The sequence below is a fragment of the Vibrio minamisatsumaniensis genome, assembly GCF_050337445.1.
Classification (GTDB): Bacteria; Pseudomonadota; Gammaproteobacteria; order Enterobacterales; family Vibrionaceae; genus Vibrio; species Vibrio artabrorum.
In genome coordinates this window covers 1-91374 of sequence record NZ_JAKJSY010000015.1, presented here as the reverse complement: position 1 = coordinate 91374, position 91374 = coordinate 1, and the positions used below count along the sequence as shown (strand labels likewise).

The window sequence follows — 91374 nt, the reverse complement described above, 5'->3', positions numbered from 1 at the left end:
ATTTATTCATATCTCTTGTCTGGAATTAATATTACGCCTGTTGGTCAGGTATTCTTAGAGATCTATCACAAATAGTTTTTTATCCCGCRGCCCTTTAAGAATAAGGGTTTTAACAAACTTTATTCACTTTGGTTTATTGTGTGCTGGCTCTAAATAGTTAAATGAGGGGGAATATTATGCATGTATTGTTCGCTAAACTCGCTAGAATGTAATTTGTTAGGGATTATATGCAAGATGACCTTATTGATAAGGTCTGGATTAGAGTGGAAGTATGCAGTGTTAGTATTTATATATTTAATTTTCAAATCCGAATTAATTATTCGTTAACAATTTAAATGTTAATTAAGTTATTGTGATCACACTTTATAAATGAGTGTTTTAAGCTGTTTAACTATAAAAGTGCCTGTCTATTACCTATGTTTTTTTGTGCTAAATATAATTAGATATAATAAGTGAATAAATATAATGGCAAAGAATAGTCGGTATTTTGGGGACATCAATTTTGATGATTAAGTGCTGATTTATTCTCTGCTGCAGGTGTTAGAACCGTTTCAATGTATGCAACTGAGGTGGAGAGTAGAGAGGCTTTAAATGAAGTGTGTGACGCTTGTGAGACTGTTTCGGTGATTGGTGTTGGATTTGATAGCAATAAAAAAGCCGCTGAGACAGCGGCTTTGAGTAAGAAGGTAAATTAGATAGGGCTGGCTTAGATTAGCGCACCAATACTGAGAGCAATAATACAGAACACCATTAAAATACCGATTAATGGCATCACCCATTTAACCCATCGTACATAAGGCACGCGAGCAATCGCCAAGCCACCCATGACGACCGCAGAGGTTGGAGTAATCAAATTCACCAAGCCAGATGCCGATTGGTAAGCAGTGATAACAAGTTCACGACCTACACCCGCAAAGTCGGCCAGTGGTGCCATGATTGGCATGGTGAGCACGGCTAAACCAGACGTTGACGGCACTAAGAATGAAAGTAAAATCTCTAATAAGAACATCACGTTAATAAAGATAACGGAAGAAAGTCCGGTGACCATTTGTTCTGCAGAGAAGAGAATGGTGTCAGTGATCATACCGCGGTCCATTACGACCACAATACCACGTGCGATACCAATGATAAGTGCAACACCCAGTAGGTCTCGCGCACCATCAATAAAGCTAGAAGTAAACTCTTCCTCGCTCATTCGAGACACAATACCGACAATAATGGTTGCAGCTAAGAACATCGCTGAGATCTCAGCCATCCACCATCCAGCAACCGATACACCGTAAATCATCACGGCGAAAGAGCCACCGAAGATAGTGAGAATCAACTTACGCGTTGTGGTGAATTCCAGTTTTTCTCCGCCGGTGTTGCCAAGAAAGTGGGCTTTATTCTCTTCGTATTTGTCATACACAATGGATTTTGAAGGGTCTGCTTGGACCATTCTTGCATAACGCATAACATAGGCGACACAGATGCCCCAACCAATAATGAGCATGACAATACGTAAAACAATACCGTCAGTAAATGGAATACCAGAGGCGTTGGCGGCAATAACGGTTGCAAATGGGTTAATGGTTGAGCCTAGCACCCCAATCCCTGCACCAAGTAACACGGTCGCAGCCGCTACTAGAGGGTCAAAACGTGCTGCCATCATTACAGGCACTAGCAATGTATAGAAGGGCAGTGATTCTTCCGCCATGCCGTAGACGGTACCGCCAGCAGCAAACAGTGCCATCAGAATCGGTATCATCAACTCTTCTCGCCCTTCGAGTCGGGCGGTGACGCGTTCAATACCGGCATCAATGGCGCCGGTTTTGGTCACGAGGCCTAAGAAGCCACCAATGATCAAGATGAACAGAGAGACGTCAATAGCTGCGGCTTCATAGCTATTGTGGTCGTAGAAACCGTCAATCGGTGCGAGCAGTACGTCAATCACACCTTGAGGGTTGCCTTCTACCGCTTGATAGGTTCCGGTAACCGGGACTTCTCGGCCTAATTCTTCATTCATGGTTCGGTCGTATTGGCCTGCTGGAACAATCCAGGTAAGTAGGGCTACGAGTGCAATAAGAATGAATAAGATGGTGTAGGCAGAAGGGAATTTAAAGTTGGCAAAGAAGCCGCCCTTTTTTTTCTCGCTTGGTATCGTCTGAGTCGTCATGGCTATCTCCTTACATCATCTAAAATAGGATTGATGTGAATTAGCGAATAATGATTTATAGATCGTAAATATAGTTAAACTTATAAATAACCTAACGTTGTTAGATTTAAATTTAAGCTGTTTTATATTTAGTAACCCGAATGAAGATGTATTAATTTATCTGCAGCTATTTTATTCTTTATGATGTTATTTAAGTTTGGGTCTGTTCACAAAAATAGCGGTCCATAAATGGGTGAGAACATTGAAAAAAAACGGCAAGGTTTTTTGGTTAGTTAGCTTGGATTAATATTCGAGTTGGGATGTTTGAATGCTTGGAGAGATTGGTTTGTTAGGCCTTTTGGAGTGTCTGTTTGAATAATCTTGGAATTTTATTCAAACATTACTTTTGTTAGGTTTTTAAATTTTATAATGTTTATTTGATGCGCATCAAATAAACGCATTGCTCAAAATGAAAAAGGAAGCCGAAGCTTCCTTTTTGAGTTTTAAGTTGTAATGAGTATTAGATAAATAAGCCGCCGAATGCAAAGCCCAATGCAACGGCCGTACTGATTGTCGCCACACCTGGAATGAAGAATGGGTGATTAAATACGTACTTACCAATGCGTGTTGATCCCGTATCATCCATTTCTACTGCAGCAAGCAACGTTGGGTAGGTTGGTAATACGAACAGCGCACTGACCGCAGCAAAAGAAGCGACTGCTGTTAGTGGGGCCACGCCAATCGCTAGCGCTGCTGGCATCAGTGCTACGGTTGTTGCACCTTGAGAGTAAAGCAGCATGGAGGCGAAGAACAGAACGAGAGCGAGCATCCATGGGTAGTCAGCCAACAGAGCACCAGCAACATCTTTGATTTCAGCCACATGCGCGTTGACAAACGTAGATCCTAGCCAAGCCACACCTAATACGCATACACACGCCGTCATACCCGAGCGGAAGGTTGGTGCCGAAGAAATCTTCGCGGCATCAATTTTAGTGAATAGAACGATTGCCGCTGCCGCTGCCAGCATCACCGACATGATCGCTTCGTTGCGACCGAGCGCAGGGTTTTCAATCAAGCCAACAGAATTCGAGATGGCCGCCGCGTAGCAGACAACAAAACCGATCGCTGCTAGGAAGATGTAGGTCGCCTTCTTCGCTGTTGGTAGAATTTCACGTTTCTCTTCAGTTGCAAGCTTGATCAAACCTTTCTCTAGACGTTCTTGGTAAATAGGATCATCTTTGAGTTCACTGCCCATGTAGTTCGCGACAATCGCACCAACCATACAAGCGACGAAAGTCGTCGGGATGCAAATCATTAACAGGGTTAGGTAATCGACACCAAAAGGGGCAAGCATCGTTGCGAAAGCGACAACTGCGGCTGAAATCGGTGAGGCTGTGATAGCGATTTGAGAGGCAACAACTGCGATAGAAAGGGGACGAGAAGGACGAATGCCTTGGCCTTTTGCTACTTCAGCGATGACAGGAAGTGTTGAGAATGCGGTGTGACCCGTGCCTGCCATGAGTGTCATGACAAAGGTCACCATTGGCGCATAAAAGGTGATACGTTCAGGATGTTTTCGTAAAAAATTTTCCGCAATTTGTACTAACCAATCCATACCTCCAGCCACTTGCATGGCCGCAATCGCAGTAATGACCGACATGATGATCAAGATGACATCAACCGGAATGAAAGATTGGCTGGTTGGCACTCCCAAAACAAGAGATAGGGCAATGACGCCAGCACCGCCGGCAAAACCGATACCGATACCGCCAATTCTGGCCCCCAAAAAGATAAAGAGCAGGACGACAAACAGTTCTACTGCAATCATAAGTAATACCTCATTTTAGATTTTATTATGTGAAGATTCGTCGATGGAATATTGACATAATAGTTCGATTGTTCAGATTGAATGGAGCAAAAGGGCGGCTAAGTGAAGCGCATAAGGACAATGGTGTTAATTGTGTCGTTGTCTAAAAAAGGGCTCCGTTTGGAGCCCTGTCGACAGACTTACTCGTAGCGTTTTGCTTTATATTGAGGGTGCATCAAGTTTTCAACAGAGAAAATGTCATCAAGCTCTTCTTCGGTTAATAAACCGCGTTCTAGAACCACATCACGTACACTCTTACCTGTTTCTGCACAGATCTTACCAACAATGTCACCTTCGTGATGACCAATGTATGGATTGAGGTAAGTGACGATTCCGATAGAGTTAAATACGTGTGCTTCACATACTTCTTTGTTCACCGTAATGCCGTCTACACACTTGTCGCGCAAGTTCACACAAGCGTTGGTCAAGATGTCTAGAGACTCAAACATGCTTTGTGCAATAACGGGTTCCATTACGTTCAGTTGCAGTTGACCGCCTTCTGCAGCGAAAGAAACCGTGTTGTCGTTGCCTAGAACTTTGAAGCAAACTTGGTTTACGACTTCTGGCACTACTGGGTTTACTTTAGCAGGCATGATTGAAGAACCCGCTTGCAGTTCCGGTAGGTTTAGCTCGTTCAGGCCTGCACGTGGGCCAGAAGAAAGCAGGCGTAAGTCGTTACAGATTTTAGACAGTTTAACCGCTAGACGTTTAAGTGCACCGTGCGTCATTACGTATGCGCCACAGTCAGAGGTTGCTTCGATTAGATCTTCAGCCGCAACACACTCTAGGCCGGTTACTTCTGCGAGGTGTTTAACGGCTAGGCCTTGGTAACCCGGAGCTGCGTTCAGACCGGTACCGATAGCTGTTGCGCCTAGGTTTACTTCAAGCAGCAGTTTTGACGTATATTCTAGGTTTTTGATTTCTTCATTGATGGTTACCGCCCAAGCGTGGAACTCTTGGCCTACCGTCATTGGAACTGCGTCTTGAAGTTGAGTACGACCCATCTTCAAAATCGTGTTGAATTCTTGGCTCTTAAGTTCGAATGCTCCTTTTAGATATTCGATAGAGTCAATCAGTTTACGAACACTGTTGTAAACCGAGATGCGGAAACCCGTTGGGTAAGCGCAGTTTGTTGATTGGCTACGGTTTACATGGTCATTTGGATTGATGAACTCGTATTGGCCTTTTTCTTTGCCCATAAGTTCAAGTGCCACGTTCGCAACAACTTCGTTCGCGTTCATGTTTACAGAAGTACCTGCGCCACCTTGGAAAACGTCCGATGGGAACTGATCCATGCACTTACCTGTGTCTAGAATGAGGTCACAAGCTTCGATGATGTATTTAGCCACTTCGCTTGGAATGACACCTAACTCTTTGTTTGCTAAAGCCGCCGCTTTCTTAGTCATCACCATGCCGCGAACGAATTCAGGCACGTCTGAAATCGTTACATTTGAGATATTGAAGTTTTCAACTGCGCGTAGAGTGTGGATGCCGTAATAAGCATCAGCGGGAACATGACGTTGACCTAAAAGATCTTCTTCGAGACGAGTGGCTTGTGGAGCATCAATGTGAGCTTCTGATAGAGTAGCCATAACAGGATCCTTAGAGAATTATTCTGAGTATTTAGTAAGTTATTAGCCTATTCTGTGTGCAAATACTCCGTTCGCTAGAATATTGGGCTGATAAATCCGTCCTGACTTATGTGGCACATAATACTGTACTTAGCGTATAAAAAAAGTAACTTGATCACCTTTTTGGTTTTTGTTTCGTCAATATTTAACAAACTTATTCCGGGTCAATAAATACGTCTATTTACAGGATAAATTTGAGATTATGAGGGCTTTAAGCGTACACTGGATGCAACAAAGGAGGGCGTGTGTTTCCTATCTTATTATTACTCTTTATCTTCGTACCCATCATTGAGATTGGGCTATTTATTCAAGTTGGTGGCTTCTTAGGATTGTGGCCAACGATTGCGTTAGTATTGATGACGGCTTTTGTGGGTGCGTCGCTTGTGCGTAGCCAAGGTATTCAGACACTAATGTCTGTGCAAGGTCGACTACAGCAAGGTGAAATGCCAGCGCAGCAGATTATTGAAGGTGTGATGCTTGCGGTTGCTGGTGTATTGCTGCTGACTCCGGGGTTTATGACGGACGCTATGGGGATGTTGGTATTACTACCAGCACCAAGAGCGATGCTCGCGAAGAAAATGATGGAAAAAATGGTGGTTAAAAATATGTCTGGCGGCTTCCATACTGGAGGTCAAGGTGGATTTGGTCAAAGTCCATTTGGACAAGACCCATTTAATCGCGACCCATCTGACCAATCAAACAATGGCAACACCTTTGAGGGTGAGTTTGAGAAGAAAGACGACGACAATGATCGCAACCGCTTAAATTAATTGCATCTCTCTTTAATATAGAGAAAAACAGAAAAGGCGCTTACCTTTATCCTTCGCCAGATTGTGATAAGGGGAAGCGCTTTTTTTGATTGCGTTTGCTGACCATTTATTGCGTTTGCTGGATATGGCCAGCGGGTGCCGATATGGAAGCGAGTGAGCTTTCGGTTATACCGCGCCTTCAAAGCCCATTTGTCGCCACGCTTCGAACGCGATGATGGCAACGGCGTTAGACAGATTTAGGCTACGCGCATCTGGCATCATTGGAATACGAATGCGTTGTTCCATTGGCATACTTTCGATGAACTCTGCAGGCAAGCCGCGTGTTTCAGGGCCAAACATCAGTACATCACCGGGCTGGAATGTCGCATCAACGTGGTGGCCTGTCGTTTTCGTGGTGCAAGCAAAGATGCGGAAGTCACCTTCACGCTCATTCTCTAGGTACTCAAGGAAGGCGTCTAGATTCTTGTGGCGTTGCACTCGCGCAAGGTCATGGTAATCCAAACCAGCACGACGCACTTTCTTCTCTTCAAAATCAAAACCAAGTGGCTCAATTAGGTGTAGGTTTGCGCCACAATTAGCCGATAGGCGGATGATGTTACCCGTATTGGGCGCAATTTCTGGTTCGTATAGAGCGATATCAAACATGTTGTTTCACAAGAATAATCAAAGATAGTCTGAGTATACGGTGGCAAGCTGAGTGAGTACAGTTTACCACCTCGCGGTTCAGTAAGAATGAGGTCTTCATTGACCATTGATGAGTGGCTTTAACTTGGACAATGACCACACTCTCTATTTTGGGAAGTCATATCGGGTTATTACACGGGTAAGATCGGTAGACAGATCTTTAGCTGTAACCCACCGAGCTGGCTATGGCTTGCCGCGATGGTTCCGCTGTGTTGGCGAATCGCACTTTCTGTAATGGTTAGGCCAAGCCCAGTGCCGCCTGAGTTACGATCACGAGCGGTAGATACACGGTAGAAAGGTCTAAAGATAGAGTCCAGTTCATCCTCTGACACACCATCCCCATTATCATTGACACAAATCGTCAACTGGTCTTGTTGAACACTGAATTGCACATCCACGTGGTCTTTACCGTAGTAGATGGCATTGCGAGTAATATTGTCTAGCGCACTCATTAACAACTTTGGGTTGCCTGAAATAGAGCGATCTGGGATGTCTGAGAAGACTAGCTGCTTACCCATTTGTTCTGCTTCAAACTCTGCGTCTTTTAAGATCTCTTCCCATAAGCTCGACAAGGGTTGCACTTCTCGAGTGATATGACTATCGACTTGCATACGAGATAAAGTTAAAAGCTCACTGATCATCTGCTCTAAACGTTGTGCTTCAGTATCGATACGTTCGAGTTCTTGACTGTCGCCTTGCTTACGTATTGCTAGTGCATTGGCCATGCGTAGTCGAGTTAATGGAGAGCGTAATTCATGGGATATATCAGACAGTAAACGTTGCTGTCCTGACATCATCTGATTCACGGCTTCGACCATTTGGTTAAAACTCTCACCGGCTTGTCTGAACTCTGAAGTGCCTTTTTCCAGTAGAGGATCGACCTCAAACTGACCTTTCGCAACGCGTTGTGCTGCGAGTTCTAACCGTCGTGCGGGTTGGCTTAGTGCCCAAGCTAACCAAAGTAATAGTGGGGTGCTCGCCAGCATCACGGCAAGTAATAGTTGTAACGGTTTATCAAACAGCCTCAGTAAAAACGGTGGGGGCTGATTCCACTTTATTCCAGCATACATTAGTAGCTCTTCACCGGCGAGTGTGATTGGAACAGGCCCCGCGATCATGTAGTGTCCGTACAGCTTTTGTTTTGGTTCCTCTGGATTATCTATCAAGGTAACAAAGTTACGAATCGCTTTTTGCTTGTAGTCAGACTGTCTTTTCGAGGTCAGAACATTACCTTCTCGGTCCGTTAAGTAGATACGTGGGCGAGAGTCTTTGTGGTTCTGATGCATTTCGAGCTGGAAGATAATCTTGCCCAGGTTTGGCTCCCTTGCGTAGCGATTTTCTGCACCCTTAGCGATGCGTTCTAATTTATTGAGATGATCGGTAGGGACACTGCGAGCGACTCTTGGGTCTAAATGTGGCAATGACAGTACCGATATAAGCACCAGTAACATAGTGAACCAAAAGATGGCAAAGATACGTCCGTATAAGCTGGTGATTTTGGGGATACGCATTAATCCTCCTCCACCAATAAATAGCCGCGGCCACGTAAGGTTTTGATACGAGATTTACCGTCACTTCGTGCTGGAATTTTTTTTCTCAGATTAGAGATATGCATATCAATCGCGCGGTCAAATGCTGCCAGTCGTTTGCCTAACACATCTAAGCTTAATACCTCTTTCGTGATCACTTGCCCCGGGTTTTGGATTAGGTGGCTCAGCAAGGCAAATTCAGTCGTGGTGAGATCAATGATTTGACCGTTACAGTAAGCCTCTTGTTTCCCCGGAAAGACCTCGATGTCTTGGTATTGGATGGTGTCGTTGTTCGATTTGGGTGTAGCGTTGTTCTGCGTTCTGCGCAAGATAGCTCGAATGCGCGCGAGCAGTTCACGGTCGCTGAACGGTTTTGGTAAGTAATCATCTGCACCCAACTCAAGCCCTATGACACGGTCGATCTCTTCGCCTTTTGCGGTCAGCATCAGCACTGGCGTTTCCCAGTTTTCTCTCAGTTTCTTTAGTGTCTCCATGCCATTGAGGCGCGGCATCATCACATCCAACAGAATCAGATCAATCTTATTATTAATGGCTTCGAGTCCGGCATAGCCGTCATTAGCTTCAAAAACAGTGAAGCCCTCAAAGCTCAGAATATCGTTAAGTAAGCTGGTTAATTCTGTGTCGTCATCAATCAGAAGAATGTTTGCCATAGGGAAGCCTTAATCGGTTATTTACGTGTTAATAATACTGCTAATTATTCGTCAGCTTGCACTCTTTACGATTCTTTACGCTTTCTAAACGTCACTTTACGAGAGAAAGACTAATCTATATCTACGCGCTGAGAAAAACGCAACACATGAATGATTATACTGAATTGAGGCAAAGATTATGAAAATGACGAAGAAACTTGTACTAGTCGCTGCGGCACTTCCACTGATGTTAGGCACAGCAAGTGCGTATGCATACGGCGGTGGCGATAAAGGTGACCATAAAGGTATGCATGGTATGCACAGTAAGTGTGGTGATTTCGATAAGAAAATGATGCGCCAACTAGACTTGACTGATGCTCAAAAAGACCAGTTAAAAGAGATGCGTGAGGCTAATCGTGCCGAGATGAAAGCACAGCGCGGTGAAAACAGAGCTGGAAAAATGGCGCAAATGAAAGCTCATCATGAAAAAGTTCAAGCATTGGTTTTGGCTGACAACTTTGATGAGGCTGCAGCAAACGACCTTGCAAGCCAAATGGTTAAAAAGCAAACTGAGCGTCGCGTCGCCATGCTTAAGAAGCAACATCAAATGATGAGCGTACTAACCGCTGAGCAAAAAACGCAACTGAAAGAAATCCAACAAGAACGCATGACTCAGTGTACTGATAAAATGGAAAAGCGCATGAACAAAAAGAAATAATTCATGCGATACAAAACTGACTGAATGACAGTCTCAAAAATAAGCGGCCGTGTGCTGCTTTTTTTGATCCTGAAAAATGAATGTATTACATCATGGCCGTCATATTCAATTGGGTATTTGCAAGTTATACTTCGTAATATCAGTCACTTTATAGTCAGTTTATGAAACAAGAATACGCACGTTTAGTTACGCTCGCCGCTTGGGCTGCCACCATCATCGCCTCTATATTATTGGTTGTGAAGGTTGCAGCTTGGTGGGTGACCGGTTCCGTCAGCTTACTCGCTTCTGTGGTTGACTCATTGTTGGATATTGCCGCGTCGGTGGTTAATCTTGTGGTCGTTCGTTACTCTCTACAGCCGGCCGATAAAGAACATACCTTTGGCCATGGTAAGGCGGAGTCTCTCGCCGCATTAGCACAAGCCATGTTTATTTCTGGCTCCGCTTGTTTTCTTATTCTTAATGGTATTGAACGCTTCTTTAGACCCCACGAGTTGAACTCTCCTGAAATTGGTATCTACGTCAGCGTCTTCGCAATTGTAATGACTTTTGGTCTGGTTCGGTTTCAAAAGTATGTCGTGAAAAAAACGGGCAGCCAAGCGATCGCAGCCGACTCACTTCATTATCAATCAGACCTTTATATGAATGCGGCGATTATGCTTGCGTTAGCACTGAGCTGGTTTGGCATTGGTCAAGCGGACTCGGTGTTTGCGATTGGTATCGGTATCTACATTCTTTACAGCGCTTACCAAATGGCGATGGAAGCGATCCAATCACTGTTAGATAGAAAACTACCTGATGAAGAGCTTAAACAGATCAAGGCGACGGCGTTGAGGGTGGAAGGCGTGTTGGGTGTCCATCAATTACGGACGCGCCGTTCGGGGCCGATTCGATTCATTCAATTGCATCTAGAGCTTGAGGACCATATCCCTTTGATTGAAGCACACCGTATTTCTGACGAAGTAGAAGCTAAGCTTATCTCGGTTTTTCCGGATGCTGATGTATTAATTCATCAAGATCCGTATTCGGTTGTATTTGGACCAGAGAAACAGCAGAAATTGCATTCATGGTAATGATTTTCAAAAGGTGTTCGTAAATGGCAAGTCGGGTGCTTTTCAACTAGAGTGAGTAACGAAACCCCATTCGTTGGTGAGAAAAACACCATATAACAATTAATGTTGATTCTGATATGAATCAACAAAGTTATTGAGTAAAACTGTAATACTCTTACAGAAGTAGAAATGTTACATAATTTCACGCGATTTGAGTGCTATTCCTGTTGAGGAAATGTAACATAACGCACAAATATAGATTTAAAATCTTGTTGATATACAATCAGCAATAATAAGAATTGAATAATAGATTCCCAAAAATCGAGGGTGAGCATGATTAAGAAGATCGGTGTTTTGACCAGTGGTGGTGACGCTCCAGGCATGAACGCAGCAGTTCGCGGTGTAGTTCGTACAGCACTATCCGTTGGCATTGAAGTTTACGGCATTTACGATGGCTACCAAGGCCTTGTTGAAGATCGTATCGAAAAGCTTGACCGTTCAAGTGTATCTGACGTGATCAACCGTGGCGGTACTTTCTTAGGTTCGGCACGTTTCCCTGAGTTTAAAGATGTTGCCGTTCGTGAGAAAGGCATCGAGAACCTTAAGAAGCACGGTATCGAAGCACTGGTTGTTATCGGTGGTGACGGTTCTTACATGGGGGCTAAGAAGCTGACTGAGATGGGTTACCCATGTATCGGTCTTCCAGGCACAATCGATAACGATATCGCGGGCACTGACTACACAATCGGTTACCTAACAGCGCTTAATACTGTTATTGATTCAATCGACCGTCTACGTGACACGTCTTCTTCTCACCAACGTATTTCGATTGTTGAAATCATGGGCCGTCACTGTGGTGACCTTACGCTTATGTCAGCAATCGCGGGTGGTTGTGAGTACATCATTACTCCAGAGACTGGCCTAGATAAAGAACAGCTTATCAACAATATCCAAGATGGTATTGCGAAAGGTAAGAAGCACGCAATCATCGCTCTAACTGAGCTAATGATGGATGCTAACGAACTGGCTAAAGAGATCGAATCTTCAACGGGTCGTGAAACGCGTGCAACGGTTCTTGGTCACATCCAACGTGGTGGTCGTCCTACTGCATTTGACCGTGTACTGGCTTCTCGCATGGGTAACTACGCTGTTCACCTTCTTCAAGAAGGTCACGGTGGTCGTTGTGTTGGTATCGAGAAAGAAGAACTGGTTCACCACGACATCATCGATTGTATCGAGAACATGCAGAACCCAGACCGTTCTGAGCTGTTCCGCGTTGCAGAAGAGTTGTTCTAAGCCACGCTTAGCATTTGCTTAAAAGTATTTAAAAACCGCTGATTGTTCAGCGGTTTTTTTGTGCCTGTCGTCTGAGGTTTCAGGAATGACAGATAATAAAAAAGGCCAACCTAAGTTGACCTTTCATCTAATCTAAACGGTGACGTTTACATTAAGCTTTTGCTTCAGCCGCTGCTTTAGCGATAGCTGCGAAGCTTTTCGCGTCTAGAGCTGCGCCGCCAACTAGAGCACCGTCGATGTCTGGTTGTGCGAAGTAAGCTGCTGCGTTTTCTGGCTTAACAGAACCGCCGTATTGGATAACAACTTTCTTAGCAACTTCTTCAGATTTCTCTGCGATGTGTGCACGGATTTGAGCGTGGATGCGTTGTGCATCTTCAGCTGTCGCTGCTTTACCAGTACCGATAGCCCAGATTGGTTCATAAGCGATGATAGCGCCTTCAAGAGCTTCAACACCTTGAGTGTTGATAACTGCGTCAAGTTGACGAGCACATACTGCAACCGTTTCGCCTGCTTCGTTTTGAGCTTCAGATTCACCGATACAAAGAACAGGAGTAAGACCGTTTTCTTTTAGGAAAGCGAATTTCTTAGCGACGAACTCGTCTGATTCGTTGTGGTATTCACGACGCTCAGAGTGACCGATGATGATGTGAGAAGCGCCGAACTCTTTAAGCATAGCTGGAGACATGTCGCCAGTGAAAGCACCGCTGTTGTTTAGGTCAGAGTTTTGAGCACCTAGAATGATCGCGCTGCCCGCTTCAGTCAGTGTGCGTTCCGCAAGATCAACAAAAAGTGCTGGTGGAGCAACTGCTACGTCTACGCCTGTTACGCCTTCAAGTTCAGCGTTAAGACCGTTTAGTAGTTCAACAACCATTTCTTTGCTGCCGTTTAGTTTCCAGTTACCCATAACTACAGGATGACGCATAAGGATATCTCCAAAGTATTTAAATAAATCGAATGTAAAAAAGTAAACTTTATTACGAAATAATATAACAGATTAATACCAACAGATCATGACTGTGGTCATGACTTTCTTGGATCTTACTCATTGGTCAGAGTAGATTTTGAGCATATATCAGTGATCCGACAGACAGAATAATAGCGAACTTCTCGGATTTTTCATCGTTAGTTGCTATTAAGGGACAAACGATTGCATTAATAACAGGAAGTAACCATGCCGAATTTAGTTCTGGAGTACTCCAACTCAGTGGATGAGCGAGTGAATATTCAAGGTTTACTGGAAGACCTCCATCAAGTTGCACTCACTTGTGGCTTGTTTGATATCCCATCGATTAAGTCGCGTTCATTGCGTTGTCATAATTGGTTGGTCGGTGAGGAGGAAGATAGTGTAGACTTTATTCATATCAGCTTTGAGCTACTTTCGGGACGAACGGAAGAGCAAAAGCGAGAATTGTCACGTGCATTGATGATAACCTTACAAGAGCAAGCTAGCCATGTGAGAAGTTTAACGGTGAACATTCGTGATATGGACAAAGCGTGCTTTCAAAAAGTAATCAACTAACCATTGCTGCTGACTTTTAGCGGCGTACAAATTTGAGTATTTAAGATGTCGATGAAAGATTTACTGCTCTCTTTCAGAGGGAGAATTGGTCGTAAGACTTATTGGATTTGGAATATTTTCTATTACATAGCGATCACTGGCTTTGCTTCCGGTATTTCTGTTTTGTTCCCAGCTTATTCTTATATCCTACTACCAACCTTCTTAATCTTGCTTGCGGTCCCAGACCTTGCCGTGACCGCTAAGCGTTGGCATGATCGTAATAAGTCAAACTACTGGTTGCTGTTGAATGTGCCTCTAGTACTGGGTCGTTTAGCTTCGCCAATGGCTGCGACCACAACCGACTCGGTATCGCCAATGAATATGGTAGCGACGGTTGCGGCACTCGTGTGTGGCTTATGGATTTTGATTGAGTGTGGCTTGTTGAAAGGCACAGAGGGCCGCAATAATTACGGTGAGGCTCCCGTTTAAAAGCGGAATGGTAGATAAGTGAAAAGGGAGCATTGTCTCCCTTTTCTTTTAAGGCGTTTTTGTTTTTAACTTATTTCGACTTTTAGTACATTTTGGGTTCGGTATTCGGCTTAAAAGGCACCACATTTTTAGGTTCAGGTTCTTCAAAACCGCAATGACCTTTGAGAGCCGCTTGGAATTTACAGACCTGACAGCGCAACTCTTGCATGAGCACGACATTGGTGTGGTGTGGGTTTTTACAACGGCTAACCACTAAATCGATATGACTTTGTTGAGCGCGAAGCCTGTCTTGCATGGTCTCTGATGCTGAGCAAATCATTTGTTCACACATCTTGTGTTTGAATTGATTGAACGCAGTCGGGTTGCTTTTTGCGAGTTGGACGAGTTCATCAAAAGGAGGCAGTTTTTGATCTGGGTGGGGAGGTCGCATCATTCTTCCCTTCGCTTAAATCTGTGTTGTATTGTTTAAGCTTAAGAGAGAAAGTGGTGTGAATGTTGAACGCTTTGCGTTTTCTTAATTTTGAGACACGTTGAATAATGTACGGTTAGAGGACTGGCGTTAAAGTGTAGGTACAGCGTCTCTCTCCAGCAATAATATGTTCAGTGCGACTTACATGACACTCGCCTACGAGCAATTTTTGAAAAACATTGAGTTCTGACTGGCATAAGCTAGGACAACGAGTTGCCGCTTTACAGATAGGGCAGTGGTTTTCAATCAAGATGTAGTGATCGTCATGTGCTTGAAGCTCTGCCATGTAACCTTCTTCTTCGCGAAGCTGAGTGAGTTTTTCAAGCTTACTGTACAGATTATTACAGCCAGATAGGGCGGTTTGATACTGCTTGAACGTATGTTGTTCACGCTCAGCGGTCACTTTAGCCAAGCCTTCTTTACCGAATAGGCTTTCTACAGCATCAATCACTTGAATGGTGAGGACGCCATGTCGGTCTGAAAACAGGCTATTACCTTGCTGAGTCAGTGACCAATGGCGAGTTGGGCGACCTACTTTTACTTTGACGTCATGAAACGCAAGAATACCGTCATCTTCCAAACTTTGTAGGTGCTGCCTAGCTCCCATTGTAGTTATGCCAAATTCTTCTGACAGTTGCTTTGCGGTTACCGCGCCTTTACGTTTAATGGTTTGTAAGATTTTGTCGCTTGTTTTCATATTATCCCTACCTTATGAACCTTACTATTATGGGGTAAGGTGTTTATAAAGCAAACTATTTACTATGTTAACTCCGCTTACGGCATCGACAGTGAATGGTGCGATGCTTTTAGGGTAATAAAACAAAAGGCTGATACCAAGTATCAGCCTTTGCGTATTCTGTTGAATCTAGTATAGGTTTACAGGATATGGCCTACAACTTCAGGATCTTTACGCTCTAGGTAGTGGATAGACTTGATGCGACGAATGGTACGACAGCGACCACGGATAAGTAGCGTTTCAGTCGTTGCAATATTGCCTTGACGAGTAATGCCTTCTAGCAAGTCACCTTTGGTGATGCCTGTTGCCGAGAATACAACGTTATCGCTGCGAGCCATGTCTTCCATCTTCAACACAATACCCGCCGTTACGCCCATTTCAGTACAACGCTCGAGTTCAAGCTCACCGTGTTTACGGTTATCTTCTGTATCGCCTTTTACTTCATGACGAGGAAGAAGGCGGGCGTGCATGTCGCCGTCGAGTGCGCGAATCACAGCCGCAGAAACTACCCCTTCAGGTGCGCCGCCGATGCAGTACATGACATCCACTTCGCTGTCTGGCATGCAGGTTAGGATTGAAGCGGCAACATCACCGTCTGGCACTGCGAATACACGTACGCCCATCGCTTGCATGTCAGCAATCACTTGATCATGACGTGGCTTAGCAAGTGTTGTTACAACCAGAGTATCAAGTGTTTTCCCCAAAGCTTTGGCGATGTTTTCTAGGTTTTTTGTGAGTGGCAGTTCTAGGTCAATCGCCCCTTTTGCGCCAGGGCCAACCACCAGTTTTTCCATGTACATGTCAGGCGCTTTAAGGAAGCTACCTTTTTCACCAGCCGCTAATACAGCCAATGCATTCGATTGGCCCATTGCTGTCATGCGTGTTCCTTCAATTGGGTCAACGGCGATATCGACTGCATCACCACCAATACCGACATTCTCGCCGATGTACAGCATAGGGGCGTCATCTATTTCACCTTCGCCAATAACAATCTCACCGCTGATTTCGGTTTTGTTAAGTAGGCTACGCATGACTTCTACAGCAGCGCCATCGGCAGCGTTTTTATCACCACGGCCAAGCCACTTATAACCAGCTAATGCGGCACCTTCTGTGACACGAGAGAATGACATTGCTAAATCGCGTTTCATGCGGGCTCCAAAATTAAAAAAAAGAGGGGGGGGATAGAAATCTCGCGGCGAATTTTACCATATCCAAAAGTAAACGTTTGCCTTTTTGTTTTTTGAGGATTGCTCTTGATCAATTTGTATTGGAAAACCGTGAATTAGCTTCAAAATACTCAGCCTGTCGTTGTGTCGGTGATAGCCCACGTCAATATTCGGTAAAATACGCTGTTTTTTTCATCGAATAGTGCAAAATATCGAATATATTAAGTGTTTATCCTTGCGCTGCTGAGTAGAATGGGGAATAAGTGGAGTGAACTTCCACCATCAAACGGATAACTTAAAGGTAGGCCAGAATGTCTTTTGAAGTACTAGAGCAGCTAGAAGCAAAAATTCAAACAGCAGTAGATACTATTGCACTTCTTCAAATGGAAGTCGAAGAGCTTAAAGAAGAGAAACAAGCACTAGCAACAGAAGCCGGTGAGCTTAAAGCAAGCCGTTACGAGCTAGAGCAAAAAACTCAGCAAATGCAGGAAGAGCACTCGGCATGGCAAGATCGTATCCGTAACCTTCTTGGTAAAATGGATGACGTAGAGTAATTGGCTCTTCGGATTTAACAAAAACGCCCGCTACTGAGTAGCGGGCGTTTTTGTTTGTGTTCTTGTCCTTGGTGATTGATTGAGTGAGTTACTCGATCTCTTCTTCAACATCCAGATCAAGTTCTACATCTAAAGGCTCGGCCGAAAGAATGATGCCGGTGTTGTCGGCGTAGAGGTAATCTTCAGGTAAGAAGGTTACGCTGCCAAAGTTGACTGGTACGTCAACCTCGCCAATATTTTCTTGTCCAGCACCGACAGGGATAGAAGCCAAGGCTTGGATACCTAGGTTCATGTCTTCAAGATCATCGACTTCACGAACGCAGCCGTAAACCACAATACCTTCCCACTCATTGTCTTCGGCAAGTAGGGCAATCTCAGCATCGATCAGCGCTTTACGTAATGAGCCGCCGCCATCAATTAACAGCACTCGTCCCAAGCCATCTTGTTCTAATACGGAGCGAATCAAAGCGTTATCTTCAAAACACTTTAATGTCGTTATCTGCCCGGCGAAAGATGCTCGTCCACCGAAGTTGCTGAACATTGGCTCCACGACATCGACTTGATCTAAATAGATGTCGCACAGTGCTGAAGTGTTGTATTCCATTAGCGTACCTTTTGAACAATGAGCTTACTTTGAGTATATCGGCGTTGGATCCCTTTGCAATGATTAGTCGCCACTAACTCAATAGAGTTTGAGCTACAACAACCCCTGCAAACAATAGGTTAGTGGCCAGTGAGCATTTGACAATAGCAGGCATCATTGGCGCGATCTGTGCGGGCTCCTCTGTTTTCCAAACAGCCTTACCATGCTTGTAGACAATAACCGCACTGAGTAAAAACGGTAGGCTAATCCAGATCGGTTTTTCTTGAATCAGTAGGTAAAGAGCAAAAGACACAAGGGCAAAACCAAGCAGTGCGAAATGGTAGTGTTTGGCTTTGCGCTGGCCTAATCGAACTGCCATCGTACGCTTACCACACTCGCTGTCGTTTTCGATGTCACGCATGTTGTTGATATTGAGCACTGCAACGGCCATCAATCCACAACCGAGCGCGGGTAAAAACAGACTGGGTTCAACATGGCCGGTATATAAAAAATACGTGCCGGAAACCCCTAATAAGCCAAAGAAAATAAAGACAGAGAGATCGCCAAGTCCAATATACCCATAAGGCCTATTGCCGACGGTGTAAGCGATAGCGGCAACGATCGCTAATACGCCTAATGCGATGAAAGATAAGATACTTTCAATGGAGTTTAACGCATAGAAAATCAGGATTAGGCCTACAATTATGGTCAAGGCGATGTTGATCACGATTGCTTGCTTCATGGTTTTTGCGGTCACCACGCCAGATTGCATCGCACGTGTCGGCCCAAGGCGCTTGTCGTTGTCTGTCCCCTTAACCGCATCACCATAATCATTGGCTAGGTTCGATAATATCTGTAATAGCGTCGCGGTTAACAAGGCCAGTAGTGCTATTGATAAAGAAAACTGATCGCTGGCGAACGCTAAACTACTTCCTGTAAGAATAGAGACAAGTGCGAGAGGCAGTGTTTTCGGTCGTGCGGCATCAAGCCAAATCAGTAGAGATTGTTTCATCTTAGGTCAATTTCTTTGTAAGTATTCATTTCATGCTGTGATTGGAGTATACGCCCATTTTTCGAGTAATAAAAAGCCCACTCGAAAGTGGGCCTTGAATTCACCGATTAGCTGCTCTTTCTTTGAGATAGAGCAATTAAGTTGGTATTTCGTGTGCTACAGAATGAAGCGGCTTAGGTCTTCGTCTTCTACGAATTCGCCAAGTTTCGATGTTACGTAAGCTTCATCAATCACGAGTTTGCTGCCAGCTTTGTCTGTTGCGTTGAATGAAATCTCATCCATCAGACGCTCCATTACTGTGTGTAGACGACGGGCACCAATGTTTTCAGTGGTTTCGTTCACGCGCCATGCTGCGTCAGCAATTTGGTTGATGCCATCTTCAGTGAACTCGATGTTGACATCTTCTGTTTTCATTAGGGCAATGTATTGCTCTGTTAGAGAGGCTTTGGGTTCAGTCAGAATGCGTTTAAAGTCATTCGCTGACAGGGCTTCAAGTTCTACACGAATAGGCAGACGACCTTGTAGTTCAGGGATCAGATCAGAGGGTTTAGCCACTTGAAATGCGCCTGATGTGATGAACAAGATGTGGTCCGTTTTCACCATACCGTGCTTTGTGGATACTGTACTGCCTTCAATAAGAGGCAGTAGGTCACGTTGAACGCCTTCACGAGAGACATCTGGGCCTGAGCTATCGCCACGCTTACAGATTTTGTCGATCTCATCGATGAATACGATGCCGTTATTTTCAGCGTTGAAGATTGCGCTCTCTTTTAACTCTTCTTGATTGACAAGCTTTGAAGCTTCTTCTTCTGTCAGTGCCTTGAATGCGTCTTTGATTTTCATCTTGCGCTTTTTCTTGGTGTCGCCAGCTAGGTTTTGGAACATGCCTTGCAGTTGGTTCGTCATCTCTTCCATGCCAGGAGGTGACATGATTTCAATGCCCATTTGCGGTGCAGCGACATCAACTTCAATCTCTTTATCGTCGAGGTTACCTTCACGCAGTTTCTTACGGAAAATCTGGCGAGTGTTGGAAGAAGTGGTGTCTTCAGTTGATTGCTCGTTCTGACCCCAAGCATCACGTGCTGGCGGTAGAAGGGCATCTAGAATACGTTCTTCAGCTTGTTCTTCCGCGCGGTACTGTACTTTTTCCATCGCTTGTTGGTGCGTCATCTTGATGGCAACGTCCGTTAGATCACGGATGATGGTTTCCACTTCTTTACCAACATAACCCACTTCGGTGAACTTAGTCGCCTCTACCTTGATGAAAGGCGCGTTGGCTAGTTTCGCTAGACGGCGAGCAATTTCAGTTTTACCAACACCCGTTGGACCAATCATTAGGATGTTCTTTGGTGATACTTCAACACGCAAGCTTTCTTCAAGCTGCATACGACGCCAGCGGTTACGCAGAGCGATAGCCACGGAACGCTTAGCGTTGTCTTGGCCGATAATGTGGCGATTGAGTTCGTGAACAATTTCGCGAGGAGTCATTTCAGACATGGTTTTTCCTTAATTCTTTAATCACGGTTGAATACAAGGTTGTTGATGGAAGCGTTCGTTACTCTGGCTTTGGCAGCTCAACGGTGCTTTCTAGTTCTTCAACAGTGTGGTGATGGTTGGTGAATACACAGATATCGCCAGCAATATTCAGCGATTTTTCTGCGATTTCACGCGCATCTAAATCTGTATTTTCTAATAGTGCAGTCGCTGCAGCTTGAGCGAAGTTGCCGCCCGAACCGATCGCAATCAGGTCATTTTCAGGCTGAACAACATCGCCGTTACCTGTAATGATCAGTGACGCAGTTTCATCCGCAACCGCCAGCAAGGCTTCTAATTTACGGAGCGCGCGATCGCTACGCCAATCCTTCGCTAGCTCAACGGCAGCTTTGGTTAGGTGGCCTTGGTGCATTTGCAGTTTGCTTTCAAATTTTTCGAATAGCGTGAAAGCATCAGCCGTACCGCCAGCGAAACCTGCCAGTACTTTGTTGTTGTATAGGCGACGTACTTTACGGGCATTGCCCTTCATTACAGTATTGCCTAGAGATACTTGTCCATCACCCGCGATGACGACTTTATTATTACGACGTACAGATACTATGGTAGTCACGAGTAGGGCCTCTTAATATTCTTATCTTTGGGTATGAAAAGTATATGAGGATGATAGTTGGATAATTCAAGGAACCACGAGTGATGTCGCGCAACTTATCGACGGAAGTCGTCAAGATATTGGGTTTAAAGCGGGGGAACAAAAGAAAACCTCCACAATAGGAGGTTTTTGGTGTTGTATGGCGATGGCAGATGTAACGGCGTTATTGCCGCTGTCGCTAATCGGTATCCTTCCAAATTGCACAAGGTTCGATTTTTGCTCGTTGCAGCTTATGACGAGCTCGCTCTGCGTCGCGCTTAAACTTGTATGGTCCTAGAACCACACGATACCAACTGCTCCCTTCTTTTTTACGGATTTCACTCGAGAGGCCTTGGAAGGCAATATCCAATTTACGAGCTTCGGCTTGTGCTGAGGTTTTGTAAGCCCCACACTGCATGACGTAAGGGAACTTGGAGACCGTTTGTTCTTTGGCTTGTACTTTAATCTCACGGCTTGGCAATGTTTCAACGTAGTCCCACTTCTCTTCAGGAGGTGGGGGGATCACTTTCGTTGGTTTTGGCTTCGGTGTTGGTTTACTTACGACTGGAACCGGTGCTGGCGGCTCAGGATCATTACTCAGTAAGTAAAGCCCATAAACAAAACCACCGACAAGGAGGATCGCTAAAAGGCCACTGCGCCAAGGTTTACGGCGAGGAGCTTGTTTTTTAGTCGTTTTTTTTGTGCCACGACCACGCGTTACATAATCTTTCTTAGCCACAAGACAATTCAATAGTTGATGATTCTGCTCTCATGGTAATCCAGATCGCATGAGGATAATAGTCTAGAAATCGAAGCGACATATTAAAATGTGCTGCAGACTGATATCGGTATTTCGAAAGCTTATAGTCGTGGTGGTGCCGTCGTGCCTCGAACGACCAATTTTGCTTCAAGTAGACGAGAACCAGCTTGTACATCATTGCCTTTCAGTAGATCCAACATCATTAACATCGCTTGGCGTCCAATTTCATAACGAGGTTGAGAAATCGTGGTTAACGGTGGATCGCAGTATTGAGCAAATTGGATGTCATCGAAGCCAACAATGGAGAGGTCTTGAGGAACACGTAAACCTAACCTTTTTGCTTCTTGAATGGCCCCGATCGCCATCGCATCGTTGTGACAGAAAATGGCGGTGGGTTGCTCTGGCAGTGCCAGTAAATGACGAACCGCTTGAGCGCCAGCGTCAAAGGAAAAGTCACCAATGGTGCTGTATGCTGGGTTCATTGATATCCCAGCTCGACGCAGTGCCTGTTGGTAACCTTGTTGACGGAATTTGCATAGCGTTGCCGATACTGGTCCAGAGATTTGAGCAATACGTTTATGACCGAGCTGAGCGAGGTAGTTTACGGCTTCAAATGCAGACGTTAGGTTATCGATGTGCACGGTGGGGAGTTCAAGTTCAGGGGCGAATTCACACGCCATTACCATCGGGGGTAAGTTTTTTTGTTCAGACTTACTGACATCAAATGGGTGATCAGTGCCAAGTAATAACATACCATCGGCTTGCTTGGTAAAGACTAAGTTAACAAATGAGGATTCGCGCTTTTTTTGTTGGCCGCTATCACCAAGCAGAACAAGGTAGTCATTTTCTACTGCGGCATCTTCAATACCACGAATGATCTCGGCGAAATAAGGGTCACAGATATCAGGAACGATAGTGATGATGGTTTTTGATTCGTTGCGACGTAAGTTTCTAGCTAATGTGTTGGGGGAGTATCCAGCTTCAAGCACTGCTGTCTCGACTCGTTTACGAGTAGACACGGAGACCTTCTCAGGATTCATCAATGCACGTGATACCGTGGCTGTTGAGACGCCTGCTAACTGGGCAACATCCTTCATTGTCGCCATAAATTAAACCCTCTTTTAAGTTCCTTTGCTGCCTAATTGTCTAAGGCACGAATAATAAGTGTGATTGAACAAATATCATGAAAGTGTTGCTAACCCTTTTTTCATGACAATATTTTATTTGTTTCATCCGAGTAAAGTTACGGTTAGATTAACAAAAATCACACGACTGGTGTGAGGTGGGTCATGAAAAAGATGAAATATTTTTGAATAAACCCACCATTAATTTTAACCATGATGGGTTTAGCTTAAATCTTGCGGTTCAATATCGAGCGACCAACGCACTTTTTTTGCAGCGGGTAATAGATTAATCGCAGGTTTTGCACTCATTAATAGCTTCTGCATAAGCGAGCGCGTTTGTGTTTGCAATATTAACTGCCAGCGAGATTTACCTGCTCGTTTGGCTAATGGCGCTGGCGTTGGACCGAGCACCATACAATAGTCGTCAAACAAAGGGTGCGATTCCAATGTGTGACGTACCTGACGTAAGAACTCTTCCACCAAGTGCGTGTCATTCGCTTCTGCTCTAAACAGAGTCATAAAAGTATAAGGCGGTAACATCGCCTGTTTGCGTTCCGCCAGTGCTGTTTGAGCAAAGTGGTTATAGTCTTTGTGAAGAAGCGCTTGTAACAAGCCGTGTTCTGGGTGGTGAGTTTGTAAGATTACCTCACCCGGTTTACTAGCACGCCCTGCTCGACCGGCAACTTGAGTGAATAATTGAGCCAATCTTTCTGAAGCGCGGAAATCACTGCTATATAAAGAAGCATCAACATCCAATAATGCCACAAGTGTCACGTCAGGGAAGTGGTGGCCTTTAGCCAGCATCTGTGTACCGATAAGTATTTGGTATTTCCCCTGACGAATAGACTCTAGCGCGCTCTCTAGGCTGCCCTTACGGCGGGTGCTGTCTCGGTCAATACGAACGGTTTTGTATTCAGGAAATAACTGACCTAGTTGAGCTTCCAGTTGCTCGGTACCGACACCGACTGTCACCAAGTTCTGTGAACCACAGCTTTGGCAATGGTGCACGATATGTTGCTGTGAGCCGCAATGGTGGCAGCGCATTTCATTACTGTATTGGTGATAGGTGTAGTAAGCGTCACAGCGTTTACATTCGGCGGTCCAACCGCAATCATGACACATCAATGCCGGAGAAAACCCTCGTCGATTGAGAAACAGCATCACTTGGTTGCCTGCTTTGAGGTGTCTTTGCATTCCTGCAATGAGTGATGCAGATAAACCACTTTCCAGGTATTCCCCCTTCACATCCAACACTTTATTGGTGGTCGGCAAAGCGACCCCTGCGCGTGAGGTGAGGGTTAGGTAACTGTATTTACCGATTTGAGCATTGTGCAGCGTTTCAAAAGCGGGGGTTGCTGAACCAAGAACGACAGGGATTTGCGCCTTATGAGCACGCATGATCGCGACATCACGAGCGTGGTAGCGCAGGCTATCTTGCTGTTTATAAGAAGCGTCATGTTCTTCATCAACAATGATAATGCCTAAATCAGCAAAGGGGGTGAATAGCGCTGAACGGGTACCAATGACGATGCCAGCAATCAGATCTCGTGCTGATAGCCAAGCATTCAATCGCTCGGAGTCGTTTAATCCCGAGTGGATAACCTCTACCGGCACATTAAAGCGTCGCTTAAAGCGGTTAATGGTCTGTGGGGTTAGGCCAATCTCAGGAACCAAAACTAACGCTTGTTTGCCTTGGTCAAGGATCGGTTTGATCATGTTTAAGTAGACCTCAGTCTTACCTGATCCTGTGACACCTTCTAACAAGAAGCAACCAAAGTCGGTTTGGCTATTGACGGTCGCAATCGCGATGGCTTGCTCTGCATTGAGTTTTGGTTTGTCTTGGTCGTTTTCGAGTTCGACAGGCCATGCATGGCGTTTTGGCTTTTTCTCTACCGATTCAATCCAGCCTTTTTCTTCCAGCGTCTTAAGTACCGCGCTGCCTACCTCTTCATCAATGAATTCTTGATGAGAAACCGGGCCGTGCTCAAGCATGTGCATCACTTTGGCTTGCTTGACAGCACGACCAAAGCCTTGCATCAGTTGATCTCGACCTGATGGCGTCAGCTGCCATTCGACAAGCGTCGCAAAGTCGGCCGCTTTGCCTTTTCGTAAGGCGCTTGGCAGAGCATTGGCTAAGGTTTCCCCTAGTGGGTATTGGTAAAACTGACTGCACCATACCAAGAGTGTGTAGACCGATTCAGGCCAAACGGGTTGATTGTCTAACAAAGCTTTAATGGGCTTGAGCTTGTCTAGCTCGAATTCAGATTCGTTAACCAGAGCCGTCACAATCCCAGTTAAGGTTTGCCGTCCAAAAGGCACAGAGACTCGACCACCAATAATCGGAAATAGGTGGTTGGGAATCTTGTAATCAAACTGCTTGTCGAGTGGGACAGGCAGCGCCACACGGGCAATCATTGGACGCATAAAGGGACGGCTTTGCTGAGTTGACGAGAGCGAACAGTCTAAAGGATAAGGCGGCTAAATTCGAGAAACAGTTTGCAAGAGAAGGCTAAGTCGCCCCATGAAGACGACTCGCCTCCTCAAATATTCATCACCATCATCTTTGCGACAAAAGAAATAAAGACACTATTGGTGAAAAATGTATCAAATCAGTTGATCCTACCTCACAGATTCATTACTATACTGCGCCTTATAGGTATGGCTTTATCGCGATTGAGTGATGCAGCGGTATCTTTATTTATTTTTTAACTACGTGTGGTGTGCGGCTTAGAATCGTATAGCGACACGGCCTACTTGAGGTTATCCCATGAAAACTGGTATCCACCCAGAATACAAAGCAGTTTCTGCAACTTGTTCTTGCGGCAACACATTTGAGTTCAACTCAACGCTTGCAAAAGAATCTATCCACCTAGACGTATGTGACAAATGTCACCCATTCTACACTGGTAAGCAACGTATCGTAGATACTGGCGGCCGTGTTGATCGCTTCAACAAGCGTTTCGGTGCTCTTTCTAGCAAGAAGTAATTCTCGCTATTTAGACATAAAAAAGGACACTTCGGTGTCCTTTTTTGTTGTTTAGCCTTTGAGAAAGCCATGAATATTAGGCCGCTCGAATTCTGCGCCAATCCATCATCAATGGCGAAGGCTTATTCTTATATGTGCTTCCCATATTATGCACGATAAGTATCCGTTCAAAAGTTCAACAAGTGCAGTAATTTCAACTGCTCACTGGTCTTATTAGTAGTGAAATCTCGTTTTTTAATGAGACAGAAGCTGTAGCCATCTAGGAACTTTGAAGTACATCCATTAACATGAACAAGATCCCCCAAATAATAATATCCTAGGAACTAACACCCATGTCTGAAGACAGCCGCCAAGCTCAATCCTCTCAAGATTTATCACCTCAAGAACAATTCCGTCAGCAAGCTCTTGATTACCATGAGTTCCCAATGCCAGGTAAAATTGCCGTCGCCCTGACGAAGCCAGCAAACTCTGCAGAAGACCTGGCACTTGCATACAGCCCTGGCGTGGCTGAGCCTGTTCGCGAGATCGCACAGAACGTCGATAACGTTTATAAGTACACAGGTAAAGGCAATATGGTTGCTGTTATCTCTAACGGTACGGCGATTCTTGGTCTCGGTAACCTTGGCCCTATTGCTTCTAAACCTGTTATGGAAGGTAAAGCGCTCCTGTTTAAGCGTTTTGCTGGTTTAGATTCTATCGATATTGAAGTAAAACACCGCACAATCGATGAGTTCGTTGATACGGTTGCGAATATCGCAGATACATTCGGCGGTATTAACCTGGAAGACATCAAAGCCCCAGACTGTTTTGAGATTGAACGTCGCCTGATTGAACGTTGTGATGTACCGGTATTTCATGATGACCAACACGGTACGGCGATTGTAACGGCTGCGGGTATGCTGAATGCGATTGAACTTCAAGGTAAGAAGCTTGAAGAGTGTAAGATCGTCTGTTTAGGTGCTGGCGCAGCGGCTGTAGCATGCATGGAACTACTGATTAAATGTGGCGCTCAGCGTGAAAAAATCTACATGCTTGACCGTAAAGGGGTGATCCATACACGTCGTGATGACCTAAATGAATACAAAGCGCTGTTCGCAAACAACACGGACAAGCGCACGCTTGAAGAGGTTATCGAAGGCGCTGACCTGTTCTTGGGGGTATCGGGGCCTAACCTACTGCCTGCTGAAGCTCTAACGCTGATGGCTGATAATCCCGTTGTGTTTGCATGTTCAAACCCAGACCCAGAGATCAAGCCTGAGCTTGCACACGAAGTCCGTTCTGACCTAATCATGGGGACAGGCCGCAGTGACTACCCTAACCAAGTCAACAACGTACTGTGTTTCCCATTCATTTTCCGTGGTGCATTAGACGTACGTGCGAGCGAAATCAATGACGAAATGAAGCTGGCGGCGGTGAAAGCGATTCGTGAACTGGCAAAAGAAGACGTTCCAGCTGAAGTATTGGCAGCTGCCGGTGAGACTACACTGGAGTTTGGTAAGGGTTACATCATTCCTAAGCCAATGGACCCACGTCTACTTCCTCGCGTAGCTCGAGCTGTAGCGGAAGCGGCGGTTGAATCTGGCGTAGCTCGTATCGAGATGCCAGCTAACTATATGGCATAGAGACATATAGTATAGAAACTGGATGAAATAGTTGTCTGATATCGTCGTTTCGTTATCGAGACGAAAACGAATAATAAAAAACCGACTCATCGGGAGTCGGTTTTTTTATGTCTCTGATTCACAGCACACTGATAAAACTAGTCAGTGATGCAAAAAATAGAGTTCAGCGATAGCGAATCAATAATGAAGGCAGTGACTGAGTTGTTTTTATTCTTCGTCAAACGCTTCGAATTCGATGCCCATTTCTGTCATCAGTTTTTTCACTTCAGCAGGGATATCGTCAGGACGATCTTTACGAAGGTCTTCATCCGTAGGTAGTGGTTGGCCTGTGTACGCATGTAGAAAGGCTTCGCACAGTAGCTCACTGTTTGTGGCATGGCGTAGGTTATTAATCTGGCGGCGAGTTCGCTCGTCAGTCAGAACCTTTAACACTTTTAGAGGGATAGAAACTGTAATCTTCTTTACTTGTTCGCTTTTCTTTCCATGCTCAGCATATGGGCTTATGTATTCACCATTCCAGTCGGCCATTGCGTACCTTCATCACTTTAGTTGTTAGAATAAATTAATAGTGGTGATTTTAGCGGGATTTACTGCCATAAGCAAAGACATATGGACGTCTAGAAGTATTGACGTCTCACATTTATGGAAGTAAAGTGAATAACCTATATCTAGCACAGCCGCAAAATGCCGATCAGCCGCTGTGATTCTCAGACGCAAAACTTGTAAGGAAGCACCTATGAGCAGCCGGAAGCCAGCAACAATAGCAGTACGGACGGGCATCGAGTCAGACACGCAACATCATGCCGTTGTCCCACCTATTTATCTGTCGACTAACTATGGTTTTCCCGCTTTTGGTGAAGTGCCAAAGTACGATTACACTCGCTCTGGTAATCCAAACCGCGGTTTATTAGAAACGGCACTGTTTGAGCTTGAGTCGGGCAAAGGCGCGGTTGTCACTAACTGTGGTACTTCGGCGCTTAACTTATGGGTTTCTGCTTTCCTAGGTGGTGATGATCTTATTATCGCACCACACGATTGCTACGGTGGTACTTACCGTCTGTTTAACACTCGCTCATTAAAAGGTGATTTCAACGTTCTGTTTGTTGATCAATCGGATCAAGTTGCACTGGATGCGGCGATCGCGCTCAAGCCAAAGTTGATCTTAATCGAAACCCCATCGAACCCATTGGTTCGTGTGGTTGATATTGCAGAAACTTGCCGTAAAGCGAAAGAAGTGGGTGCTCTGGTTGCTGTCGACAACACATTTTTGACCCCAGTGTTCCAAAAGCCATTAGATCTGGGGGCTGATTTTGTTATTCACTCGACAACCAAGTACATCAACGGACACTCAGATGTGATTGGTGGCGTTGTGGTCACTAAGACAGAAGAGCATGCTGAAGAGCTAGCATGGTGGGGCAACTGTATTGGTGCGACCGGCACACCATTTGATAGCTACATGACGCTCCGTGGTATTCGCACGTTGGGGGCGCGTATGCGTGTTCACGAAGAAAGTTCTCGTGACATTCTGGCGGCCCTACAACAACAAGAACTGGTGGGGACTATTTACCACCCAAGCCTTGTTGAACATCCGGGGCACGAGATAGCAAAGAAACAACAATCGGGCTTTGGTTGTATGTTGAGTTTTGAATTTGCGGGTTCTTTTGAAGCGCTTAAATACTTTGTTGATAAGTTAGAGCTATTTTCTTTGGCAGAATCGTTGGGCGGTGTTGAAAGTCTGATTTGTCATCCTGCGTCTATGACTCACCGAGCTATGGGGGAAGAAGCATTGGCTGAGGCTGGTGTATCTCAGCAACTGCTGCGTCTTTCGGTTGGCCTTGAAGATGCGGAAGATCTCATTGACGATCTCAAGCAAGCTTTTGAAAAAACACAGCACTTTATCACTGAAGGGGAGGCCTAATAATGACAAACTTTCGCCAGCTACATAAATTTGGTGGTAGCAGTTTAGCCAATCCTGAATGTTACCAACGTGTGGTCAATATTCTCAGAGACTACTCATCCGCAACGGACTTAGTTGTTGTATCAGCCGCAGGTAAAACAACCAACCGTTTGATTGAATTTGTTGAAGCGCTTGATAAAGATGGTCGTATCGCACATGAATGTCTGCAAACACTTCGTCAGTTCCAGCTTGGACTGATTGAAGCACTGCTTGAAGGTGAGGCTGCCATTCAGCTCACGGCAACCATTCAACAGGAATTTACCGCTTTGGGTGAGCTAACCGCCCCTTTGAGCGAAGCGCAAAAAGCCCAGGTGCTTGGACACGGTGAGGTTTGGTCTTCACGTCTACTCGCGGCTTTGTTGTGCCAGCATGACTTACAAGCGGTTGCTCAAGATGCGCGTGCTTTTTTACGTGCTGACGTGGGGGCTCAACCGGAAGTCGACCGTGCCCGTTCTTACCCTCTGATTAAAGAAGTCCTGGCACAGCATGCACATTGCCGTGTGGTGATTACTGGCTTTATGGCTCAGAACAGTGAGAGTGAAACGGTATTACTTGGTCGTAATGGGTCGGATTACTCAGCGACGGTGATTGGTGCTTTAGCTGAGGTGGAGCGCGTGACCATTTGGAGCGATGTGGCTGGCGTGTACAGCGCCGATCCTCGTTTAGTGTCTGATGCGTGTTTATTGCCTCTGCTTCGCCTTGATGAAGCGAGTGAATTAGCTCGCTTAGCGGCTCCAGTGCTGCATAGTCGAACGCTTCAACCTGTGGCTCAAAGTGCTATGGATCTCAGCTTACGTTGCAGCTATCAGCCAGAAGCTGGCTCTACGCAGATAGAGCGAGTACTGGCATCAGGTCGTGGTGCAAAAATCATAACCTCTTTGGATGAAGTCTTCATTGTTCAGCTAACTTTCGGCCATGGACATGATTTCGGTCGTCTAGAAAATGAAGTTCTTGAAGGACTTCAGCGTGCTCAATTAGAGCCTCTAGCTTATGAGCTTGAACCTGATCAAAACTGCTTGCGCTTAGCCTACACCGAAGAGATAGCAGGCAGTGCATTAGAGTACCTACAAGATCATGCTATTGAAGCCGAAATTAAGCTTAAAGAAGGTTTCTCTTTAATTGCTGCTGTGGGGGCGGGAGTCACTAAAAATCCAAATCATTGTTACGGTTTCTACCAACAGCTTAAGGGTTCTCCGGTTGAGTTTATCTCGGAAGCTCATTCAGGCTTGAGCTTGGTGGCTGTGCTTCGTAAAAGTGAAACATCGGGTTTAGTGAAAGGTATACACTCTCAACTATTTCAAGCGCAAAAGCGTATTGCGATAGCTTTGTGTGGCAAGGGTAACATTGGATCAAGTTGGTTAAGTCTGTTCGCTGAGCAAAAGGCTGAACTTGAAAAGCGCCATGGAATGAATTTTAACTTGGTTGCGGTGGTTGATAGCCAAACGTATTGGTTTGATGAGCAAGGTATTGATGCGAATTCCGTCAGTCAACGTTTTGATGATGAAGCCATTGCCAATAATGGTGACGATTGGCTTGACCGTTTGGGTTCTCTTCAGGGCTATGATGAAGTGGTGGTACTTGATGTCACTGCGAGTCCAGCGCTTGCAGCAAAATACCTGCAAATTGCCCAACACGGCTTCCACCTTATTTCAGCCAACAAGGTGGCAGGCTCGGCATCCAGCGAGTATTACCACCAAGTGAAAAGTGCCTTTGCTAAGATCAGCCGTCACTGGTTGTACAATGCAACGGTAGGAGCCGGCTTACCGATTAACCATACCGTACGTGATTTACGTGAAAGTGGCGATGACATCCTGGCACTGTCTGGTATCTTCTCGGGGACTCTATCTTGGTTGTTCCAACAGTTTGATGGCTCAGTGCCGTTTAGCGAATTGGTTGATTTGGCATGGCAGCAAGGGCTGACAGAGCCAGATCCTCGTGCTGACCTAGATGGCTCTGACGTGATGCGTAAATTGGTGATTTTGGCGCGTGAGTCGGGTTTAGAGATTGAACCTGAGAATGTAAAAGTAGAATCATTGGTTCCTGAAGAGTTGAAAGACCTGTCGGTCGATGAGTTTTTTGATAAAGCTTCAGTGCTAAGCGAAGAACTGGCTGAACGCTTGGAAAAAGCGCACGCTCAACAAAAAGTGCTACGTTATGTCGCGCGTTTAGAAAAGAGTGGTAAAGCCACCGTAGGGGTCGAGGCGTTGTCAAAAGATCACGCATTGGCGAATTTACTGCCTTGTGACAATATTTTTGCTATTGAGAGCAAATGGTATAAAGACAATCCATTGGTTATTCGAGGTCCCGGAGCTGGACGTGAAGTCACCGCAGGCGCCATTCAATCTGACTTAAACAGAATGTCGAGCTTGTTTTAATAAGTAATCAGCTTATTTATGGCGTAAACAACCGACTATTCACTAGTATCGATTAGGCTGAAAGCACAATGTGTTTTCAGCTTTTTTTTGCTTGGTGTCCCCACTTAGTATCTTAAGTTTTACTCACGATCTTCTTGAGAAAAATTCATAATCGATCTGTTGACATTAAATCGTATTCAATACATCCTATGGACATATAGACGTCTATACGTCGTTTGGGAATTTGAGATTAGTGGTTGCTTTTGCCACAGGGAGAGTAAGATGGGATACACACACGCCAGTCATATCGACGCTTTGAATCAGAATATCGCTGAACTTTCTGACAACATCAATGTGTCATTTGAGTTTTTTCCACCAAGCAGTGAAAAGATGGAAGAGACTTTGTGGAATTCCGTTCATCGTTTAAAGACTCTTCAACCTAAGTTTGTATCAGTCACTTATGGTGCAAACTCGGGTGAACGTGATCGTACCCACTCAATTATTAAAGAGATCAAGAGCCAAACGGGTCTAGTTGCAGCGCCACACTTAACGTGTATTGATGCAAATCGTGAAGAGTTGATTCAAATAGCCGATGATTATTGGGCAAATGGCATTGAAAGTATTGTGGCGTTGCGTGGTGATATTCCACCTGGCGGTGGTGCTCCCGATATGTACGCCTCTGATCTTGTTGAATTGCTTAAATCTCGTCACGACTTTGATATCTCAGTGGCAGCATTCCCAGAGGTTCACCCTGAAGCCAAAAGTGCTCAATCTGATCTTATTAACCTAAAACGTAAAGTGGATGCCGGTGCTAACCGTGCCATTACGCAGTTTTTTTTCGATGTAGAAAGCTACCTACGCTTTCGTGATCGTTGTGTTGCTGCTGGTATTGAGGTTGAGATTATACCGGGGATCCTACCCGTATCGAATTTTAAGCAGGCGTCCCGTTTTGCCGCCATGAATAACGTAAAAGTTCCAGGTTGGATGGCGAAGCAGTTTGAAGGCTTGGATGATGATCCAACCACTCGTCAGTTAGTTGGTGCGAGCCAAGCGATTGATATGGTTCGTACATTGAGCCGTGAAGGCGTAAAAGATTTCCACTTCTACACGTTAAACCGAGCTGAAATGACGTATGCGCTTTGTCATACGTTAGGTGTTCGCCCACAAGTTGCGACGCTGTAGTTATACCCATCGGAGTAAATAACGGGTCATCCTAGCTTGTTAAAAACCTTGATAACTTCGTTAGAATTTTTGATTGTAGAATAACGACTGATCGAAGCTGCTTGTCGAAAAGAGCAGCCTTGTTCTCCAGCTTTTTTCTTGCGCTATTTCTGAACACTTACTTACTGTGGTTGCTATTAAAACGGTTGGCAAAACGCCATCGGCGATAGGATCACACATTCTACAGAGACAAAAAAGGCTTGGACTTTAACAGTCCAAGCCTTTTATTTTTCTAGCTGCTAGCTTGCTTAAGCAATAGCGCCCAGTTCTAACAATGCTTCTTCAGCCCATATAATCCATGCTTCACGGATGAGTAGGTTACGACGAAGAGTCAGACGCTCAAGGCGTGCTTGCTTGTCTAGCGTTGATGGTGTTGCGTAGTAAGCCGCTTCAATTTCTTTGTAGTGAGAAACCAATTTACGAGATTCTTCTACTAGTTCAGCAAGTTGTATACGGTACGCGCCAGAAGGTTGTACTGCGCAAGCCATTAGTTTTGCTGAAAACTCATCGCGCACTGTTGGGTGTGCGGTTGGTTGCTCAAACCATTCACCTAAAGCGCCACGACCAGCGTCAGTGATAGAGTAAACTTTACGATCAGGTTTGCCTTCTTGAGGCTCAAGCACGCAAGTGACTTGATGGTTCTGAGCCATTTTATTGAGTTCGCGATAAACTTGTTGATGACTCGCTTTCCAGAAGTAACCAATGCTTGCTGAGAATTCTTTTGTGATATCGTAACCAGTAGCATCGCGTGTACTTAAAACGGTTAGAATTACGTGTGGTAATGACATGTCTGAAATCCAAATGGTAAACAGTGAACAAATACTTAAACAACAAGTGTGCTTCTAATGGCACGTTATATTGATTATGTTTAAGTGCTACCAACATCATTGTTGGTTATGTCACCTTATAAAGCCGTTTATCACCTAGGTTGACCAAGTTGTTGGTCAAGATGCTGCAGATTATTTTTATGGTGTGCTTCTGCAGTGGAGCGGTAGTATATCTAAATAATAAGCATAAAGTAGAATACATGGACAAAATAACCCAAAAAAATAATAAAATATTCTTTACTGGCTTTTTTGCCAAACAAAAAGGTCGCCAAGTGCGACCTTTTGTCTTTTTTGTGGTGGTGATTACTGGTTAACCTGTGTTTCGCATGCCTGCTGCAATGCCTGCTATCGTCACCATTAGCGCCTCTTCAAGCTCTGCTGGTGGTGTTTCACTCTTACGAGTTCGGTAAAGCAGTTCAGCTTGAAGCATATTTAGTGGCTCAACGTAGATGTTACGCAGACGAATTGACTCAAGCCCCCAAGGGTCGCTTTGCATCAGGTTCTCATTGTTTTCTACATTCAGTACCGTTTTGATGTCTTTTTGCAGCTGTTCACGCAGTAACTCACCTAGCGGCAATAACTCTTTATCAACCAAACGTTGGTCGTAGTACTTAGCAATTTCCATGTTGCACTTGGTGTACACCATTTCTAGCATACCCAGGCGAGTTGAGAAGAATGGCCATTCGCGACACATCTCTTCCAGTAGGGCTTGGTGGCCTTGGTCTACCGAATATTGAATGGCTTCACCTGCACCTAACCAAGCTGGGAGTACTAAGCGATTTTGGCTCCAAGAGAAGATCCATGGAATCGCACGTAAGCTTTCTACGCCACCATTCGGGTTACGTTTCGCAGGGCGAGAACCCAAAGGCAATTTACCTAGCTCTAGCTCTGGCGTTGCTTGACGGAAGTAAGGGACGAACTTCTCTTCACCACGAACGACATTACGATACGCCTCACAAGATACTTCAGACAGCACTACCATTAGGTCGCGCCACTCTTGTTTAGGCTCTGGTGGCGGCAGAAGGTTCGCTTCTAGAATCGCACTGGCGTACAGGTTAAAGCTGTTTACAGCAACATCTGGTAAACCAAGCTTAAAGCGGATCATTTCGCCTTGCTCAGTTACACGTAGACCGCCTTTCAAGCTCTTAGGTGGCTGTGAAAGAAGTGCTGCATGCGCGGGAGCGCCACCACGACCGACCGTACCACCACGACCGTGGAATAAGGTCAGGTCAATTCCTTCTTCTTCACAAGCCTTAACCAGCTTGTCCATTGCGTCATACTGAGCCCAACCAGCAGACATCACGCCAGCATCTTTTGCGGAGTCTGAATAACCGATCATGACCATTTGGTGATTTTGGATAAAGCCACGGTATAAGTCGATGCTCATGAGCTGTTTCATGACGGCTTCTGAGTTGTTCAAGTCGTCTAAGGTTTCGAACAGTGGGCATACATCCATGCGGTACGGACAACCACACTCTTGCAGGAGTAAATGCACTGCCAGTACATCCGATGCGGTTCGAGCCATGGAAATGACGTAAGCACCAAAGGCTTCGCGTGGTTGAGCTGCAATCACTTTACAGGTGTCTAAAACTTCTTTGACCTGTTCAGAAGGCTCCCAGTCACGAGGCAATAGTGGACGTTTTGAACTTAATTCATTGGTTAAAAATGCAATTTTGTCTTGCTCGCTCCAATGGTCGTAATCGCCAATACCTAAGTAGCGAGTCAGTTCCGACAGAACATCGGAGTGACGTGTACTTTCTTGACGAATGTCGAGACGAACCAAATGCACACCAAATGCTTTTAGGCGTCGTAGGGTATCAAGCAGAGAACCGTCTGCAATGACGCCCATGCCACATTCGTGCAGTGATTGGTAACACGCGTAAAGTGGTGTCCACAATTGGTCGATGTTTTGTAGTGTTTCTTTCTTTGGCACGTCGACGTGTTGAATTTCAGCATCTAATACTTCGAGTGTGTTGCGAAGTAAAGTGCGTAAACTCTTCAGTATTGCGCGATATGCTTCGTGCTCATCACCCGCTAGCTCACGAACGGCATCATTACACTTAGTCATCGACAGTTCGGTAATCAGCTCGTTTACGTCACCTAGGTAAAGATCAGCGGCTTTCCAGCGAGATAGGCGCAGTACTTCTTTGGTGATGGTGTGCGTGACGAATGGATTACCGTCGCGGTCGCCGCCCATCCAAGATGAGAAGTGTACTGGGCGTGCATCAATTGGCAGGCCTTCACCAAGGTAGCCCTTAAGTCGACCGTCCATTTCACGTAGGAAATCTGGCACCGCTTCCCAAAGTGAGTTTTCAACAACCGCAAAGCCCCATTTAGCTTCATCCAGCGGGGTCGGGCGTTGCTGACGAATCACATCTGAGTGCCAACCTTGAGCGATAAGCTGCTCTAGACGACGTTCGGTTTTCACGCGTTCTTTTTGTGATAGGTCGCTGAGTTCTAATTTAGATAAACACTCGTTGATCTTGACCAGTTTGTTTATCATGGTGCGACGAGTGATTTCTGTTGGGTGCGCGGTTAACACAAGCTCTATATTCAGATCGCGAACAGCTTGTGCTGCATCTAGCTGGCTAATGTTGTTCTGGTTTAATTTAGAAAAGAGTGATTGCAACACATCAGGTTCGCAAACATGTTCTTCACAGTGGCGAGAGATGGTGTGGTACTGCTCTGCCATGTTGGTGAGGTTGAGAAATTGGTTAAATGCACGAGCCACTGGTGTGAGTTGTTCGTTCGGCAGGTTTTTGATTTCTTCAACTAGGCTGTCTCGGTCAGCCTTGTTGCCTGCGCGGGCGGATTTGGAAAGTTTACGGATAGTTTCCACTTTCTCTAAAATGACATCACCATGTGCATCTTGAATTGTGTTACCTAGCAAGCGTCCCAGCATGCTTACGTTACTCTTAAGAGCGGCGTATTTCTCGTTCATTGTCATCCTGCCTCGTAAAAAAATTACATCCATTGTTCCTTGTCAGTACACAATCTAGCGAAAAGTGTCGTATCTAGTCAAATAAAGCATTCTAAATTTGCAATTATCTGTTTTCAAAATACAGGATAAGTAAACGTTTCAATGCCTTGGAATAAAGTGAAATTTAATTACAAGATCAGGCTATGTCAGGGATAACAGAATAAAGCCCACTTTTTATGTGGGCTTTCATTAGAATGTTCGGATTTAGCATAATCGCTAGAAACAATATTGACGGATCGACTTTCTCAGAACATCAATTGTTGGGTCAATAAAATCAAAGCTTAAGAATTCATCCGGTTGGTGAGCTTGGTCTATTGACCCCGGGCCTAACACTAAGGTTGGACACAACTCTTGAAGGAAAGGAGCCTCAGTACAGTAGTTTACCGTTTGCGATTCAATCCCACTCACCGATTCCATTCCGCCGATAAATGGATGATCGTGTTGGCACTCATAGCCAGGGATCGGCTCATGCAGGGGAGTTATTTCAATTCTGCCTGGCCATTTTGCTTCTACTTCTTTAAGTGCGTTACGCAGCATATTATCCAAACCATCGAGGCTAATTCCCGGTAGAGGACGAACGTCATAATGCAGTTCACAACAGCCACAAATTCGGTTAGCGCTGTCGCCACCGTGAATATGGCCAAGGTTCAAAGTCGGACTTGGAATCGCGAAACCCGGGTGATGGTACTCTTTGACTAACTTGTCACGCAGTTGCATTAAAGCAAACAACACTTCATGCATAATCTCGATGGCGTTGACACCCAATGCGGGATCAGAAGAGTGACCGGATTTACCCGTGACTCGCACAGCATTCGCTACGTGGCCTTTGTGTCCTCGAACCGGTACAAGGCTGGTTGGCTCACCAATAATGCAGTAGTCCGGTTTAAACGGTGCATTTTCAGTGAAGTGACGAGCCCCCAACATAGTGGTTTCTTCGTCACAGGTCGCGAGCACATAAAGCGGCTTAGTTTGGTTGCGCCAATCGATTTGTTTCGCGGCTTCATAGATAAAAGCGAAAAAGCCCTTCATGTCGGCGGTGCCTAATCCGTAGAAGCGGTTGTTGTGCTCTGTCAGTGCGTGAGGATCGAAGTTCCAACGTCCTTCATCGAATGGCACGGTATCGCTGTGTCCAGCAAGCAATAACCCCCCTTCACCGGTTCCCATCTTCGCGATCATATTATGCTTGCCGGGTTCGACTTCCACGACCTCTACGCTAAAGCCCAAGTCGGTAAACCACTGAGCCATTTTTTCGATCACTTTCTCATTGCCATGATCCCAGCTTGGGTCGGTGGAACTGATAGAGTCGGTGGATATTAGGCCTTTATAGACCTCAAGAAAACTGGGTAATTGCATAATTACTTCACTTCTACTATTGACAGGAAAACTATAAGTCGGTAAAACACATATTAAATCATATTTTATGCATAAGAAATCAGATAAAGCCTAAAATTAAGTATTAATAGTCAAATTTGAAATGTAACTTACCTCAAAAATGGATGTGTTGAGATGTTGAAAACCACGATCATTGGCGCAAGCGGCTACACAGGAGCAGAACTGGCTCTAATGATAAACAGACACCCTGAGCTCACGCTATCAGGTTTATATGTCTCAGCCAATAGTGTCGACGCAGGTAAACCTATTGCGGCACTGCACGGTAAGTTGGCGGGTTTGATTGATATGTCAGTACAGCCATTAACGAATCCAGAAGAAGTGGCTAAGCAGTCTGACGTGATTTTTCTCGCAACGGCACATGAGGTCAGTCATGACTTAGCGCCAATCTTTCTAGAGAACCATTGCCAAGTGTTTGACCTATCGGGTGCATTCAGAGTTAAAGGCGAGAACTTTTACCAAAAGTTCTACGGGTTTGAACATCAACACGAACAATGGCTAGATAAAGCGGCTTACGGTTTAGCTGAGTGGAACGAACAAGAAATCAAAGCGGCTCAACTTGTTGCCGTGGCGGGTTGTTACCCAACCGCATCACAACTGGCGATTAAGCCTTTGGTTGAAGCCAAGTTACTGGATGAGAACCAGTGGCCTGTGATTAACGCAACCAGCGGCGTGACTGGAGCGGGTCGCAAGGCGACTATGGTGAATAGCTTCTGCGAAGTGAGTCTGCAAGCTTATGGCGTATTCAATCACCGTCATCAACCTGAAATCGCTGCACATTTAGGATGTGATGTGATTTTCACTCCGCACCTCGGCAACTTTAAGCGCGGTATCTTAGCAACCATCACCATGAAACTGGCTGAAGGCGTGACAGAACAACAGATACAAGAGGCCTTTGAGCAAGCTTACCAAGCTAAACCTGCGGTGAGATTACTCGAAGAGACATTGCCAAGAATTCAAGATGTAGAACAGACGCCTTTTTGTGACTTAGGTTGGAAGGTACAAGGTCAACACATCATCGTTGTTTCAGCGATTGATAACTTATTAAAGGGTGCATCTAGCCAAGCGATGCAGTGTTTGAATTTACGGTATGGTTTTGCACCATTAACGGCATTAGTGTAAGGAAATCTAGATATGACCCTTAATAATCAACCATTAATCATAAAGTTAGGTGGCGCTGCGCTATCTTGTGGTGAAACATTGAGCAAGTTATTTGGTGCCATCTCTGCTTATCGACAACAGGCACAGCGACCAATCGTGATTGTTCACGGCGGTGGTTACCTTGTTGATGACCTGATGAATAAGTTGAACCTCGAAACCGTTAAGAAAGAAGGGCTTCGTGTTACCCCTTATGACCAGATCCCAGTGATCGCCGGTGCGCTCGCGGGCACGGCCAACAAACTGCTTCAAGGTCAGGCCATTAAAGACGGTATCAACGCCGTTGGTTTGAGCCTAGCCGATGGTGGTTTGTGCAGAGTGAGTGAGCTGAACTCTGAACTGGGTGCGGTAGGTAAGGCAGAGCCGGGTGACTCAACGGTTCTGCAAGCCATTCTCAATGCGGGCGCACTGCCCATCATTAGTTCGATTGGTTTAACGTCACAAGGCCAACTGATGAACGTCAATGCCGATCAAGCTGCGGTTGCGGTTGCAGGCACGCTTGATGCTGAATTAGTGCTGCTTTCTGATGTCAGTGGTGTGTTGGATGGTAAAGGCCACCTGATTCCGAGCCTTAATCAACAACAAGCGGATGACCTTATTACAGGTAAAGTGATTACCGACGGCATGATCGTTAAGGTTCAAGCCGCACTAGAAGCCGCTAACGACCTCGGACGACCAATCGAAGTTGCTACTTGGCGATATCCAGAAAAACTCACACAACTGTTTTCAGGTAAAAGCATAGGGACGCAGTTTTTACCTCAGTAGGCCTCACAACGAGTCACTACTTAAAGAATTTAGACGAATTAAATAAACATATAATTATGAAGTCATTTCCAACGCTGACCGCCATGTGCAGTATGGAAACTAGGAGAAAGAAAATGAGCAAAGTTAACGTAAAGAAAGTTGTAGTAGCCTACTCTGGCGGTCTAGACACATCAGTCATCATTCCATGGTTGAAAGAGAACTATGACTGTGAAGTTATCGCGTTTGTCGCGGATGTAGGTCAAGGTGATGAAGAGCTAGTTGGTATCGAAGAGAAAGCAAAAGCGTCGGGTGCTTCTGAGTGTTACATCGCAGACCTTAAAGAAGAGATGGTGGCTGAATACATCTACCCAACGCTAAAAACGGGCGCTTGCTATGAAGGTAAATACCTACTGGGTACATCGATGGCTCGTCCAATCATTGCGAAAGCACAGGTGGAAGTGGCGCGTAAAGTCGGTGCAGACGCACTGTGTCACGGCTGTACAGGTAAAGGTAATGACCAAGTTCGTTTTGAAGGTGCATTCGCAGCGCTTGCCCCCGACCTCCACGTCATTGCACCATGGCGTGAGTGGGATCTTGTGAGCCGTGAAGAGTGTCTAGACTACCTTGCAGAGCGCAACATTCCTTGTACGGCTTCTCTTACCAAGATTTATTCGCGTGATGCCAACGCATGGCATATCTCTACAGAAGGTGGTGTTTTAGAAAATACATGGAACGCACCTAACGAAGATTGCTGGGCTTGGACTGTAGACCCAGAGCAAGCGCCAAACGAATCCGAAACAGTGACATTGAAAGTTGAAAAAGGCGAAGTGGTTGCGGTTGATGGCGAAACAATGACGCCATACAACACACTGGTTTACCTCAATGAGAAAGGTGCTAAGCACGGTGTTGGTCGTATCGATATCGTAGAAAACCGTCTTGTGGGTATGAAATCTCGTGGTTGTTACGAAACTCCGGGTGGCACTATCATGATGGAAGCACTGCGTGCAGTAGAACAACTGGTTCTTGATAAAACGGCTTTTGAATTCCGTGAAGAGTTGGGTGTTAAGGCTTCTCACCTGGTATACGATGGTCGTTGGTTCACTCCACTATGTAAGTCTATTCTTGCCGCGACAGAAGAGTTAGCACAAGACGTGAATGGTGAAGTGGTTATCAAGCTCTATAAAGGGCAAGCAACGGTGACTCAAAAGCGTTCTGACAACAGCTTGTATTCAGAAGAGTTTGCAACCTTTGGTGAAGATGAAGTTTACGACCAAAGCCACGCTGAAGGTTTCATTCGTCTTTACTCGTTATCAAGCCGTATTCGCGCTCTGAATAACCAAAAATAATTCTAAAATGGTTTACGAAGCGAGCTTTTAGCGCAACATTCTAGGACAGCAAACAAGACATTATGATCAAAGCCCATTCACTACTGGTTAGTGATTGGGCTTTTTTATTTTTTATCGATTGGCCCAATAAATCCGTTTCGGTTTTGAGTATTGAAGCTCTATAATTTTCGCGTTACGGCATGATCCGTTAGTAGGTAGACTGTTGTGAATAAATATGTAGAAATAATGAATTAATACTTTATTTTTATTTTGAATTGCCGTAAGTTTAAACCATCAGAAAAAGACTGAATATTAGTCAGACTTATTATTTGCAAAAACAGTGAGCACTGTGCAATTAGGAGAGACACAATGGCATTATGGGGCGGTAGATTTACCCAAGCAGCAGACACCCGGTTCAAAGATTTTAACGATTCTCTTCGTTTTGATTACCGATTGGCTGAGCAAGACATTGTGGGCTCTATTGCCTGGTCAAAAGCTCTACAGTCGGTCAAGGTTTTAACCGAAGAAGAACAGCAGAGATTAGAGTTAGCACTGAACGAGCTTAAGCTCGAAGTGATGGAAGATCCGGAACAGATTCTACGTTCTGATGCAGAGGATATTCACAGCTGGGTTGAGCAACAACTTATCGGTAAAGTTGGTGATTTGGGTAAAAAGCTTCACACGGGGCGCTCTCGTAATGACCAAGTGGCGACCGATCTTAAACTGTGGTGTCGTCAACAAGGTAACCAACTATTGCTCGCATTGGATCGCCTACAAAGCCAAATGGTCAATGTGGCTTCTCAGCACCAAGAAACCGTGCTGCCTGGTTACACTCACTTACAACGTGCTCAGCCGGTCACTTTTGCTCACTGGTGCTTGGCGTACGTTGAAATGCTCGAGCGTGATTATTCACGTTTAAGTGATGCGATTAAGCGTCTAGATACATGTCCGCTGGGTTCTGGTGCCCTTGCTGGAACAGCCTACCCGATGGACCGTGAACAGTTAGCTCACAACTTAGGTTTCCATCGTGCCACGCGCAACTCGCTAGATTCTGTCTCTGACCGTGACCATGTGATGGAGCTGATGTCGATTGCTTCTATCTCTATGCTTCACCTTTCTCGTCTTGCCGAAGATATGATTTTCTACAACTCAGGTGAATCAAACTTCATCGAGTTAGCCGATACCGTAACGTCAGGTTCTTCTCTGATGCCACAAAAGAAAAACCCTGATGCGTTAGAGCTGATTCGTGGCAAAACTGGCCGTGTATACGGTTCATTAGCGGCAATGATGATGACAGTGAAAGCTCTGCCTTTGGCGTACAATAAGGATATGCAAGAAGATAAAGAGGGTCTGTTCGACGCTTTAGACACTTGGAATGATTGTATGGAAATGGCAGCGCTGTGTTTCGATGGCATTAAAGTGAACGGCGAACGTACACTTGAAGCGGCGAAACAAGGTTATGCAAACTCGACAGAGTTGGCGGATTACTTAGTCGCAAAAGGCATTCCCTTCCGTGAAGCTCACCATATTGTCGGTGTCACGGTCGTCGCGGCGATTGCCAAAGGCTGCGCATTAGAAGAGTTAACCATCGCAGAGATGAAAGAGTTCTCTGAGGTGATCGAAGAGGATGTGTATGACATCCTAACCATTGAATCGTGTCTTGAAAAACGTAGCGCGCTAGGCGGTGTATCACCACAACAAGTGGCTTACGCGGTTGACCAAGCGGAGAAGCGTTTATCACAGCGTGACACCTCCATAGTTAAGGTTCGTCCTGCTCGTCTAACGGATATTGAAGCATTGGAAGGTATGGTCGCTTACTGGGCGAACATGGGGGAAAACCTACCTCGCTCTCGTAATGAACTGGTGCGTGATATTGGCTCGTTTGCGGTCGCAGAGCATCATGGAGAGGTGACTGGTTGTGCATCACTTTATGTGTATGACTCTGGTTTAGCGGAGATTCGCTCGCTCGGTGTTGAGGCAGGTTGGCAAGGCCAAGGTCAGGGTACCGCGATTGTGCAGCACTTGGTTGAGAAAGCGCGACAAATGGCGATCAAGAAGGTGTTTGTACTGACTCGTACGCCTGAATTCTTTATGAAGCATGACTTCTTACCAACGTCAAAATCTCTACTGCCAGAGAAAGTGCTGAAAGACTGCGACCAGTGTCCTCGTCAACATGCATGTGATGAAGTGGCGTTGGAAGTGAACTTGGTCGAGCAGATTATCGCTAAGGTGAATGTCGCATAAGAGGTTGATTTTATAGTCTTCCCAAAAAAGATCAAAAATCTGCTCTTTTTTGGGAACCAACGAAGAAAAGCCCGGTCTATTAAAGTACCACTGCTTTTTCTTAGAATTTTCTAAGAAAGCCCCAGAATCGATTGGTTCTGGGGCTTTTTTCTATTTGCGGTTTGGAAAGTGATGATAGCTCGATAATTATGCTGAATTATCGGACTATTGAATCGCTCGCATTGGGTTATAAAGGCTATCCGTTAACGCTTTTTATTTCTGAAAGGCAACACGAAAAACTTCATTATCCAATGCAATGACAGCAAACCACTGAATGCGCTAGCAGCTATCATCAATGCGATGGCATTGATGGTTTTTGGATCTTCTCTGAAAAATAGCCACCATGCTCCCCAACTCAAAATTGACAACACCATCAGCTGATTCATGCAACGCTGACAACGACCGAGTTTGTTACGGATTTTTTCACTTTTATTGCACTGAAGGCATGTCATATTGGGTTTGGTTCGCGTTATGCTTGTTGCCTTAATAATAACACGTCACAAGATATTAGGTCAGGGTGACACTGAGAGAGAAAGTTGATGATTGAGCGCCAAGAAACCAAACAACGCATGAGCCGTATTGTTAAACACAACGGTACTATCTACCTGTGTGGCCAAGTGTGTGCTGATGCAACCAAAGACATCACAGAACAAACACAAACGATGTTGGATAAAGTGGAAGCCCTACTGGAACAAGCTGGCAGTGATAAAGAGCACATGCTGTCAGCCACGATTTATTTGAAAGACATGAAAGACTTCCAAGAAATGAATGCGGTTTGGGATGCATGGGTTCCAGAAGGTCACGCTCCAGCTCGCGCATGTGTGACGGGCGACATGGCTCGCGAAGCGTTACTGGTTGAGATCTCTGTGATTGCTGCTGAGAAGTGATTCTCTCGTTTTTAGCGATAGGTAACGGTTTTAAGAGATTCCAGATACCTCGCTCCTCGGTTCTGGAATGACGGGTTTGATTTTGACTTACTGACGCGTTTAGCCAAAAAACAAAAAAGGAAAGCCAATGGCTTTCCTTTTTAGTCTCTAATCTATCTGTTCTGTCTCAATCAAGCGAGATTAACAACCCGGGCCACAGTCTAGACAGTGTTTCACCATCTCTGGACCTAAGTGCAGTTTCGCATTGAGGTCACGCAGCGCAGTGCGCACACCCTCTTCAATTACTGGGTGGTAGAATGGCATGTCTAGCATTTCAGAAACCGTCATTTTGTTCTGATGTGCCCATGCTAGCAAGTGAGCCAAGTGTTCTGCGTTGGGTCCCATCATCTCAGCACCAAGGAAGCGACCGGTACCTTGCTCGCCGTATACGTGCAGAATACCTTTGTTGCGCAGCATCACTCGTGAACGACCTTGGTTCTCGAAAGAGACTTCACCCGTTGCGAAACAACCACATGTACCTAAACGGGTGGTGATCTCTTTGTAAGTTTCGCCCACCATCGCGATTTGTGGGTCAGAGAATACCGCTGAGATTTTAGATCGGCGTAGGCCGGCACGAATCTCAGGGAAGCGACCTGCGTTGTCACCCGCAATGCGTGCTTGGTCTGCTGCTTCATGTAGCAGAGGCAGTTGGTTGCTGGCATCACCTGCAATGAAGATTGATGGTCGTGATGTTTGTAGCGTGTAATGGTCTGCAACTGGCACACCACGCTCATCAAGTTCAAGAGAGGTATTCTCTAAGCCAAGCTTGTCAGTGTTAGGGCGACGACCTGTTGCTGCTAGCACGTACTCAACGATGTTCGTTTCTAATTCACCTTGTTTGTTGATGAACTGGATTTCGACACGAGCTTCACCCGATTCAGTGGTAATGCGCTTCATGCTTTCGATTTTTACGTCGGCATCGAGATAGAACTCTTCATTGAAGGCTTTATCTGCGTAAGCCATGATCTCTGGGTCGGTTACTGGGCCCACTTGACCACCCAAACCGAACAGTTTGGTCTTGACACCTAAGCGGTGCAGTGACTGACCAAGTTCAAGGCCAATAACGCCCGGGCCAAATACCGCAACGGATTCTGGTAAATCATCCCAGTTGAACACGTCGTCGTTAATGATTAGACGGTCGCCAAGTTCATTCCAAACGGCTGGGTATGCAGGACGAGAACCGGTGGCGATAACAATACGCTTAGCGGTGACAACCGTGTGATCATCAACCTGTAGCGTCTGGTCGTCTAAGAATTTTGCGTAGCCAGAAATCTTGTCTTGCTCTGGAATTTCATCAACACCTTCTAAAACAAAACCCACAAAACGATCACGCTCAAACTTCACTCGCTCCATCACTTCACGGCCGTTAATCACGATATCACCTTGTGGGTGAACACCAAAAGCCGGTGCTTTCTCGATTTGGTGTACGCTTTCCGCTGCTGCAATAAGCAGTTTCGATGGCATGCAACCAACACGAGCACAGGTTGTACCGTAAGGGCCGCCTTCAATCATCACGACACTGTCAGTGTGTGCTTTTGCAGCGCGGTAAGCCCCTAGACCTGCCGTACCGCCCCCGATAACTGCGACATCTACATTGACTTGTTTCATAATAATTTTCTCGCAATGGCTAAATTTAGTGTGAACGACCCCCTCCAACTCTGGTGATTTTTTGAGAGTCAGGATAGTGGGGCAGTTTTGTGATTCTGTTTTATTCGGTTTAGCTTGTGACTCTGCTTTTATTGCTAACTATAGGTTAGTTAAAGACGGGCGAGTCACACGCTATATTCTTTTTCCAAAACTCAGATAAGAGCGTTTGGAATAGCTAACCCACAAGAGGGTGGGTTAGCGGATTGCAGGACTTAGGTTATTAACCTAGGAAAGCTTCCAGTTCTTCGCTGCCACCGATGTGCTTACCACCGATGAAGACTTGCGGAGCGGTTGTGCGACCAGAGATGGCACGCAGGCTCACTGTTGTTGCGTCTTTACCGAGTACGACTTCTTCGTAGTTCAGACCTTTATCAATGAGGTTCTGCTTTGCTTTCGTGCAGAAAGGGCAGCCTGGTTTGGTGAATACTGTGATTGACTCTTGCTCTTTGTGTTCAGGAGCAATGTAGTTCAGCATAGTATCAGCATCAGAAACGTTGAACGGGTCACCTGGTACGTCTTCTTCGATGAACATTTTCTCAACCACGCCGTTTTTAACCAGCATGCTGTAGCGCCATGAACGCTTGCCGAAGCCGATGTCGTTTTTCTCAACGAGCATGCCCATGCCATCGGTGAAATCACCGTTACCGTCTGGGATGAATGTGATGTTGTCAGCTTCTTGGTCGGCTTTCCAAGCGTTCATTACGAATGTGTCGTTTACTGAAACACACAGAATGTCATCAACACCGTTCTCTTTGAACACAGAGTATAGCTCGTTGTAACGAGGTAGATGGCTTGAAGAACATGTTGGCGTAAACGCACCTGGTAGGCTGAATACGATAACAGTCTTGTCTTTGAATAGCTCTTCAGTCGTTACGTTAACCCACGCATCACCTTGGCGAGTTGGGAATGTTACTTGAGGGATTGATTGACCTTCTTTAGATGCAAACATAATGTTTTCCTTTAATTTTTTTAAATTTTGTTCTAGCAGAGCTTAACGTTTTTCTTTGCTCTTTTTCGTTTCGTTGAGCCCATTATTAGATAAATTCTTTGATAGCTCTAATCGTTTAATGTTATGGTTTTGATAGGCAAATTCTATCAACAGCGTTTTATTGTAAAATGCTTCGATTAAGACTTTAGATAAGAGGTTGATCATGAACATTCGTGATTTTGAATACTTGGTGGCGCTCGCAGAGCATAAGCACTTTAGAAAAGCGGCAGAGGCGTGCTTCGTTAGTCAACCTACTTTGAGTGGGCAGATACGCAAACTTGAAGATGAAATCGGTCTTCAGTTAACCGAGCGTAGCCCAAGGAAGGTCATTTTTACCGATTCGGGTTTACAACTCGTGGATCAAGCCAAACGTATTCTTAATGAAATAAAAACATTTAAAGATATGGCGAGTGGTCACGGTGAAGCAATGACAGGGCCAATGCATATTGGCTTCATTCCAACGGTTGGTCCTTATATCTTGCCTAAGATTATTCCGCACCTTAAAGACAGCTTCCCAGATCTTGAACTTTACCTGCATGAAGCTCAGACTCATCAACTGGTGAGTCAGTTAGAAGATGGTAAGCTCGACTGTTTGGTACTGGCTGCTGTCGATGAGACCGCAGCGTTCAAAGAAATTGATGTGTATGACGAGCCGTTAAGTGTTGCTGTACCGTGTGATCATGAATGGGCGCAACAAGACAGTGTTGATATGTTACAACTCAATGGTAAAACGGTACTAGCGTTAGGGGATGGTCATTGTTTACGAGATCAAGCCTTGGGCTTCTGTTTTGCCGCAGGAGCAAAAGATGATGAGCGTTTTAAGGCGACCAGTTTAGAAACACTGCGTAACATGGTTGCGGCAGGAGCCGGGATCACCTTATTACCTCAGCTCTCAGTGCCAAAAGAAAAGCAGAAAGATGGTGTATGCTATGTGCCCGCAGTGAATCCAACACCTTCACGTCGTATTGTTGTTGCGTACCGCCCTGGTTCTCCATTGAAGGGGCGTTTCGAGCAATTGGCTGACACTATCCGAATGCAACTAGAGAAAGTCGTTTAGCTATCTAGCCTTCGTTAATAGTTAATAGTTAATAGTTAATAGTTAATAGTTAAGCTGACTATTAGAAAAAAGGGTTGATATGAATACATATCAACCCTTTTTGTTCACTCATACCGTCGTTAACTAGAAGAGTTCTTCTACCGTTTCGCCAGATGAGGTGGAATAGATATCATTAGAGAAACTTTCAGTGACGTACTCGGTTGGTTCTGTACCTTTTTCGAAATACTCGAACATTGATGAGCTATCGAACTTATTCGTTAGCAAGCCAGTTTCACGATCGATACGAACTCGGATAATGTTATCTGGAAGTGTTTGATGTTTAGTTGGCACTCCCGTAAGTGCTGTCGCCATAAAATCAATCCATGCGGGCTGTGCTGTTTTTGCACCAGCTTCTGTACCTGTCACTTGGTCCTTATCAAGGTTCGAGTTAGCTTTGGTTTTACCTAGGTTTCGGTTGTGGTTATCAAAACCTACCCATACCGTTGCAACGATGCCAGGGCCATAGCCGTTGTACCAAGTGTCTTTCGAGTCGTTGGTGGTACCGGTTTTGCCACCAATGTCACGACGCTTCAATGATTGAGCACGCCATCCTGTGCCGTTCCAGCCTGTCCCTGCTCTCCAATTACCACCGCCCCAGATATTGCTGTGCATCATTTCACGCACAAGGAAAGCATTCTGTTCCGAGATCACTTGCGGTGCGTATTGCACTTGAGTATCCACATCTTGCTCTGAAAACTCATCCGCCTTTGAGTCTGTGGTAACGGTTTGTTTGCAATCTTTCTTGCACACGACTTTCGGTGTTGCTTTGTATTCCGTTTCTCCAAATGGCGTTTCAACATGACTGATGTAGAAAGGTTCTACATAGTAACCGCCATTGGCGAATACGGAATAACCTTGTGCTACTTTCATCGGTGTTAAGCTACCCGCACCCAGAGCAATCGTTTCAGAGCGAGGTAATTGATCAATATCAAAGCCGAAGCGAGTGAGGTAGTTGCGCGTATCATCCAAGCCTACTTCACGTAACACCCGAACCGCCATTACGTTTTTAGATTGAGCTAAGCCAATGCGTAAACGTGTTGGGCCCGCGTAGGTTGGTGGTGAGTTCTTTGGTCGCCACGCCGTGCCTTGGCTCTTATCCCATTGGTTAATTGGCGCATCGTTGATCAATGATGCTAATGTTAGGCCTTTATCGATCGCGGCTGAGTAAATAAACGGTTTAATACCAGAACCGACCTGGCGAAGAGATTGCGTCGCACGGTTGAATTTGTTGTGAACAAAGTTAAAGCCACCCACCATCGACAATACTGCGCCGTTGTTCGGGTTCATTGCAACAAATGCGGTGTTTGCATTCGGTACTTGGCTGAGTCGCCATACAACTGGTGTTTCTGATTCTGCCGTGGTTGACGCTTCCGTTGGCTCTTCAGAGACCTCATCACCGGTAATGGCTTCATGGCGAACCCAGATTTGTTCACCAACAGCCAGAATCTCTTTCGCTTGAGAAGGCGCTGGACCTTGGCGATCATCTGTTAGGAATTTACGCGCCCAGTTCATGCCTTGCCATTCGATAGTGCCTTCACCTTGGTTCTTAACCCAAATTTGTGCGCTTTTTGCATCAACGGCTGTCACAACGGCAGGGATTAAGTCACCGTAGGTGGGTTGAGATTTAAGGTGTTTAACAATTTTTTCATGATCCCAAGTCGATTGCTCGGTTTGCCACAATACTTTTTCTGCACCGCGGTAGCCATGACGTTCATCGTAGCTAAGTAGGTTCTTAATCGCTGCTTGGTTTGCTGCTTTTTGCAGTTTTGAATTAACGGTCGTGTAGACTTTCATGCCCGATGTATAAGCGGCCTCACCGTAGTGTTCTACCATCCAAGCGCGGGCTACTTCTGCAACATATGGAGCACTGAGTTCAATATCAGCATCGTGGTATTTCGAGACAAGTGTTTCATTACGAGCTTCATCGTATTCTGCTTGAGTAATGTATTGCTCTTCCAACATACGACCTAATACGACGTTACGGCGGTGAGTCGCACGTTCAATTGAGTAAATCGGATTCAGTGTGGAAGGGGCTTTTGGCATGCCGCCTAGTGTCGCAATTTCACTGAGTGTCAGCTCTGAAAGATCTTTGCCAAAATAAACGCGCGCAGCTGCGCCAAAACCATAAGAACGGTGACCAAGGAAAATCTTGTTCACGTACAGTTCCATGATCTCTTCTTTACTTAGCAACTGCTCAATGTGGATGGCAATAAATATCTCTTTGACTTTTCGCATGATCTTTTTCTCATTAGATAAGAAGAAGTTACGCGCAAGCTGTTGAGTAATGGTACTCGCCCCTTGTTTCGCTGAGCCGGATATTGCCACCACAAATGCTGCACGAGCGATGCCGATAGGATCGATACCATGGTGCTCATAAAAACGGCTGTCTTCGGTGGCGATCAAAGCCTCAACTAAGTGAGGTGGAATCTCGTCATAAGTGACTGGGATACGGCGTTTTTCACCAAATTGAGAGATCAATTTGCCGTCTTGACTGAAGATTTGCATTGGAGTTTGGAGTTCTACATTGCGCAGAGTGGCCACATCAGGCAATTCTGGTTTTAAGTAATAATAAACCCCGAAAATTGTACTGACTCCAAGAATCATGCAAACCAATGTAAATATGAATAATCGCTTTATGAACTTCACCGGATAATCCCTGATTAGTTGAGGCTGATAGGCAGCAAACCCTTGTACTCTAGGTTAAAAACTTAGCTTTCGTTTATTAACGCTTATTTAATTAATAATCACAACCCCTAGATAATCAACGAAATGCTTGGCACTTCAGGAGCTAGGTCAAATGGGTTCATCATCAATTACAGGTATAGATATAAATCAACACAGCATCAAAGCCGTGGTTCTAAAACCCGTTGGGGAATTGTATGCCTTAGTGGGATACAAAGAGCTGCCGATTTTAGACGACATTTTTACAGCCAACCATACTCTGGAGTATCAGAAAACTGTTAAGAAACTCAAAGAACTTAGGAAAGGGTTGCCTTTTGGTAGCCGCAATGTCGCTATTTCTGTACCGGATAACACTGTGATCAGCAAAGTACTGCAAATAGAGAGTGAGTTAGACGACCGAGAAAAGGAGTTTTCGATCTATCAAACCTTTGCTCACCAGTCTCCCTTTCCTATTGAGGATCTGAGTTTAGATTTTGTGAAGCTCGAAGACAAACGATTTAATCAAAGATCGACAACGAGTTACCAAGTTTACGCAACTCGCAAAGAGGTGGTTGATAGCCGATCCGATGCTCTAACCAAAGCAGGATTTAAGCCTGTGGTGGTCGATACACAGGCACATGGATTGCTTAATATCTGGCAGCTGGCTTCGCGTACGCATCCCGAGAAAAAGAACTGGTTGCTGGTGGACTTAGGGGTTGAACAAACCTCGTTAGGCATGATTCCACAAGGCGCAGTCCCGTTTTATAAAGACATTGCTTTTGGTACTCAAGATCTTTACGGCTCAGAGACCCCGAGTGAGATCGAGGGGACATTTGGGACGGTTGAGGATACACATCGGTTTATGGTCAATTTGATCGAAAAGCTCAAACGTCAGTTGCAGCTCTACTCTTCCGTCAATGGCGTTGAGCCTATCTCAGGCATTTGGCTCATGGGCGAAGGAGCCAGTATTCCTATGGTAACTGAAGCGCTAGAGCGTCACTTTCAGTTGAGTTGTGAGTCGTTGAATCTTTTATCTCTGTTTGAGAATAAAGTGATCAAGAAACGTCAGCCGGAGCTGGATTGGAAACGGTTTGGTATTGCGGCAGGGATGGCTTTGAGTGGTCTTAAGTGGCAAGGAGAAAGGTATGTTGCATCAAATTAACCTATTACCTTGGCGCGATGAGATTCGTGTTCAGCATAAAAGACGTTTTATTCATTTGCTGATTCTTGGGGCGATCATCGCTTTTGTTGGGCAATGGGCGGTGGGACGCTATTTTCATCACCAGCAAGTACAGCAGCAACATCGCCTTAGTTATCTCAATCAATACATTGCGGATCTCGAACGACAAATTCAGTTGTTAAAAGTCGCGGAGCAAGAACATAAAACCATTCTGACTCGACTCGATGTGGTGGAATCTTTACAGCGCGGCCGTAATAAAACCACCGATTTTATGAACTTGATGCCAGAGCTGATCCCTGAAGGCGTTTATGTCGACAAGATCAAAATGAATGGTCAGGAGATTGAGATGTCGGGGATCAGTGACAGTACCGCTCGTCTTGCCACTATGTTAGATAACTTAGAGCGTTCCGATTCCCTGAAAGGGGTTGAGATGCATTCTATTGTTCACAATCGTAAACGTTTCAACAAGGAGTTCCAAACCTTCAAGGTCTCTTTTGTATTTAGCCCCATGTCTTTAGAAAATACCGCCGCAAACCTAGAAGAGAAGGGGGCTAATCATGGTTAGCTTTCAAAATCAGGTCAGCTTAAGGGATCTCGATGTTGATGAGATCACCGAATGGCCATTAGTGCCCCAGTTGGTGGTGATTTTCGTATTGATAGTGCTCATTCAAGGGGTTGGGGTTTGGCTTTATATTCTGCCATTGAACGATGAACTGCAGCAGATGAAACAACAAGAGCAGACGCTTAAAGCCACTTTGAGAATCAAAGCGAATAAGGTTGCAGCCTTACCTAAGCTACAGAGCCAACTGGGTGAGTTGACCAGCCGCTACGATTACTTATTAGAGCAGCTCCCCGCTCAAAAGGAACTGGCCAGTATGTTGGCCTCAGTCAATGAGCTTGGCTTGGATAACCAATTGACGTTTACACGGATTGATTGGGGACAAAAGCAGAACCAAGCTTTTCTCTATCGTTTACCGCTCAATATCGAGTTGACCGGTGATTACCATGACATTGGTGATTTCTCTGCGGCCATCGCAAAGTTGCCGCGCATTATTAGCTTTAGTGATGTGAATTGGCAGCGAGTCAGCCAAGAAAGTAGCACGCTGCATTTCAGGGTTAGAGCTTATACCTACCAGTTCAAGCCGGAGGTGAATGATGAAGCCCAGTAAATCACTCTGCGTTATGCTGTTACTGCTTATATTGTCGGGCTGTAAAGCGAGTGAAGATTCGTTAGAAAGTTTTGTGGTACAGGTGGAAGCCAAGGCAAAAAAAGAGGTTGGGCAGCTTGTTCCTGCCAGCGAATTTTCCGCCGCTATTTATCAACGAAGAGCCTCTCGCGCTCCCTTTGAGCTCCCTCAAGAAGCCATTGTGCAAAACCAACCGTTGGTTAAGACAAACTGTTGGCAACCTCGCTCTCGCCCTCGCCATGGAAAGTTAGAAAAGTACCCGCTGAGTCAATTGCGCTTAAAAGGCGTCATGGGCAATGGCTCCAGTGTGTTTGGTTTAGTGCAAACACCGAGGGGCAACGTGGTGAATGTCAAGAAAGGTCAGTTTATTGGGTTAAACAATGGTCGAGTTACCAAAGTGACAAGCCAATACGTTCAGATCAATGAAACGCTTCCAGATGGCTTAGGTTGTTGGCATAAGCGCAATGTTAGGCTTGCCCTGAAGTAACCCCAATGTCACATGATGTGGATATGAGATGCAATTATGATTAAAGGAATAGGTGGCACGATGAGCAAAGGACTGCAAGGTATAGTGTTGTCCGTAATGTTGTTTTTTACAGTAATGAGTTATGCAGAAACCACCAACCGATTGGAGAATATCGATTTTAGGGTCAACAAGGATCAAGATGCCGTCATCATTATCGAGCTGGCGACCAGTACCGCTGTCGTCGATGTTCAAAAAGTTCAAGAAGGGTTGAGTATTGAATTGCTCAATACTGAGGTTGATGACGACAAGGTTAATTTGTTGGATGTAAAAGACTTTGCCACTTTAGTGGCAGAGATAGAGGTTATTAGAGAGGCGCCAAGTACTCGATTGCTCGCCACGATCACTGATGATTATCAATACGAGTACAACCTAGAAGGTCGCTTTATCGAGGTTATCGTGCGTAAGCCTTTAGTTAAAGAAAGTGAGCCTGAGAAGAGTGTGTTAGAGAAAGAGGGCAAACTCATCTCAATTAACTTTCAAGACATCCCTGTTCGTAATGTTCTTCAGCTCATTGCTGACTACAACGATTTTAACCTAGTGGTATCTGATTCGGTAGCCGGAAACCTGACTTTACGCTTAGATGGCGTACCTTGGCAGCAAGTTCTCGACATTATCTTGCAAGTTAAAGGCTTAGATAAACGCGTTGATGGCAATGTTATCTTGGTTGCGCCCAAAGCCGAACTCGACCTTCGTGAACAGCAAGCGCTAGAGAAATCTCGTTTGGAAGAGGAGTTGGGAGAGCTGACATCGGAAATCATTAAGATCAACTTTGCTAAAGCCACCGACATTGCCGACATGATTGGTGGTGAGAGTTCGGTGAGTATGTTGTCTGATCGCGGTTCAATTACGATTGATGAGCGTACCAACTCACTATTGATTCGTGAGCTAGCAGAGAACATTGCGGTGATACGAAGTATCATTGAATCTTTGGACATTCCTGTGAAGCAAGTGCAGATAGAAGCTCGGATTGTCACCATTACGGAGGGGAACCTTGATGAGTTAGGGGTGCGTTGGGGTGTTTCCTCAACCAACGGAAGCTTCACTGTTGGCGGTTCTATAGAGGGTAATCACCGCTCTTCAATTGCTCCTTATGTCGGAAATAACGCGGTTGATGATTATCTCAATGTGAACTTGGGAGCGACTTCTCCGAACGCGTCGAGTATTGCATTTCAGGTCGCCAAACTCGGTTCTGATACCTTGCTCGATCTTGAACTGTCGGCACTGCAACAAGAGTCGAAAGCCGAGATTATTTCTAGCCCACGCTTAATCACGACCAATAAAAAGCCCGCTTATATTGAGCAAGGTACCGAAATCCCTTATTTAGAGTCATCTTCAAGTGGTGCAACATCGGTCGCATTTAAGAAAGCGGTATTGAGCCTCAAGGTGACACCGCAGATCACACCAGATAATCGTTTAGTATTGGATTTAAGTGTGACTCAAGATAGACCTGGGCAAGTTGTTAAAACCGGAACAGGTGAAGCTGTGGCCATCAATACTCAAAGAATTGGTACGCAAGTGCTTGTTAATAATGGTGAAACTGTCGTGCTTGGTGGGATTTTTCAACACAGTGTGAGCAGTACCGTTGATAAAGTTCCACTATTGGGAGACCTGCCTGTTTTAGGCGCATTGTTCCGTCGCAGCTATGAAAATGTCGGCAAAAGTGAACTGCTTATTTTCGTTACACCTAAAGTTGTGATTCAGTAATGAACAATTAGATTAAAAATAAAGTTGCATTAGTGGCACCTAACCTTGATAATTTCGGGTCTTATCACGAATTATCTGTGAGGAATCGGTGCCACAGGCCTTTTAATTTCAGTACTTGTACTGACCTACCTTGTGGCGATGTCATTGAATTAACGTTGTAAATTACTGCTAAAAACATGGCTGAGAAACGCAATATTTTTCTTGTTGGCCCAATGGGCGCCGGCAAAAGTACAATTGGTAGACACCTAGCTTCCCAACTTCATATGGAGTTTCTAGACTCTGACACTGTGATCGAAGAGCGCACTGGCGCAGACATCGCATGGGTTTTTGATGTTGAGGGCGAAGAAGGTTTCCGTAAGCGCGAAGAATCTGTAATCAATGATCTGACAGAAGAACAAGGTATTGTTCTTGCGACAGGTGGTGGTTCAGTGTTGAGCAAAGAAAACCGTAACCGTCTATCTGCACGAGGCATTGTTGTATACCTAGAGACAACAATTGAAAAGCAACTTGCTCGCACTAACCGCGACAAGAAACGCCCTCTACTTCAAACAGACAACCCGCGTGATGTGCTAGAAGATCTAGCGGTATCTCGCAACGCACTATACGAAGAAGTGGCGGACTACACCGTTCGTACTGATGACCAAAGTGCAAAAGTGGTAGCCAACCAGATCGTAAAAATGCTAGAAGAACGTTAAGTTCATTTTTTCGGAGAGCAAAACCATGGAACGGATTACGGTCAATCTAGCTGAGCGTAGCTACCCTATCTCTATTGGCGCCGGGTTATTTGAAGACCCGGCGTACCTTTCTTTTTTATCCGGTAAACAGAAAGTTGTTGTTGTCAGTAATGTGACAGTCGCGCCTCTTTATGCCGATAAAATTTTATCGTTACTGGATCAAGTCGGCTGTCAAACCTCTCTTTTAGAGTTGCCAGACGGCGAGCAGTACAAAACGCTGGAAACGTTCAACTCCGTGATGAGCTATATGCTTGAAGGAAATTACAGCCGCGATGTGGTGGTGATTGCTTTAGGTGGTGGTGTTATCGGTGATTTGGTCGGTTTTGCTGCTTCTTGTTACCAGCGTGGTATTGATTTCATTCAAATTCCGACGACCCTTCTGTCTCAAGTGGACTCCTCTGTCGGTGGTAAAACCGCCGTGAACCATCCTCTTGGTAAGAATATGATCGGTGCTTTCTATCAACCCAAATCGGTCATCATTGATACCAACTGTTTATCAACGCTTCCCGAGCGTGAGTTCGCCGCGGGTATGGCGGAAGTGATCAAATATGGCATTATTTACGATGAAGCTTTCTTTGGTTGGTTGGAGCAGAATCTAGAGAAACTTTATCAACTTGATGAAGAGGCACTGATTACCGCGATTGCTCGTTGTTGTGCAATTAAGGCTGAAGTGGTTGCTCTGGATGAAAAAGAGTCCGGAATCCGAGCGTTATTGAACCTAGGTCATACATTTGGTCATGCGATTGAAGCCGAACTAGGCTATGGTAATTGGCTACATGGTGAAGCTGTGTCGTCAGGCACTGTAATGGCAGCGAAAACAGCTCAATTACAGGGACTGATCTCTCAGCCGCAACTTGAGCGAATTATTTCTATACTCAAGAATGCGAAGCTGCCAATCCATACGCCAGAAAGCATGTCTTTTGAAGACTTTATAAAGCATATGATGCGCGATAAAAAAGTGCTGTCTGGTCAGTTGCGTTTGGTGTTGCCAACAAGTATTGGTACTGCTGAAGTGGTTGCTGATGTGCCTCAAGACATCATTAAACAAGCGATCGATTTCTGCCGTACTCTTTAAATTTGGTTGTGAGGTTGCTTAGCCAAGTGCTGGGCAACTGAAGCGTTTTACTGATCGGTCTTATCAGTAGGGATCCCTAATGAGTTTGGCTCATGAATTAAGAGTATTAAAGTTAGAGTCTCAAGTTGAACTGCTAGAGCGTTTACAGCTTTTGACGAACTTTGGTTCAAACCTTGTGACGGTTGCAGGCAAACCTGGCTCCGGTCGTTCTTGGTTAGCTCAACGTTATCTTGAAGCATGGTCGACAGAAAAAAATCAGTGTTTATTGCTTTGTCATCCAAGCCAAGATGATCAACAACGCCGCGCGATTATTCTTAGCCAAATTGTTTCTGATCCTCTGTTTAATCAACACGATTCTTTATCAGATAGCCTGACAAGGTTGCTGGATGGAGAGTCGTGTAATGTGGTTATCGTCGTCGATGATGCCCAACGACTCTCTGAGCTATTGGTATCCGAATTATGGATGTTGGTACTGGAAGCTCAATCAAACCCTCAATGGACGATCAATATCGTTCTCTTCTCGGAGACTGGCCAGCTAGAGACGCTATTAACGCGTTTGAGTTACGGTCAACCACACAAGCCTATCGAGCTCGAGATCGATGATCTTTCGCAATCAGAAGCAGAACATTTCTTTGAATCATTAGTGATTCGATATGTTGATGATGAGTCTGAAACTCGTGTGCGACGTGCGTTTAATAAAGCGCAGCCTCTGCCCGGAGAGTTAATGGCTTTAGGAGAATTGAAAGTGGAAAAAAGGATTATTATTCGCTCAATTATTGGCTCACCCATCAATATTGCGATGGTTGTCGCCTTGTTGTTGGTTTTAATTGGTGGTGGCTATTGGTGGATGTTCAGTCAACTAACACCTGACGATAAAGCGCAGTCTTTTATCACGCCAATTGAACAGACAGCCATACCGAGTTTCGAACTAGAAAAGGGTCGTGAGCAAACTGGCCCGGATGGAACGGTTGATTCTGATACAACAACCGACATGAGTTACCATGGTGCTGACGACGACAGCTCATCTTTGCCACCGGTTGTGGTTGAAGAGACAGCCAGTGTTGGTGAGATAACACAAGATCAGCAGCGTGTCGTCATCACCTCTGATGTGGTTGATGCTTTACTTGATGACAAGCCGAAAAGTGCCGATACCGGCGCGATTAATGCGGCTGTTGAAGACAATGCCGACGCTGCTGTGAACTCGCAACCAGAATCAACAGAAGCCGAGACACCATCGTCAGTTGATCAAGAGTCCGATTTGACTCAATCGACACCGCCGACGAAAAAAATTACATTCTCATTTGCTCGTGAAGCGTTACAAGCTATCTCGCCGCGAGCTTACACCTTGCAGTTGAGTGCGATGACATCATTAGAAGATGTGCAATCTTTTATTGAAGAGTATGACCTTGAGAACAAGGTTCGTATCTATCCAACGCTTCGCAATGATAGAAAGTGGTTTATTATCACTTATCAAGATTACCCAACGATCCAGGTGGCGCGAGATGCGGTAAGCTCGCTACCGAAAGCACTTCAAGAGTTGCAGCCTTGGGCAAAATCGATGAATCAAGTACATCGAGAGATAGAACGTGCGAAATAACCCTGAGCTTCGCCTCAAAATATGTTACATTCCGCAGCCTTATTTTTGTGTTGATAGATAGAGCAGTAAATGAAAAAGCAGCGTGCCTTTCTAAAATGGGCTGGTGGTAAATATGGCCTAGTTGAAGACATCCAACGTCACCTGCCACCTGCTCGTAAATTGGTCGAACCGTTTGTGGGTGCTGGTTCAGTGTTTTTGAATACTGATTTTGAACAGTACCTACTTGCGGATATCAATCCCGATCTTATCAACTTGTATAACCTTCTAAAAACCGATCCTCAAACCTACATTACAGAAGCGAAGCGTTGGTTCTGCCCTGAGAATAATCGCAAAGAAGTGTTCTTAGATATTCGCGCGCAGTTTAACGCTACCGATAATGTTATGTATCGCTCGCTGGCTTTTTTGTATATGAATCGATTTGGCTTCAATGGCCTGTGTCGTTATAACAAGAAGGGCGGTTTTAACGTTCCGTTTGGCTCTTATAAAAAGCCATACTTTCCAGAAGCTGAGCTGGAGTTTTTTGCCGAAAAAGCGAAGAAAGCCACGTTTGTTTGTGAGGGATACCATGAAACCTTTAGCCGCGCGCGCAAAGGTTGTGTGGTTTACTGTGATCCTCCATACGCACCACTGTCGAACACGGCTAACTTTACCTCTTACGCCGGTAATGGCTTTAGCTTAGATGATCAAGCCGCTTTGGCGGATGTGGCTGAAAGAGCGGCAATGGAGCGCGGTATCCCAGTGTTAATTTCAAACCACGACACGACATTAACCCGTCGCTTATACCATGGCGCGGAATTGAACGTGGTTAAGGTGAAACGCACCATCAGCCGCAATGGCGCAGGGCGTAATAAAGTTGATGAGCTATTGGCGCTTTTCCATAAAGAGAAAAACCAGCAGCACGCATCAGCGGAACAGTAATGGTCAGAATCTCCGCCAAACTCATTAAATTGAGTGACCAACGGATACTTTCTTAAACTAATCTTTCGAACTGCTAGGATCTGCTTAACTGCTTAGGTAGAATTGCACACCAAATAGTCTTGGGATTGAGTCTTATATTTGTGTATGAGATGTCACCAAGGCGGTGATATTCGCAATTTACTCACTCTTAAGAGGTTTGGTATGAAAGATTTTCTCATCGCTCCATCAATTTTGTCTGCAGATTTTGCTCGTCTTGGTGAAGACGTAGAAAAAGTACTCGCAGCCGGTGCCGACGTTGTGCACTTTGATGTGATGGACAACCACTACGTACCTAACCTGACTTTTGGCGCGCCTATTTGTAAAGCGCTACGTGACTACGGTATTACGGCTCCTATCGATGTTCACCTTATGGTTAAGCCAGTGGACAGCATCGTGCCTGAGTTTGCGAAAGCGGGTGCATCAATGATTACCTTCCACGTTGAAGCGTCAGAGCACATCGATCGCACTCTACAGCTAATCAAAGAGCACGGCTGTAAAGCGGGTGTGGTTCTTAACCCTGCAACGCCACTTTCTTGCCTAGATTATATTATGGACAAAGTAGACATGATTCTACTGATGTCTGTGAACCCTGGCTTCGGCGGTCAATCTTTCATTCCTCACACGCTGGATAAACTGCGTGCTGTTCGTAAGCTGATTGATGAGTCAGGCCGTGATATTCGCCTTGAGATTGATGGTGGTGTCAAGGTGGATAACATCCGTGAAATTGCAGAAGCGGGCGCAGATATGTTCGTTGCTGGCTCAGCTATCTTCAATCAACCGGATTACAAAGCAGTGATTGATGAGATGCGTGCAGAACTTGCAAAAGTAGACGCATAATCGTAAAACTACAGATTGAATATTAAGGGGCTCATTGGCCCCTTTTTTACGTCTTATCGCTCAACTCATAAGACGAGCATAATAAATAGGAAAGTAAGATGTCATTAAGCGCAATAAAACTGATCGCCTTTGATTTAGATGGAACCTTGTTAGATAGCGTGCCTGATTTGGCCGTTGCTGCTGACCAAGCTTGTCAGGCGTTAGGCTTCCCTTCAGTGAGTGAAGAACAAGTTCGCGACTACGTGGGTAATGGGGCTGACGTACTTATCGGACGCTCATTGAGCTGTAACATGACGGTTGATCCTAACCTTGAGCCAGAGCTACTGAAAAAAGCGCGCATCTTGTTTGATGATTTCTACGAGCAGGGGGGGCACCAGCTAAGTCACCTTTACCCATCGGTTAAAGAGACACTGGCTGAGCTAGACAAAGCGGGCTTCACGATGGCGCTGGTCACCAACAAGCCTTCGAAGTTTGTCCCAGACGTTCTGGCGCAACACGGTATTGAACAGTACTTTGTTGATGTGTTGGGTGGCGACTCTTTCCCAGAGAAAAAGCCGAATCCTGTCGCGCTGAACTGGTTGCTAGAAAAGCACAATATTAAAGCGGAAGAGATGCTGATGGTTGGCGATTCCAGCAACGACATTAAAGCGGCAAAGAATGCTGGCTGTCACTCGTTGGGTCTGACTTACGGCTATAACCATGGCGAACCGATTTCAGCATCAACCCCTGACTATATCGCAGACAACATCGCGCAATTACTCGATGTCGTTCTCGTTTCAGCATAAAGCGGACAAAAGTTAGCGAACCTACTAGCAAAATACTTATCAATGAGTACACTGGATGAGCCGCGCAGAAAGAGCTGTGCGGCTTTTCTATATTTAAGTTAAGAAGCTAAGCGATCAATAAACTTAGCGAATAAGCAAAGGAATTAAAACCATGAGCAAGCCCATCGTATTGAGTGGTGTTCAACCATCTGGTGAACTAAGTATCGGTAACTACTTGGGTGCTCTACGTCAATGGCAACAGATGCAAGATGATTACGATTGCCAATACTGTGTTGTAGACCTTCACGCAATTACGGTTCGCCAAGATCCGAAAGCGCTGCATGAAGCGACTCTCGACGCACTAGCAATCTGTCTTGCTGTCGGTGTTGATCCAAAGAAGAGCACGCTATTTGTTCAGTCACACGTACCAGAGCATGCTCAACTTGGTTGGCTTCTTAACTGTTACACACAAATGGGTGAGCTGAGCCGTATGACTCAGTTTAAAGACAAGTCTGCACGTCACTCAAACGACGTCAACGTCGGCCTATACGACTACCCAGTGTTGATGGCGGCAGACATCCTGCTTTACGGAGCTCACCAAGTGCCGGTCGGTAGCGACCAGAAACAGCACCTAGAGCTAGCGCGTGATATCGCCAATCGTTTTAACAACATCTACGGCCCTGAAACGCCAATCTTCCAAGTACCAGAACCTTACATTCCAACAGTGAATGCACGTGTCATGAGCCTGCAAGATGCGACGAAGAAGATGTCTAAGTCGGACGACAACCGTAAGAACGTGATTACTCTGCTAGAAGAGCCTAAGTCGATCATCAAGAAGATCAACAAAGCGCAAACGGATGCAGAAACACCACCACGTATTGCTCACGAGTGGGAAAACAAAGCGGGTATCTCTAACCTAATGGGTCTGTACTCTGCAGCGACGGGGAAAACGTTCGAAGAGATCGAAGCGCAGTACCAAGGCGTTGAAATGTACGGTCCGTTCAAGAAAGACGTAGGCGCAGCATTGGTTGAAATGCTTGAGCCGATTCAAGCTGAATACCACCGTATTCGTGCTGACCGTGCTTACATGGACGCTGTCATGAAAGCGGGTGCTGAAAAAGCCTCTGAGCGTGCTGCAGTCACACTGAAAAAAGCATATGAAGCAGTTGGCTTTGTTACTCGCCCATAGGGTGAACTAACACACCTCGCTTGAGAATTTGAGCCCAAAGTCGCTTTTGTTTACTTTGGGCTTTTTTATGTCTTTTCTCTTTGAATTTCCCACAAATGCATTGTTTTAATTGATGATTTACACATTAAATCGTTAACACATTCATCTCATTAACGTTGTGTTATTGATCTTATTCATTCCCTTTAAGCTTTATACCATCAAGCTCATTTCTATTTATGTTGAAAATATATAACGTGCCAAACAATTGATGATTCCAAAGTGATAAGCTCCTCATTTTCTTGCCAATGGACTTATTTCTTTCATAAATAAACCTGATAGTGACCACAAAATACACGACTGCCCATAGATGGCAGTGACTATAAATCGATGAACTCAGGTGAAACGGATGGCTCTTTTACACAAACCTTCATTGCTAGCAGTGGCAATCGGTAGCTTGTTAACCACAAGTGCACACGCTGATTTGTTTATTTCACAATATGTGGAAGGCGGCAGCTATAACAAAGCGGTTGAGATTGCCAATAGTGGCGATAGCAGCATTAATTTAGATGGTTACTCGTTGGCGAAGTCTGCCAATGGCAACGGATCATGGGGTGCCACTTTACCTTTAGATGGCCACGTTTTAGCGCCCGGTGAAGTACTTGTGGTCGCGCACTCGAGTGCAAGTGATGAGATCAAAGCGGTCGCTGACATTCTCAATGCTTCGCTGGCCAATCATAATGGTGATGACCCGCTGGCTATCTTGAATTCAGATGGAACGGTACATGATGTTGTTGGTTTGATGGGCGATGTGGACTGGGGTAAAGATGTTACTTTGGTTCGCGCGACACAAACACCTTCTGCGACGTTTGATGCTTCACAATGGGTATCGCTACCAAAAGACAGCATTGAAGGTCTAGGTTCACTAGACAGTGTTGAACTGCCAGAAGCGTTCACTTGTACACAAGATGGCTCTGACCCAGTATTCACCACCATTCAAGAAATCCAAGGTGAAGGCGCAACATCACCGTTCATTGATGGCTACCCATACATCACCGACGATGAGTACTTCGTCAAAGGTGTGGTAAGTGCGGTAACAACAGGCCTAACCAAAGGCTTCTACTTGCAAGCACTTGAGGATGATTTCAACTCAAGCACTTCTGAAGGCCTATTTATTCATACCAACCAGTCGAGCTCAGAGTTAGCGGCGGGCGATGTAGTGTGTGTGAAAGGTAAGGTTCAAGAATACTACAGCCACACTCAGCTTAAAGTTGAAAACAACCAATGGATAAAGCAGGGTGAGCAGCAAGCGCCACAAGCGACAGCGATTGAAGCGCTAGACAGTGATGAAAACTTCGCAGCAACGCTTGAGCGCTATGAAGGCATGTTGGTGAAAACAACCGAAGCGCTTGATATGCGTGTGACGCGTACCTTTGGTTATGACTACGCCGGTCGTCGTAACAATATGGTATTGGCCCATGAGCGTATCAACATGCAGCCGAACCAGCTTTTCGCCGCGGGATCTGACGAAGCAAAGCAGCAAACGGAAGACAACGCAGACCGCCGTCTTTTCGTTGAAACCGATCAAAAAGCGGCTGATGGACAAGTCCCTTTCTACCCAGATTTTGGCCGCACTGATATCGACCAAGATGGTTCAACAGAAGATTACATCCGCATTGATGACACCATTGTTGGTCTAGAAGGTGTTCTGACCTACAGCTACGGTGAGTACCGTTTAATTGCGACCAACCAGATCTCGGCTGAAAATTTCGTTCGTAACGATCCACGTACCGACAAACCAGACATGGATGAAGGCGACCTACGTATCGCGACCTTTAACGTATTGAACTACTTTAACTCTCCATTTGGTGGCGACGCGAATCAGCACGGTAATAACCGTGGCGCGAACACCATCACTGAGTTTGAAATGCAGCAAGAGAAGATTGTGAACGCGATTCTTCGTCTAGACGCTGACATCATTGGTTTGATGGAAATTGAGAACAACGGCTTTGGTGAAGGTTCAGCGATTCAACAGCTTGTTAACCAACTGAATGATCGTATTGAACGTAAGAAAGACCGTTATACCTTTGTGGCTGTCGACTCGAACGAAGATGGCGTAACCGACGAGATGGACTCGATTGGTACTGACGTAATCACAACCGGTGTTATCTACCGTAAGAAGGTGGTGAAGCTTAAAGACAGCCGTGTTATCGCGATGCCAAGCCAACAAGCACCAGAGGTGTTAGACGATTCAGGTAAGGTGATTGAAGACGGTAAGAACTACCAACGTGACTCATTGGCGCCAACCTTTAAAGTTAAAGGCACCAAAGAGAAGCTCACTGTAGCGATTAACCACTTTAAGTCAAAAGGCTCTAAGTGTTGGGAAGATGCAGCACCGGTTGAGCAGGGCGGCCAAGGTGGCGTTGATGCCGATAAGCAAGGATCATGCGAGAACTTCCGTGTTGCTGCGGCAGTTGCACTGGGTGAAGCGCTAGACGGCATCAAAGGCCATAAAGTGATTCTGGGTGATATGAACTCGTACGGCATGGAAGATCCAATGCTGGTGCTAACCGATTACTCGGAAGAGAAATACGGTAAGCAAATCAAAGCAGCTCGTAATACTTACATTGATGGTGTTGAGCAGTTTGGTGATAGCGGTGCGGTGATTACGAAGAACTACGGTTACATCAATGCTGTGGCTCAAAAGCACCCAGACAGCTGGAGCTACTTATACAATGATGAGGTAGGCGCTTTGGACCACCTGCTGATCAGTGACAGCCTGAAAGATAGGGTGGTTGATGCTACCGATTGGCACATCAATGGTGGTGAGTCGACGTTGTTTGATTACAATGAAGAGTACAAAGGCGATCTGCCTAAGTACCAAGATCACTTCCGTTCATCGGATCATGACCCTGCGGTTCTTGAGCTGCGAGTCGGTGGTTCATTTGGCTTCGGTGCTTTGATGTCACTATTTGGCTTAGCAATGTGGCGTCGTCACAAGTAACTCAATCGCAAATTCGCAAATAGATTGGCAAGCCATACAAGCAAGCCAATTCAGATAACTTAACGCTATCTGTAAACAATTAAGGTCAACGTAGGTTGGCCTTAATTATTGGCGAAATGCAGTTTCCACTTGCCTTTCGCCATGGGTATTGCACAATACCGCCCCTATATCTCCCAATCCTTTAGTATTTAGCAAACGATTTCTACCCATGTTACTTATCATCGATAACTACGACTCTTTTACCTATAACTTGTATCAGTATTTCTGTGAGTTAGGGGTCACTGTAAAAGTCGTTCGCAATGATGAGATTGATATTGCGGGCATTGAAGCGCTAAATCCTAGTCATCTTGTTATCTCGCCGGGTCCTTGCACGCCGGATGATGCAGGTATCTCTCTACAGGTGATTGAACACTTCGTCGGTAAGTTACCGATCTTAGGTGTGTGTCTTGGCCATCAAGCCATTGCTCAGGTGTTTGGTGGTGAAGTGGTGAGAGCCAGACAAGTGATGCATGGTAAAACCTCGCCGATCCGTCATAACGGTAAGAGCGTTTTTCAAGGTCTTAATAACCCTTTAACTGTCACGCGTTACCACTCTTTAGTGGTGAAAAACGGCACATTACCAGACTGCTTTGAACTGACGTCTTGGACAGAATTTGAAGATGGCAGTATGGATGAGATTATGGGTTATCAACATAAAACCTTGCCAATTGATGCCGTACAATTCCACCCTGAATCGATTAAAACAGAGCAAGGACACCAGCTTCTCGCTAACTTCCTAGTACGCTGAGTGTTTTAATTTGACGCTTTCATCGTCTAGATAAGCCAGTTAAACGTATTCCATCACTGATTAAACGTCTCAATTTGGGCTATGTGCGCCTTCATCGTTCTGACATCGATCACTTTTTATAACATTTTTCTCTCGTCAGGCTAAGTTTTTAGCCTATGCAAAATTATGCGCCTTATTTCCTCTCGCCCTCAATGTGCTGTAATACCAGCAAGGCTTTGCTGTTGCTGGTGATACCTTTTGGTAAAAAAAGCTTCATAAAAAAGATCAATTAATGCATAAATAGTCATGGTGGTGACGTTTGGTCCGTTGTTTTAGATGGTTAAAGAATAATCCACTATTGTAAAGGTTAATTAAATGTAAATATAATGCTTCATTGGGATTATGGCGAGACAAAATATCTTTGGCTCACTGATAAACCAGTGCGCTTAATTTGCGAAGCTTGCGGTATCGAGAAGGAATGTACGATGACAGTGGAAAATAAAGTAGAACGTAGTCTGTTTAATGAGGTGATGGTGCCTTGTTATAACCCAATGGAAATGATCCCAGTAAAAGGGCAAGGCGCACGTGTTTGGGACCAACAAGGCCGAGAGTATATCGACTTTGCTGGTGGTATCGCCGTGAGCTGTTTGGGTCACTGTCACCCAGCAATGGTGAATGCGGTTACTGAGCAAGCAAACAAGATTTGGCATCTAAGCAATGTGATGACCAATGAGCCAGCACTGCGTCTAGCGAAGAAGCTCACCGACGTATGTTTTGCAGAAAAAGTTTTTTTTGCCAACTCTGGCGCAGAAGCGAATGAAGCCGCATTGAAGCTAGCTCGTCGTTGGGCGGCGGATGTTCACGGCCCTGAGAAATCTGAAATTATTGCATTCAAACAAGGTTTCCATGGTCGTACCTTCTTTACCGTGACGGTGGGAGGCCAAGAGGCTTACTCTGACGGTTTTGGTCCTAAACCGGGCGATATTACTCATCTGCCTTACAACGATATTGCAGCGCTAGAAGCGCACATCTCTGATCGCACTTGTGCCATCATGATGGAACCTCTGCAAGGTGAGGGCGGAATCATCTCTCCAACCTCTGCATTCGTGAACACCGTTCGCGAACTGTGTGACAAATACAATGCACTGCTCATCTTTGATGAAGTGCAAACGGGTAATGGTCGTACTGGTAACTTTTATGCTTACCAAGGGCTAGGTGTGACCCCCGATATTCTAAGTACTGCGAAATCACTGGGTGGTGGTTTCCCTATTGGCGCAATGCTAACAACCACAGAACTCGCGACACATCTGAAAATCGGGACCCACGGTTCTACATACGGTGGTAACCCATTGGCGTGTGCTGTTGCAGAAGCGGTTGTTGATGTGGTTAGCCAACCTGAAACATTAGCTGGCGTGAAAGAGCGTGAAGCCTTGTTCCGTGATGGTCTTACTAAGATCAACGATAAATACCAAATCTTCAGTGAAATTCGGGGTAAAGGCCTACTACTAGGTGCTGCGCTTAACGAAGAGTGGCAAGGTCGAGCGCGTGACGTATTAGTTGCCGCTGGCGAGCAAGGTCTGATGGTGTTGGTTGCAGGGCCAAACGTGATTCGTTTCACGCCATCACTGGTTATCACGACACAAGATATTGAAGAAGGCTTATCAAAACTAGACAAAGCAATTGCTACGCTAGTTTAGCCTGAGCGGCGTCATGGAATGATCACTAATAAAGCGATCCGATGACGTTTTGCTAAAGGCCCAAGCTTTTGTTTTGGGCCTATTTTGCATCTGGAGGGAATATTGATGCTAGTTATTCGCCCAATTAAACGATCTGATTACGACGCGCTGCATACTTGTGCGGTTGAGTCAGGACATGGATTTACATCTCTTCCGATTAACGAAGAACTGTTAACCAACCGCATTGCTCACTCAGAATACAGCTTCGCAAAACAAGACGTAACCGAACCCGGTGACGAAGGTTACTTAATGGTAGGCTACGATACCGAAAGCGGTGAAGTCGCCGGTACGACTGGCGTTGAAGCTGCGATTGGTTGGGACGTCCCGTTTTATTCTTACCATATTAGCAAGGTTGTCCATTCATCACAGAAACTCGGCGTGAATAACATCGTTAAGCTACTGACTTTTGGTAACAACTATACCGGATGCAGTGAGATTTGTACGCTGTTCTTACGCCCTAACTTTCGGGGGGGATTGAATGGTCGTTTGATGTCGAAGTGCCGTTTTTTGCTTATGGCTGAACACCCAGAGCGTTTCTCGAAAACCATCTTTGCTGAGATGCGTGGTGTTTCTGATGCGGAAGGTAACTCGCCTTTTTGGCAATGGCTGCAAGAGCACTTTTTTTCGATTGATTTCACGCTTGCGGATTATCTAACCGGTATTGGCAAAAAAGGCTTCATTGCTGACCTCATGCCGAAACTGCCTATTTATGTGAACCTATTGAGCCAAGAAGCTCAGGCGGTAATCGGAGAGGTACATGATAATACGCGTCCGGCGCTTAAACTGCTGGAGCGTGAAGGTTTCACTAATCGCGGCTACGTCGACATCTTTGATGCAGGCCCAACGGTTGAGTGTGATCTAAGAAACATCGAATCAGTGCGTCACTCAATTCGCTCTCAAGTTCAAATTGCAGATCACGCCAGCTCTAAAGATTTCCTAATTGGCAATACCTCGTTTGAGAACTTCCGCGCTGTCGCGGCGAAAGCGGCGTATGACCAAGTGACTAATACCGTGATTTTATCACCTGAAGTCGCAAGCGCTCTTGAAGTAAAGGAAGGCGAATTCGTTCGTATATTGGCTCAATAATAGCGGCGATTATCTGTCGAAGATGTTAAGGATAAAAATATGACTCAGTGGATAGCAGGACAATGGGTAGCAGGTCAAGGTGACGCCATGACATCGGTAAGCCCATACAATAATGAAGTTGTGTGGCAGGGCGATAGCGCAACACCAGCACAGGTTGAATCTGCTGTAACAGCCGCTCGTGAGGCTTTCTTAGTTTGGAAGAAGCTGAGCTTTACAGAGCGTGAAGCGATCGTGTTGAACTTTGCCGAGAAGGTAAAAGAGAACAGCGAAGAAATCGCACAAATCATCGCAAAAGAGACAGGCAAACCGATTTGGGAAACGCGCACTGAAGCGGGTGCGATGGCAGGCAAAATCGCTATCTCTATTCGTGCTTACCATGAACGTACCGGTGGGGCATCACGTGAAGCTGCTGGCAACCAGATTGTACTGCGTCATCGTCCATTGGGCGTGATGGCGGTATTTGGTCCTTATAACTTCCCGGGTCACCTACCAAACGGTCATATTGTTCCTGCGCTGCTATCGGGTAATACCGTGGTATTTAAGCCGTCAGAGCAAACACCTTGGACGGGGGAGTTCGTCATGAAGCTGTGGCAAGAGGCGGGTCTTCCAGCTGGTGTGATTAACCTAGTACAAGGCGCTAAAGAGACAGGCATCGCACTGGCTGAGGCTAAAGGTCTTGATGGTGTACTATTTACCGGTAGTGCTAATACCGGTCATATCCTTCACCGTCAATTCGCGGGCCAACCGGGCAAGATGCTGGCGCTAGAGATGGGCGGCAACAACCCGATGGTGATCAGTGATCAATTTGGGGATGTTGACGCGACGGTTTACACCATTATCCAGTCGGCTTTCATCAGTGCGGGTCAACGTTGTACATGTGCACGTCGCTTGTATGTGCCGGTTGGAGAGAAGGGCGATCAACTACTGGATAAGCTCGTTGCTGCGACCTTGAAGATTCGTGTCGATCAGCCATTCGCTGAGCCAGCACCCTTCATGGGTCCGCAGATCTCTGAAGCTGCGGCTAAGTTCATTCTGGACGCGCAAGCGAATCTGCAATCGTTAGGCGGTGTCAGCCTAGTCGAAGCAAAAGCGGGTCAAGCGGCGTTTGTTTCTCCTGGCATCATCGATGTAACCAACATTGCTGAACTGCCGGATGAAGAGTACTTCGGTCCATTGCTACAAGTGGTTCGTTACCAGTCACTAGAGCAAGCGGTTGAGCTAGCGAACGACACGCGCTTTGGTTTATCTGCTGGTTTAGTTTCAACCGACGATTCAGAGTGGGAATACTTCGTTGACCATATCCGCGCAGGCATTGTTAATCGTAACCGTCAGTTGACTGGCGCAAGCGGCGACGCACCATTTGGCGGCCCGGGAGCTTCCGGTAACTTACGTCCAAGTGCTTACTACGCGGCGGATTACTGTGCGTATCCGATGGCTTCAATGGAAGGCCGTGAAACTCAACTGCCAGCCACGTTTAGCCCGGGAATTGAGCTTTAGTTTAAATTTAAGTGACAGAATGACTGACTGGCTTATGAAATAAAGGCTGCTGACTTTGTGTCTAAGCCTCGCCTTTTCTAATCCAAATGACTAGCTTGCTAGAATCTTTGATAAGGAGTCTCCATGACACCCGATCTACTCTTTAAATCACTATGGGATGATTACATTGATAGGCTTTGCCCATCGGCAGAAAAAGTTCATCGTCTACTGAAAGAAGACGAAGCGCTGATTAATGATCACATTGCATTGCGTACTTTCAATGTTGATCCTTTGGGGATTGACACACTCGCTAAGCCTTTTCTGGCTTTAGGTTATAAGGCGTGTGGCGATTACTTGTTTGAAAGCAAGAAGTTGGTGGCTAAGCACTATGAGCACCCAGATCCCACCCAACCTAAAGTGTTTATTAGTGAGTTGAAGGTCGAAGCGTGTTCCAGTGATTTACAGCAGATCGTGGCTAAGTTGGTTGAGCAAGTGGACGTAAGCAAGCTTCAAGGTTATGAGTTCTTGTTTGGTGGCCGACTTTGGGAGCTGAGCTTCGCGGATTTCCAAGTGTTAGCAAAAGAGAGCGAATATGCTTCTTGGTTAGCGGCTCATGGCTATGGTGCAAATCACTTTACGGTGAGTGTGAATCAGCTTAAGCACTTCGAGGAGGTGCAGAGTGTGAATGACTATTTGAGAGAGTCGGGCTTCACAATCAATGCATCTGGAGGTGAGGTTAAAGGCTCTCCAGAGGTCTTATTAGAGCAATCATCAACAATGGCGGATAAAGTTCCAGTATCATTTGTTGATGGCAATGAGATGATTCCTGGTGGCTTCTATGAGTTTGCGAAGCGTTATGTGATGGATAATGGTGAGCTATACACTGGGTTTGTGGCGGCATCAGCAGATAAGATTTTTGAGAGTACTAACGGGTAGATATAAGAGTCGAGGTTCGGGCTTCTCCCTGCGAGAGACAAATCGTCATTCCATAGACCGACGAAGGAGTAGGGAATCTTTATAGATTTACCCACTTGTTTGAAGAGCTCCCCAACTCGGTCGTCCCTCCTTCTTGGGGATGACGCAAATAAACAAAAAGCCACCAATGTCTCCATTGGTGGCTTTTAAAATTTTAGCGGTTAATCGAGATTAACGAGTGCCGTAGACCACGATAGTTTTACCGTGTGCAGAAATTAGGTTCTGCTCTTCTAGCATCTTCAAGATACGACCTACTGTCTCACGAGAACAACCAACGATCTGGCCAATCTCTTGACGAGTGATCTTGATTTGCATGCCGTCAGGGTGAGTCATGGCATCGGGCTGTTTCGCTAGATTTAGTAGCGTTTGAGCGATACGACCTGTTACATCAAGGAACGCTAAGTCACCAACTTTTTGGCTCGTTACTTGTAAACGGTTTGCCATTTGCGATGAAAGGCGCATCAGGATGTCTGGGTTCACTTGGATAAGTTGGCGGAATTTCTTGAAAGAAATTTCAGCAACTTCACAAGGAGATTTTGCACGAACCCATGCAGTACGCTCTTGGTCTTCTTCGAAGAGGCCAAGCTCACCAATGAAGTCACCTTGGTTTAAGTAAGAAAGAATCATTTCCTTACCTTCTTCGTCTTTGATAAGAACTGCCACAGAACCTTTAACGATGTAATACAAGGTTTCTGCCTTTTCACCAGCATGAATCAAAGTACTCTTTGAAGGGTACTTATGAATATGACAGTGTGAAAGGAACCACTCTAATGTTGGATCGGTTTGGGGTTTACCTAGAACCATAATATCTTACTTCCTCTGCAGGGTATGCTTGCTGCTTTCCGTATTTTAGCTAAGCCTGGATTGACTTGTAGGGTAAGAGCACTCGTTGAGCGCTGCAAGCTATCTTGTGTTTCGTCTAAGAATAGTATCCTTTTTCCGAGACTATTTCTTGATTTTAATCGTGACCAAGCCACGATTTTTTACGCAAAACTGTGCACATGATCACGGTATGAAAAGTAATCAATAAAAACGTTGTTTTGTTAACCAATTTTTCCGGTTTCGATGAGTTGTTGTAGGATCGGTCTTACGATGAGCTCCATAGCAAAACTCATTTTCCCCCCCGGCACGACTAGCGTGTTATGGCGAGACATAAATGAGCCATCAATCATGGCCAAAAGGTAGGGGAAATCGACGTTTTTTATGCCACGCAAACGTATCACTACGAAGCTTTCGTCTAAACTTGGAATCCCTTTCGCGTTCAGTGGATTTGAGGTATCTACGGTTGGAACACGCTGAAAGTTGATATGGGTCCGTGAAAATTGTGGGGTAATGTAGTTAAGGTAATCATCCATCGAACGAACAATGGAGTCCATTACTGCTTCACGGGAGTGACCACGATCGCGAGTGTCACGAACAAATTTTTGGATCCACTCAAGGTTGACGATGGGCACCATGCCGATCAGCAAATCGACATGTTGGGAAACATTGATGTCACCATCAACTACACCACCATGCAGACCTTCATAAAACATCACATCGGAGTTTTCAGGGATCTCTTGCCATGGCGTAAAGGTGCCCGGCATTTGATTGTACGGCACGGCTTCATCGAAGGTGTGTAGGTAACTACGTACCTTACCTGTGCCTTCGTTACCGTATTGACGGAAGAACTCCTCTAATGCGCCAAAATCGTTGGCTTGCGGACCAAAGTAGCTGATGTGCTTACCTTGCTCGCGCGCTTTACGGATTTCGACATCCATCTCTGGTCGAGTGAAGCGATGGAAGCTATCCCCTTCAACCCAAGCAGCCTTGACGTTCATCATATTGAACATTTTACGGAAGGCTTCTGAGGTGGTGGTGGTGCCGGCTCCTGATGAACCCGTCACCGCAATTATTGGATGTTTAGCGGACATGACAACCCTTGTCTTTTGAGTAACTTACTTGTTAGCAATCGGTTACTACTATAACACGGCTCCTTAATGAGCGCAGCCTAGAAGCGTTTTGTGACCTGAATATCAACGGTTTCATGTAGCTCAGAAAATACGATACTGATTTCTCCTGAGGCCAATTGATTTTTTACTTGGTCAATCTTGTTTTGAAGTGAAACCTCTACATCACCGTAGTCTGTGCCTTCACGCAGTACGAATTCTTTAATCAGGTTCTCCAGCGTTTCTGGGGCGATGTCTTGCCATGGGATGATCATAAATACTTCTCTCTTTTATGTTCATGGGTATGTTCATTCATGAGTAATGAGTGTGCTCAGCAATGTTTTTACTTCTATTGACTAAGGCTCAGTCATTATGCCGAATTTAGGATGCTTTCATAGTAGGCCGGTAACGCTTCTTCTAACCAAAATCTTGGCTTGAGTGTGCTGCCGGTAATAAACCCCACATGGCCACCTTTTTGAAACAGCCGATAATCGATGTTGTCCGGTAGTACGAATTTGGGGATGACGTCATCGGTCATAAACGGATCGTCTTTGGCATGAATGATCTGAGTTGGCAGCTTGATCTTAGTCAGTTTAGGAAGCGCTGAACATTGTGCGTAATAATCTTGAGCATTTTTGAATCCATGCAAAGGTGCGGTAATGCGTTCATCAAACTCATACAGTTTGGTGATGTTGTGAATGGTTTCAGTGGTAATGCCGAGCTTCTCTTGTAGCAGATTGGCCTTTTTCAATGCATTCGATTTTAGCGAGTTGAGCAGGTACTTCTTATAGAGCTTTGAAAAGCCTTGTTCAATACGACTGGAACAACAAGCAAGGTCGAAGGGTGCTGATACAATCGTAGCAGCCGACAGTAACGGGTCATCCGCATATTCGGCGAGGTAGTTGGCCAACATGTTTCCGCCCAAGGAAATACCAACCGCAACCTTCGGGTTATGGGGAAACTGAGCGTGCAGATGTCTTAAGAAGAAGCGTGCATCTTCGACTTCACCGGAATGATATGCGCGAGCCAAACGATTAGGTTTGCCGCTACAGCCTCTAAAGTGCATCATCACTGATAACCAACCATCTTGCGCAAATGCATTCATCAGTCCGTTGGCATAAGGGCTCTCAAAGCTGCCTTCTAAACCGTGGAATAGCACGAAAATGGGTTTACTACCGAGGTTGTTGCTACTTATGTTGTCACTGTCTGGAGATTCACTCCAAGCAAGATCGAGAAAGTCACCATCGGGGGTGTCTAAGGTTTGCCAGTGAGGAGTAAATAATGCCTGTTTTCTAATGAATCTGGGTACTAATGTTTGTAAGTGTGGATTCGATAGGCCAGTGGCTGCGGTAAATATTGTCATAAAACGATCCATGCTTCTTTTTATGGGCTTTGATAACGTGTTGAGCTTCTAATTAAACGCCCATATGTTAATTTGAGCTTGATGGATCCTCGGATTGAGCGCAAGTCTTTTACCTGTGGAGTTTTAAAGTTGTGAATAACAATGGAGTCAGTCCCTCTTTGTGTGAATTAGGGGAGTCACGTACTTCACGTTAGTGTATTTGGAAGTGTTGAACCTTAATGAAGCAAAAGGAAAGGCAACGCAACGCGTTAGGGGAGAGGGGCGGGTTCAGAAAAAGCGTCGTAGAGGTTTTCTGCTCCTAATAAACGACAGTACTGAAACGCGAGCGGTGATTGCTGGCTAGCGAACAGTTTTAGGGAGTTTATACAGTCGACGAGATCAGATTGTTGTTGTTTCTCAAGTTGTAACTCAAACTGTAGGGCTTCACGGTAGAGTGAGTCGATAACGTGTGCTTTGAGGTGTTTACGTAGCTCTCGATAACTATGCAGTAGGCTTTCAGAGCGGCTCAAGCACTGTTGAACTTTGTGCCACTCTTCTTCAGCAAAAGACAATTGCTGCTCATCAAGCCATTTGAGAAGCAGCAGTAGATTGACGTTGCCATGGAACTGGTTTTGCAAAGCTAAGCACGCATCCTTTACACCACGCACACTGTAATACTGAAGGCTAAACTGCCACAGTCGTTCCAGTGTTAGTGATATTGGGGCGTGCTCTGGGCTCATAAGCTATCCATATCCTGTTCCATCTGCTCAAGCTCTTCTTGAGTGGACATCCAATCCATTTCAACGTCTTCTAGCTGTGACTTACTGCTCGCTTGTAGAGCGAGTACTTTATTCAGTTTAGCCTTATTTTCAGCTTCATACAGTGAAGTGTCGGATAATTCTTGCTCGGCTTCTTCAAGAGCCTGCGTGAGTTTATCCATCTGCTTTTCAAATTGAGTGAGCTTTTTACGCAGGGGTGCCGTCAGTTTACGGAACTCGGCTTCTTTACGTTTCTGCTCTTTTTTCGAAGCAGCACTGTTGGTGTTGTCTTTTGCAGGTGCCAATGCTTGCGCTTCTTTACGCTCGACTTTCTGTTGTTCGGTCAGCCATTTGTAATAATCGCTAAGGTCGCCATCAAACGGTGCTACTTGGCGATCGTGTACCAGATACAAGTCATCCGTCGTTGCTCGCAACAAGTAACGGTCGTGCGATACGATAACCATCGCGCCTTCAAATGTTTGCAAGGCGAAGGTTAATGCCTGACGCATATCGAGATCCAAGTGGTTAGTCGGTTCATCGAGGAGCAACAGGTTCGGTTTTTGCCATACCAACAGAGCCAGTACTAAACGGGCTTTTTCACCACCTGAGAAGGGGGCCACTTTATCGAGTGCTTTCTCACCTTGGAAACCAAAACTGCCTAAGTAATCTCGCAGTTGTTGCTCGGTGTGCTTAGGCGCAATCTGCATCATGTGTTGCAGTGGCGTCTCTTCTGGATGCAACGTCTCTAATTGATGTTGAGCAAAGTAACCCATCTTAACGCCTTGCGAATAGCTTAGCTCACCACCTTGTTGTTTCAACTCTCCGGAAAGCAGTTTAATTAGCGTTGATTTACCGGCCCCATTTCGACCAAGCAGACCAATGCGACTGCCAGGTACTAGGTTGAGGCGAATTTTTTCTAGAATTAAGTTGTCATCGTAACCTGCGGATACCTCGTCCATCATCATGATTGGGTTGGGTAACGCGTCCGGTTCTCTAAATTGAAAGCTAAATGGGTTGTCAAACTGAGCGGGCAGCACTTGTTCCATTTTCTCTAACGCTTTAATACGGCTTTGCGCTTGGCGAGCTTTTGACGCTTTGTAACGGAAACGGTCAATGTAGCTCTGCATGTGAGACATCTGTTTCTGCTGCTTTTGGTACATTGCTTGTTGCAGAATCAGCTTTTGCGCTCGTTGGGTTTCAAACGATGAGTAGTTGCCCGTGTATTCATTGAGCTGTTGATTTTCAACGTGCACGATGCGGTTGACGATAGGGTCTAAGAAGTCTCTATCGTGCGAGATCAGTACTAGTGTGCCAGGGTAGCTTTGTAGCCAGCGCTCTAGCCACATTACCGCGTCTAAATCCAAGTGGTTGGTCGGTTCATCAAGTAGCAGTAGGTCACTGCGACACAGTAGGGCTTGCGCTAGGTTCAAACGCATACGCCAACCCCCTGAGAATTGAGTCAGGTTCCATGTCATTTGTTCTTGACTAAAGCCTAGGCCGTCCAGTAACTCAGCCGCGCGGGCCTTGATGCTGTAACCACCAATGGTTTCAATCTTGCCGTGGATCTCTGCGACCAATGTGCCCTGGTCGGCTTGTTCGGCTTTTTCTAGTTGATCTTCAAGGCCACGGTATTCTCGATCGCCATCAATCACATATTCAATGGCCGTTCTTTCTAACGCTGGGGTCTCTTGAGCAACCCAAGCCATCTCCCAATGGGCTGGCTTACTGAATGAGCCGGCATCAATAGACAGTTCGTCCTTAATTAAGGCGAATAGTGTAGATTTACCACAACCGTTTTTACCAACCAAACCGATCTTGTCGCCAGGGTGAAAAGTCGCAGATGCTTGGTCGAGAAGTGGCTTACCACCGCGGAGCAATTGAATATCAGAGAAAGTAATCATAGAAGTAGCATAGAAATTTGAGGTGAACAGACGCCTGCATAGTAGGCTGAAACCAGATAAAAGTCGATCACAATGCAATTTAGGTTATTATGCCAATAACATATTGGTAACTTTTTTTTAAATTTTAGTGGCTTTGCTACTGTTTAGCTCTTAAAGGAGAGTTTTAAAGGAATGAGTATTACTCCCTCAATAGACAAACCCGTACCAAAGGTGTTAGTGATTTATGCACACCCAGATCCACAAACCTCTATCGCTAATCAAATTATGGTTAAAAAGATAGAGTCGCTTGGACATGTCAAAGTTCACGATCTTTACGCCCTTTACCCTGATTTTTTTATTGATGTGCCTTATGAGCACCAACTGCTCCTTCAGTACGATGTGATTGTGTTTCAGCATCCCTTGTTTTTGTATTCCTGCCCTTCGTTATTGAAAGAGTGGTTTGATCGCGTATTAGGCAAGGGCTTTGCGTTTGGTGAGCAAAGTGCGCTCAAAGGTAAGTACTGGCGCAGTGTGATCACAACCGGTGGTAAAGCAGAGGCGTTTGGTGCTGCAGGCTATAATAAATATCCACTACAAGAGATCTTACAACCATTTGAGTTAACCGCTGCTTTGTGTCAAATGCACTGGATGCCACCCTTGGTTTTACACTGGGCGAGGAATATCCCGGACATGGCGCGTTACCAACACGCTGAAGACTATCGGAATTGGTTGCGAGACCCGTTACAAGGTATAGGAACAAATGATGGCTCTGACTAACGATTTTCTGCAAAGTGGCGTTATATTCTTAGCGGCGGCTGTGGTTGCAGTTCCTATCGCTCAGCGAGCGGGACTCGGTTCGGTACTCGGTTATTTATTAGCGGGGGTCGCGATTGGCCCTTGGGGGCTGGGTTTAATCAGTGACGTTGAAGCGATTCTACATTTCTCCGAATTCGGGGTGGTACTGCTGCTGTTCTTGATTGGTCTTGAACTTAACCCGAAAAAGCTGTGGCAGATGCGGGCGCCTATTCTCGGATTGGGTGGTGCGCAAGTGCTGATCACCACTCTGATTATTACCGCCATTGCCAGCATGTTTGGATTAACGTGGCAAACCAGTCTCGTGATTGGGATGGGCTTAGCGCTCTCTTCAACGGCCATCGCCTTACGTGTTATCGAAGAGCGAGAACTGGGTGGAAAAGAAGCGGGGCAGTCAGGCTTTGCGGTATTACTTTTCCAAGATATTGCCGTTATTCCAATGCTCGCAATGCTGCCTCTGCTTGCCGGTAATACCGGCGGTAGTTGGGCGGACATGTTGTGGATGTTGGGCGGGGTTGTTGGTCTACTTGTGGGTGGTCACTTCTTGTTGAGACCACTGTTTCGATACGTCGTGATGAGTGGCGTACGCGAGTTGTTTACGGTCGCCGCGTTGTTACTGGTGATTGGTATTGCTGTCATCATGCAACAGATTGGTTTGTCGATGGCACTGGGTACTTTTCTCGCGGGAGTGCTTCTGGCTGAAAGTGAATATCGACACGAGCTTGAGGTCGCCATCGATCCATTCAAAGGGTTATTACTTGGTCTATTCTTTATCTCGGTGGGTATGGCGGTGAACTTAGGCTTACTCGCCGAAAGCCCATTCGCGATACTGATTGCAGTATTGGCTCTGGTGGTGTTGAAAGGCTTAGTGCTGTACGTACTCGCTCATATCTTTGGCACTCAGGCAAAAGCGCGTAGCCGCATGGCGATGATTCTCAGTCAAGGTGGTGAGTTCGCGTTTGTTATTTTTACCGCGGCGAGTGCTCAAGGCATCTTAAGTGGCGACCAGGTGTCGTTCTTACTGGTCGTGGTGAGTTTGTCGATGGTAACCACGCCATTGATGCTTAAGCTGCAAGATCGGTTTTTTGCTCGTCAACTCAACCAAATCAGTGAAAGTGCGATGTCTTCAGATGTGGTCGATCGTAGCCCGCGAGTGATTATTGCGGGTTTTGGTCGTTTCGGTCAGATTATTGGTCGTTTGATGTACGCCAATAAGATTCGCATCACTATCCTAGAAAGTGATGCTAGCCAAATTCACATTCTTAGAAAGTTCGGCTACAAAGTTTTTTACGGTGACTCTACTCACTTAGAGTTGTTACGCGCGGCCGGTGCTGATAAAGCAGAGGCGATTGTGCTGTGTACCGATTCACCAGACGAAATCATGAAAACCGTCGATTTGTGTAAGCAGCACTTCCCACGCTTGAAGATTTTAGCGCGCGCTCGAAGCCGTGTTGAGGCGTATCAATTACTTAACCACGGTGTGAGTCACTACTCTCGTGAAACCTTCCTTGGGGCATTGGATCTCGGTCGTCAAACATTGACTGAACTGGGTATGCACCCATACAAAGCGAAGCGAGCAGAGGCACACTTTAGAAAGTTGGATAATGGTATGCTCAAAGAGTTGCTGCCTCAGCATAACGAAGACGCCGAGTTAACTCAAAGGGCCAAAGAAGCTCGTAAAGAGCTTGAGGAAATTTTTGGACACGAGATGGAAAACGATCACCAATCTCGAAACTATTGGCAGTAACCTTCGTTTAGAGTTAACCGCTGAGTCTAGCAATATAGCTTGAGCTAAAAATAATCACTTAAAAGCAGCCATCTAATAATAAACGCGGTCTCTGCTTAACGTCTAATTGAGTGAGTGAGAAGAACCGCGAATCCAGAGTAGTAAAGGACATGAACGTGAAACAGAAAAAACGCTTTATCGCAGGGGCAAGCTGCCCAAGTTGCAACACTCAAGACACACTCCGTTGGTGGATTGAAAACAATATCGAGCTAGTGGAATGTGTCGATTGTGATTTCACCGAGCAGCGTAAACCGAAAGCTGTAGAGAAATCTGAACACGCGAATCAAGAAATGATCGGTATTTTTAAACCAGAATGATTGAGTTTCACTAATTCATCCCCATAATAGCGGGGGTATAAAATTTATTCCTAGGTTCAACTGTTCGAGCCTAGTCCAAACCTCCTTGGAGCTCTCATGAAAATTGAAAAGAACGTAGTAGTTAGTGTTGCATATCAAGTAAAGCTTGAAGATGGCGTAGTCGTTGACCAATCAACTGCAGAAGCTCCACTCGATTACCTTCACGGTCACAACAACCTAATTACAGGTCTTGAAAAAGAGCTTGAAGGCAAAGTCGCTGGCGACAAGTTCTCTGCAACCGTTACGCCAGAAGACGCATACGGCGAACACAACGACGACTTAGTACAACGTGTTCCTGCTGATGTATTCCAAGGTGTTGAGCAAATCGAAGTTGGCATGCGTTTCCTCGCGGATACAGACCAAGGTCCTATCCCTGTTGAAGTGACTGAAGTCGATGGCGATGAAGTTGTTGTAGACGGCAACCACATGTTAGCTGGCCAAACTCTAACGTTTGACGTTGAAGTGGTTGCAGTTCGTGAAGCGACGGAAGAAGAAATTCAACACGGTCACGTACACCAAGAAGGTGGCTGTGGCGGTCACGACCATGACCACGAAGGCGGTTGCTGTGGTGGCGAAGGCCATGATGGTGAAGAGAAAAAAGACGGCTGCTGCGGCGGCGGTGGCTGTGGTTCTCACTAATACCGAATTAACGGTTTAGATTTAGAATGCTGAAAAACCTCCCTTGCGGAGGTTTTTTGCTATTGGCGCCGAGTTTTTTTTGGGGGCTTTTACTCTATCGAACTGAGTCTTCATAAAGAGTTTGGTTTTCGCTATCAGACATCGAACCATGAATGTGGTATTGATAGCGTAACATTATAAGAGTACGTCAGTGGAGAGTTTGCATGTCACAGCCTTTTTCAATTGCCATTCATGGTGGTGCAGGAACCATCTTACGAGAGCAAATGAGCGATGAATTAAAAACAGGCATTACTCAGGTTTTGGAGAAGTCGGTTTTGGCTGGCTACCAAGTTTTGCAAGCCGGTGGTGATGCTCTGGACGCGGTGGTCGCATCGGTCAAAGTGATGGAAGACAGCCCTCACTTCAATGCCGGTAAGGGTTCCGTTCTCACGCATGATGAATGTGTAGAGATGGATGCCTCTGTGATGCACGGCCGCGAAATGGACGCCGGTGCCATTGCGGGTGTTCGTCATATTAAAAACCCAATTGAGCTCGCACGTGATGTGATGCTAAAGAGCGACCACGTATTATTGATCGGTGAGGGCGCTGAGAAGTTTGCCTTTGAGCACGACTATACCTTTACCGAGCAAGACTACTTCTTTACTGAGCGACGCTATGACCAACTTCAGTCGATGAAAGAGAAAGGCATATTTGCTTTGTCTGAAGCGAAATATGATGAACAGCAAGCTGAAAAATATCCTGACGACAAAAAGTACGGCACGGTCGGTGCAGTAGCATTAGATCAAGCGGGTAACTTAGCGGCCGCCACGAGTACTGGTGGCGTAACCAATAAGAAGTACGGTCGGGTGGGGGATTCTCCGATCATTGGTGCGGGAACCATCGCTGAAAATGGCAATGTTGCGGTTTCAACAACCGGCATGGGCGAGTTCTTTCTACGTAAAATGGTTGCAGGTGATGTAGCAGCACGCATGCGTTATCTGAAAGAGGATGTGCACACCGCTTGCGAAACGATCATTCAAGGTGAATTGAAAACCATGGGCGGGGAAGGCGGTTTGATTGCTATCGATGGCCTAGGCGATATTCATTTTAGTATGAACAGTTCGGGGATGTATCGTGCAAGCGTTGATACTCAAGGTCGTATCGAAGTGAAGATTTATGCGGATGATTAAGTTGGTATTGGCTTAATCCACACCGATCAAACAGATAAAAGGGCGACAGATAATCTCTGCCGCCCTTTGATTTTTCAGATTTCTAACGATCTATATCACTAGAATCAATTCGTCATTTTGAGTCGAATTTAATAGTGTGGTGGTGGCGTTTCTTCCGATGCGTCTGCTAGGTTAGAGCCATCCATATTTTTCACTTTGCCCACCACGAACTTCATCTGGTCTTGCATTCTCGAGATTAACATCTGTTGTTGGCTAAGCGCTTCATTGAGTTCTTCAATGGTCTGTTCTTGGAAAGCCAGCTGACACTCTAGGTCATTTACGCGGCTTTCTAGTTGTTCAACTCGCTTTTCTGTCATCGTTCTTAATCCACATTCCAAGCTTGGGCAATGCCCGCAGAGGTGCCCGATATCACACGGTTATTATCATCAAAGGCTGCATCATACACTACCGCGCGGGGAGGGCGAGCATCTTTTAATGGCTCGGCATCGTAGCGAGAAATTCGTTGACCATCATGCGTATCCCAAACACTTACTTGGCTTGATGGTGAGCCCGTCACCAACAAATTACCATCGTCAGAAAAGCGGGCGCTAGAGAAGATCAGTTGTCGAGACCAGCTTTGTAGTTGTGCTTGAGGTTCTCCAGATTCCAGATTCCAGATTGTCGCTTGATTACCACCATCTGAAGTAAACGCCATTTTGCCATCACGTTGTAGGGCAACACGTACTACTCTCTGCTCATGTTCAAAGGTGCGCATTATTAAGCCTGATTCGGTATCCCATAGGTAAGCTTTGTAGTCGTTTCCCCCCGTTAGTGCATAACGTCCATTTGAAGAAAGGGCAACGGAATTAACTTTTTCTCTGTGGGCTAGGAACTCCAGACGGCGTCCGGTGACTAAGTCCACATAGATAGCTTTGCCGTTAGACAGACCGAGTAATACTTTTTCACCGTTACTCGATATGTCAACATCACGAATCAAGCCGTCGGAAATAGACCATAGCCCTTCAGCTTGCGTCCAAGATAAGTCCCAAACGGCGAAGTTCATCTGGCTAGCGGTAATGGCAAAGCGGCCATTGTCCGAAATGCGTATTCGCGATACTTGGTTTTCGTCTTGGTCTTGTGGGCCGAGTTGAGCTAACTCTTTGTTTTGTTCTAAATCCCAAAGGAGTAACTTTTTTTGTTGAGAGTAGAGTAAAGCAAAGCGTCCATCTCTGCTGAGTGCAAAGCTGGTAGCACCATTGGGTTCGATTTCCCAGCGTTGGGCATCACCTTGAAAGAAAAAGCAACCATTTAACAAGGTGATGACAATTGCATATAGCAATGAGTGAAAAAATATTCGCATCACATCTAATAATCCAGTTTGTGTCGAAAGACATATAACGAGTATATTGTTATAACTAACGTATTCACACCAATCTAATCATTAGATTTGTGCACAATAACCAATGGCTTGGCCATTAATTGGAGAATTCAATGAAATCAGTTTTAAAAGTATCACTGCTTGCCGCAACGGTTATGTTGGCAGTTGGTTGTCAAAAAGAAGAACCAAAGGCAGAAGCGCCACAGGTAGAAGAAGTTAAAGTAGCAGCAGATGCAGTAAACTTTAAAACAGAAGATGACAAAGCGGCGTATGCCATTGGTGTATCTTTCGCAAACTACTTGAGCACAAGTATTGATAAGCCAAGTGAGCTCGGTATTAACCTAGATAAAGACATTGTTCTTCAAGGCATCAAAGACGTATTCGCGGACAAGACAGCGCTTAATGAAGAAGAAACTCGCGCTGCACTTGAAGGGCTAGACAAGCGTGTTGCGGAAAAGATGAAAGCACAGGCGGCAGAAAAATCGGCAGCAACGAAGAAAGCCGGTGATGATTTCCGAGCTGAATTCGCTAAAAAGGAAGGCGTAAAAACGACAGAATCGGGTTTAATGTATCAAGTTATGACGGCTGGTAAAGGTCAATCGCCGAAAGACACCGATACTGTTCAAGTTCATTATAAAGGGACACTTACCGACGGCACTCAATTTGACAGCTCTTACGATCGTGGCGAACCGGCGACATTCCCACTAAACCGCGTAATTCCAGGCTGGACAGAAGGTGTACAACTGATGACAGTGGGTTCTAAGTACAAGTTCGTTATCCCGCCAGAGCTAGCATACGGTGAGCAAGACACGCCAACGATCCCAGCTAACTCAACGTTAGTATTCGAAGTTGAACTGCTAAAAATTGATAACACTAAAGCGGCTCCAGCTAAGTAATATCAGCGAAACGCTTCGTAGCAAAATACGTTGATTGAATAAAAAGCCTAACTTCAAAGTTAGGCTTTTTTGCGATTTGACGGTGAGTATTTAATTTTTAAACTTGTTCTAAATCACTAGTTGTAATGTTAGCTAGGTGTGCAATTAAAATTTTCTGATAAACTTACATAAATTTGTTGATTTTTCACACGAAGGTAAGGAATAAGTGACTACTACAGAAATAGTAAATGCCGATGTGTTACTCGAAATGGAATCAGTCCACGTCACGCCATTCAGTGAACACGATAAAATCATCTTAAGATCTTACGAGGCCGTGGTTGACGGTATTGCGAGTTTGATCGGCCCATTTTGTGAAATCGTTTTACACTCTTTAGAAGATCTCAATACTTCGGCAATTAAAATTGCCAATGGTGAAAACACAGGCCGTCAAGTCGGCTCGCCAATTACTGATCTTGCATTGAAGATGCTAAAAGATATTGAAGGTTCTAAGCGTAACTTTTCGCGTTCATATTTTACTCGCGCTAAAGGTGGAGTCTTAATGAAGTCGATCACGGTTGCTATCCGCAATGGTGACGACCGAGTGATTGGTTTACTGTGTATTAACGTGAACTTAGATGCGCCTTTCTCCCAAGTACTGCAATCTTTCATGCCGACGCAAGACGCAGATGAAGCTGCGTCTTCGGTTAACTTCGCAAGTGATGTTGAAGAACTTGTTGATCAAACGGTTGAACGCACCATTGAAGAGATCAATGCAGACAAGTCAGTCTCGAACAATACCAAGAACCGTCAAATCGTGATGGAGCTATATGATAAAGGTATTTTCGATATCAAAGATGCGATTAACCGTGTTGCTGAGCGATTGAATATCTCTAAGCATACGGTGTACTTGTATATCCGTCAGCGTAAAACAGAGGATGAAGAGGGGTGTTAAGCTACACGCTCTTAGTCAATGGATCGGTCTATGGTACGCAATCCGCAAGAAGTGCTTATCAGTTTGCCGTGGCTCTAATCAAACAGGGCCACAAGCTTCACAGTGTGTTCTTCTATCAAGATGGCGTCAGTAATGGCTCTGACCTTACTGTACCGGCCAATGATGAATTCGATTTGGCCACGGCATGGCAAAAGTTTGCAATTGAACACGATATTAGTCTCGAAACTTGCGTTGCCGCGGCATTAAGACGAGGCGTAGTGAGTTCAGAAGAAGCAGCACAACACCAGTTAAGCAGCTCTAATTTAGCCGCGGGTTTCACGCAAGCTGGATTGGGAAGCTTAGCGGAGGCTTTGTTAACACAAGATAGGGTTGTCCAGTTTTGAGTCAATTAGCCTTCATATTTAACAGCTTTCCTCACACAACCGCAGCCGGTAGAGAAGGGCTAGACGCATTGCTTGCCGCTTCCGCTTATAGTGAAGATATTGCCGTGTTCTTTGTCGGGGATGGGGTGACACAGCTTCTCAAGGCTCAACTGCCAGACGAAACACTATCACGTGACTACATCTCAGCTTTTAAACTGATGGACCTATACGACATCGAACAAGTGTATGTATGTCAACGTAGCCTAAGTGATTTTGGCCTCTCATCTGAGAATCTGTTGATCGATGTGACGACACTCGATGTGGATGAGCTGACGCAAAAGTTAGCTCAGTGCCATCAGATACTGACTTTCTAGGTGCAGTTATGCTTCATATTGTAAAATCAGCAGAGAAACTCAAACTTGCATTAGCTTACTCACAACCACAAGATCAATTCCTTTTGGTTGAAGATTCAGTGTATGTTTGTCTTCCTAATCATGAGTTATTCACTCAAATCTGCACAGTAGAGCAAGTGTCGGTGTTAAAACCGGATCTCGATAGTCGAGGTTTACAACAGCTCGCGGCAAGTTCATTTACTCAGGTGGACTTTGACGGGTTTGTTAAACTGACGGTTTTAAACGATAAATCAGTGACTTGGTAACTGTCTTGTATCCTTTTGGTCAATTTTTTACCGTCCTGAGCTCTGGATGGCTAAAAAAGATCCGTATATTTCTTGACACACCTCCCACTGCTGCATAGAATTTTGCGTCCCTAATTACGACTTGTAGTTAGGAATAGATTTTTCACAAAGCTTACTTTCAAGTAAATTTCAGGAGCTAGTTAATGGCAACTATTAACCAGTTGGTTCGCAAGCCTCGTGTAAAGCAAGTTGTTAAAAGCAACGTGCCTGCACTAGAAGCGTGCCCACAAAAACGTGGTGTATGTACTCGTGTTTACACTACTACACCTAAAAAACCTAACTCGGCACTACGTAAAGTATGTCGTGTACGTCTAACCAACGGTTTCGAAGTAACTTCGTACATCGGTGGTGAAGGTCACAACCTTCAAGAGCACAGTGTTGTACTAATCCGTGGCGGTCGTGTAAAAGACCTTCCGGGTGTTCGTTACCACACTGTTCGCGGCGCGCTAGACTGTGCTGGCGTTAACGACCGTAAACAAGGTCGTTCTAAGTACGGTGTGAAACGTCCTAAGTCTTAATGCATTTTCTTTTTTAAAAGAAAGCGTTAAGTAAGGCCAAACACTATTTTATTTATTATTCTGAAAAGTTTTGGAAAAAACCTGAAGAAGACAACGGAGAATATCCATGCCACGTCGTCGCGTAATAGGTCAGCGTAAGATCCTTCCAGATCCTAAGTTCAAATCTGAATTGCTGGCAAAATTCGTTAACATCCTTATGGTTGACGGAAAGAAATCTACTGCAGAAAAAATCGTTTACACTGCACTAGATGCAATGGCTGAGAAGTCTGGTAAAGACCACTTAGCTGTATTTGAAGAAGCTCTTGAAAATGTTCGCCCAGCGGTAGAAGTTAAATCTCGCCGTGTGGGTGGTTCAACTTACCAAGTACCTGTAGAAGTTCGTCCGGTTCGCCGTAACGCTCTTGCTATGCGTTGGGTAGTTGAAGCTGCGCGTAAGCGTGGTGAAAAATCTATGGCTCAACGCCTAGCTGCTGAAATGCTAGATGCGTCTGAGAACAAAGGTACTGCGGTTAAGAAACGTGAAGACGTTCACCGCATGGCTGACGCAAACAAAGCGTTCGCACATTACCGTTGGTAATACCTTTATAGTGCTGCAAGGTTCCTTGCAGCACTTCTTTAGTTCCTATGCTTATGCTAGGAACTATTGCTATTTCTAGGGCAAGCACTTTTTAGCTAAAGCATCGCTTTAAACGCATAATCTAGGCATAGCAATAGTCCCTAAGTCTCTAATAAGAGGATTCAACCGTGGCTCGTAAAACTCCTATAGAGCAATACCGTAACATCGGTATCGTTGCTCACGTAGATGCAGGTAAAACAACCACAAGTGAACGTATTCTGTTCTATACTGGCCTTTCTCACAAAATCGGCGAAGTTCACGATGGTGCAGCAACCATGGACTGGATGGAGCAAGAGCAAGAGCGCGGTATTACGATCACTTCAGCAGCAACCACTACGTTTTGGCGTGGTATGGAAGCTCAGTTCTCGGACCACCGTATCAACATCATCGACACTCCTGGACACGTTGACTTCACAATCGAAGTAGAACGTTCTTTGCGTGTACTTGATGGTGCCGTTGTTGTGTTCTGTGGCTCATCTGGTGTTGAACCTCAGTCAGAGACCGTATGGCGTCAAGCTGATAAGTACCAAGTTCCACGTATGGTTTTCGTTAATAAAATGGACCGTACCGGCGCCGACTTCTTGCGCGTAGTTGAACAGATCAAGGACCGCCTAGGCGCAACGCCTGTTCCAATTCAACTGAACATTGGTGCTGAAGAAAACTTCCAAGGTGTTGTCGATCTTATCAAGATGAAGGCAATTAACTGGAACGAAGCTGACCAAGGCATGACTTTTACGTACGAAGACATTCCTGCAGACATGCAAGAAATGGCTGAAGAATATCGTACGGAATTGGTTGAAGCTGCTGCAGAAGCAAATGAAGAGCTGATGGATAAGTACCTTGAAGAAGGTGAACTAACCGAAGCCGAAATCAAACAAGGTCTTCGTACTCGTACCCTGAATAATGAAATTGTACTTGCTACTTGTGGTAGTGCATTCAAAAACAAAGGTGTACAAGCTGTTCTCGATGCAGTGGTTGATTTTCTTCCTTCTCCAGTCGATGTACCTGCAATTAAAGGTATCGATGAAGACGAGAACGAAGTAGAGCGTCATGCCGACGATAAAGAACCGTTCTCGGCGCTAGCATTCAAGATTGCAACAGACCCATTCGTTGGTACTTTAACTTTCATCCGTGTTTACTCTGGTGTTGTTGAAAGCGGTAAAACAGCTTACAACTCTGTGAAGAAACAACGTGAACGCTTAGGTCGCATTGTTCAAATGCACTCAAACAAGCGTGAAGAAGTAAAAGAAGTACGAGCAGGTGACATCGCAGCCATCATTGGTCTGAAAGATGTGACTACTGGTGAAACCCTTTGTGACCAGAACCATAAGATTGTTCTTGAGCGCATGGAGTTCCCAGAACCAGTGATTCAGATCGTTGTAGAGCCAAGCTCTCAAGCTGATCAAGATAAAATGACTATCGCTCTAGGTAAACTAGCTGCGGAAGACCCATCGTTCCGCGTTGATATGGATGCGGAAACTGGCCAGACTCTGATTTCTGGTATGGGTGAACTACACTTAGATATCATCGTTGATCGTATGAAGCGCGAATTTAGCGTGAACTGCAACGTTGGTAACCCGCAAGTGGCTTACCGTGAGACTATTCGTGGTTCAGCGAAAGCGGAAGGTAAATTTATCCGTGAACATGGTGGTAAAGGTCAGTACGGTCACGTATGGCTGAAACTGGAACCATCAGAAGTGGGCGAAGGCTTTGTCTTTGTGGATGAAATTGCCAATGGTATCGTACCGAAAGAGTTTATCGCTTCAGTGGCTAAAGGCGTTGAAGAGCAGATGAACAATGGTGTGCTTGCTGGCTATCCAGTTTTGGATATCAAAGCTACACTATATGATGGTTCTTACCATGAAACAGATTCAAGTGAGATGGCGTTTACAATCGCTGCCTCTATGGCTTTCAGAACGGGTGCACTTGAAGCGCAACCGGTTCTGCTTGAGCCTATGATGAAAGTTGAAGTAACGACTCCAGAAGACTGGATGGGTGACGTTGTTGGCGATATTAACCGTCGTCGCGGCATCATCGAAGGTATGGACGAGGGGACAGCTGGCCTGAAGATAATTCGTGCACAAGTTCCGTTGTCTGTCATGTTCGGTTACGCAACTGATTTACGTTCTGCGACACAAGGCCGTGCTTCTTACTCTATGGAGTTTAGTGAGTACGCTGAAGTGCCTAACAATGTTGCAAAAGCAATCATTGCAGAGCGTGGTTAAACAAAAGGGACGCATTTTTTTCATTTTTTGAAAGATCAATGCGTCCAAATATTGCGCTAACGAGAGTTGGCGCATAAAATAGCAATTTCTGGCGCGTCTCGCTCAATAATGAACGTGGCGAATCATAACTAGGAAGGAACACGATTGTGTCTAAAGAAAAATTTGAACGTACGAAACCGCACGTAAACGTTGGTACTATCGGCCACGTTGACCACGGTAAAACAACTCTAACTGCTGCTATCTGTACTACACTTGCAAAAGTGTACGGCGGTGTTGCTAAAGATTTCGCATCAATCGATAACGCTCCTGAAGAGCGCGAGCGTGGTATCACAATCTCAACTTCTCACGTTGAGTACGATACTCCTGCACGTCACTACGCACACGTTGACTGTCCTGGACACGCCGATTATGTTAAAAACATGATCACTGGTGCTGCTCAAATGGACGGCGGTATCCTAGTTGTTGCTGCAACAGATGGTCCAATGCCACAAACTCGTGAGCACATCCTACTTGGTCGTCAAGTTGGTATCCCTTACATCATCGTATTCATGAACAAATGTGACATGGTTGATGACGAAGAGCTTCTAGAGCTAGTTGAGATGGAAGTTCGTGAACTTCTTTCTGAATACGACTTCCCAGGTGATGACCTACCAGTTATCCAAGGTTCTGCACTTGGCGCACTAAACGGYGAGAAGCAGTGGGAAGACAAGATCATTGAGCTTGCAGAAGCACTAGATTCTTACATCCCTGAGCCAGAGCGTGCAGTAGACCAACCGTTCCTACTACCAATTGAAGATGTATTCTCAATTCAAGGTCGTGGTACAGTTGTAACTGGTCGTATCGAGCGTGGTATCCTACGCGTAGGTGACGAAGTAGAAATCGTTGGTATCAAAGAGACGACTGTTACTACTTGTACTGGTGTTGAAATGTTCCGTAAACTGCTTGACGAAGGTCGTGCAGGTGAGAACGTTGGTGCACTTCTACGTGGTACTAAGCGTGATGACGTTGAACGTGGTCAAGTACTTTCTGCGAAAGGTTCTATCAACCCACACACTAAGTTTGAGTCTGAAGTATACGTACTTTCTAAAGACGAAGGCGGCCGTCACACACCTTTCTTCAAAGGTTACCGTCCACAGTTCTACTTCCGTACAACTGACGTAACAGGCGACATCACTCTACCAGAAGGCGTAGAAATGGTAATGCCAGGTGACAACGTTCAAATGACGGTTGAGCTAATCGCTCCAATCGCAATGGACGAAGGTCTACGTTTCGCAATCCGCGAAGGTGGCCGTACAGTTGGTGCTGGTGTTGTAGCTAAAATCTTTGC

Annotated in this window: 83 protein-coding genes; 50 read left to right on the top strand and 33 right to left on the bottom strand. The window is 45.5% G+C overall.

Annotated elements, in window-relative coordinates:
- Positions 1-706 precede the first annotated feature (706 nt).
- The 3 genes from L4B77_RS04665 to aspA form a co-directional block, all read right to left on the bottom strand.
- Positions 707-2155 (bottom strand): YfcC family protein, encoded by a 1449-nt coding sequence (locus tag L4B77_RS04665; protein WP_261838301.1) that lies wholly within the window; start codon positions 2153-2155, stop codon positions 707-709.
- A 499-nt stretch (positions 2156-2654) separates the two neighbouring features.
- Complete coding sequence (locus L4B77_RS04660) at positions 2655-3962, bottom strand: anaerobic C4-dicarboxylate transporter (protein ID WP_261838300.1); 1308 nt, start codon at positions 3960-3962, stop codon at positions 2655-2657.
- A 179-nt stretch (positions 3963-4141) separates the two neighbouring features.
- The gene (gene aspA, locus L4B77_RS04655; RefSeq protein ID WP_429748790.1) at positions 4142-5593 is read right to left on the bottom strand and encodes an aspartate ammonia-lyase; all 1452 of its coding nucleotides are present in this window, start codon (positions 5591-5593) and stop codon (positions 4142-4144) included.
- 284 nt (positions 5594-5877) lie between these two features.
- Here aspA and L4B77_RS04650 point away from each other — a divergent pair, with 284 nt between their 5' ends.
- The gene (locus tag L4B77_RS04650) at positions 5878-6402 is read left to right on the top strand and encodes an FxsA family protein (RefSeq protein WP_429748788.1); all 525 of its coding nucleotides are present in this window, start codon (positions 5878-5880) and stop codon (positions 6400-6402) included.
- Positions 6403-6567: 165 nt separating this feature from the next.
- On the opposite strand, the gene L4B77_RS04645 is transcribed toward L4B77_RS04650, so the two are convergent.
- From L4B77_RS04645 to L4B77_RS04635, 3 genes are all read right to left on the bottom strand, one after another.
- Positions 6568-7047 (bottom strand): tRNA (cytidine(34)-2'-O)-methyltransferase, encoded by a 480-nt coding sequence (locus L4B77_RS04645; RefSeq protein ID WP_261838297.1) that lies wholly within the window; start codon positions 7045-7047, stop codon positions 6568-6570.
- Between the two features lie 170 nt (positions 7048-7217).
- A complete protein-coding gene (gene cpxA / locus L4B77_RS04640; protein WP_261838296.1) occupies positions 7218-8597 on the bottom strand; it encodes an envelope stress sensor histidine kinase CpxA in 1380 nt (459 codons plus the stop codon).
- Complete coding sequence (locus L4B77_RS04635) at positions 8597-9286, bottom strand: response regulator (protein WP_261838295.1); 690 nt, start codon at positions 9284-9286, stop codon at positions 8597-8599. Before L4B77_RS04635 ends, cpxA begins: the two co-directional genes overlap by 1 nt.
- A gap of 178 nt (positions 9287-9464) precedes the next feature.
- Between L4B77_RS04635 and L4B77_RS04630 the strand changes: the two genes are divergently transcribed.
- The 3 genes from L4B77_RS04630 to pfkA all read left to right on the top strand — a co-directional run bounded on the left by L4B77_RS04630 (position 9465) and on the right by pfkA (position 12328).
- Positions 9465-9983, top strand: a complete 519-nt coding sequence (locus L4B77_RS04630; protein ID WP_261838294.1) for a CpxP family protein — start codon at positions 9465-9467, stop codon at positions 9981-9983.
- A gap of 161 nt (positions 9984-10144) precedes the next feature.
- On the top strand, positions 10145-11053 hold the full coding sequence (gene fieF, locus L4B77_RS04625; protein WP_429748784.1) for a CDF family cation-efflux transporter FieF: 909 nt from the start codon (positions 10145-10147) through the stop codon (positions 11051-11053).
- Positions 11054-11365: 312 nt separating this feature from the next.
- Positions 11366-12328 (top strand): 6-phosphofructokinase, encoded by a 963-nt coding sequence (gene pfkA / locus L4B77_RS04620; protein ID WP_372067239.1) that lies wholly within the window; start codon positions 11366-11368, stop codon positions 12326-12328.
- Positions 12329-12479: 151 nt separating this feature from the next.
- On the opposite strand, the gene tpiA is transcribed toward pfkA, so the two are convergent.
- The gene (gene tpiA, locus L4B77_RS04615; protein WP_146492416.1) at positions 12480-13250 is read right to left on the bottom strand and encodes a triose-phosphate isomerase; all 771 of its coding nucleotides are present in this window, start codon (positions 13248-13250) and stop codon (positions 12480-12482) included.
- 249 nt (positions 13251-13499) lie between these two features.
- Between tpiA and L4B77_RS04610 the strand changes: the two genes are divergently transcribed.
- Together L4B77_RS04610 and L4B77_RS04605 are read left to right on the top strand one after the other, a co-directional pair.
- The gene (locus tag L4B77_RS04610) at positions 13500-13847 is read left to right on the top strand and encodes a 5-carboxymethyl-2-hydroxymuconate Delta-isomerase (protein WP_261838291.1); all 348 of its coding nucleotides are present in this window, start codon (positions 13500-13502) and stop codon (positions 13845-13847) included.
- Between the two features lie 45 nt (positions 13848-13892).
- Positions 13893-14315, top strand: coding sequence for a DUF805 domain-containing protein (locus L4B77_RS04605; protein ID WP_261838290.1), 423 nt, complete (start codon positions 13893-13895; stop codon positions 14313-14315).
- An 82-nt stretch (positions 14316-14397) separates the two neighbouring features.
- On the opposite strand, the gene L4B77_RS04600 is transcribed toward L4B77_RS04605, so the two are convergent.
- The 3 genes from L4B77_RS04600 to glpX form a co-directional block, all read right to left on the bottom strand.
- Complete coding sequence (locus tag L4B77_RS04600) at positions 14398-14745, bottom strand: DUF3135 domain-containing protein (protein ID WP_372041201.1); 348 nt, start codon at positions 14743-14745, stop codon at positions 14398-14400.
- Between the two features lie 115 nt (positions 14746-14860).
- Positions 14861-15481, bottom strand: a complete 621-nt coding sequence (locus L4B77_RS04595) for a helix-turn-helix transcriptional regulator (protein WP_261838289.1) — start codon at positions 15479-15481, stop codon at positions 14861-14863.
- 179 nt (positions 15482-15660) lie between these two features.
- The gene (glpX, locus tag L4B77_RS04590) at positions 15661-16668 is read right to left on the bottom strand and encodes a class II fructose-bisphosphatase (protein ID WP_429748780.1); all 1008 of its coding nucleotides are present in this window, start codon (positions 16666-16668) and stop codon (positions 15661-15663) included.
- Between the two features lie 329 nt (positions 16669-16997).
- Here glpX and zapB point away from each other — a divergent pair, with 329 nt between their 5' ends.
- Positions 16998-17240 carry a cell division protein ZapB gene (gene zapB, locus L4B77_RS04585; protein WP_261838287.1) on the top strand — a complete coding sequence of 81 codons (243 nt, stop codon included), beginning with the start codon at positions 16998-17000 and terminating at the stop codon, positions 17238-17240.
- 88 nt (positions 17241-17328) lie between these two features.
- Here zapB and rraA read toward each other — a convergent pair whose 3' ends face one another.
- The 7 genes from rraA to priA all read right to left on the bottom strand — a co-directional run bounded on the left by rraA (position 17329) and on the right by priA (position 25265).
- Positions 17329-17844, bottom strand: coding sequence for a ribonuclease E activity regulator RraA (gene rraA / locus L4B77_RS04580; RefSeq protein WP_429748777.1), 516 nt, complete (start codon positions 17842-17844; stop codon positions 17329-17331).
- 73 nt (positions 17845-17917) lie between these two features.
- Positions 17918-18835 (bottom strand): 1,4-dihydroxy-2-naphthoate polyprenyltransferase, encoded by a 918-nt coding sequence (locus L4B77_RS04575; RefSeq protein WP_261838285.1) that lies wholly within the window; start codon positions 18833-18835, stop codon positions 17918-17920.
- 156 nt (positions 18836-18991) lie between these two features.
- Positions 18992-20332: an ATP-dependent protease ATPase subunit HslU gene (hslU, locus tag L4B77_RS04570; protein WP_261838284.1), complete on the bottom strand. Its 1341-nt coding sequence runs from the start codon at positions 20330-20332 to the stop codon at positions 18992-18994.
- Positions 20333-20390: 58 nt separating this feature from the next.
- Positions 20391-20939 (bottom strand): ATP-dependent protease subunit HslV, encoded by a 549-nt coding sequence (gene hslV, locus L4B77_RS04565; protein ID WP_076656768.1) that lies wholly within the window; start codon positions 20937-20939, stop codon positions 20391-20393.
- 217 nt (positions 20940-21156) lie between these two features.
- Positions 21157-21696: an SPOR domain-containing protein gene (locus L4B77_RS04560; protein ID WP_429748774.1), complete on the bottom strand. Its 540-nt coding sequence runs from the start codon at positions 21694-21696 to the stop codon at positions 21157-21159.
- A 122-nt stretch (positions 21697-21818) separates the two neighbouring features.
- On the bottom strand, positions 21819-22823 hold the full coding sequence (gene cytR / locus L4B77_RS04555) for a DNA-binding transcriptional regulator CytR (protein WP_261838282.1): 1005 nt from the start codon (positions 22821-22823) through the stop codon (positions 21819-21821).
- Positions 22824-23063: 240 nt separating this feature from the next.
- On the bottom strand, positions 23064-25265 hold the full coding sequence (gene priA / locus L4B77_RS04550; protein WP_429748771.1) for a primosomal protein N': 2202 nt from the start codon (positions 25263-25265) through the stop codon (positions 23064-23066).
- 343 nt (positions 25266-25608) lie between these two features.
- Here priA and rpmE point away from each other — a divergent pair, with 343 nt between their 5' ends.
- Both rpmE and L4B77_RS04540 read left to right on the top strand, forming a co-directional pair.
- Entirely contained in the window at positions 25609-25827 is a 219-nt protein-coding gene (rpmE, locus tag L4B77_RS04545; protein ID WP_004729688.1) for a 50S ribosomal protein L31, read from the top strand.
- A gap of 332 nt (positions 25828-26159) precedes the next feature.
- Positions 26160-27449, top strand: a complete 1290-nt coding sequence (locus tag L4B77_RS04540; RefSeq protein WP_372041189.1) for a malic enzyme-like NAD(P)-binding protein — start codon at positions 26160-26162, stop codon at positions 27447-27449.
- A gap of 207 nt (positions 27450-27656) precedes the next feature.
- Here L4B77_RS04540 and metJ read toward each other — a convergent pair whose 3' ends face one another.
- Positions 27657-27977: a met regulon transcriptional regulator MetJ gene (gene metJ, locus L4B77_RS04535; RefSeq protein ID WP_004415993.1), complete on the bottom strand. Its 321-nt coding sequence runs from the start codon at positions 27975-27977 to the stop codon at positions 27657-27659.
- Between the two features lie 208 nt (positions 27978-28185).
- On the opposite strand from metJ, the gene L4B77_RS04530 reads away from it, so the two are divergent.
- The 3 genes from L4B77_RS04530 to metF all read left to right on the top strand — a co-directional run bounded on the left by L4B77_RS04530 (position 28186) and on the right by metF (position 32942).
- On the top strand, positions 28186-29367 hold the full coding sequence (locus L4B77_RS04530) for an O-succinylhomoserine (thiol)-lyase (protein WP_429748767.1): 1182 nt from the start codon (positions 28186-28188) through the stop codon (positions 29365-29367).
- 2 nt (positions 29368-29369) lie between these two features.
- Complete coding sequence (locus L4B77_RS04525; protein ID WP_429748765.1) at positions 29370-31781, top strand: bifunctional aspartate kinase/homoserine dehydrogenase II; 2412 nt, start codon at positions 29370-29372, stop codon at positions 31779-31781.
- Between the two features lie 261 nt (positions 31782-32042).
- Positions 32043-32942 (top strand): methylenetetrahydrofolate reductase, encoded by a 900-nt coding sequence (gene metF / locus L4B77_RS04520; protein ID WP_261838277.1) that lies wholly within the window; start codon positions 32043-32045, stop codon positions 32940-32942.
- Between the two features lie 287 nt (positions 32943-33229).
- On the opposite strand, the gene L4B77_RS04515 is transcribed toward metF, so the two are convergent.
- From L4B77_RS04515 to argE, 3 genes are all read right to left on the bottom strand, one after another.
- Positions 33230-33769, bottom strand: coding sequence for a PadR family transcriptional regulator (locus L4B77_RS04515; protein WP_261838276.1), 540 nt, complete (start codon positions 33767-33769; stop codon positions 33230-33232).
- Positions 33770-34118: 349 nt separating this feature from the next.
- Entirely contained in the window at positions 34119-36755 is a 2637-nt protein-coding gene (gene ppc, locus L4B77_RS04510) for a phosphoenolpyruvate carboxylase (RefSeq protein WP_429748762.1), read from the bottom strand.
- Positions 36756-37004: 249 nt separating this feature from the next.
- Positions 37005-38141 (bottom strand): acetylornithine deacetylase, encoded by a 1137-nt coding sequence (gene argE, locus L4B77_RS04505; protein WP_261838274.1) that lies wholly within the window; start codon positions 38139-38141, stop codon positions 37005-37007.
- Positions 38142-38294: 153 nt separating this feature from the next.
- Here argE and argC point away from each other — a divergent pair, with 153 nt between their 5' ends.
- The 4 genes from argC (at position 38295) to argH (ending at position 43648) form a co-directional block, all read left to right on the top strand.
- Positions 38295-39299 (top strand): N-acetyl-gamma-glutamyl-phosphate reductase, encoded by a 1005-nt coding sequence (argC, locus tag L4B77_RS04500; protein WP_261838273.1) that lies wholly within the window; start codon positions 38295-38297, stop codon positions 39297-39299.
- A 12-nt stretch (positions 39300-39311) separates the two neighbouring features.
- Entirely contained in the window at positions 39312-40100 is a 789-nt protein-coding gene (gene argB / locus L4B77_RS04495) for an acetylglutamate kinase (protein WP_429748759.1), read from the top strand.
- 113 nt (positions 40101-40213) lie between these two features.
- A complete protein-coding gene (locus L4B77_RS04490; RefSeq protein ID WP_429748757.1) occupies positions 40214-41425 on the top strand; it encodes an argininosuccinate synthase in 1212 nt (403 codons plus the stop codon).
- A gap of 348 nt (positions 41426-41773) precedes the next feature.
- Positions 41774-43648 (top strand): argininosuccinate lyase, encoded by a 1875-nt coding sequence (gene argH / locus L4B77_RS04485; RefSeq protein ID WP_429748755.1) that lies wholly within the window; start codon positions 41774-41776, stop codon positions 43646-43648.
- 242 nt (positions 43649-43890) lie between these two features.
- Here the strand turns inward: argH and L4B77_RS04480 are convergent, their stop codons facing one another.
- Complete coding sequence (locus L4B77_RS04480) at positions 43891-44139, bottom strand: DUF3624 domain-containing protein (RefSeq protein ID WP_261838269.1); 249 nt, start codon at positions 44137-44139, stop codon at positions 43891-43893.
- Positions 44140-44226: 87 nt separating this feature from the next.
- Here L4B77_RS04480 and L4B77_RS04475 point away from each other — a divergent pair, with 87 nt between their 5' ends.
- Positions 44227-44574: a RidA family protein gene (locus L4B77_RS04475; RefSeq protein ID WP_004729674.1), complete on the top strand. Its 348-nt coding sequence runs from the start codon at positions 44227-44229 to the stop codon at positions 44572-44574.
- 180 nt (positions 44575-44754) lie between these two features.
- Here L4B77_RS04475 and L4B77_RS04470 read toward each other — a convergent pair whose 3' ends face one another.
- Together L4B77_RS04470 and L4B77_RS04465 are read right to left on the bottom strand one after the other, a co-directional pair.
- Entirely contained in the window at positions 44755-46221 is a 1467-nt protein-coding gene (locus L4B77_RS04470; protein WP_429748752.1) for a dihydrolipoyl dehydrogenase, read from the bottom strand.
- Positions 46222-46480: 259 nt separating this feature from the next.
- Positions 46481-47209, bottom strand: coding sequence for a glutathione peroxidase (locus L4B77_RS04465; protein ID WP_261838266.1), 729 nt, complete (start codon positions 47207-47209; stop codon positions 46481-46483).
- Positions 47210-47411: 202 nt separating this feature from the next.
- Between L4B77_RS04465 and oxyR the strand changes: the two genes are divergently transcribed.
- Entirely contained in the window at positions 47412-48305 is an 894-nt protein-coding gene (gene oxyR / locus L4B77_RS04460) for a DNA-binding transcriptional regulator OxyR (protein WP_261838265.1), read from the top strand.
- A 123-nt stretch (positions 48306-48428) separates the two neighbouring features.
- On the opposite strand, the gene L4B77_RS04455 is transcribed toward oxyR, so the two are convergent.
- A complete protein-coding gene (locus tag L4B77_RS04455; protein WP_429748749.1) occupies positions 48429-50990 on the bottom strand; it encodes a penicillin-binding protein 1A in 2562 nt (853 codons plus the stop codon).
- A 151-nt stretch (positions 50991-51141) separates the two neighbouring features.
- On the opposite strand from L4B77_RS04455, the gene pilM reads away from it, so the two are divergent.
- The 18 genes from pilM (at position 51142) to L4B77_RS04365 (ending at position 71735) form a co-directional block, all read left to right on the top strand.
- The gene (gene pilM, locus L4B77_RS04450) at positions 51142-52167 is read left to right on the top strand and encodes a type IV pilus assembly protein PilM (RefSeq protein WP_429748747.1); all 1026 of its coding nucleotides are present in this window, start codon (positions 51142-51144) and stop codon (positions 52165-52167) included.
- Complete coding sequence (locus L4B77_RS04445) at positions 52151-52750, top strand: PilN domain-containing protein (RefSeq protein ID WP_429748745.1); 600 nt, start codon at positions 52151-52153, stop codon at positions 52748-52750. Before pilM ends, L4B77_RS04445 begins: the two co-directional genes overlap by 17 nt.
- A complete protein-coding gene (locus L4B77_RS04440; protein ID WP_261838261.1) occupies positions 52743-53354 on the top strand; it encodes a type IV pilus inner membrane component PilO in 612 nt (203 codons plus the stop codon). Before L4B77_RS04445 ends, L4B77_RS04440 begins: the two co-directional genes overlap by 8 nt.
- Entirely contained in the window at positions 53341-53859 is a 519-nt protein-coding gene (locus L4B77_RS04435) for a pilus assembly protein PilP (RefSeq protein ID WP_261839738.1), read from the top strand. Before L4B77_RS04440 ends, L4B77_RS04435 begins: the two co-directional genes overlap by 14 nt.
- A gap of 60 nt (positions 53860-53919) precedes the next feature.
- Positions 53920-55602, top strand: coding sequence for a type IV pilus secretin PilQ (locus L4B77_RS04430; RefSeq protein ID WP_429748743.1), 1683 nt, complete (start codon positions 53920-53922; stop codon positions 55600-55602).
- Between the two features lie 176 nt (positions 55603-55778).
- The gene (gene aroK / locus L4B77_RS04425; protein ID WP_017061125.1) at positions 55779-56297 is read left to right on the top strand and encodes a shikimate kinase AroK; all 519 of its coding nucleotides are present in this window, start codon (positions 55779-55781) and stop codon (positions 56295-56297) included.
- Between the two features lie 25 nt (positions 56298-56322).
- A complete protein-coding gene (aroB, locus tag L4B77_RS04420; protein WP_261838259.1) occupies positions 56323-57411 on the top strand; it encodes a 3-dehydroquinate synthase in 1089 nt (362 codons plus the stop codon).
- Between the two features lie 79 nt (positions 57412-57490).
- Positions 57491-59008 carry an SPOR domain-containing protein gene (locus tag L4B77_RS04415; RefSeq protein WP_429748740.1) on the top strand — a complete coding sequence of 506 codons (1518 nt, stop codon included), beginning with the start codon at positions 57491-57493 and terminating at the stop codon, positions 59006-59008.
- Between the two features lie 69 nt (positions 59009-59077).
- Positions 59078-59926: a Dam family site-specific DNA-(adenine-N6)-methyltransferase gene (locus tag L4B77_RS04410; RefSeq protein WP_261838257.1), complete on the top strand. Its 849-nt coding sequence runs from the start codon at positions 59078-59080 to the stop codon at positions 59924-59926.
- A 201-nt stretch (positions 59927-60127) separates the two neighbouring features.
- Positions 60128-60802 carry a ribulose-phosphate 3-epimerase gene (gene rpe / locus L4B77_RS04405; protein ID WP_429748738.1) on the top strand — a complete coding sequence of 225 codons (675 nt, stop codon included), beginning with the start codon at positions 60128-60130 and terminating at the stop codon, positions 60800-60802.
- Positions 60803-60900: 98 nt separating this feature from the next.
- The gene (locus L4B77_RS04400) at positions 60901-61587 is read left to right on the top strand and encodes a phosphoglycolate phosphatase (protein WP_429748736.1); all 687 of its coding nucleotides are present in this window, start codon (positions 60901-60903) and stop codon (positions 61585-61587) included.
- Between the two features lie 151 nt (positions 61588-61738).
- Positions 61739-62755, top strand: a complete 1017-nt coding sequence (gene trpS, locus L4B77_RS04395; protein ID WP_372067195.1) for a tryptophan--tRNA ligase — start codon at positions 61739-61741, stop codon at positions 62753-62755.
- Positions 62756-63140: 385 nt separating this feature from the next.
- Positions 63141-65735: an ExeM/NucH family extracellular endonuclease gene (locus L4B77_RS04390; protein ID WP_429748734.1), complete on the top strand. Its 2595-nt coding sequence runs from the start codon at positions 63141-63143 to the stop codon at positions 65733-65735.
- Between the two features lie 208 nt (positions 65736-65943).
- The gene (locus tag L4B77_RS04385; RefSeq protein ID WP_429748732.1) at positions 65944-66522 is read left to right on the top strand and encodes an aminodeoxychorismate/anthranilate synthase component II; all 579 of its coding nucleotides are present in this window, start codon (positions 65944-65946) and stop codon (positions 66520-66522) included.
- 464 nt (positions 66523-66986) lie between these two features.
- Complete coding sequence (locus tag L4B77_RS04380; protein ID WP_429748730.1) at positions 66987-68198, top strand: aspartate aminotransferase family protein; 1212 nt, start codon at positions 66987-66989, stop codon at positions 68196-68198.
- A gap of 105 nt (positions 68199-68303) precedes the next feature.
- Entirely contained in the window at positions 68304-69323 is a 1020-nt protein-coding gene (gene astA, locus L4B77_RS04375; RefSeq protein ID WP_372067189.1) for an arginine N-succinyltransferase, read from the top strand.
- A gap of 39 nt (positions 69324-69362) precedes the next feature.
- Positions 69363-70820 carry a succinylglutamate-semialdehyde dehydrogenase gene (gene astD, locus L4B77_RS04370; protein WP_429748728.1) on the top strand — a complete coding sequence of 486 codons (1458 nt, stop codon included), beginning with the start codon at positions 69363-69365 and terminating at the stop codon, positions 70818-70820.
- 123 nt (positions 70821-70943) lie between these two features.
- Positions 70944-71735 (top strand): DUF1338 domain-containing protein, encoded by a 792-nt coding sequence (locus L4B77_RS04365; RefSeq protein WP_429748726.1) that lies wholly within the window; start codon positions 70944-70946, stop codon positions 71733-71735.
- Positions 71736-71945: 210 nt separating this feature from the next.
- Here L4B77_RS04365 and crp read toward each other — a convergent pair whose 3' ends face one another.
- The 6 genes from crp to L4B77_RS04335 all read right to left on the bottom strand — a co-directional run bounded on the left by crp (position 71946) and on the right by L4B77_RS04335 (position 77703).
- Complete coding sequence (gene crp / locus L4B77_RS04360) at positions 71946-72578, bottom strand: cAMP-activated global transcriptional regulator CRP (RefSeq protein ID WP_017036097.1); 633 nt, start codon at positions 72576-72578, stop codon at positions 71946-71948.
- Positions 72579-72817: 239 nt separating this feature from the next.
- The gene (locus L4B77_RS04355; RefSeq protein WP_372040952.1) at positions 72818-73687 is read right to left on the bottom strand and encodes a phosphoribulokinase; all 870 of its coding nucleotides are present in this window, start codon (positions 73685-73687) and stop codon (positions 72818-72820) included.
- 77 nt (positions 73688-73764) lie between these two features.
- Positions 73765-73977, bottom strand: a complete 213-nt coding sequence (locus tag L4B77_RS04350) for a YheU family protein (RefSeq protein WP_261838247.1) — start codon at positions 73975-73977, stop codon at positions 73765-73767.
- 95 nt (positions 73978-74072) lie between these two features.
- On the bottom strand, positions 74073-75065 hold the full coding sequence (locus L4B77_RS04345) for a hydrolase (protein ID WP_261838246.1): 993 nt from the start codon (positions 75063-75065) through the stop codon (positions 74073-74075).
- 248 nt (positions 75066-75313) lie between these two features.
- Complete coding sequence (locus tag L4B77_RS04340; protein WP_261838245.1) at positions 75314-75784, bottom strand: TIGR02444 family protein; 471 nt, start codon at positions 75782-75784, stop codon at positions 75314-75316.
- Positions 75781-77703, bottom strand: a complete 1923-nt coding sequence (locus L4B77_RS04335; protein WP_429748722.1) for an ABC transporter ATP-binding protein — start codon at positions 77701-77703, stop codon at positions 75781-75783. The genes L4B77_RS04340 and L4B77_RS04335 overlap by 4 nt, the downstream gene beginning before the upstream one ends.
- Before the next feature lie 171 nt (positions 77704-77874).
- On the opposite strand from L4B77_RS04335, the gene kefG reads away from it, so the two are divergent.
- The 5 genes from kefG (at position 77875) to L4B77_RS04310 (ending at position 82445) form a co-directional block, all read left to right on the top strand.
- The gene (gene kefG, locus L4B77_RS04330; RefSeq protein ID WP_261838243.1) at positions 77875-78459 is read left to right on the top strand and encodes a glutathione-regulated potassium-efflux system ancillary protein KefG; all 585 of its coding nucleotides are present in this window, start codon (positions 77875-77877) and stop codon (positions 78457-78459) included.
- A complete protein-coding gene (gene kefB / locus L4B77_RS04325) occupies positions 78446-80242 on the top strand; it encodes a glutathione-regulated potassium-efflux system protein KefB (protein WP_429748793.1) in 1797 nt (598 codons plus the stop codon). The genes kefG and kefB overlap by 14 nt, the downstream gene beginning before the upstream one ends.
- A 155-nt stretch (positions 80243-80397) precedes the next feature.
- Positions 80398-80598 (top strand): YheV family putative zinc ribbon protein, encoded by a 201-nt coding sequence (locus tag L4B77_RS04320; protein ID WP_261838242.1) that lies wholly within the window; start codon positions 80398-80400, stop codon positions 80596-80598.
- 96 nt (positions 80599-80694) lie between these two features.
- Positions 80695-81276 (top strand): peptidylprolyl isomerase, encoded by a 582-nt coding sequence (slyD, locus tag L4B77_RS04315; protein ID WP_261838241.1) that lies wholly within the window; start codon positions 80695-80697, stop codon positions 81274-81276.
- 203 nt (positions 81277-81479) lie between these two features.
- Positions 81480-82445 (top strand): isoaspartyl peptidase/L-asparaginase family protein, encoded by a 966-nt coding sequence (locus L4B77_RS04310; RefSeq protein WP_372067171.1) that lies wholly within the window; start codon positions 81480-81482, stop codon positions 82443-82445.
- A 128-nt stretch (positions 82446-82573) separates the two neighbouring features.
- Here L4B77_RS04310 and L4B77_RS04305 read toward each other — a convergent pair whose 3' ends face one another.
- Both L4B77_RS04305 and L4B77_RS04300 read right to left on the bottom strand, forming a co-directional pair.
- Positions 82574-82801 carry a SlyX family protein gene (locus tag L4B77_RS04305; RefSeq protein ID WP_017100010.1) on the bottom strand — a complete coding sequence of 76 codons (228 nt, stop codon included), beginning with the start codon at positions 82799-82801 and terminating at the stop codon, positions 82574-82576.
- Between the two features lie 5 nt (positions 82802-82806).
- Positions 82807-83784 (bottom strand): WD40 repeat domain-containing protein, encoded by a 978-nt coding sequence (locus tag L4B77_RS04300; RefSeq protein WP_429748718.1) that lies wholly within the window; start codon positions 83782-83784, stop codon positions 82807-82809.
- 131 nt (positions 83785-83915) lie between these two features.
- Here L4B77_RS04300 and fkpA point away from each other — a divergent pair, with 131 nt between their 5' ends.
- From fkpA to tuf, 9 genes are all read left to right on the top strand, one after another.
- The gene (gene fkpA, locus L4B77_RS04295; RefSeq protein ID WP_261838238.1) at positions 83916-84698 is read left to right on the top strand and encodes an FKBP-type peptidyl-prolyl cis-trans isomerase; all 783 of its coding nucleotides are present in this window, start codon (positions 83916-83918) and stop codon (positions 84696-84698) included.
- Positions 84699-84903: 205 nt separating this feature from the next.
- The gene (locus tag L4B77_RS04290; protein WP_261838237.1) at positions 84904-85629 is read left to right on the top strand and encodes a helix-turn-helix transcriptional regulator; all 726 of its coding nucleotides are present in this window, start codon (positions 84904-84906) and stop codon (positions 85627-85629) included.
- The gene (gene tusD, locus L4B77_RS04285) at positions 85623-86012 is read left to right on the top strand and encodes a sulfurtransferase complex subunit TusD (RefSeq protein WP_261838236.1); all 390 of its coding nucleotides are present in this window, start codon (positions 85623-85625) and stop codon (positions 86010-86012) included. Before L4B77_RS04290 ends, tusD begins: the two co-directional genes overlap by 7 nt.
- The gene (gene tusC / locus L4B77_RS04280) at positions 86009-86365 is read left to right on the top strand and encodes a sulfurtransferase complex subunit TusC (protein WP_429748715.1); all 357 of its coding nucleotides are present in this window, start codon (positions 86009-86011) and stop codon (positions 86363-86365) included. Before tusD ends, tusC begins: the two co-directional genes overlap by 4 nt.
- Positions 86366-86373: 8 nt before the next feature.
- Complete coding sequence (tusB, locus tag L4B77_RS04275) at positions 86374-86649, top strand: sulfurtransferase complex subunit TusB (protein ID WP_429748713.1); 276 nt, start codon at positions 86374-86376, stop codon at positions 86647-86649.
- Positions 86650-86831: 182 nt separating this feature from the next.
- The gene (rpsL, locus tag L4B77_RS04270; protein ID WP_004737194.1) at positions 86832-87206 is read left to right on the top strand and encodes a 30S ribosomal protein S12; all 375 of its coding nucleotides are present in this window, start codon (positions 86832-86834) and stop codon (positions 87204-87206) included.
- A 106-nt stretch (positions 87207-87312) separates the two neighbouring features.
- A complete protein-coding gene (gene rpsG / locus L4B77_RS04265) occupies positions 87313-87783 on the top strand; it encodes a 30S ribosomal protein S7 (protein WP_004737195.1) in 471 nt (156 codons plus the stop codon).
- Positions 87784-87950: 167 nt separating this feature from the next.
- Positions 87951-90047 carry an elongation factor G gene (gene fusA, locus L4B77_RS04260; RefSeq protein WP_429748709.1) on the top strand — a complete coding sequence of 699 codons (2097 nt, stop codon included), beginning with the start codon at positions 87951-87953 and terminating at the stop codon, positions 90045-90047.
- A 146-nt stretch (positions 90048-90193) separates the two neighbouring features.
- On the top strand, positions 90194-91374 hold a 1181-nt coding region (gene tuf, locus L4B77_RS04255), incomplete at its 3' end, for an elongation factor Tu (protein WP_429748706.1).

Coding starts and splice junctions, on each gene's coding strand:
- L4B77_RS04435 (WP_261839738.1), top strand. CDS start 53,341: ATGAAGCCCAGTAAATCACTCTGCGTTATGCTGTTACTGCTTATATTG.
- hslU (WP_261838284.1), bottom strand. CDS start 20,332: ATGTCTGAAATGACTCCTCGCGAAATTGTTCACGAACTCAATCGCCAC.
- L4B77_RS04635 (WP_261838295.1), bottom strand. CDS start 9,286: ATGGCAAACATTCTTCTGATTGATGACGACACAGAATTAACCAGCTTA.
- kefG (WP_261838243.1), top strand. CDS start 77,875: ATGAGTATTACTCCCTCAATAGACAAACCCGTACCAAAGGTGTTAGTG.
- cpxA (WP_261838296.1), bottom strand. CDS start 8,597: ATGCGTATCCCCAAAATCACCAGCTTATACGGACGTATCTTTGCCATC.
- metF (WP_261838277.1), top strand. CDS start 32,043: ATGGGATACACACACGCCAGTCATATCGACGCTTTGAATCAGAATATC.
- L4B77_RS04480 (WP_261838269.1), bottom strand. CDS start 44,139: ATGACATGCCTTCAGTGCAATAAAAGTGAAAAAATCCGTAACAAACTC.
- oxyR (WP_261838265.1), top strand. CDS start 47,412: ATGAACATTCGTGATTTTGAATACTTGGTGGCGCTCGCAGAGCATAAG.
- argC (WP_261838273.1), top strand. CDS start 38,295: ATGTTGAAAACCACGATCATTGGCGCAAGCGGCTACACAGGAGCAGAA.
- aspA (WP_429748790.1), bottom strand. CDS start 5,593: ATGGCTACTCTATCAGAAGCTCACATTGATGCTCCACAAGCCACTCGT.
- ppc (WP_429748762.1), bottom strand. CDS start 36,755: ATGACAATGAACGAGAAATACGCCGCTCTTAAGAGTAACGTAAGCATG.
- rraA (WP_429748777.1), bottom strand. CDS start 17,844: ATGGAATACAACACTTCAGCACTGTGCGACATCTATTTAGATCAAGTC.
- fieF (WP_429748784.1), top strand. CDS start 10,145: ATGAAACAAGAATACGCACGTTTAGTTACGCTCGCCGCTTGGGCTGCC.
- rpe (WP_429748738.1), top strand. CDS start 60,128: ATGAAAGATTTTCTCATCGCTCCATCAATTTTGTCTGCAGATTTTGCT.
- slyD (WP_261838241.1), top strand. CDS start 80,695: ATGAAAATTGAAAAGAACGTAGTAGTTAGTGTTGCATATCAAGTAAAG.
- argE (WP_261838274.1), bottom strand. CDS start 38,141: ATGCAATTACCCAGTTTTCTTGAGGTCTATAAAGGCCTAATATCCACC.
- rpmE (WP_004729688.1), top strand. CDS start 25,609: ATGAAAACTGGTATCCACCCAGAATACAAAGCAGTTTCTGCAACTTGT.
- tusB (WP_429748713.1), top strand. CDS start 86,374: ATGCTTCATATTGTAAAATCAGCAGAGAAACTCAAACTTGCATTAGCT.
- L4B77_RS04310 (WP_372067171.1), top strand. CDS start 81,480: ATGTCACAGCCTTTTTCAATTGCCATTCATGGTGGTGCAGGAACCATC.
- L4B77_RS04365 (WP_429748726.1), top strand. CDS start 70,944: ATGACACCCGATCTACTCTTTAAATCACTATGGGATGATTACATTGAT.
- astA (WP_372067189.1), top strand. CDS start 68,304: ATGCTAGTTATTCGCCCAATTAAACGATCTGATTACGACGCGCTGCAT.
- L4B77_RS04540 (WP_372041189.1), top strand. CDS start 26,160: ATGTCTGAAGACAGCCGCCAAGCTCAATCCTCTCAAGATTTATCACCT.
- L4B77_RS04440 (WP_261838261.1), top strand. CDS start 52,743: ATGGTTAGCTTTCAAAATCAGGTCAGCTTAAGGGATCTCGATGTTGAT.
- L4B77_RS04595 (WP_261838289.1), bottom strand. CDS start 15,481: ATGAAAACAAGCGACAAAATCTTACAAACCATTAAACGTAAAGGCGCG.
- tpiA (WP_146492416.1), bottom strand. CDS start 13,250: ATGCGTCATCCTGTAGTTATGGGTAACTGGAAACTAAACGGCAGCAAA.
- priA (WP_429748771.1), bottom strand. CDS start 25,265: ATGCGTCCAATGATTGCCCGTGTGGCGCTGCCTGTCCCACTCGACAAG.
- L4B77_RS04430 (WP_429748743.1), top strand. CDS start 53,920: ATGAGCAAAGGACTGCAAGGTATAGTGTTGTCCGTAATGTTGTTTTTT.
- L4B77_RS04445 (WP_429748745.1), top strand. CDS start 52,151: ATGTTGCATCAAATTAACCTATTACCTTGGCGCGATGAGATTCGTGTT.
- L4B77_RS04385 (WP_429748732.1), top strand. CDS start 65,944: ATGTTACTTATCATCGATAACTACGACTCTTTTACCTATAACTTGTAT.
- astD (WP_429748728.1), top strand. CDS start 69,363: ATGACTCAGTGGATAGCAGGACAATGGGTAGCAGGTCAAGGTGACGCC.
- L4B77_RS04660 (WP_261838300.1), bottom strand. CDS start 3,962: ATGATTGCAGTAGAACTGTTTGTCGTCCTGCTCTTTATCTTTTTGGGG.
- metJ (WP_004415993.1), bottom strand. CDS start 27,977: ATGGCCGACTGGAATGGTGAATACATAAGCCCATATGCTGAGCATGGA.
- L4B77_RS04605 (WP_261838290.1), top strand. CDS start 13,893: ATGTCGATGAAAGATTTACTGCTCTCTTTCAGAGGGAGAATTGGTCGT.
- pfkA (WP_372067239.1), top strand. CDS start 11,366: ATGATTAAGAAGATCGGTGTTTTGACCAGTGGTGGTGACGCTCCAGGC.
- L4B77_RS04355 (WP_372040952.1), bottom strand. CDS start 73,687: ATGTCCGCTAAACATCCAATAATTGCGGTGACGGGTTCATCAGGAGCC.
- L4B77_RS04465 (WP_261838266.1), bottom strand. CDS start 47,209: ATGTTTGCATCTAAAGAAGGTCAATCAATCCCTCAAGTAACATTCCCA.
- L4B77_RS04415 (WP_429748740.1), top strand. CDS start 57,491: ATGAGTTTGGCTCATGAATTAAGAGTATTAAAGTTAGAGTCTCAAGTT.
- cytR (WP_261838282.1), bottom strand. CDS start 22,823: ATGGCGACAATGAAGGATGTTGCCCAGTTAGCAGGCGTCTCAACAGCC.
- L4B77_RS04470 (WP_429748752.1), bottom strand. CDS start 46,221: ATGAAACAAGTCAATGTAGATGTCGCAGTTATCGGGGGCGGTACGGCA.
- L4B77_RS04475 (WP_004729674.1), top strand. CDS start 44,227: ATGATTGAGCGCCAAGAAACCAAACAACGCATGAGCCGTATTGTTAAA.
- aroK (WP_017061125.1), top strand. CDS start 55,779: ATGGCTGAGAAACGCAATATTTTTCTTGTTGGCCCAATGGGCGCCGGC.
- L4B77_RS04305 (WP_017100010.1), bottom strand. CDS start 82,801: ATGACAGAAAAGCGAGTTGAACAACTAGAAAGCCGCGTAAATGACCTA.
- fkpA (WP_261838238.1), top strand. CDS start 83,916: ATGAAATCAGTTTTAAAAGTATCACTGCTTGCCGCAACGGTTATGTTG.
- L4B77_RS04665 (WP_261838301.1), bottom strand. CDS start 2,155: ATGACGACTCAGACGATACCAAGCGAGAAAAAAAAGGGCGGCTTCTTT.
- aroB (WP_261838259.1), top strand. CDS start 56,323: ATGGAACGGATTACGGTCAATCTAGCTGAGCGTAGCTACCCTATCTCT.
- glpX (WP_429748780.1), bottom strand. CDS start 16,668: ATGAAACGCGATTTAGCAATGTCATTCTCTCGTGTCACAGAAGGTGCC.
- pilM (WP_429748747.1), top strand. CDS start 51,142: ATGGGTTCATCATCAATTACAGGTATAGATATAAATCAACACAGCATC.
- argB (WP_429748759.1), top strand. CDS start 39,312: ATGACCCTTAATAATCAACCATTAATCATAAAGTTAGGTGGCGCTGCG.
- zapB (WP_261838287.1), top strand. CDS start 16,998: ATGTCTTTTGAAGTACTAGAGCAGCTAGAAGCAAAAATTCAAACAGCA.
- L4B77_RS04410 (WP_261838257.1), top strand. CDS start 59,078: ATGAAAAAGCAGCGTGCCTTTCTAAAATGGGCTGGTGGTAAATATGGC.
- argH (WP_429748755.1), top strand. CDS start 41,774: ATGGCATTATGGGGCGGTAGATTTACCCAAGCAGCAGACACCCGGTTC.
- L4B77_RS04335 (WP_429748722.1), bottom strand. CDS start 77,703: ATGATTACTTTCTCTGATATTCAATTGCTCCGCGGTGGTAAGCCACTT.
- L4B77_RS04645 (WP_261838297.1), bottom strand. CDS start 7,047: ATGTTTGATATCGCTCTATACGAACCAGAAATTGCGCCCAATACGGGT.
- L4B77_RS04400 (WP_429748736.1), top strand. CDS start 60,901: ATGTCATTAAGCGCAATAAAACTGATCGCCTTTGATTTAGATGGAACC.
- L4B77_RS04345 (WP_261838246.1), bottom strand. CDS start 75,065: ATGACAATATTTACCGCAGCCACTGGCCTATCGAATCCACACTTACAA.
- L4B77_RS04340 (WP_261838245.1), bottom strand. CDS start 75,784: ATGAGCCCAGAGCACGCCCCAATATCACTAACACTGGAACGACTGTGG.
- L4B77_RS04390 (WP_429748734.1), top strand. CDS start 63,141: ATGGCTCTTTTACACAAACCTTCATTGCTAGCAGTGGCAATCGGTAGC.
- trpS (WP_372067195.1), top strand. CDS start 61,739: ATGAGCAAGCCCATCGTATTGAGTGGTGTTCAACCATCTGGTGAACTA.
- L4B77_RS04525 (WP_429748765.1), top strand. CDS start 29,370: ATGACAAACTTTCGCCAGCTACATAAATTTGGTGGTAGCAGTTTAGCC.
- L4B77_RS04530 (WP_429748767.1), top strand. CDS start 28,186: ATGAGCAGCCGGAAGCCAGCAACAATAGCAGTACGGACGGGCATCGAG.
- rpsL (WP_004737194.1), top strand. CDS start 86,832: ATGGCAACTATTAACCAGTTGGTTCGCAAGCCTCGTGTAAAGCAAGTT.
- L4B77_RS04380 (WP_429748730.1), top strand. CDS start 66,987: ATGACAGTGGAAAATAAAGTAGAACGTAGTCTGTTTAATGAGGTGATG.
- L4B77_RS04575 (WP_261838285.1), bottom strand. CDS start 18,835: ATGAAACAATCTCTACTGATTTGGCTTGATGCCGCACGACCGAAAACA.
- rpsG (WP_004737195.1), top strand. CDS start 87,313: ATGCCACGTCGTCGCGTAATAGGTCAGCGTAAGATCCTTCCAGATCCT.
- L4B77_RS04630 (WP_261838294.1), top strand. CDS start 9,465: ATGAAAATGACGAAGAAACTTGTACTAGTCGCTGCGGCACTTCCACTG.
- L4B77_RS04350 (WP_261838247.1), bottom strand. CDS start 73,977: ATGATCATCCCATGGCAAGACATCGCCCCAGAAACGCTGGAGAACCTG.
- L4B77_RS04600 (WP_372041201.1), bottom strand. CDS start 14,745: ATGCGACCTCCCCACCCAGATCAAAAACTGCCTCCTTTTGATGAACTC.
- L4B77_RS04610 (WP_261838291.1), top strand. CDS start 13,500: ATGCCGAATTTAGTTCTGGAGTACTCCAACTCAGTGGATGAGCGAGTG.
- L4B77_RS04515 (WP_261838276.1), bottom strand. CDS start 33,769: ATGTCATTACCACACGTAATTCTAACCGTTTTAAGTACACGCGATGCT.
- crp (WP_017036097.1), bottom strand. CDS start 72,578: ATGGTTCTAGGTAAACCCCAAACCGATCCAACATTAGAGTGGTTCCTT.
- L4B77_RS04490 (WP_429748757.1), top strand. CDS start 40,214: ATGAGCAAAGTTAACGTAAAGAAAGTTGTAGTAGCCTACTCTGGCGGT.
- L4B77_RS04300 (WP_429748718.1), bottom strand. CDS start 83,784: ATGCGAATATTTTTTCACTCATTGCTATATGCAATTGTCATCACCTTG.
- kefB (WP_429748793.1), top strand. CDS start 78,446: ATGGCTCTGACTAACGATTTTCTGCAAAGTGGCGTTATATTCTTAGCG.